115 protein-coding genes and 1 riboswitch (1 of these 116 cut by a window edge) are annotated in these 113394 nt (G+C 55.2%); of the genes, 62 read left to right on the forward strand and 53 right to left on the reverse strand.

Annotated features, from left to right (window positions below):
- Nucleotides 1–164, reverse strand: the 5' portion of a protein-coding gene (locus LG297_RS20460; RefSeq protein ID WP_404423607.1) for a MarR family winged helix-turn-helix transcriptional regulator. Its footprint begins 313 nt before the window's first position; 164 of the gene's 477 nt are visible here — the first part of the coding sequence; the start codon lies at nucleotides 162–164; its stop codon lies off the left edge, out of view.
- 133 nt (nucleotides 165–297) lie between these two features.
- Between LG297_RS20460 and LG297_RS20465 the strand changes: the two genes are divergently transcribed.
- The 4 genes from LG297_RS20465 (at nucleotide 298) to LG297_RS20480 (ending at nucleotide 3335) form a co-directional block, all read left to right on the forward strand.
- A complete protein-coding gene (locus LG297_RS20465; protein WP_404423609.1) occupies nucleotides 298–771 on the forward strand; it encodes a VOC family protein in 474 nt (157 codons plus the stop codon).
- A gap of 57 nt (nucleotides 772–828) precedes the next feature.
- On the forward strand, nucleotides 829–1266 hold the full coding sequence (locus tag LG297_RS20470; RefSeq protein WP_404423611.1) for a YybH family protein: 438 nt from the start codon (nucleotides 829–831) through the stop codon (nucleotides 1264–1266).
- Between the two features lie 43 nt (nucleotides 1267–1309).
- On the forward strand, nucleotides 1310–1735 hold the full coding sequence (locus LG297_RS20475) for a VOC family protein (RefSeq protein ID WP_404423613.1): 426 nt from the start codon (nucleotides 1310–1312) through the stop codon (nucleotides 1733–1735).
- Nucleotides 1736–1823: 88 nt separating this feature from the next.
- Nucleotides 1824–3335: a YifB family Mg chelatase-like AAA ATPase gene (locus LG297_RS20480; RefSeq protein ID WP_404423615.1), complete on the forward strand. Its 1512-nt coding sequence runs from the start codon at nucleotides 1824–1826 to the stop codon at nucleotides 3333–3335.
- Nucleotides 3336–3340: 5 nt separating this feature from the next.
- Here the strand turns inward: LG297_RS20480 and LG297_RS20485 are convergent, their stop codons facing one another.
- The 5 genes from LG297_RS20485 to LG297_RS20505 form a co-directional block, all read right to left on the reverse strand.
- Nucleotides 3341–3904 (reverse strand): class I SAM-dependent methyltransferase, encoded by a 564-nt coding sequence (locus tag LG297_RS20485; RefSeq protein WP_404423617.1) that lies wholly within the window; start codon nucleotides 3902–3904, stop codon nucleotides 3341–3343.
- Between the two features lie 189 nt (nucleotides 3905–4093).
- A complete protein-coding gene (locus tag LG297_RS20490) occupies nucleotides 4094–4387 on the reverse strand; it encodes a phosphoribosylpyrophosphate synthetase (protein WP_404423619.1) in 294 nt (97 codons plus the stop codon).
- 88 nt (nucleotides 4388–4475) lie between these two features.
- Nucleotides 4476–4769, reverse strand: coding sequence for a phosphoribosylpyrophosphate synthetase (locus LG297_RS20495; protein WP_404423621.1), 294 nt, complete (start codon nucleotides 4767–4769; stop codon nucleotides 4476–4478).
- Nucleotides 4770–4857: 88 nt separating this feature from the next.
- Nucleotides 4858–5328 carry a GNAT family N-acetyltransferase gene (locus tag LG297_RS20500; protein WP_404423623.1) on the reverse strand — a complete coding sequence of 157 codons (471 nt, stop codon included), beginning with the start codon at nucleotides 5326–5328 and terminating at the stop codon, nucleotides 4858–4860.
- 220 nt (nucleotides 5329–5548) lie between these two features.
- Nucleotides 5549–6292, reverse strand: a complete 744-nt coding sequence (locus LG297_RS20505) for an SDR family oxidoreductase (protein ID WP_404423625.1) — start codon at nucleotides 6290–6292, stop codon at nucleotides 5549–5551.
- Nucleotides 6293–6414: 122 nt separating this feature from the next.
- Here LG297_RS20505 and LG297_RS20510 point away from each other — a divergent pair, with 122 nt between their 5' ends.
- Nucleotides 6415–7329 carry a LysR family transcriptional regulator gene (locus tag LG297_RS20510; RefSeq protein WP_404423627.1) on the forward strand — a complete coding sequence of 305 codons (915 nt, stop codon included), beginning with the start codon at nucleotides 6415–6417 and terminating at the stop codon, nucleotides 7327–7329.
- A 14-nt stretch (nucleotides 7330–7343) separates the two neighbouring features.
- On the opposite strand, the gene LG297_RS20515 is transcribed toward LG297_RS20510, so the two are convergent.
- The 13 genes from LG297_RS20515 to ade all read right to left on the reverse strand — a co-directional run bounded on the left by LG297_RS20515 (nucleotide 7344) and on the right by ade (nucleotide 18159).
- On the reverse strand, nucleotides 7344–8300 hold the full coding sequence (locus LG297_RS20515) for a 2-hydroxyacid dehydrogenase (protein WP_404423629.1): 957 nt from the start codon (nucleotides 8298–8300) through the stop codon (nucleotides 7344–7346).
- 164 nt (nucleotides 8301–8464) lie between these two features.
- Complete coding sequence (locus LG297_RS20520; RefSeq protein ID WP_404423631.1) at nucleotides 8465–8884, reverse strand: VOC family protein; 420 nt, start codon at nucleotides 8882–8884, stop codon at nucleotides 8465–8467.
- Nucleotides 8885–8918: 34 nt separating this feature from the next.
- Nucleotides 8919–9395, reverse strand: coding sequence for a DUF6314 family protein (locus tag LG297_RS20525; protein ID WP_404423633.1), 477 nt, complete (start codon nucleotides 9393–9395; stop codon nucleotides 8919–8921).
- Between the two features lie 69 nt (nucleotides 9396–9464).
- Nucleotides 9465–9842, reverse strand: a complete 378-nt coding sequence (locus LG297_RS20530) for a histidine triad nucleotide-binding protein (protein WP_404423635.1) — start codon at nucleotides 9840–9842, stop codon at nucleotides 9465–9467.
- Nucleotides 9843–9874: 32 nt separating this feature from the next.
- Entirely contained in the window at nucleotides 9875–10201 is a 327-nt protein-coding gene (locus LG297_RS20535; RefSeq protein WP_404423637.1) for a phosphoribosyl-ATP diphosphatase, read from the reverse strand.
- A gap of 2 nt (nucleotides 10202–10203) precedes the next feature.
- Nucleotides 10204–10965, reverse strand: a complete 762-nt coding sequence (gene hisF / locus LG297_RS20540; protein WP_404423639.1) for an imidazole glycerol phosphate synthase subunit HisF — start codon at nucleotides 10963–10965, stop codon at nucleotides 10204–10206.
- Between the two features lie 25 nt (nucleotides 10966–10990).
- Complete coding sequence (hisA, locus tag LG297_RS20545) at nucleotides 10991–11719, reverse strand: 1-(5-phosphoribosyl)-5-[(5-phosphoribosylamino)methylideneamino]imidazole-4-carboxamide isomerase (RefSeq protein WP_404423641.1); 729 nt, start codon at nucleotides 11717–11719, stop codon at nucleotides 10991–10993.
- Nucleotides 11716–12270, reverse strand: a complete 555-nt coding sequence (locus LG297_RS20550) for a GNAT family N-acetyltransferase (RefSeq protein ID WP_404423643.1) — start codon at nucleotides 12268–12270, stop codon at nucleotides 11716–11718. The genes hisA and LG297_RS20550 overlap by 4 nt, the downstream gene beginning before the upstream one ends.
- Entirely contained in the window at nucleotides 12267–12917 is a 651-nt protein-coding gene (hisH, locus tag LG297_RS20555; protein WP_404423645.1) for an imidazole glycerol phosphate synthase subunit HisH, read from the reverse strand. The genes LG297_RS20550 and hisH overlap by 4 nt, the downstream gene beginning before the upstream one ends.
- Complete coding sequence (locus LG297_RS20560) at nucleotides 12914–13309, reverse strand: DUF2628 domain-containing protein (RefSeq protein WP_404423647.1); 396 nt, start codon at nucleotides 13307–13309, stop codon at nucleotides 12914–12916. Before LG297_RS20560 ends, hisH begins: the two co-directional genes overlap by 4 nt.
- Before the next feature lie 116 nt (nucleotides 13310–13425).
- The gene (gene hisB / locus LG297_RS20565) at nucleotides 13426–14025 is read right to left on the reverse strand and encodes an imidazoleglycerol-phosphate dehydratase HisB (RefSeq protein ID WP_404423649.1); all 600 of its coding nucleotides are present in this window, start codon (nucleotides 14023–14025) and stop codon (nucleotides 13426–13428) included.
- A 148-nt stretch (nucleotides 14026–14173) separates the two neighbouring features.
- A complete protein-coding gene (locus tag LG297_RS20570) occupies nucleotides 14174–16306 on the reverse strand; it encodes a cache domain-containing protein (RefSeq protein WP_404423651.1) in 2133 nt (710 codons plus the stop codon).
- Nucleotides 16307–16428: 122 nt separating this feature from the next.
- A complete protein-coding gene (gene ade, locus LG297_RS20575; RefSeq protein WP_404423653.1) occupies nucleotides 16429–18159 on the reverse strand; it encodes an adenine deaminase in 1731 nt (576 codons plus the stop codon).
- Nucleotides 18160–18366: 207 nt separating this feature from the next.
- On the opposite strand from ade, the gene hslV reads away from it, so the two are divergent.
- Complete coding sequence (gene hslV / locus LG297_RS20580; protein WP_404423655.1) at nucleotides 18367–18927, forward strand: ATP-dependent protease subunit HslV; 561 nt, start codon at nucleotides 18367–18369, stop codon at nucleotides 18925–18927.
- Nucleotides 18928–18985: 58 nt separating this feature from the next.
- On the forward strand, nucleotides 18986–20296 hold the full coding sequence (gene hslU, locus LG297_RS20585) for an ATP-dependent protease ATPase subunit HslU (protein WP_404423657.1): 1311 nt from the start codon (nucleotides 18986–18988) through the stop codon (nucleotides 20294–20296).
- Between the two features lie 95 nt (nucleotides 20297–20391).
- Here hslU and LG297_RS20590 read toward each other — a convergent pair whose 3' ends face one another.
- Entirely contained in the window at nucleotides 20392–21801 is a 1410-nt protein-coding gene (locus tag LG297_RS20590) for an ATP-binding protein (RefSeq protein ID WP_404423659.1), read from the reverse strand.
- A 244-nt stretch (nucleotides 21802–22045) separates the two neighbouring features.
- The gene (locus tag LG297_RS20595; protein WP_404423661.1) at nucleotides 22046–22627 is read right to left on the reverse strand and encodes a malonic semialdehyde reductase; all 582 of its coding nucleotides are present in this window, start codon (nucleotides 22625–22627) and stop codon (nucleotides 22046–22048) included.
- Nucleotides 22628–22905: 278 nt separating this feature from the next.
- On the opposite strand from LG297_RS20595, the gene LG297_RS20600 reads away from it, so the two are divergent.
- The 7 genes from LG297_RS20600 to LG297_RS20630 all read left to right on the forward strand — a co-directional run bounded on the left by LG297_RS20600 (nucleotide 22906) and on the right by LG297_RS20630 (nucleotide 28998).
- A complete protein-coding gene (locus LG297_RS20600) occupies nucleotides 22906–24021 on the forward strand; it encodes a polysaccharide deacetylase family protein (RefSeq protein ID WP_404423663.1) in 1116 nt (371 codons plus the stop codon).
- 145 nt (nucleotides 24022–24166) lie between these two features.
- A complete protein-coding gene (gene coaBC / locus LG297_RS20605; RefSeq protein WP_404423665.1) occupies nucleotides 24167–25384 on the forward strand; it encodes a bifunctional phosphopantothenoylcysteine decarboxylase/phosphopantothenate--cysteine ligase CoaBC in 1218 nt (405 codons plus the stop codon).
- Nucleotides 25385–25453: 69 nt separating this feature from the next.
- Nucleotides 25454–25939: a dUTP diphosphatase gene (gene dut, locus LG297_RS20610; RefSeq protein WP_404423667.1), complete on the forward strand. Its 486-nt coding sequence runs from the start codon at nucleotides 25454–25456 to the stop codon at nucleotides 25937–25939.
- A gap of 96 nt (nucleotides 25940–26035) precedes the next feature.
- Complete coding sequence (locus tag LG297_RS20615) at nucleotides 26036–26491, forward strand: Rrf2 family transcriptional regulator (protein ID WP_007088455.1); 456 nt, start codon at nucleotides 26036–26038, stop codon at nucleotides 26489–26491.
- A 202-nt stretch (nucleotides 26492–26693) separates the two neighbouring features.
- The gene (gene cysK / locus LG297_RS20620; protein WP_404423669.1) at nucleotides 26694–27644 is read left to right on the forward strand and encodes a cysteine synthase A; all 951 of its coding nucleotides are present in this window, start codon (nucleotides 26694–26696) and stop codon (nucleotides 27642–27644) included.
- 117 nt (nucleotides 27645–27761) lie between these two features.
- On the forward strand, nucleotides 27762–28565 hold the full coding sequence (locus LG297_RS20625; protein ID WP_404423671.1) for a HesA/MoeB/ThiF family protein: 804 nt from the start codon (nucleotides 27762–27764) through the stop codon (nucleotides 28563–28565).
- Nucleotides 28555–28998, forward strand: coding sequence for a hypothetical protein (locus LG297_RS20630; RefSeq protein ID WP_404423673.1), 444 nt, complete (start codon nucleotides 28555–28557; stop codon nucleotides 28996–28998). The genes LG297_RS20625 and LG297_RS20630 overlap by 11 nt, the downstream gene beginning before the upstream one ends.
- Before the next feature lie 15 nt (nucleotides 28999–29013).
- On the opposite strand, the gene LG297_RS20635 is transcribed toward LG297_RS20630, so the two are convergent.
- Entirely contained in the window at nucleotides 29014–29688 is a 675-nt protein-coding gene (locus LG297_RS20635; protein WP_404423675.1) for a LysE family translocator, read from the reverse strand.
- Nucleotides 29689–29769: 81 nt separating this feature from the next.
- Between LG297_RS20635 and LG297_RS20640 the strand changes: the two genes are divergently transcribed.
- Together LG297_RS20640 and LG297_RS20645 are read left to right on the forward strand one after the other, a co-directional pair.
- Entirely contained in the window at nucleotides 29770–30687 is a 918-nt protein-coding gene (locus tag LG297_RS20640; protein ID WP_404423677.1) for a LysR substrate-binding domain-containing protein, read from the forward strand.
- A gap of 102 nt (nucleotides 30688–30789) precedes the next feature.
- Nucleotides 30790–31323, forward strand: a complete 534-nt coding sequence (locus tag LG297_RS20645; RefSeq protein ID WP_404423679.1) for an MgtC/SapB family protein — start codon at nucleotides 30790–30792, stop codon at nucleotides 31321–31323.
- 10 nt (nucleotides 31324–31333) lie between these two features.
- On the opposite strand, the gene LG297_RS20650 is transcribed toward LG297_RS20645, so the two are convergent.
- Both LG297_RS20650 and LG297_RS20655 read right to left on the reverse strand, forming a co-directional pair.
- A complete protein-coding gene (locus LG297_RS20650; protein WP_404423681.1) occupies nucleotides 31334–32374 on the reverse strand; it encodes a LacI family DNA-binding transcriptional regulator in 1041 nt (346 codons plus the stop codon).
- 53 nt (nucleotides 32375–32427) lie between these two features.
- Complete coding sequence (locus tag LG297_RS20655; RefSeq protein WP_404423683.1) at nucleotides 32428–33759, reverse strand: GH1 family beta-glucosidase; 1332 nt, start codon at nucleotides 33757–33759, stop codon at nucleotides 32428–32430.
- 228 nt (nucleotides 33760–33987) lie between these two features.
- Between LG297_RS20655 and LG297_RS20660 the strand changes: the two genes are divergently transcribed.
- The 4 genes from LG297_RS20660 (at nucleotide 33988) to LG297_RS20675 (ending at nucleotide 38176) form a co-directional block, all read left to right on the forward strand.
- Nucleotides 33988–35232 (forward strand): ABC transporter substrate-binding protein, encoded by a 1245-nt coding sequence (locus LG297_RS20660; protein ID WP_404423685.1) that lies wholly within the window; start codon nucleotides 33988–33990, stop codon nucleotides 35230–35232.
- A 78-nt stretch (nucleotides 35233–35310) separates the two neighbouring features.
- Nucleotides 35311–36240 (forward strand): carbohydrate ABC transporter permease, encoded by a 930-nt coding sequence (locus tag LG297_RS20665; protein WP_404423687.1) that lies wholly within the window; start codon nucleotides 35311–35313, stop codon nucleotides 36238–36240.
- 2 nt (nucleotides 36241–36242) lie between these two features.
- Entirely contained in the window at nucleotides 36243–37097 is an 855-nt protein-coding gene (locus tag LG297_RS20670) for a carbohydrate ABC transporter permease (RefSeq protein WP_404423689.1), read from the forward strand.
- 5 nt (nucleotides 37098–37102) lie between these two features.
- Nucleotides 37103–38176, forward strand: coding sequence for an ABC transporter ATP-binding protein (locus LG297_RS20675; protein ID WP_404423691.1), 1074 nt, complete (start codon nucleotides 37103–37105; stop codon nucleotides 38174–38176).
- 34 nt (nucleotides 38177–38210) lie between these two features.
- On the opposite strand, the gene ddpX is transcribed toward LG297_RS20675, so the two are convergent.
- Nucleotides 38211–38768, reverse strand: a complete 558-nt coding sequence (ddpX, locus tag LG297_RS20680) for a D-alanyl-D-alanine dipeptidase (protein ID WP_404423693.1) — start codon at nucleotides 38766–38768, stop codon at nucleotides 38211–38213.
- A 19-nt stretch (nucleotides 38769–38787) separates the two neighbouring features.
- Here ddpX and tsaB point away from each other — a divergent pair, with 19 nt between their 5' ends.
- Nucleotides 38788–39606, forward strand: coding sequence for a tRNA (adenosine(37)-N6)-threonylcarbamoyltransferase complex dimerization subunit type 1 TsaB (gene tsaB, locus LG297_RS20685; protein WP_404423695.1), 819 nt, complete (start codon nucleotides 38788–38790; stop codon nucleotides 39604–39606).
- Nucleotides 39603–40142, forward strand: a complete 540-nt coding sequence (locus tag LG297_RS20690; protein ID WP_404423697.1) for a GNAT family N-acetyltransferase — start codon at nucleotides 39603–39605, stop codon at nucleotides 40140–40142. The genes tsaB and LG297_RS20690 overlap by 4 nt, the downstream gene beginning before the upstream one ends.
- A 104-nt stretch (nucleotides 40143–40246) precedes the next feature.
- Here the strand turns inward: LG297_RS20690 and LG297_RS20695 are convergent, their stop codons facing one another.
- Nucleotides 40247–40492 (reverse strand): sulfurtransferase TusA family protein, encoded by a 246-nt coding sequence (locus LG297_RS20695; RefSeq protein WP_404423699.1) that lies wholly within the window; start codon nucleotides 40490–40492, stop codon nucleotides 40247–40249.
- A 195-nt stretch (nucleotides 40493–40687) separates the two neighbouring features.
- Between LG297_RS20695 and LG297_RS20700 the strand changes: the two genes are divergently transcribed.
- The 23 genes from LG297_RS20700 (at nucleotide 40688) to LG297_RS20810 (ending at nucleotide 65246) form a co-directional block, all read left to right on the forward strand.
- Nucleotides 40688–41110: a Fur family transcriptional regulator gene (locus LG297_RS20700; protein ID WP_404423701.1), complete on the forward strand. Its 423-nt coding sequence runs from the start codon at nucleotides 40688–40690 to the stop codon at nucleotides 41108–41110.
- Nucleotides 41111–41274: 164 nt separating this feature from the next.
- On the forward strand, nucleotides 41275–42066 hold the full coding sequence (locus tag LG297_RS20705) for a GNAT family N-acetyltransferase (protein ID WP_404423703.1): 792 nt from the start codon (nucleotides 41275–41277) through the stop codon (nucleotides 42064–42066).
- A complete protein-coding gene (locus LG297_RS20710) occupies nucleotides 42063–42965 on the forward strand; it encodes a lysophospholipid acyltransferase family protein (protein WP_404423705.1) in 903 nt (300 codons plus the stop codon). Before LG297_RS20705 ends, LG297_RS20710 begins: the two co-directional genes overlap by 4 nt.
- A gap of 143 nt (nucleotides 42966–43108) precedes the next feature.
- Entirely contained in the window at nucleotides 43109–44494 is a 1386-nt protein-coding gene (gene miaB / locus LG297_RS20715; protein ID WP_404426974.1) for a tRNA (N6-isopentenyl adenosine(37)-C2)-methylthiotransferase MiaB, read from the forward strand.
- Nucleotides 44491–45585 carry a PhoH family protein gene (locus LG297_RS20720; protein WP_404423707.1) on the forward strand — a complete coding sequence of 365 codons (1095 nt, stop codon included), beginning with the start codon at nucleotides 44491–44493 and terminating at the stop codon, nucleotides 45583–45585. The genes miaB and LG297_RS20720 overlap by 4 nt, the downstream gene beginning before the upstream one ends.
- The gene (gene ybeY, locus LG297_RS20725; protein WP_404423709.1) at nucleotides 45569–46171 is read left to right on the forward strand and encodes an rRNA maturation RNase YbeY; all 603 of its coding nucleotides are present in this window, start codon (nucleotides 45569–45571) and stop codon (nucleotides 46169–46171) included. Before LG297_RS20720 ends, ybeY begins: the two co-directional genes overlap by 17 nt.
- Nucleotides 46168–47148 carry a hemolysin family protein gene (locus LG297_RS20730; protein WP_404423711.1) on the forward strand — a complete coding sequence of 327 codons (981 nt, stop codon included), beginning with the start codon at nucleotides 46168–46170 and terminating at the stop codon, nucleotides 47146–47148. The genes ybeY and LG297_RS20730 overlap by 4 nt, the downstream gene beginning before the upstream one ends.
- The gene (gene lnt / locus LG297_RS20735) at nucleotides 47141–48721 is read left to right on the forward strand and encodes an apolipoprotein N-acyltransferase (protein ID WP_404423713.1); all 1581 of its coding nucleotides are present in this window, start codon (nucleotides 47141–47143) and stop codon (nucleotides 48719–48721) included. Before LG297_RS20730 ends, lnt begins: the two co-directional genes overlap by 8 nt.
- Before the next feature lie 77 nt (nucleotides 48722–48798).
- Entirely contained in the window at nucleotides 48799–49293 is a 495-nt protein-coding gene (locus tag LG297_RS20740; protein ID WP_385969967.1) for a helix-turn-helix domain-containing protein, read from the forward strand.
- 309 nt (nucleotides 49294–49602) lie between these two features.
- A complete protein-coding gene (metK, locus tag LG297_RS20745) occupies nucleotides 49603–50775 on the forward strand; it encodes a methionine adenosyltransferase (protein ID WP_404423715.1) in 1173 nt (390 codons plus the stop codon).
- Nucleotides 50776–50908: 133 nt separating this feature from the next.
- Nucleotides 50909–51640 (forward strand): tRNA (guanosine(46)-N7)-methyltransferase TrmB, encoded by a 732-nt coding sequence (trmB, locus tag LG297_RS20750; RefSeq protein WP_404423717.1) that lies wholly within the window; start codon nucleotides 50909–50911, stop codon nucleotides 51638–51640.
- Nucleotides 51641–51886: 246 nt separating this feature from the next.
- Nucleotides 51887–52426, forward strand: a complete 540-nt coding sequence (gene rimP / locus LG297_RS20755) for a ribosome maturation factor RimP (protein WP_404423719.1) — start codon at nucleotides 51887–51889, stop codon at nucleotides 52424–52426.
- A 9-nt stretch (nucleotides 52427–52435) separates the two neighbouring features.
- Nucleotides 52436–53998: a transcription termination factor NusA gene (gene nusA / locus LG297_RS20760; RefSeq protein WP_404423721.1), complete on the forward strand. Its 1563-nt coding sequence runs from the start codon at nucleotides 52436–52438 to the stop codon at nucleotides 53996–53998.
- 19 nt (nucleotides 53999–54017) lie between these two features.
- A complete protein-coding gene (locus tag LG297_RS20765; protein WP_404423723.1) occupies nucleotides 54018–54608 on the forward strand; it encodes an RNA-binding protein in 591 nt (196 codons plus the stop codon).
- A gap of 80 nt (nucleotides 54609–54688) precedes the next feature.
- Nucleotides 54689–57343: a translation initiation factor IF-2 gene (gene infB, locus LG297_RS20770; protein WP_404423725.1), complete on the forward strand. Its 2655-nt coding sequence runs from the start codon at nucleotides 54689–54691 to the stop codon at nucleotides 57341–57343.
- A gap of 17 nt (nucleotides 57344–57360) precedes the next feature.
- Nucleotides 57361–57780 (forward strand): 30S ribosome-binding factor RbfA, encoded by a 420-nt coding sequence (rbfA, locus tag LG297_RS20775; RefSeq protein WP_404423727.1) that lies wholly within the window; start codon nucleotides 57361–57363, stop codon nucleotides 57778–57780.
- Nucleotides 57780–58706: a tRNA pseudouridine(55) synthase TruB gene (truB, locus tag LG297_RS20780; RefSeq protein ID WP_404423729.1), complete on the forward strand. Its 927-nt coding sequence runs from the start codon at nucleotides 57780–57782 to the stop codon at nucleotides 58704–58706. Before rbfA ends, truB begins: the two co-directional genes overlap by 1 nt.
- Nucleotides 58707–58723: 17 nt before the next feature.
- The gene (gene rpsO / locus LG297_RS20785; RefSeq protein WP_404423731.1) at nucleotides 58724–58993 is read left to right on the forward strand and encodes a 30S ribosomal protein S15; all 270 of its coding nucleotides are present in this window, start codon (nucleotides 58724–58726) and stop codon (nucleotides 58991–58993) included.
- A gap of 222 nt (nucleotides 58994–59215) precedes the next feature.
- Nucleotides 59216–61342, forward strand: a complete 2127-nt coding sequence (gene pnp, locus LG297_RS20790) for a polyribonucleotide nucleotidyltransferase (protein WP_404423733.1) — start codon at nucleotides 59216–59218, stop codon at nucleotides 61340–61342.
- Nucleotides 61343–61447: 105 nt separating this feature from the next.
- Nucleotides 61448–62842: an NAD(P)H-dependent flavin oxidoreductase gene (locus tag LG297_RS20795; RefSeq protein ID WP_404426975.1), complete on the forward strand. Its 1395-nt coding sequence runs from the start codon at nucleotides 61448–61450 to the stop codon at nucleotides 62840–62842.
- Nucleotides 62843–63097: 255 nt separating this feature from the next.
- Entirely contained in the window at nucleotides 63098–63535 is a 438-nt protein-coding gene (irrA, locus tag LG297_RS20800) for an iron response transcriptional regulator IrrA (RefSeq protein WP_404423735.1), read from the forward strand.
- A gap of 251 nt (nucleotides 63536–63786) precedes the next feature.
- Entirely contained in the window at nucleotides 63787–64224 is a 438-nt protein-coding gene (locus tag LG297_RS20805) for a rubrerythrin family protein (protein ID WP_404423737.1), read from the forward strand.
- Nucleotides 64225–64286: 62 nt separating this feature from the next.
- A complete protein-coding gene (locus LG297_RS20810; RefSeq protein ID WP_404423739.1) occupies nucleotides 64287–65246 on the forward strand; it encodes a serine hydrolase domain-containing protein in 960 nt (319 codons plus the stop codon).
- A gap of 23 nt (nucleotides 65247–65269) precedes the next feature.
- Here LG297_RS20810 and LG297_RS20815 read toward each other — a convergent pair whose 3' ends face one another.
- The 3 genes from LG297_RS20815 to LG297_RS20825 are packed head-to-tail and all read right to left on the reverse strand — an operon-like array spanning nucleotide 65270 to nucleotide 68258.
- Complete coding sequence (locus tag LG297_RS20815; protein ID WP_404423741.1) at nucleotides 65270–66073, reverse strand: ABC transporter ATP-binding protein; 804 nt, start codon at nucleotides 66071–66073, stop codon at nucleotides 65270–65272.
- A complete protein-coding gene (locus LG297_RS20820) occupies nucleotides 66067–67128 on the reverse strand; it encodes a FecCD family ABC transporter permease (protein ID WP_404423743.1) in 1062 nt (353 codons plus the stop codon). The genes LG297_RS20815 and LG297_RS20820 overlap by 7 nt, the downstream gene beginning before the upstream one ends.
- Nucleotides 67129–67133: 5 nt before the next feature.
- Nucleotides 67134–68258 (reverse strand): ABC transporter substrate-binding protein, encoded by a 1125-nt coding sequence (locus tag LG297_RS20825; protein WP_404423745.1) that lies wholly within the window; start codon nucleotides 68256–68258, stop codon nucleotides 67134–67136.
- 189 nt (nucleotides 68259–68447) lie between these two features.
- Between LG297_RS20825 and LG297_RS20830 the strand changes: the two genes are divergently transcribed.
- Nucleotides 68448–69236 carry a class I SAM-dependent methyltransferase gene (locus LG297_RS20830; RefSeq protein ID WP_404423747.1) on the forward strand — a complete coding sequence of 263 codons (789 nt, stop codon included), beginning with the start codon at nucleotides 68448–68450 and terminating at the stop codon, nucleotides 69234–69236.
- Between the two features lie 5 nt (nucleotides 69237–69241).
- On the opposite strand, the gene LG297_RS20835 is transcribed toward LG297_RS20830, so the two are convergent.
- The 4 genes from LG297_RS20835 to LG297_RS20850 form a co-directional block, all read right to left on the reverse strand.
- Complete coding sequence (locus LG297_RS20835) at nucleotides 69242–69592, reverse strand: putative quinol monooxygenase (RefSeq protein WP_404423749.1); 351 nt, start codon at nucleotides 69590–69592, stop codon at nucleotides 69242–69244.
- Nucleotides 69593–69680: 88 nt separating this feature from the next.
- Entirely contained in the window at nucleotides 69681–70136 is a 456-nt protein-coding gene (locus LG297_RS20840) for an OsmC family protein (protein WP_404423751.1), read from the reverse strand.
- On the reverse strand, nucleotides 70133–70765 hold the full coding sequence (locus LG297_RS20845; RefSeq protein ID WP_404423753.1) for a GntR family transcriptional regulator: 633 nt from the start codon (nucleotides 70763–70765) through the stop codon (nucleotides 70133–70135). The genes LG297_RS20840 and LG297_RS20845 overlap by 4 nt, the downstream gene beginning before the upstream one ends.
- 215 nt (nucleotides 70766–70980) lie before the next feature.
- Nucleotides 70981–73332 carry an alpha/beta fold hydrolase gene (locus LG297_RS20850; protein WP_404423755.1) on the reverse strand — a complete coding sequence of 784 codons (2352 nt, stop codon included), beginning with the start codon at nucleotides 73330–73332 and terminating at the stop codon, nucleotides 70981–70983.
- A gap of 298 nt (nucleotides 73333–73630) precedes the next feature.
- Here LG297_RS20850 and LG297_RS20855 point away from each other — a divergent pair, with 298 nt between their 5' ends.
- Nucleotides 73631–74953, forward strand: coding sequence for an MFS transporter (locus LG297_RS20855; protein ID WP_404423757.1), 1323 nt, complete (start codon nucleotides 73631–73633; stop codon nucleotides 74951–74953).
- A gap of 89 nt (nucleotides 74954–75042) precedes the next feature.
- A complete protein-coding gene (locus LG297_RS20860; protein ID WP_404423759.1) occupies nucleotides 75043–75606 on the forward strand; it encodes a CHAP domain-containing protein in 564 nt (187 codons plus the stop codon).
- Between the two features lie 131 nt (nucleotides 75607–75737).
- Here the strand turns inward: LG297_RS20860 and bioB are convergent, their stop codons facing one another.
- The 13 genes from bioB to LG297_RS20925 form a co-directional block, all read right to left on the reverse strand.
- Nucleotides 75738–76730, reverse strand: coding sequence for a biotin synthase BioB (gene bioB, locus LG297_RS20865; RefSeq protein WP_404423761.1), 993 nt, complete (start codon nucleotides 76728–76730; stop codon nucleotides 75738–75740).
- Nucleotides 76730–77305, reverse strand: a complete 576-nt coding sequence (locus LG297_RS20870) for a biotin transporter BioY (protein WP_404423763.1) — start codon at nucleotides 77303–77305, stop codon at nucleotides 76730–76732. The genes bioB and LG297_RS20870 overlap by 1 nt, the downstream gene beginning before the upstream one ends.
- A gap of 299 nt (nucleotides 77306–77604) precedes the next feature.
- Nucleotides 77605–78243: a GntR family transcriptional regulator gene (locus tag LG297_RS20875; protein WP_404423765.1), complete on the reverse strand. Its 639-nt coding sequence runs from the start codon at nucleotides 78241–78243 to the stop codon at nucleotides 77605–77607.
- A gap of 87 nt (nucleotides 78244–78330) precedes the next feature.
- Nucleotides 78331–79077, reverse strand: coding sequence for a peptidase (locus LG297_RS20880; protein ID WP_404423767.1), 747 nt, complete (start codon nucleotides 79075–79077; stop codon nucleotides 78331–78333).
- A 19-nt stretch (nucleotides 79078–79096) separates the two neighbouring features.
- Nucleotides 79097–79915 (reverse strand): transglutaminase domain-containing protein, encoded by an 819-nt coding sequence (locus LG297_RS20885; RefSeq protein WP_404423769.1) that lies wholly within the window; start codon nucleotides 79913–79915, stop codon nucleotides 79097–79099.
- 1 nt (nucleotide 79916) lies between these two features.
- Nucleotides 79917–80864 carry an alpha-E domain-containing protein gene (locus LG297_RS20890; RefSeq protein WP_404423771.1) on the reverse strand — a complete coding sequence of 316 codons (948 nt, stop codon included), beginning with the start codon at nucleotides 80862–80864 and terminating at the stop codon, nucleotides 79917–79919.
- Between the two features lie 18 nt (nucleotides 80865–80882).
- On the reverse strand, nucleotides 80883–82286 hold the full coding sequence (locus LG297_RS20895; protein WP_404423773.1) for a circularly permuted type 2 ATP-grasp protein: 1404 nt from the start codon (nucleotides 82284–82286) through the stop codon (nucleotides 80883–80885).
- 164 nt (nucleotides 82287–82450) lie between these two features.
- Nucleotides 82451–83221, reverse strand: coding sequence for a precorrin-4 C(11)-methyltransferase (cobM, locus tag LG297_RS20900; protein WP_404423775.1), 771 nt, complete (start codon nucleotides 83219–83221; stop codon nucleotides 82451–82453).
- Nucleotides 83221–85176, reverse strand: a complete 1956-nt coding sequence (gene cobJ / locus LG297_RS20905; protein WP_404423777.1) for a precorrin-3B C(17)-methyltransferase — start codon at nucleotides 85174–85176, stop codon at nucleotides 83221–83223. Before cobJ ends, cobM begins: the two co-directional genes overlap by 1 nt.
- Nucleotides 85167–85907, reverse strand: coding sequence for a precorrin-2 C(20)-methyltransferase (cobI, locus tag LG297_RS20910; protein WP_404423779.1), 741 nt, complete (start codon nucleotides 85905–85907; stop codon nucleotides 85167–85169). The genes cobJ and cobI overlap by 10 nt, the downstream gene beginning before the upstream one ends.
- On the reverse strand, nucleotides 85904–87157 hold the full coding sequence (gene cbiE / locus LG297_RS20915) for a precorrin-6y C5,15-methyltransferase (decarboxylating) subunit CbiE (RefSeq protein ID WP_404423781.1): 1254 nt from the start codon (nucleotides 87155–87157) through the stop codon (nucleotides 85904–85906). Before cbiE ends, cobI begins: the two co-directional genes overlap by 4 nt.
- Complete coding sequence (locus LG297_RS20920; protein ID WP_404423783.1) at nucleotides 87154–87846, reverse strand: precorrin-8X methylmutase; 693 nt, start codon at nucleotides 87844–87846, stop codon at nucleotides 87154–87156. The genes cbiE and LG297_RS20920 overlap by 4 nt, the downstream gene beginning before the upstream one ends.
- A gap of 36 nt (nucleotides 87847–87882) precedes the next feature.
- A complete protein-coding gene (locus LG297_RS20925) occupies nucleotides 87883–88890 on the reverse strand; it encodes a sirohydrochlorin chelatase (RefSeq protein ID WP_404423785.1) in 1008 nt (335 codons plus the stop codon).
- Nucleotides 88891–89314: 424 nt separating this feature from the next.
- On the opposite strand from LG297_RS20925, the gene cbiB reads away from it, so the two are divergent.
- On the forward strand, nucleotides 89315–90334 hold the full coding sequence (cbiB, locus tag LG297_RS20930; protein ID WP_404423787.1) for an adenosylcobinamide-phosphate synthase CbiB: 1020 nt from the start codon (nucleotides 89315–89317) through the stop codon (nucleotides 90332–90334).
- Here cbiB and rfaE1 read toward each other — a convergent pair.
- The 3 genes from rfaE1 to LG297_RS20945 are packed head-to-tail and all read right to left on the reverse strand — an operon-like array spanning nucleotide 90331 to nucleotide 93415.
- Nucleotides 90331–91803, reverse strand: coding sequence for a D-glycero-beta-D-manno-heptose-7-phosphate kinase (gene rfaE1, locus LG297_RS20935; RefSeq protein ID WP_404423789.1), 1473 nt, complete (start codon nucleotides 91801–91803; stop codon nucleotides 90331–90333). The genes cbiB and rfaE1 overlap by 4 nt on opposite strands.
- Nucleotides 91804–91848: 45 nt before the next feature.
- Entirely contained in the window at nucleotides 91849–92433 is a 585-nt protein-coding gene (locus tag LG297_RS20940; RefSeq protein WP_404423791.1) for a D-sedoheptulose 7-phosphate isomerase, read from the reverse strand.
- A gap of 28 nt (nucleotides 92434–92461) precedes the next feature.
- Complete coding sequence (locus LG297_RS20945; RefSeq protein WP_404423793.1) at nucleotides 92462–93415, reverse strand: UDP-glucuronic acid decarboxylase family protein; 954 nt, start codon at nucleotides 93413–93415, stop codon at nucleotides 92462–92464.
- 253 nt (nucleotides 93416–93668) lie between these two features.
- Here LG297_RS20945 and LG297_RS20950 point away from each other — a divergent pair, with 253 nt between their 5' ends.
- Complete coding sequence (locus LG297_RS20950; protein ID WP_404423795.1) at nucleotides 93669–94898, forward strand: hypothetical protein; 1230 nt, start codon at nucleotides 93669–93671, stop codon at nucleotides 94896–94898.
- 49 nt (nucleotides 94899–94947) lie between these two features.
- Here the strand turns inward: LG297_RS20950 and cobT are convergent, their stop codons facing one another.
- Nucleotides 94948–95979, reverse strand: a complete 1032-nt coding sequence (cobT, locus tag LG297_RS20955; protein ID WP_404423797.1) for a nicotinate-nucleotide--dimethylbenzimidazole phosphoribosyltransferase — start codon at nucleotides 95977–95979, stop codon at nucleotides 94948–94950.
- A 117-nt stretch (nucleotides 95980–96096) separates the two neighbouring features.
- Between cobT and cobS the strand changes: the two genes are divergently transcribed.
- Together cobS and LG297_RS20965 are read left to right on the forward strand one after the other, a co-directional pair.
- Nucleotides 96097–96960: an adenosylcobinamide-GDP ribazoletransferase gene (cobS, locus tag LG297_RS20960; RefSeq protein WP_404423799.1), complete on the forward strand. Its 864-nt coding sequence runs from the start codon at nucleotides 96097–96099 to the stop codon at nucleotides 96958–96960.
- 82 nt (nucleotides 96961–97042) lie between these two features.
- A complete protein-coding gene (locus LG297_RS20965; RefSeq protein ID WP_404423801.1) occupies nucleotides 97043–97654 on the forward strand; it encodes a histidine phosphatase family protein in 612 nt (203 codons plus the stop codon).
- Between the two features lie 101 nt (nucleotides 97655–97755).
- Here LG297_RS20965 and LG297_RS20970 read toward each other — a convergent pair whose 3' ends face one another.
- Nucleotides 97756–98430, reverse strand: coding sequence for a hypothetical protein (locus tag LG297_RS20970; protein ID WP_404423803.1), 675 nt, complete (start codon nucleotides 98428–98430; stop codon nucleotides 97756–97758).
- Between the two features lie 232 nt (nucleotides 98431–98662).
- Nucleotides 98663–98866: riboswitch (cobalamin riboswitch) on the forward strand.
- 60 nt (nucleotides 98867–98926) lie between these two features.
- On the opposite strand from LG297_RS20970, the gene cobU reads away from it, so the two are divergent.
- From cobU to LG297_RS21015, 9 genes are all read left to right on the forward strand, one after another.
- Complete coding sequence (gene cobU, locus LG297_RS20975; protein ID WP_404423805.1) at nucleotides 98927–99466, forward strand: bifunctional adenosylcobinamide kinase/adenosylcobinamide-phosphate guanylyltransferase; 540 nt, start codon at nucleotides 98927–98929, stop codon at nucleotides 99464–99466.
- Nucleotides 99467–99498: 32 nt separating this feature from the next.
- Nucleotides 99499–100539: a cobalamin biosynthesis protein CobW gene (gene cobW, locus LG297_RS20980; protein WP_404423807.1), complete on the forward strand. Its 1041-nt coding sequence runs from the start codon at nucleotides 99499–99501 to the stop codon at nucleotides 100537–100539.
- A gap of 91 nt (nucleotides 100540–100630) precedes the next feature.
- A complete protein-coding gene (cobN, locus tag LG297_RS20985) occupies nucleotides 100631–104398 on the forward strand; it encodes a cobaltochelatase subunit CobN (RefSeq protein WP_404423809.1) in 3768 nt (1255 codons plus the stop codon).
- Between the two features lie 198 nt (nucleotides 104399–104596).
- Entirely contained in the window at nucleotides 104597–105283 is a 687-nt protein-coding gene (locus tag LG297_RS20990) for a hypothetical protein (RefSeq protein ID WP_404423811.1), read from the forward strand.
- A gap of 165 nt (nucleotides 105284–105448) precedes the next feature.
- Complete coding sequence (locus tag LG297_RS20995; protein WP_404423813.1) at nucleotides 105449–106249, forward strand: endo alpha-1,4 polygalactosaminidase; 801 nt, start codon at nucleotides 105449–105451, stop codon at nucleotides 106247–106249.
- 53 nt (nucleotides 106250–106302) lie between these two features.
- Nucleotides 106303–106929 (forward strand): cob(I)yrinic acid a,c-diamide adenosyltransferase, encoded by a 627-nt coding sequence (gene cobO / locus LG297_RS21000; protein WP_404423815.1) that lies wholly within the window; start codon nucleotides 106303–106305, stop codon nucleotides 106927–106929.
- A gap of 48 nt (nucleotides 106930–106977) precedes the next feature.
- Complete coding sequence (locus LG297_RS21005) at nucleotides 106978–108492, forward strand: cobyric acid synthase (RefSeq protein ID WP_404423817.1); 1515 nt, start codon at nucleotides 106978–106980, stop codon at nucleotides 108490–108492.
- Between the two features lie 191 nt (nucleotides 108493–108683).
- Complete coding sequence (locus LG297_RS21010) at nucleotides 108684–109355, forward strand: glutathione S-transferase family protein (RefSeq protein WP_404423819.1); 672 nt, start codon at nucleotides 108684–108686, stop codon at nucleotides 109353–109355.
- A complete protein-coding gene (locus tag LG297_RS21015; RefSeq protein WP_404423821.1) occupies nucleotides 109352–110158 on the forward strand; it encodes a class I SAM-dependent methyltransferase in 807 nt (268 codons plus the stop codon). The genes LG297_RS21010 and LG297_RS21015 overlap by 4 nt, the downstream gene beginning before the upstream one ends.
- Before the next feature lie 34 nt (nucleotides 110159–110192).
- Here the strand turns inward: LG297_RS21015 and LG297_RS21020 are convergent, their stop codons facing one another.
- Nucleotides 110193–111224, reverse strand: a complete 1032-nt coding sequence (locus tag LG297_RS21020) for a substrate-binding domain-containing protein (protein WP_404423823.1) — start codon at nucleotides 111222–111224, stop codon at nucleotides 110193–110195.
- 74 nt (nucleotides 111225–111298) lie between these two features.
- Complete coding sequence (locus LG297_RS21025) at nucleotides 111299–112114, reverse strand: tetratricopeptide repeat protein (protein ID WP_404423825.1); 816 nt, start codon at nucleotides 112112–112114, stop codon at nucleotides 111299–111301.
- A gap of 239 nt (nucleotides 112115–112353) precedes the next feature.
- Between LG297_RS21025 and LG297_RS21030 the strand changes: the two genes are divergently transcribed.
- Nucleotides 112354–113259, forward strand: a complete 906-nt coding sequence (locus tag LG297_RS21030) for an SDR family oxidoreductase (protein WP_404423827.1) — start codon at nucleotides 112354–112356, stop codon at nucleotides 113257–113259.
- The last annotated feature ends 135 nt before the right edge of the window (nucleotides 113260–113394 follow it).

The following is a 113394-nucleotide window of genomic DNA, read 5'->3' on the forward strand; positions in this document are numbered from 1 at the left end:
GAAAATTGCCCGCTGGTCAGATCAAGAGAACGAAATGCATCGTCAAACCGTCGCGCAATCGTGCGCGCGGCCCGCCGGACGTGCAGGCATAGACAACTGTCACGCACCATTAATGTCGATGAAAACGGGACTTTATCGTTCTGGTTGAAATCTTTTTTTGACATGTGATCATTATGTTGATATCAACTTTTTTGTCAAACGGGAAAATAAGAAAATGTTGATCAACCCTTTGGTTCAAAAGCGCCACCACGCCTTTGATTTTTGCGACAAACTTCTGAGAGGCAAGGAGGAAGCCCAATGCAGAAGATCAGCCCCTTTTTGTGGTTTGACGGCAACGCCGAAGAAGCCGTCAATTTTTATGCGTCCGTTTTTCCAAATGCCAAGATCGGTAAAATCCTGCGCAGCAGCAAGGCAGGACCTGGATCCGAAGGCAATGTTTTAACCGTAAGTTTCGAGCTCGAAGGTTTGCAGTTCACGGCTCTTAATGGCGGGCCGCAGTTCAAGTTTACCGAAGCTGTTTCCTTCACCGTGTCCTGCAATGACCAAGCAGAAGTTGATTATTATTGGGACTGCCTTTCCGAAGGCGGGGAACTCAGACAGTGCGGATGGGTAAAAGACAAATTTGGCCTTTTCTGGCAGATCACCCCGGTCCGCCTGATCGAACTGATGAACGATCCGGATCCGGATGTCGCGGCCCGGGTGGCAACGACCATGATGTCGATGGAAAAATTCGATATCGCCGGGATTGAACGCGCCGCCAAAAGCACCTGAAAACTCCGCGCAAAATTTTCGCCCACCCCTCGCACCACCAGCGTAAGGAAATGCTCCATGACTGATAAACAAAGCAAAGACAAAGCTGCCATCCGGGAGATTTTTACCCGCTGGGCAACGGCGGCGCGTAACAAGGATCTCGACGATATCATGGCGCTATATAGAGATGATATCTGCTCCTACGATGCGGTCGGTCCGCTGCAATTCAGTGGCCGGGATGATTATCGGGCCCATTGGGAACGCTGCATGGCGTTTGATGATGAATTCATCATGGAACTGCAGGAGCCGACTATTCGTGTTTCCGGTCATCTGGCAGTTGCACGGTTCCTGATCCGGTGCGGCATGCGCAAGGAAGACGGGACCGAGCAGGCAAGCTGGATGCGGTCAAGCTATCACCTTGAAAAGCAGGGTGGTGAATGGCGCATCGCGCATGAACATTTTTCCGTGCCCTTTGATTTTGAAAACGGTGTCGCCCAGTTCGGGTTGCAGCCGTAAATCTCCAAACCCACCAGATTTTACATATATAAGGAACGCCCCGATGAAACTGATCACCTATCTGAATTTCGATGGGAACTGCCGCCAGGCATTTGAATTCTATCAATCCATCCTGGGTGGTGAACTGATTATGATGCCGTTCGGTGATACACCGATGGCTGCTGAATCGCCTGAGCATAATGATAAAATTGCCCATGCGTGCCTGATGGGCGATGGCTGGCATTTGATGGCATCCGACTGCCCACCTGAATATTTCACCAAAATGCAGGGCATGACAGCATCCCTGCATTTTGAAAATGTGACCGATGCCAGAAAAATGTTCGATACCCTTTCCAAAGACGGCCAGGTGACCATGCCGTTCGAAGAAACCTTCTGGTCGCCGGGCTATGGCATGTTTACCGATAAGTTCGGTACACCCTGGATGATCAATACTGATATGTCGCCGAAAGACGGCGCTGGTTGCGCCTGATCTGTCGCGGATAAACGACTTGTTGCCTTGATCCCCGTTTCCCGCCAAAGTGGTATATATAACTTAAGGTTACGGGGATCAGCACTATATGACAGCACGGGTTACGACCGTCGCCTTTGCCGGGATTGAGACAATTCCGGTCGATGTGCAGGTCCAGATGGCAAGCGGTTTACCGGCCTTTACCGTGGTTGGTCTGCCTGACAAGGCAGTTTCCGAGGCACGCGAACGCGTACGGTCGGCACTTTCGGCAATGGGGCTGGCACTGCCGCCCAAACGCATAACAATTAATCTGGCCCCGGCTGATTTGCTGAAAGAAGGATCGCATTTCGATCTGCCGATTGCACTTGGCCTTCTGGCCGAGATGGACGTGATCGGGCACGAAGATATAGCCAATTTCGTCGTGCTGGGGGAATTGGGGCTTGATGGCAGTATTACCGGCGTCGGCGGTGTTTTGCCCGCCGCCATGCAGGCCAGCGGCATGGAACGCGGTATTATATGCCCTTCCGATAACGGGGCGGAGGCCCTTTGGGCCGGGGAGCTTGAAATTTTGGCCCCGTCGCGTCTGACCGTGTTGATCAATCATTTCAAGGGCACGCAAATCCTGCCACGACCAGGCCAGCCCAAGACCAGCCCATCGCCCGTATCACTGCCTGATTTGCGCGATATCAAGGGGCAGGAAAGTGCCAAACGCGCGCTCGAAATTGCTGCGGCTGGCGGGCATAATTTACTGATGAGCGGTCCTCCCGGTTCGGGAAAATCGATGCTTGCCGCACGGTTGCCGGGACTTTTACCGGAGCTGAATGCCAGGCAGGCGCTTGAAACCACCGTAATCCATTCTGTTTCCGGAATGCTGCCCGAAGGCGGGCTTATTCGCACCCGTCCATTTCGTTCCCCGCACCATTCAGCATCCATGCCGGCACTGGTTGGTGGCGGTCATCGGGTACGTCCAGGTGAAATTTCATTGGCGCATCACGGGGTGCTTTTTCTTGATGAATTGCCGGAATTTCAGCGCAATGTGCTTGATGCGCTGCGTCAGCCACTTGAAACCGGGCAGGTATCGGTGGCACGTGCCAATGCACATGTGACTTATCCTGCGCGTGTTCAACTGGTGGCGGCGATGAACCCTTGCCGGTGTGGATATCTGGGCGATAACGATTTGGCCTGCACGCGGGCACCGCGCTGTGGCGAAGAGTATCAGGCGCGGCTCTCAGGGCCGCTACTGGATCGCTTTGACATCCAGATTGACGTTCCGGCCGTTCGACCCGAGGAACTTGACCTTCCGTCTGGCGGCGAGACAACACAAGCCGTGCGTGATCGGGTTCTCGCGGCGCGTGAAATTCAATCATTTCGATATAAAAATGATGGCATTTCAACCAATGCCGAGGCCGATGGTGAAGTTCTGCAAACTGCCGCGGCACTTGATGCCGATGGCCGTGGTCTTTTGCAGGATGCCGCACGTCAGATGAGGCTTTCGGCACGTGGATATCATCGGGTTTTGCGCGTTGCACGCACCATTGCCGATCTTGCCGGGGTGCAAGCTGTTAAGCGCGGCCATATTGCCGAAGCTCTTGGCTATCGGCAGATGGCCTATCGGCGGTAAGGTAATCAGGAAATGCGTGAAATACGATAAACCGATGATGGCGGCACATTGCGGACAATGGTGCCAATTCGTGCGGATTTAAGGCCCATCCGGTCCAGAATGGCGGCGGGCACCGGGCAGCGCGGGCCATAGGTGAACTGATAAAATGCCCCGTTCAGTCCGAGATAGCGGAACGCGCCGTTCAACACCCCCATTACCTGACGCGGGCGCATCGACAGCAAAGGCAGTCCGCTGATGGCAGCACCAAGGCCGTGTGCGGGATACAAATCGCTGCGGGCAAGTCGGGTGGCATCTGTGTGAAAAACACGGGCGCGCGGATAGCGGTCGGCCAGAAGGCGTGCGAATTCTTCCCCGGCTTCGATCAGGGTCAGATCGCCTTCATCAAGACCGCGGCCAATCAGGGCTCGGGTAAAAACGCCAGTTCCCGGCCCAAGTTCCAGCACCGAACCGGTTGCCGGGGAAATTTCGGAGGTAATCATTTCTGCCAGGGCCGGGCCGGAAGGCGATATGGCCGAAACGCGCCTGGGATCGGCAACCCAGGCCCGGAAGAACGGCAAAAGATCTGACATGATGGTTCCCTGTATTGACCATGAATGACAATATTTCCCCGATTGATAAAGCTATATGGGGATGTGCAGGCGTGCAACGCAACTGAACGGCACAAGATATCGATCCCCATCATGTCGTTTACAGGTGCGGATTTGTGTTCTTTTGTAGGCTGATCGGTAAAGCTGACGATCTGCCGGTGCCCGACCCCTTTAATGGGAATTCCGACGCAGATCGTCGATCAGCTGTGCCTTAACCGGATCGGTGTGGAAGCTTGACGGGATGATTATCATGCCTTTGGTCCCGTCGATGGCTTCGATCATGTAAAGGGTGGCGTCATCACCCGGATCGGTCCCGGCATCGACACTGTTACTATGCACGATTTTTAGGTCGGCCGGATCGTAAACCGGGCCATTCCCATCACACCGCAGCCCGCCGCTTTCATAGACGAATTGATGCGAAAAGCCGTGACGGATGGCGTTTTCCTGCAATTCTGCGAGATTCATGACTTGGCTCCTTGCTTGTTTCAGCGTCCTTGCTTCTTAAACGTGCAAAGAGGATGACTGTTCCACCGGAATTAATCAAATCCAGGTCCTAGCGTTGCTGACTGCGCAAATGGTCGATCAGTTCCGCCTTGTCATGTTCTGTGTAAAAGCTGCTGGGTACGATCAGGGTGCCACGTGTGCCGTCACGGGCCTCGATCATGTAAAGGGTGGCATCATCACCCGGATCGGTGCCGCTATCGACAGACCGGCTGTCGATGATGGTCAGATCATTTGCGGAATAACTGACTTCCTTGCCATCACAGGTGACATGGTTGCCGGTCGCACTGAAATGATGGGTGAAGCCCTTGAGTATGGCAATTTCCTGCAGTTCGGAGAGGTTCATGGCGTAAGCTCCGTTTGCCGGTGTTTCGCGAATTTAAATCATAGCACGATAAGGCCGGGAAATATTGCCATGACTATGGCAGAAAACCTCAGATTTCCTTTTTCATGCCTTCGTGGCTGGCAACAAAGCCGAGCCGTTCATAGAAGCGATGGGCATCCTTGCGGCTTTTGTCTGTGGTGAATTGCACGAGCGATGCGTCAAGTGATTTCGAAATCGAAACAGATTCGGTAATCAGTTTTTCCCCGACCTTCTGACCACGGCATTTTGAAGATACCCGAACCCCTTCGATCTGGGCGCGCAGGCGGCCTTTGCGTGAAAGCCCGGCAATCAGGGTCAGTTGCAGACAGCCAACAATGTCATCACCGCGACACGCCAGCAGGTATTTGTTGGGAAGGGCGTCGGTGCTTTGGCTTTCCATGGCATCGAACGCGGCGTAATAGACATCGGGCAGCGGATCGCGGAGTTCCTCGCGGGTTTTACCCTTTTCATCATCGGCCAGCAGGGCAACGATGGCGGGCAGGTCGTCGCGACTGGCATAGCGGAAGGTAATATCGGTCATATAGCCATCCTTGTCCGGGGCGGGGTGCCGTCATGCGGTAAAATCGGGATATTCCCAATTTGCCGACGGAGGTTTTGCCTAGATCTTATTGGCAATATAGCCTTCTTGAAACGACAAAGGTGCCGCCCTCTTGATATCTGGGCGACACCTTTGTCAAATCATCATACTGTCGCGCAGGATCGGGGGAAAGTCGGCAAGGTGATCAATTTAAGAATTTGGATCAGGCAAGTCCGCCATTGGCACGCAGCGTTTGCCCGTTGATCCAACCTGAATCCGGTCCGGCAAGGAAGGACACAACACCAGCGATGTCTTCGGGCTGACCAAGGCGTTCGATCGGCGGCATTTTGGAGAACTGTGCGATCTGTTCGTCGGTTTTGCCGTTCAGGAACAGTTCGGTTGCAACCGGACCGGGGGCAACGGCATTAACAGTGATGTTCCGGCCACGCAGTTCCTTGGCATAAACACCCGTCATCGCCTCTACCGCGGCCTTGGTTGCATTATAAACCGCGTAACCCGGCAATTTCAGATGAAGTGCTGAGGTTGAAAAATTGATCACGCGGCCATCATTGCGTAGGCGTTTGGCCGCTTCGCGCAGCATATTGAAAGTGCCGCGTACATTGGTATCCATCATCGTGTCATAGACCGCGTCACTCATTTCCGAGATCGGCTGTGTCGTCATGACACCAGCATTATTGACGATGACGTCAACACCACCAAAACGGGTTTCTGCGTGATCGAACATGTGTTTTACGGCATCTGCTTTGGTGATGTCAGCCTTGATTGCCATTGCCTGATGTCCACTTGCCGTCAGTTCGTCAACAAGGGCGTCCGCGCTGGTGGCACTGTTGGCATAGTTGATAACAACGGCATAGCCATCCTGCGTCAGGCGTTTGACAAGGGCGACACCAATGCCGCGCGCGGCACCGGTGATGATGGCAGTTCTGGTTTCATTTGCGTTTGTCATGTCGGATTCTCCTGCTTGATGATGAATCAATTTCCATGGGCGGAGTATGAACCGGATGATATTTGGGATAATTACCCTATAATCGACAATACTATTCGATATTTCTAAACAATGGATGGGTGATGGATCGGTTCGAGGAAATGCGCAACTTCGTTCGCATCGTCGAGCGCAGAAGCTTTACCAAGGCAGCGGCCGATCTGATGATCCCGCGTGCAACCATGACCAACGCGATCCAGCGGCTTGAAGAACGGTTGGGTACGCGGTTGCTCAATCGCACAACACGGCAGGTCAAACCGACGCTGGACGGTGAAGCCTATTACAAGCGATGTATTCGCATACTGGGTGAACTCGAAGAAGCCGATGGCCTTTTTCGGCCCTGTGCGCCCAAGGGCCTTTTAAGGGTCAATCTTCAGGGAATGCTGGCGCGGATGTTTGTCATCCCGGCCCTACCCGATTTTATGGCGGAATATCCCGATATTACTCTTCTGGTCGCGGATGGCGACCGGTATGTCGATCTGGTGCATGAAGGATATGACTGCGTGCTGCGCAGCGGGGATCTGACCGATTCGTCGATGATCGGGCGACGCCTGATGACCATGAACGAGGTCACGGTGGCAAGCCCAGCCTATCTTGAAAAATACGGTATCCCGGAACAGATCGCGGATTTGGAACGCCAGGGGCACCGGGTTGTCAGTTTCCTTTCGGGGGCGGACGACAAACCGATGCCACTTGATTTCACCATTGACGGTGTGGTGCGGCAGGTTGAACTTTCCGGTCCTGTTTCGGTTACCGGGGCGGATTTATATATTGCTGCCGCAGTTGCCGGGCTTGGCATTATTCAGGTGCCGCATTATCGCGCGATGGCTGATCTCAAAGCCGGTCGGCTGGTAGAAATTTTGCCACAATATCCGCCCGAACCGATGCCGGTTTCGGTGCTGTATCCGCATAACCGGCAACTTTCGCCGCGCGTTCGGGTATTTACAGACTGGTTGGGACAGCTTTTTGCCAATGGTGTCGAAGGATTAATGGTGGACTGATAAATGAGGGATGCTTAGTAGCCGGTCTTGCGATCGACCAGACCGCGCGGCCTTTCCCCGCGTGTGATGCGATCAATATTGTCGGCGATTTGATCGACTGATTCCTCAATCCGGGTGGCGGCCGCGATATGCGGTGTGAAGCGGATTTTCGGATGATCCCAGAACGGATGACTTTCGGGCAGCGGCTCGGTCACCGCCACATCGAGAAACGCCCCGCGTAGATGTCCGGTATCGATCAGGCGCAGCAGATCGGCCTCGACAATCATCGCACCGCGCGCGGCATTGATCACTGCGGCATTTTTTGGCAATTGCGACAGGCTGTTGCCGTTCAAAACGCCTTCGGTTTCCGGGGTGCGCGGCAACATGCAAATCAGGATATCGGATTGCCCCAGAAACTCGTTCAGGGTTTCGGATCCGGCATAGGTGGTGATGCCGTCAATAGCTTTCATTGTGCGACTCCAGCCCGATACGGCAAAACCAAGCTGTGTTAATGCAGTGGCAACCGCAGCACCAAGTGCACCCAGCCCCATCACCCCGACCCGGCATTTCGAAATACGCGCAACATCGTGCTGCGTCCAATTGGCATTGGCCTGCTGGCGGGCGTAAATATCGAAATCACGCATGAAATGCAGGGCAGCATACAGATGATATTGCACCATTTGATCGGCCATGCCGGCATCTTCAAGGCGAATGACCGGCACGTCCGCCGGAAGACTGGGGGCCGAAAGCACGTGATCAACCCCTGCACCAAGCGAGAAAATCGCCTGAAGTCCAGTCAGACTTTTAAGCAGCCCCTGCGGCTGCTTCCACAACAGGGCAAAATCAATCGTTTCAGAATCGTAATTTTCATATTGGGTGACGATCTGCGCATCCGGCAGACGGTTGACCATTGCCTCTTTCCATCGATCATCTCCGCCCGCCGCCGCAATCAGGATTTTCGGTTTTTTGCTGGAGGCATTGGCGGCGGACATGGGCAATTCTCCTGACGGGTGGGTGAAACAGGCCGTTATTTCGGGGTATCGCTGATACCGATCAGAACCGGCATCGTCAATATTACCTGATCACATAACGCATTGCAGGGCAAAGCGTTCCGACCTCAAATCCAAAGTCGGATTGTCTTTGCTCGAAATGCCGATCAATGCGCGAAAATCATCGCCGGATCGCGGAATGTCTTGAATTCAAGACCATTGCCAGCCGGGTCTTCGACAAAGAAAGTCCCCTGCTCGCCCGGTTCATCTTTAAATCGGATTTTCGGTTCCAACAGGAATTTGACCCCGGCTGCTTTCAGGCGATCCGACAGTTCATGCCATTTTTCCCATTCCAGAACCGCACCAAAATGCGGGATCGGCACGGCATCACCATCGACATTTCCTGCCCCCGCATTCTGATCTGCTCCCGGGCGGACATGGGCGGAGAGCTGATGGCCAAAGAAATCGAAATCAATCCATGCCTCGGTCGAACGACCTTCGTCACAGCCAAGGATATCAATATAAAACGCGCGGGTATCGGCAATCGATTTAATCGGAAAAGCCAGATGGAACGGGGGCAGTGACATGGAAACCTCGTAACGTTAAGGAAACTGGTGCAACCTAAGCATTTTGTTTTCGGCGATAGATGCTGTGCAACAAGTGATCTTTCTTCGGACCTGTGATTTTTATTTTAGTTTCGAAATGATTTTCGTCACACCAGATCATGTAATGATTATAGAAATCGTCACCACAGGGGTGAATGTCGCGCGCGCAAAGCCTTTCGCTCATATCCTCGTCAAATTGCAGCAGCACATAACGATTGCCGAAGCTTAGCGGATCGCGAAACAGCATCTCAATCGCGGGCTGATCTACATGCAGGACGAAGTCATATTCGCGGTAACCATCAAAGCGTTTGCCATCACCGCGTTCAAGAATCCCATCCTCCCGGTAGCGCAGCATTCGGGGATTGTCCGGTTCTGTCAGGCGAAAAGTCACATCGCCTTTGAACTGTCCCGCCGGGCCAAGATCGCGCACAAGCGTCCAGTTGCCTGCAAGGCTTTGAAAAATCGCAGTGGTGTGCGGGAGATTTCGGGTCATGACATTCCGGTAAATCACAAAGGCAGGAATGCCTTGGCCGCCCTGCCCTGAATTCTGGTTTTGCGGGCGTTAACCTGAGTCTTTTGGCAGCATCAGGCCCAGCTTCTTGCCGCCAATGATATGAACATGCAGATGCGGGACGTCCTGACGACCATGATCACGGGTATTGGCGATCAGGCGATAGCCATCCTCGACAACGCCTGCCGCGGTGGCGATTTTACCTATGGCGCGGGTGTAAGCGATGATTTCCGCGTCCGATGCGTTGGTCGCAAAATCGTCATAGCTGGCATAGGCACCCTTCGGGATCACAAGGATATGGGTTGGGGCCTGCGGGGCGATATCGTGAAAGGCAAGGACGTGATCATCCTCAAAAACCTTGTTGCAGGGGATTTCGCCACGAAGAATTTTGGCAAAGATATTTTGCGGATCATAGGCAGAGACGGCCATCGGGATGCTCCTGATCTTGACGGGATATGACCCTATTTATCGGTACGGGATGCCTTTTCGGCAATACCGGAAATGCCCTGGCGTTCGGCCAGTATGTTCCATACGTCTTCTGGCTTTACCCCCTGATCGGCCCAAAGCACGGTCAGGTGATAAAGCAGATCAGCACTTTCGGATGCCACTTTTTCCGGGGTTTCGGCAAGGGCCGCGATCACGGTTTCAACGCCTTCTTCGCCGACTTTCTGGGCGATTTTTGCCGTGCCTTTGGCAAAAAGTCTTGCGGTATAGCTGGTTTCGGGATCTGCGCCCTTGCGTTCGGAAACCACGGCGTAAAGCTGATCAAGGATATGCTGGTCGGTCATAATCACCCCTCGCGGACCGGTATACCGGCGGCTTTCATGTGGTCCTTGACCTCGCGAATGCGATAGGTCCCGAAATGGAAGATTGACGCGGCCAGAACTGCGGAAGCGTGACCCTCAGTCACACCTTCGACCATGTGGTCCAGCGTTCCGACCCCGCCCGATGCAATCACCGGCACATGGACCGCATCAGCGATGGATCGGGTCAGTGGCAGGTTAAAACCTGACTTGGTGCCATCGCGGTCCATCGAGGTTACCAGAAGTTCGCCTGCACCATATTCGGTCATTTGTTTTGCAAACGAAACAGCGTCAATCCCGGTTGGCTTACGACCGCCATGAGTGAAGATTTCAAACTTTTCCGGGCCGGTTGATTTGGCATCAATCGAGACCACAATGCATTGTGATCCGAACTTTCGTGCTGCTTCGCGCACGAAATCGGGGTTATTGACCGCGGCGGTATTGATCGAAACCTTGTCGGCACCGGCCAAAAGCAGTTTGCGAATGTCTTCAAGCGTGCGTACACCACCGCCGACTGTAACGGGCATAAAGCAGGCTTCTGCCGTGCGGGCAACAACGTCGAAAATGGTATCGCGATTGTCGCTTGAGGCGGTGATATCAAGGAAACAAAGCTCGTCAGCGCCTTCGGCGTCATAAATGCGGGCTTGTTCCACCGGATCGCCGGCATCGATCAGGTCGACGAAATTGACCCCTTTGACGACGCGGCCATCCTTAACGTCGAGACAGGGAATGACACGGGTTTTCAGCATGGTCGGTTATCCTGTTTGGGTCCGCTCAGGACAATGCCCTGATGGCTTCTGCCAGATCAATCCGGCCGTCATAAAGCGCGCGTCCGGAAATCGCACCGTCAATCCCGGCGTCGGTATGTTTGGCAACTGCAATCAGATCATCAAGCGATGAAACCCCGCCCGATACGATTACCGGGGTCGAAATGGCACTGGCAAGGGCCACGGTACTTTCGATATTCGGCCCGCCCATCGCACCATCGCGGTCAATATCGGTAAAGATGATCGCGGTAACCCCGCAATCCTCGAATTTCTGCGCCAGTTCAAGTGCGGTGACTTCGGATGTTTCGGCCCAGCCTTCGACCGCGACATAGCCATCGCGCGCATCAATGCCAACCGCGATCCGGTCTGGCCATTTCGCACAGGCTTCCTTGACGAAATCGGGATTACGGAGGGCAACAGTTCCAAGGATCACACGTGTGATGCCCTTGTTAAGCCAGTAGTCAACCGTTTCCATCGTACGGATACCGCCGCCAAGCTGGGTTTTGGCCTTGCCGGCAACAGCGGCAAGGATGCTGTCAACAGCCGTCCCATTGACCGGTTCACCGGCAAAGGCACCGTTCAGATCGACGATATGGACCCAATGGCAACCAGCCGCGACAAATTCACCGGCCTGTGCGCCCGGATCATTGTTGAATACGGTCGCCTTGTCCATATCACCGCGCAACAGGCGAACGCATGCACCATCTTTAAGGTCGATTGCCGGATAGAGATTCACTGGTCAGTGTCCTGTATTTTTTTGGTGTAGTAGTAACCTTCGACCATTTTGCCATCGACCATCGCGTAATAGGGATTGATGCCCCAACGGACATAACCCAGCCCGTTATAAAGTGCGATGGCAGCAGTCTGGGTTTCACGAAGATCAAGTTTCAAAACCGAATAACCGCGTTCGCGTGCATAAAATTCGATGCTACGCACGATGGCCTTGCCATTACCGCGCCCTCGCGCCCACGGTGCCACGAAATGGCCGGTAATCTGGGCCGAATGGCGCTGTGCTTCAAGGTTGGAAGGCGTTTCAAGCAATTGGGCGGCACCGGAAATCACGCCGTCAACGCGCGATACAAACAGATGACGCCCCGGCATCAGCAAAACGCCGCGCCAGTATTTTTCCATATCCGGACGATCCGGCGGGGTCAGCCAACCAAAACCACCGCCTTCGACAATTGCCTGGGTACAGGCATCAACGATGTCAGAAAGATCGCCCGCGCTCAGTTCCGTGACGCGTTCGGCTGTAACACCGGGTTCAATGGTATTGCTGGGGGCGGTCATGGTTTCCATCCCAGGAAGTTACCAATGATGGTCAGTCCCGTTTTCTGGCTTTTTTCCGGATGGAACTGGGTACCGATCATGTTGTCGCGTCCAATCATCGCCGTAAGCGGGCCACCATAGTCAACTGATACCAGCCGTTCATTCGGATTTTGAACATGCATGTGATAACTGTGCACGAAATAGGCATGATCGCCATCCGATACACCCGACAACACGGAATGTGATTTGCCAGACGGATCAAGGACCAGCTCGTTCCAGCCCATATGCGGGATTTTAAGCGACGGGTCGGCGGGTTCAATCGCGACAACCTCCCCCTTGGTCCAGTCAAGACCGGGGGTATCGGCAAATTCGCGACCAACCGTCGACATCAGCTGCATGCCGACACAAATGCCAAAGAACGGCTTGCCGCCCTTGATGACCTGTTCGTTCAGAACTTCGACCATGCCGGTAACGGCATCAAGTCCGGCCCGACAATCGGCATAGGCACCAACGCCAGGCAGGACGATATGGCTGGCATTGCGGACCTTTTCCGGATCATCAGTGACAATGATATCGTCGGAAAAGCCGGTTTCGCGGGCTGCACGTTCAAACGCCTTGGCAGCAGAACGCAGGTTGCCTGAACCGTAATCGATAATCGCAACACTCATGAGTATGGGATGCTCCCGGATAAGGGGGTGGGCGCAACATTATGCAGGGTATCATGAACCCTACGTCTGCCACGCAGGCGATCAAAGAAGCGATGCTCGGCGGCATTTTCATCGGGACCGGCGACAATTTCGATAAGCTTCCAACCATGGGCCGCAAGCTTTCTGCGCCGTAGATCATTGGCAATCAGGCCAAAACCGATTCCGGTGGCAAGTGCCAGAACAAAATCCATCTCTGGGCCCCCATCGAACACATAGGTCAGCAGATTGCAAGTCAGCGATACGCCGATCAGGCCGAAAAAAGCGGCCCACAAGCGATGATACAGCGCCCAGATACCGCTAAAAATAAAGGCCCAGAAATTAAAGCCTTCGCGGATCAGAATCGCATTTTCCATCGGATCGGCATCGCCGGGATGGGTATGAACTGTGTAAACCTTCATCGAAAACCAGCTTCCTGTTCCGGGTGATGCATCACCCGGTCAATCGGATCAGATCAGGGGCATCTGGCGGGTTAAAGCGACCCACCGAGAACACCCTTGGTCGAGGGAATGGCATCGGATTTGCGGGGATCGATTTCGATCGCACTGCGCAGGGACCGTGCCAGCGCCTTAAAGGCACTTTCGACGATATGGTGATTATTATCACCATACAGGTTTTCAACATGCAGCGTCAGGCCAGCGGCCTGTGCAAAGCCCTGGAACCATTCGCGGAACAGTTCGGTGTCCATATTCCCGATCTTGTCGCGAGTAAATTCAACATTCCAGATCAGATAGGGACGGTTCGAACAATCCAGCGCGACACGTGTCAGTGCCTCGTCCATCGGAAGCAGGCAACTGCCGTAACGATTGATGCCCGTTTTATCGCCCAGTGCCTGCGAAAACGCCTGACCGATGGCGATGCCGGTATCTTCGGTGGTGTGATGGAAATCGATATGCAGGTCGCCCTTGGCCCGGACTTTAAGGTCCATCAGGCTGTGGCGTGAAAGCTGTTCGAGCATGTGATCAAGGAAGCCAACCCCGGTCTCGACATCATAGATGCCGGTCCCGTCAAGATTAAGCTCGACCGTGATCTGTGTTTCGTTGGTATTGCGCTCTACGCGGGCCTTGCGCATGCAAAGCTCCTTTCCTGCAGGTATCGATGCATCTGTTGCGTCGTATTTAGCAATAACAGCTGCGAAAAGCCAGTTTAACCGGCTACGCATTGGCCGCAAATATGTGTGGAGTTTGCATTTGGCCGATCCGGTTCATTCAACGAACGACTTATTTGGTTTCGATATGGGAAATGCCATCCCAGTCGATTGGCGGCGGTGACTTTATGAACTGTCGGCAACGTTTCATATAGATCGAAACAAGTTTGTCCGTGCTTGCCTGCGGTTTCAGGGCTTTTAAGGCGTCAAGCGCCTCTTTCCAGTTACGGTTCCGATAAAGCGTCATGCAAGCGTTCCACGTGGAAACCTCGTCATATTGCTCTTTGGTGGCAGCAAGGTCACTATTTGCTTCCTGCTTCTCGCCCAACAGCTCAAAAATATCGACCGGAAGGGTCGTGCCTGCGGGGGAAACGCGATCCACAAAACGAAACAGGAAGGCTTCCCCTGCTTTTCGGGCGATGGTGCCGCTGGCGAGAATGCGGGTGCCATAAATCTTGTTCAGTCCCTCAATCCGGGAGGCAAGATTAACCGCTGCACCCAATGCGGTATATTGAATGCGACTTTTCGATCCGACATTTCCAACCACCACCTGATCGCAATGCAGACCGAACCGCGTGCGCAGGGGAAATAGTTCCGATTGGCTGGAAACTGAGTTCAACTTCCGTCCGGCATGCCTGCATGCCAAGGCTGCCCGGCAGGCATGAATGGTGTGATCCGGGTCCGTTGTAGGGGCATTCCAGAACGCCATGATCGCATCACCGATATATTTGTCGATCGTGCCGTTGCCATTGTCGGTGATTTCCTTTTCCATGGCCGCGAAGTAGTTTGACAGTTCAAGCATCAATACCGTTGGCGCATAGTTTTCGGTTTTGCCGGTAAAGCCTTCGATATCGGTGAACATGATCGACAATTCTCGCGATGTACCTCCGATTTCGACCGGATGGCCCGAGGCAACAATCGATTTCACCAGATCAACAGGCACATAAGAGCCAAAGCTTTTCAGACTGACTTTCATGTTTGATACGGCATTGGCCAGTGCGCTGACCTCGTAAATGTGGGACGACATCTGAAAATCGCCTTCAAGATCGAAATGGCCGACTTTCTCGGCCTCCAACGCCACGACATTAAGCTGACGACTCAGCATGCGCGACATGATGACGATCAGAATGACGGTAATGACAATGATGATTGCTGCAATCTGCAAAACGTTTCGGGTGGTTTCCTTGATGGCACCGACAAATTCATCCTCGGGTACGATGAAGCCAAGTGTCGGGGAAACACCGAATAATTCGGGAATGGGGGCCGCGGATGCCAGATATTTGCGCCCGTCTTTCGCCCCTTTGAAATCAAAGAAAGTCTCGCGACTTTTTGTCCATTGCGTAATCGCCGTTTCGACAATGGGATCGTCAATTTTACGATTGTCCACCCCCGTGAATTTCATATCCTTGGCATCGTCGCGTGTCCCGCTATAGGCGATGACACCATCTTCTCGATCAAGCAGAAAGACACGGCCCTCATTGCCGATCCGGATGTTGTTCAGGATGTTGGTGATCTTGTCCATTGTCAGGTCCGCCCCGACAACACCTACCAGTTTTCCGTCGGCATCGGTTACCCGTCTGGCAAAGGTAACTCCCGGTTTTCCAGTACTGTTAAAGATATAGAAATTACTGACGAAAATATCGTCCCGGTTACGGGCACCTTCGTACCAGGGACGGGTTCTGGGGTCATATTCCACGTTGATCTGTTCGCGTCCGGTAACGGCTCCCCATGATGACTGATACAGGAACGTTTCGATCATATCGTCGGCCGGGCCGTTGATTGTGCGATAGACGATTTTGGTGTTTGCGGGCAGCGGGCTGTCATTCGGGCCAAATTCCGAAACGCCCCCGGGGACTTGCACGACCTGATAAAATTGTCCTTGATTCTCAAGACCAAAGAACAAGCCATAGATATAGGGATAGGGTTTGATCTGGCTTGCCATGACGGCCCCGCTACGAGGTTCGGTCACGGCTTCGGGGAAGGATTTGATAAAATCGACGGTTGTTTCAACCACCTGTCCGACCGGAACGATCACATTGATCAGGTTTTCAACGGTATTCTCGCGCGCGGCGGTCATCTCGGATCGCGCTGTTTCCAATGCAAGCCGGTGATTGTTTTGGTAAAGAATGGCAACAGTGATCCCGATCATGAACACGGCGATTGCTGTGAACGCGGTGGTCACCCCTATTTGCAGCTTGATCTTCACCTGTCCACCCCATTGTCAGTTCCCTGGATCAGATATTTCTTTTCCGGGTTGAAGATTGGTATGTGGGATTGCGCGCTAGGATAAAAACCCATCCATTAGAACAGGCTAAAGGTGTCGAAAGGTCAGACAAAGTCGAACTTGTCGACGTCAAACAGGCCTTTGTCGGTCATTTTCAGATGCGGGATTACCGGCAAGGCTAGGAAGGCGACCTGCAGGAACGGCTCGGGCAGGACACAGCCAAGATCCTTGGCAGCCGCGCGTAGCGTGATCAGGTCCTTTTCGACGACCTCAAACGGTTCAGTACTCATCAGTCCGGCAACGGGTAACGCCAGTTCGGCCGTGATCCTGCCACCATCTGCAACGGCAAAGCCGCCACCCATTTCAATCAGACGATTGACCGCGGCGGCCATGTCGGCGTCATTGGCACCGACCACAGTGATATTGTGGCTGTCATGCCCGACCGAAGATGCAATTGCCCCGCGTTTCAAACCAAAACCACGGACGAAACTGCGCCCGATATTGCCGTTCTTGCCGTGGCGTTCGACGACGGCCACCTTGATCACATCGTTTTCAAGATCGGGTTTCAGGCCATTTTCGCCAATTGCAAGCGTGGCCTCATCCCGGAAGGTCAGGATCAGACCGGGTTTGACCTTGATCACTAGGGTCTGGTTCTGACCTGGTTTGGGCTCACTTATGAAGTCATTGGCTTTGACCGGTTTGGCCTTCATTGATGTCAGGCCAATCGGTGCCACGGTTTCGCGGGCGTCAAACAGGTCCTTGGTCACCAGTCGTCCGCCGGCAATCACATCACTGACCGCACAAGATTCCAGATCATCAAGGATGGCGATATCGGCCCGCCCGCCCGGCCCGATCAGGCCACGATCACGCAGTCCGAAAATACGGGCCGCCGAATGTGATGCGGCGCGATAGGCATGGTGAATCGGACAATTACGTGCTTTTAAATGACCGATTAATCGTTCAATAAGGCTGTCAAGATGACCCTCTTCGCCGATATCAAGCGGATTACGATCATCGGTACACAAGGCTACGAAACTTGAACTATTCTCATCAAGGATCTCAGCCAGTGCTTCAAGGTCTTTGGAAACTGATCCTTCGCGGATCAGGATCGCCATACCTTTGGCCAGTTTTTCGCGGGCCTCGGCGGCGGATGTTGCTTCGTGGTCGGTGCGAATGCCTGCGGCCATATAGCCGTTTAGTGCCGTGCCCAGTACCAGCGGCGCATGACCGTCAATATGACCGTCTTGAAACGCTTCAAGCTTTGCCAGAATGCCCGGATCAAGGTTCAGTACGCCGGGATAATTCATCATTTCGGCCAACCCGACGACCTTTGGATGGCTTCGGAATTGCAGAAGATCATCGATTTCAAGCTGCGCACCCGATGTTTCAAAGCCGGTGGCTGGAACACAGGATGACAGATTGACGCGGATATCCATCACGGACCGTTCGGCGCAATTCAGAAAATACCTGATCCCGTCTGCGCCCAGAACATTGGCGATTTCATGCGGATCACACAGGACCGTGGTGACACCGTGCGGCAAGACGCAGCGATCAAATTCAAGCGGCGTGACAAGCGAGCTTTCGATATGCAGATGCGTGTCGATAAAGCCCGGTACGGCAAATTTGCCGGTACAGTCAATTTCGCTCTCGCCTTCGTATCTGGCATACGTGCCGACAATCCGATCGCCAACAATGGCAATATCGGTTTCAGTTACCTTGCCGGTGATAACATCAAGCAATCCGATATTGCGCAGGACCAGATCGGCCCTGATCCTGCCCTGGCCGGCGAGGATGCATTTGCCAAGATGGGTTTGGGCAAGGTCGGGATTGCTCATGACTATTGTCCTTCATTCTTTGAAATTCTTTTATGATCCAAGGGTAAAGCATGTAGCGGCGATACGTCCTGAATTTTTTGTATTCCATCGCATTGAAACAGTGTTTGTGATCCGGCGATGGTGGTTCGCAGGGCTTGGCCCTTGACCGGACTGTTGTGCGTGCTAACTCTTGATCGAATACATTGGATGAAAATCTAGGGATTATTTATGAGCGAACAATCGCAGCCGAGCTGGCATGGCACAACGATCCTGTCGGTGCGCAAGGGCAATGAAGTCGTGGTTGCCGGTGATGGCCAGGTCTCGCTGGGCCAGACCGTGATCAAGGGTAACGCCCGCAAAGTGCGCCGTATCGGCCAGAAAGGCGAGATTATCGTCGGATTTGCCGGGGCAACGGCGGATGCTTTTACCCTGCTCGAACGTCTTGAAGCCAAACTGGAACGCCATCCCGGCCAGACCATGCGCGCCTGTGTCGAACTGGCCAAGGACTGGCGCACGGATCGCTATCTTCGCAAGCTCGAAGCGATGATGGCAGTGGCCGACAAGGATGTATCACTGGTGCTAACCGGTCAGGGCGATGTGCTTGAACCCGAGGACGGCATCATCGCCATCGGATCGGGGGGCAATTACGCGCTGGCGGCAGCACGTGCCCTGATTGATCAGGACATGAATGCCGAGGAGATCGCCCGCAAGGCGATGGCGATTGCCGGTGATATTTGTGTCTATACCAACGGCAATGTGCTTCTGGAAAAAATCGAGGATGCGAAATAAGGGTGCCGTTTCGGGCCTATTATCGCATTTCCGTCGCAAGAACTAACGGATAAATTTAATGACCCAACATTTCAGCCCGCGCGAGATTGTTTCCGAACTAGATCGCCATATTATCGGTCAGAAAGATGCCAAGCGCGCGGTCGCCATTGCCTTGCGCAATCGCTGGCGTCGACAGCAACTTGACGACAACATGCGCAATGAAGTGCTGCCCAAAAACATTCTTATGATCGGCCCGACCGGTGTTGGTAAAACCGAAATTGCCCGGCGTCTTGCCAAACTGGCAGAGGCTCCGTTCATCAAGATCGAGGCCACCAAATTCACCGAAGTCGGTTATGTTGGTCGGGATGTCGAACAGATCGTTCGCGACCTTCTGGAAGTGTCGCTGGACCTGACGCGTGAAAGCATGCGCAAGAAGGTCCGTGCCAAGGCCGAAATGCAGGCCGAGGAACGCATTCTGGACGGTCTGGTTGGTGAAAATGCATCGGCCGATACCCGCCAGAAATTCCGCAAGATGCTGCGAGAAGGCGAATTGCAGGACAAGGAAATCGAAATCCATGTCCAGGAAAGCAGTTCATCTTCGATGCCGACCATCGATATTCCGGGCATGCCCGGTGCGCAGATGGGAATGCTGAACCTTTCGGACGTTTTCGGCAAGGCATTCGGTGGCCAGACCAAACCAAAACGCATGACCGTCGAGGAAGCGTTTGAACGTCTGATCGACGAGGAAGGCGACAAGCTTCTGGATATGGATAAGGTTACCGCGGAGGCGATCGACAATGTCGAACAGAACGGCATCGTATTTCTTGACGAGATTGACAAGATTACCGCGCGTTCCGAACGCGGGGGCGATGTGTCGCGCGAGGGTGTACAGCGCGATTTGCTGCCGCTGATCGAAGGTACCAATGTTTCGACCAAGCATGGCACGGTCAAAACCGACCATATCCTGTTTATCTGTTCGGGGGCGTTCCATCTGGCAAAGCCATCGGACCTGCTGCCGGAATTGCAGGGCCGTCTGCCGATCCGGGTCGAGCTGAAAGCTCTGACCGAAGAAGATTTCCGCCGTATCCTGCTGGAACCGGAAGCGTCGCTGATCAAGCAGTATGTGGCGTTGCTGAAAACCGAGGAAGTGACGTTGGAATTCAGCGATGATGCGGTTGATGAACTTGCCCGCATTTCTGCCAGTGTGAACGAAACGGTCGAAAATATCGGTGCGCGTCGGCTGCATACGGTTTTGGAAAAGCTTCTGGACGATATCAGCTTTACCGCAACTGATCGGTCGGGCGAGACGATCAAGATCGATGCGAATTATGTTCGCGAGCAGGTCGATGACCTTGCCAAGGATGCCGACCTGTCGAAATTCATTCTCTGACTGTTCAACAATCTTGAAAAGACAAAGACCGGCAGTTTGGTGCCGGTCTTTTTTTCATGTGAAACATGCAGGCCTGCCCGAAACCAGGCAGGAAATCAGGCCCGATGCAGGGTTCGGATATTGTCGCTGGCCTTGGCGGGAAGATAAACCGTGAAAACCGATCCGACACCCTGTTCGCTGTCGATGATCATGGTGCCGCGGTGGCGTTGTACCAGATGTTTGACGATTGCAAGACCAAGACCGGTGCCACCAACGGCACGTGATCGTGCTGTATCAACCCGGTAAAACCGTTCGGTCAGGCGCGGCAGGTGTTCGCGTGCTATCCCGTCGGAATGATCGCGGATGGCAACCGCCAGAATACGGTCATGCCGGAACCGCGCCAATGCGCCGGGTGTGTTTTTGGCAAGGGTGATGGAAACTTCGATATCGGTATTGGCGTGGCCGTATTTGATGGCGTTTTCCACCAGATTGACGAAAACCTGGGTCAGTTCCTTTTCTTCGCCGACAATCTCGGTATTGTCGATGTCGCATGTGACCCTGATCTGCATGCTTTTGGCATCGGCCTTCATCGCAAGTGTCTTGGCGACTTTGTCGATAATCTTGCCGACATCGCAATCATCAGATGGCGGGGTATGTTCGTTCAGCTCGATCCGGGCGAGTGACAGCAAATCTTCGATCAGATGTTGCATTCGCAGTCCTTGATCGCGCATCACTGGCAGAAACTGGTTCAGCGCATCCGGGTCATCCTTTGCCGGGCCTTCAAGCGTTTCGATAAAGCCGAGCAACACCGAAAGCGGGGTGCGCAATTCATGTCCGGCATCGGTGGCGAAATCGGCACGCATCTGTTCAAGTTTGCGAAGTTCGGTCAGGTCGGAAAACGACAGGACAAAATTCCGGTCACCGGTTGCAGCCGGAAGGCGCGCGGTCAAGACGTCAAAATGGCGGTGCGCGTCGCTTGCCAGCACAAATTCGGCATGTTTCATCCGTTCGCGTTCTGCTGCAACGTCGTCAAAGGCGTCAAGCAGGATGGGATCCCGGATGTAACGTGTCAGGTCATGGCCGGTTTCAAGATTGTGAAACAGACCGAGTGCCGCCTGGTTAAAACCGGTGACAACCCTCTGCCGGTTGACCATCACCACCGGATTTGGCAGGTGATCGAGGATTTCGGCATCGGTACTGGTCCGGGTTTCAAGATCGGTAATGCGTTCGCGAAAGACACTGGCGATCTGGGTGTAAAGAGACGAGAGTTCGGCCGCAGCCCCGAAAGACAGATGTTGTGGTGGTGTCCCGCGGAATTTGTCGCGCAGGCCAGTGGCATATTGGGCAACCTGGCGCAATTCGCCAAAATAGATGCGAAGAATCGCGGCAACCCCGACCCATGCCAGAATGGCACACAGGATCGCCGTTCCCCAGCCAAGCAGTTCCATCGTGGCGAGCACGATGAAAATCGTGGCCGTTGGAAATGCAACCGCAAATGCTGTCATCAACAATTGGCGAAAGCCCAATTGACGCTCCTGAAGTCGGGTGCCGATTTGGTACGCGTTAACGCACGCAAAAAATTTGGACTAAAATGATTATGCGCCGGTAAAGATCAAATAAAAGTTAGATGACAGTTTTCAAGCTTCAGAAATACTTGAAAAAATACGTCGTCCACTTGCTGACCATACAGCCGTATAAGATAATTTGGTCGAAAATTTTGCAATTGCGTTAACGCTCTCGTGTCGCGTCGGTTTCGCCTTCTGATAGCGATCAGAGGATTTCAGCACCCTCATCAAAGCTCAGCCGCGGGCTGCGATCAAACAGTTTTGACGGATCGCCATAGCCGATATTGATCAGGAAGTTGCTTTTGACCTGTGTACCACCAAAGAATTCGGCGTCGACCTTGGCATTGTCAAAGCCCGACATTGGCCCGCAATCAAGCCCGAGCGCACGCAGCGCCAGAATGAAATAGCCGCCCTGAAGCGTGCCGTTACGAAAGGCGGTTGCCGAAATTGCCGCATCGTTACCGGCAAACCATGATCGCGCATCAGCATGAGGGAAAAGTTGGGGCAGTTTTTCATAGAATTCCATGTCATGGGCGATAATTGCCGTGACCGGTGCCGCCATGGTTTTTTCCAGATTGCCAGGAGATAGGGCAGGTTTCAGGCGTTCTTTTGCCGCTGCCGATTTGACAAAAGTAATGCGCATCGGTTCGCAATTGGCGCTGGTCGGGCCCATCACGGTAAGGTCCCATGCCTTTTGCAACAGGGCAGTATCGACATCGCGATCCTGCCAGCCATTGTGGGTGCGGGCCTTGTTGAAAAGGATGTCGAGTGCGTCGGAACCAAGCATGCCAATCTCCGTTGAAGTTACGGTTGAACAGGATGTCCTAAAGTTAGGTTGCTACGGACTATACACAAGCGCAGTGACGAAATTGTGGAAAAACAATTGGTTCGCTGGTAGGTTCACAAAAACATGATTACCGGAAACCATAAATTATCGGCTGTGGTTTTGGGGGCTGCAGTGACCAAATGAATGAGGTCGCAAAAGAGATGGATGTGGCAATGCAATCACAGACCAATAAGCAGCGGCATTTTGAAAAGATGTCTCGCGCAAGTGGCGGGAGAGGCATGTTTCGTTGCATGATTTTTGGCGCGGCTTTTGCCGTTGGGCTGACATTTGGCATATCACCCGGTATGGCACAGGGTACGGCGCAGGATGAAGGTGCCTCAGATACGACGACCAGCGGGCAATCCCCTGCAATACAGGAAAGCACCGCCACGTCTTCGGCGACTGCGGCGATACCGACCGGGGATGCATCGTCGGCCGTTGTGTTTATGTATCATCGGTTTGCCGAAACAGATTTCCCCTCGACCAATATCCGCGGTCCCCAGTTCGAAGCCCATCTTCGGGAGTTGAGCAACGGTAAATACACCGTGATGGGCGTGCCAGAGATTGTCGATGCCCTGCAAAATGGCAAAGGCCTTCCCGATTATGCCATCGGGATCACGGTCGATGATGCCTATCGTTCGGTTTACGATGTTGCGTGGCCTGCCTTCAAAAAGCACAACATGCCGATGACGGTCTTTGTCGCGAGCGAACAGGTTGATGCCGGGTACGAGAACTACATGACTTGGGACATGTTGCGCGAACTGGTCAAGGAAGGCGTGACGATTGGCGGACACAGCCGGCATCATTCGCATTTGCCGAGCCTTCCGATTGAAGACGTAAAGGCCGAACTGGCCCATTCGGCCGAACGGTTTCAGGAAGAACTGGGCTTCGTTCCGGATATCTTTGCATATCCCTATGGCGAGGCCAGCGATGAGGTCATCACGGCGGTCAGGGAAGCCGGTTACAAGGTGGCATTCGGTCAGCAAAGCGGTGCGATCAGCACGGAATCGGATATGATGTATCTGCCGCGTTTTGCCATGAACGAGAATTACGGCGAGATGGACCGTTTTACCCTTGCGGCAAATTCTCTGCCATTGCCGGTCAGCGATGTAACCCCGCCAAACTATACGCTGGAACGCAATCCGCCCGCGTTCGGCTTCACGTTGAGGGAAAAGGCAGGCGATATTGCCTGCTATCCGTCCGAGGGCGAACCAACCATGAATCGCTTGGGAGACGAGCGGGTTGAAATTCGCCTGAATGCACCGGTTTCATCGGGGCGTTGGCGGATCAACTGTACTTCGATGGGGCCGGACGGACGGTGGCGTTGGTTCGGGATGCTTTATACCGTTCCATAAAAAATATCTGAAAATGGACGATGAAATCACGCTGCGGGTTCTACGATCCTGTGGCGTTTTTTCTGATTACTTTGGACGCTTGCACGGGATCGACAGAGAAGGTAGGTTAACCACACTTCTCCAACGTAAATAATTGGTAACCACAGTGCTAGCAGGAAAAAATATCCTTCTGATCATCTCGGGCGGCATTGCAGCCTACAAGGTTCTTGAGGTGATCCGACGCTTGCGCGACCGGGAGATCAATATCCGCGCGATCCTGACCAAAGGCGGCGCGGAATTCGTAACCCCGTTATCGGTGGCCGCCCTTACCGAGAACAAGGTTTATCAGGATCTGTTTTCCCTGACCGACGAAGCCGAAATGGGCCATATCCGCCTGTCGCGAGAGGCCGATCTTGTACTGGTTGCCCCGGCAAGTGCCGATATCCTCGCCAAAATGGCAACCGGTCAGGCCGGTGATCTGGCAACGACGGCGCTGCTGGCGACCAACAAGCCGGTGATGGTTGTGCCGGCGATGAATGTCGAAATGTGGAACCATGCCGCGACACAGGCAAATATCGCCACTCTGGAAGGCCGCGGTGTGATGCGCGTTGGACCGGCGGCCGGCGATCTGGCATGTGGTGAAACCGGTTCGGGGCGTTTAGCCGAACCGGCAGAAATCATTGCAGCGGTTCTTGATTTTCTGGAAGGTCAGCCAGTAGGAAAGCCGCTTGCGGGTAAAAAGGCCATTGTGACCAGTGGCCCGACGCACGAGCCAATTGACCCGGTGCGATACATCGCCAACCGGTCGTCGGGCAAGCAGGGCCATGCGATTGCCGCGGCCCTTGCTGTTGCAGGCGCCGATGTGACGCTGATCAGCGGGCCGGTGAGTTTGCCGGATCCGACGGGGGTGAAGGTTGTGCGGATCGAAACCGCCCAACAAATGCTTGATGCTGTGCAGGTTGCCCTGCCTGCCGATATTGCAGTATGTGCAGCGGCGGTTGCCGACTGGCGCGTGGCCGCAGAAGCTGGTCAGAAACTTAAAAAGGATGGGTCGGGTGCGATCCCGGACCTGAAGCTTTTGGAAAATCCGGATATTCTCGCAGCTATTAGCCAGAAAGGGTCAAAACGCCCGGGACTGGTTATTGGTTTCGCAGCCGAAACAGAAAATGTTATCGAGCATGCCCGTGCCAAACGGGCGCGCAAGGGATGCGACTGGATTCTTGCCAATGATGTGGCGCCGGGTACAGGCACCTTTGGTGGCGATGAAAATGAAGTTTTCCTGATTTCCGGCTCGGAGAGTGCCAGTGATGAGGTTTGGCCCCGACAGGGCAAGGCCGGTGTGGCACGCGCACTTGTGCAACGGATTTCCCGGCATTTTGCCTGATTTGAATAACCTGGTAACCCGCTGCACGTCCAAGGCGTGCAGCCAGAAATGTGAAGACAAGGAACTTTCATGACGCGTTTGACTGTCGATCTGAAACAGCTGCCCCATGGTTCGGATTTCCCGCTGCCTGATTATGCCACCGCACAGTCGGCGGCCGTTGATCTGCAGGCGGCGATTGACGATAGGCTGGTGATTGCGCCGGGCAAACGGGCCATGATTGAAACCGGCATTGCGATTGCCCTGCCCGCCGGGTTCGAAGCACAGGTGCGTCCGCGTTCGGGACTGGCTGCGAAAAACGGTGTCACGGTTCTGAACAGTCCGGGAACGATTGACGCCGATTACCGTGGCGAAATCAAAGTGATCCTGATCAATCACGGTGACGAGGCATTCACCATCGAACGTGGCATGCGCATTGCCCAACTTGTGGTCGCACCGGTGACCCAGGTGACATGGAATGCGGTTGCCGATCTGGATGAAACAGCGCGCGGTGCGGGTGGATTCGGATCGACCGGTGTTGGTGCTACGGTTGCAATACCGGCGGGCAAAACAGCCTGATCACCGATAAACCGGTGATTTTCGACGCTCTGTCAAACATGGTTTCGAAATTTCCGGGGGGATATCCGGGACCGCAAGGGGAGTAAGAAAGAGACGATGTTAAAACTGTCAAAGAAGATGCTGTTCGCCATCGAGGCGGTGGTGGACATCGCCTATAACGCGGCGGGCGAGCCAGTGCAAAGCCGTGATATCACCGCGCGTCAGGGCATTCCGAAACGCTATCTTGAACAGACCCTGCAACAGCTGGTGCGTGCCGATATTCTGGTGGGGGTGCGTGGCCCACGGGGTGGTTACCGTCTGGCGCGCGAACGTCGGCGTATCACACTTGCCGATATCGTATCGGTGATCAGGTCAATGGAAACGTCGGACGACCCGATCGAAGATCCGGCAGGATCACCATTGGGCAAGGAAGTGGTGCGTCCGCTTTGGCGTGAACTTCAGGATGAAATGATGGTGGCGCTGACCCGGATCACGGTCGAGGATCTGTGCAACCGGGCGCGTGATGCGGGCCTGCGCAGCGGGATCGAGGAATCGCCGGATTTCATCATTTAGTCTTCGGAACGGGCGGCGGATTGTTGTATCGTGAAACCACAAGAATCCGCTGCGGTTCATATATGATTCACAGGCGTCAGGAACCGACCGAACCGGGATTTGCGTGAAAACTGTTTAAACCCGATTGACTTGGGAATTAAGCACGACAAATACAAATTCAGTATGTGGTTGGTTTTAAATTACAAGAAATTGCGAGGAAAACATGACCGAGTTTCGTGGCAAGATTTACGACAGCATCATCGACACCATCGGTGCGACGCCGCTGGTTCGTCTTTCACGTCTGGCAGCGGCCGAAGGTGTAAAGGCCGATCTGATTGGCAAACTTGAATTCTTCAATCCTCTGGCATCGGTAAAAGATCGTATCGGTCTTGCAATGATCGAGGATGCCGAGAAATCCGGGCGTATCAAACCGGGTGCGACGCTGGTCGAACCGACTTCGGGCAATACCGGTATTGCGCTGGCTTTTGTGGCAGCAGCCAAGGGTTACAAATTGATCCTGACCATGCCCGAAAGCATGTCGCTGGAACGTCGCAAAATGCTGATGCTTCTGGGGGCGCAAATTGATCTGACCCCGGCGGCCAAGGGCATGAAGGGTGCCGTAGCACGGGCCGAGGAACTGGTTGGCGAAATTGACGGCGCGATCATGCTTCAGCAGTTTGACAACCCGGCCAACCCGGAAATTCACCGCAACACCACCGCCGAGGAAATCCTGAAGGATACAGACGGTAAGGTTGATATCTTTGTTTCCGGTGTCGGTACCGGCGGGACTCTGACCGGGGTTGGGGAAGTTCTAAAAAAGCATAATCCGAATGTTCAGATCGTTGCGGTCGAACCTGAAGACAGCCCGGTTATTTCCGGTGGTGCACCGGGCCCGCATAAAATCCAGGGCATCGGTGCCGGTTTCATTCCGGGCAACCTGAATACCAGCGTTATCGACAAAACCATGACGATCGGCAACGAGACCGCCTTTACCACCGCCCGCAAGCTCGCCAGCATCGAGGGCCTTCCAACAGGTATTTCGTCGGGTGCGGCGGTTGCAGCTGCGATCGAGCTTGGCCAGTTGCCGGAAAACGAAGGTAAACGTATCGTGATCATCATTCCGAGCTTTGCCGAACGTTACCTGTCGACTCCGCTGTTCGAAGGTCTGCAGTAATCCGGTTCTGTTGCCAGATACATTTTGAAGGCCCGGATTTTCCGGGCCTTTCTTGTCTGTGCCATGCACGCTATATGCAATGGCAGACCTGTTTCGACCGAATGAAAGAAGCCGCGCGTGAGTGATTTTGATTTCAGCGAAAATGAAGTGCAGCGCTATGCCCGGCATATCGTCCTGAAGGATGTTGGCGGTACAGGGCAAATGAAGCTGAAGCGCGGGCGGGTGTTGATTGTCGGTGCGGGTGGCCTTGGCTCACCTTTGGCGATGTATCTGGCAGCCGCCGGGATTGGCACCATCGGACTTGTCGATGCCGACACGGTCGAGTTATCGAACCTGCAGCGCCAGATTGCGCATGGCATGAAAGACCTTGGCACACCCAAGGTCGAAAGTGCCAAATCAACCATGCTTGATATGAACCCGGAAATCACCGTACGGACGCATAATGTTCGGCTTGATGCGGCCAATGTTATGGATCTGATTGCGGATTATGACGTGATCGCTGATGGGTCGGACAATTTTGAAACGCGATTCCTTCTAAACGATGCGTGCTATTTTGCGGGAAAAACACTGGTGTCGGGTGCTGCCCTTCGCTTTGACGGGCAGGTTGCGACCTTTAAAGCCCATCTGGGTGATCCGCACCCTTGTTATCGCTGCATCTATCACGGTCCACCGCCCGAGGACGCCATTCCATCCTGTGCACAGGGCGGTGTTCTTGGTTCCGTCGTGGGCATGATCGGCGGGATTCAGGCAACCGAAATCCTCAAGGAATTGATGGGGATTGGCGATGGTTTGTCCGGCAGGCTTGTGATTGTCGATGCACTTGGTGCATCCTTCCGAAAGATCAAAGTCCCGCGCGATCCGGGCTGCCCGCTTTGTTCCGAAAACGCCAGTATCAAGGACCTGTCCATTCATGAGCATTGAAACCGCCAACCAGTCCGAGAGTCCAAAGAAACTGTCGCTGGTGGTGTTTTCCGGCAGCTTTGAAAAAGTTCATTACGCACTCGTAATGGCATCTGCGGCACTGGCTTCGGGGCGCGAGGCCACCCTGTTTTTCACCATGGAAGCCTGCCGTGCGGTTCTGGCTCCGTCGGGCTGGCGTCATTTGCGGACAGAGGCCGAAGGGGCAACGGCTACCTCGATTGATCTCAGTTATTCCATACGTGGCATCGGCACGTTCGAGGAACTGCTGTCGGCCTGTGTCGCACTGAATGGTAAGTTCATGGTTTGCGATATGGGTCTTCGCGCGCTTGGGCTGGAAAACGAAGCCAAACGTGAAGAGCTCAAAATCGAGACGGGCGGCGTGGTAACGTTCCTTAATGACGCCCGTCAACAGGGCGAAATGCTTTTTATCTAAGAGACGCTGATGAATTCAGTTGGTGCCTGTTAGTAGCTTGATGCCAAGTCCGGCAAGGCACAATCCCACACCACGTTCAATCCAGATTTTAATAGCTGCGATGCGCGCTTGCACCGAAGGCAGTGTCAACGCGACCGCGACCAGCGCAAACCAGATCATGTGGCATGCCGCGATATAGAAACCGTAACCGATTTCCATCAAAACCGGTGTATCAGGTGAAATCATCTGACTGAACAACGAGACGATGAACAGCATCGTCTTGGGGTTAAGGGCGTTGCAGGCAAAACCGATCCAGAAAGCGGATCCGTTCCGTTTTTGATCTGCTTCCGGTCTGTTGGTGCTTTTGTTTGTCATTCGAGTCTGAAGTGCTGCGGGTCTTTTCGAAAACAAAGCCCGAATATCGGGCCAAAGTGCGGATATCCCCAACCATATCAGATAGGCAGCACCCAGATAGCGCAAGCTGGTCAGAACCCAGACATTACTTGCAAATACAACGCCAAGCCCGATCAGTGTATAGACCAAATGTATTGAAACACCGCTGCCGATGCCAATCGCGCACAGCACACCAGCACGACGACCACGTGTAAGCGCAATACGCGTCACCATGGCGAAATCGGGTCCGGGGCTGATGACTGCAAGAATGGTGATGATGGCGACGGCAATGACTTCGATCTGGGCAATGGCAGGCATGTTTGTGTTCCTTGATCTGTGAGCGCATTCAGTATCAAATTGGAAAGATCGTCAGAGAATCGAAAATTCATGGGATATTTTGTGAGTAATATTCACATAAAACGCAATCTGCCCCCGCTTACATCCCTGCCCGCATTTGAGGCCGCAGCGCGGCTTCAAAGCTTTTCCCGTGCGGCCGAAGAACTGCATCTGACCCACGGTGCGATCAGCCGTGCGGTGGCGCAGATAGAGGAACGGCTGGGTATTGATCTGTTTGTTCGGCGCAACCGGCGTGTCTGGTTGACCCCGGCAGGCGAAAGGCTTTTCAAGTCGGTCGTAACAGCGCTGGACGGGCTTGATGGCGCGGTCGAAGAAATTCACCGCCATGACAGCGCATCACCCATCTTGTCGGTATCGTGCGAGCCCAGCCTTGCGATGCGCTGGCTGATGCCAAGGCTGGGCGTGTTTCGCGAAGCCAATCCTGACTTGAATATCGATCTCAGGTTGGCTGGTGGGCCGGTTGATCTGCTGGTCGAGGGATGCGACCTGGCGATCCGGCGGGCCGATTTCGGTATTGCCGAGGATTACGAGGTGACCCGCCTTTGGCCGGAATTTGCCGGGCCGGTTTGCGATCCGGTTTGCTGGGAAGACATGCTGGTTCGTGATTTGTCCAATGCCCGATGGTTGCACAGTCGCACGCGGCCGGATGCCTGGGATATTTGGAAACGGGCAAGCGGGAACAATAGCAGCCCGGCAAGCGAGCAATATTTCGACCATTTCTTTTTTACGCTTCAGGCCGCCGTCAATCGTTTGGGGACTGCAATCGGGCCTTTGCCGCTGGTTTATGATGATCTGATGGCTGGCCGTTTGGTTGCGCCGCACGGTATGGCGCCTACCGGCTATGACTATGTCCTGATTACATTGGATAGACCGGGACGCGACCCGCGGATTTTGCGATTCTTTGACTGGCTGATGGCCGAAGCCAAGGGGATTGAAAGCGGGGTCGTTCCACAGGCCTGATTGATATCGCGGTGCCCGATTTGCTGTTGGCGGAACAATGCGCGAACAGGAGGCGTTTCGGTCTGTATATCAAACAGATTGAAACGCGAACTGGATATGGGCATGACCGACCTTCCTTATTTTGCAACGGCTGAACGCTATTTCGATATCGGTGTGATCGATATGGTTTTGCGGTTGTGTGCGGCAACCGTGATCGGAATAGTGATCGGGTTGAACCGTGATGTGAATGGCAAACCGACGGGCATGCGCACATTGGCGCTGGTTGCGCTTGGTGCGGCGGTAGTGTCGGTTGTGGCGGTCCATTTTCAGGATCTGATCGATCATCCAGATGCATTGTCGCGCGTAGTGCAGGGGATTTTGCAGGGCGTTTTGACCGGGATCGGCTTTATCGGGGCGGGTGTGATCCTGCGTCAGCCAAAGGATATGTCGGTCAGTGGCCTGACTACGGCGGCCACCGTCTGGATTACTGCAGCCCTTGGCATCGCATGTGCCCTTGCGGCTTGGCATGTGGTGGTGATTGCGACGGTTCTGACGCTGATTGTCCTGATTGTTTTAAAACCGGTCGAGCTGATGCTGGTTCGCCTTCTGGGCAGCGAGCAAATCGTCGAGGATATCAAGGAAGACAAACAGGGATAGTCGGGGCTGATCAGAAATCCTCACCCTCGCGGAAGGCGGCAAGATCGTCGATTCGTCGATAGGGTAAAAGCGTTTGCAGCTCTTCTGCCGGGGTGCCGGTCATCAGGCTGTGCAGATGTTCCGACAGCACTTTGCCGACCTTGCGTTGTGGCTGATAGTAATAGGCGAGCTTCTGTCTGGAGAGCATGCGAAACGGCATGCCGCCAAAGCCGACAACACCGATCCCGTCACGGATCGTATCCATGCCCAGTTCCAGCAATGCTTCGAGGGCACCGATCATGGTCATCTGACTTGCGCAGACCACGGCAGTAGCATCGCGCTGATCGGTCAGCAGGCGGATGGTGGCTTCGCGGGCCGTGCGGACGGAAACATCCGATGTCATCCAGATCAGGCTTTCGGGATCAAGTCCTGCCTCGATCATGGCACGGCGCGCACCGCGTTTGCGATATCCGAAAAAGGTCAGGTCTTCTGGCGGATCAATCATGCCGATTTTGCGGTGGCCATCATCAATCAGGCGTTTAACCGCATCATATGCCGCCTGTTCATCATCGTGATCGACAAAGGCATGCGGGGTTAAAAGTTCCGTTCGGCCAAAACTGACAAAGGGAAAGTCATGTTGCAGGCAGTATTTGGCGCGGCTGTCCTGCAGGGTCGTGCGCGAAAATACAACCGCGTCGGCCATATGCTGCGTATGAACGCGCCGCACGGGTTCAAGCGGGTCTTCGCTGCTGGTCTGGGCCAGAACGACCAGTGAATAATGATCTGCTTCCAGGCCTTTTGCCAGACTTTCAACCTGGGCCAGAAAGCCCGGGTCGCCATAATCGCCGACTTCAGGGGAATAGAGGATCGAACAGACCTGCATCGTCTTGCCGGTGCGCAGCATAACGCCACGGGCATCGGGGTGATAACCGATTTCGGCTGCCGCGGCCTTGACGCGCGCGACTGTATCGGGTTTGACCTCCGGCCCGTCTTTCAATGCACGAGATACCGTTGTGACCGACAGGCCAAGACGGTCAGCAATAGTGCGAAGGTTCGGGCGGGAGGCTGACATATACAGGTCCGTTCATCTATTCTTTCGCGGACAATCTAATCGCCCGTTTGCGGTTAAGGCAATGCGTTGCTTTCGATCACGCGCCGCATGAAGTCATAAGACGCCTTTGGCGTCCGTTTCAGCGTGTTGTAATCGACATGCACCAATCCGAACCGTTTTTCATAGCCATAGGCCCATTCGAAATTATCAAGCAGGGACCAAGGCATATATCCCTGCACATTTGCGCCTTCGTCAACGGCGCGCAAAAGGGCTGAGAGATATTCACTGTAATAGGCAATGCGGTCCTGATCGTCGATATAGCCGTTATGGCCGGGAACGTCCGTGAAGGCGCCACCATTTTCGGTCACGAAGACCGGCGGGTTGCCATAGTTTTCCTGCAGGATTTTCATGGTGCGATAGAAGCAATCGCCGTCAATCGCCCAGCCCATTTCTGTGCGGCGGAAATATTTTGGCGGTTCGGCATGTTTGAACGGCCAGGCGCGGCCTTCGGTGGCTTCGATATAGCTTGGGAAATACTGGTTCAGGCCCTGAAAATCGACATTGGTCTTGATTACTTCAAGGTCGCCATCCTGAATGTGCGGTTCCATCCGATCGATAATCAGATCGGGGTATCGACCGTAATAAACCGGATCAAGGAAGATACCATTCCATTTGGCTTCGAACAGATCAACCAGATGGGCATCCTGTTCGCGCCGATGCGGCAATGTATAGGCCTTGTGCATCGGCAAAACGAATCCTACCGGTGCATCCGGATAATGATGCTTGATTACGCGGGTCGCCCGCGCATGGCACATATTCAGATGATGGGCGACGCGCATCGCTGCGCGCGGATCGTTAATGCCCGGTGCGTGGCGGCCTTCTTCATGGCCGACCCATGCAACTACATTGGGTTCGTTGAAAGTTACCCATGATTTGACCCGGTCACCAAATTGCGTCACCAGCAGTTCGGTATAATCGCCAAACCAGTCGACGATATCGCGATTGGTCCAGCCGCCGCGGTCCTGCAATGCCTGCGGCAAATCCCAATGATAAAGACAAAGCCAGGGATCAAGACCGCGTTCACACATCCCGTCAATCAGCCGGTCGTAAAACGCTATGCCGGTTTCATTAACTTCGCCGGTGCCATTAGGAATGACACGCGGCCACATCACCGAAAATCGATAATGCTTCGCGCCAAGCTCCCTGATCAGGTCCAGATCCTCGGCCCAGCGATGATAGTGGTCGCAGGCAACACTGCCGTTATCGCCATTGGCAACCCGGCCCGGGGTCGCACAATAGGTGTCCCAGATGCTGTCGCCGCGCCCGTCGTCGCTCGCACCGCCTTCGATCTGATAGCTTGAGGTCGAGACACCCCAGCGGAAACCGTTGGGAAAAGGTTTGATCATGATTGTTTCCTTGCCCTGTTACGGATCGCATTCGTTGGCAGATCCAAATTCGTAACGTTTCGGAAATTTCGGCAAAAAAATAATGCCGGATCGATTTCGCCTTATTATGGCCGGGTTTTGTTGATTGACAAGAGCGAATAAAGCGCTTATCAAAAAAATCGAAACGTTACGAATTTTCGACCATCAAGAAGTCGGGCGCGAACGTATCCATTAGGGAGGACATCCGTTATGAAGAAATTTTCAAAGGTCGCTGCACTCGCGACATTTCTGAGCGCCGGTGTTTCTGCCGGTGCACTTCACGCCCAGACTGCCGAAGTTCTGCACTGGTGGACCTCGGGTAGCGAACAGGCTGCTTTGGCTGAAATTCGTGTGGCTTTCGAGGCGCAGGGCGGCAAATGGGTCGACACGCCGATTGCCGGTGGCGGCAATGCCCGCGCGGCTGCGGTCAACCGCATGCTGGGCGGCGACCCGGCGACTGTTTTCCAGTTTTCCATCGGGCAGCAATTGCGTGAACTGGCCGATCAGGGGCTTCTGGCCGATGTGAATGCGGTGGCCGAGGAAGAAAACTGGGATGAAAAGCTGCCGCCACTTATCGTTCAGGCGGCAAAATATGATGGTGATTATATCGCCGCCCCGATCAACATCCATGGTGAAAACTGGATGTTCTACAACAAGGAAGCGCTTGAAAAAGCCGGAATAGAGGTTCCGAAAAGCTGGCCGGAATTTATTGATGCGGCCAAAAAGCTTGAAGATGCCGGTATTGTCCCGATCGGTCTTGGCGGACAGCCGTGGCAGGAACGTATCCTGTTTAACAGTGTCCTTCTGGGCGTTGGCGGGCGTGAATTTTACGCCCAGCTATACAGCACGCTGGATGATGAACTTCTGGCATCCGACACCATGCGCAAGGTGTTTGAAACCTTTGCAGCGCTTAAACCCTTTGTCGATGAAGCGAGCCCGGGCCGGAACTGGAACGAGGCGACCAATATGGTCATTCGTGGCGACGCGGCGTTTCAGTTTATGGGTGACTGGGCCAAGGGTGAAATCATTGCTGCCGGGGTCGAACCGGGTACAACGGTTGGCTGCGCCTTCGCCCCGGCTGTCGACACCGCCTATATCATGACGGTTGATGCCTTTGCCTTTTCCGCCATGGATGGTGACGAAGCCCAAGCTGCCCAGCAAAAGATGGCGCAGGTCATGCTTGAACCTGACGTTCAGATTGCCTTTAACAAGAAAAAGGGCTCGATCCCTGCCCTTCTTGATGTGCCGGGCGATAGTTTTGACGCCTGTGCGCAAAAAGCCATGACCACCCTTCAGGACAAGGAAACCCATCTGGTAAGCACCGGCCTGTTTGGTGTTCCAAGTGCCGTTTCCGGGGCAATTGATGACAGTATCTCCAATTTCTGGAACAGTGCTGACATGAGCCCGGAACAGGGGCAGGAAGAATTCCGTCAGGCGATTTCCTACGCCAAGTAAGGCGACCGGAATGACACGACTTTGCAGGTGCGCCGCTGCGTCATGCAGCGGCGCTTTTACAAAGAAGCGAGATTATTCATGGCCGAACCGGTACAAGGTGCGTTGAAAACTTCGCATGACGGCAGGCGGCGCTGGCGTCCGCAATGGACCGCCAAAGTGGCGCTGATCCCTGCCATGACGATCACCATCGTCTGTTTTTATGGCTTTATTATCTGGACCTTTGTGATCTCGCTGACGCGCTCGCGTCTGTTGCCGGTATATAAATTTACCGGGTTCGATCAATATGTGCGCCTGTTTGCCAATGAACGCTGGTGGACAGCGATGCAGAATATCGCCATCCACGGTTTCCTGTTTATCGGCGGATGCATTGTGTTCGGCTATTTGCTGGCGATCCTGATTGATCGCGGGATCAAGGCCGAGGGCATGTTTCGCACGGTTTTCATGCTGCCACTTTCGATGTCTTTCATCGTTACCGGCGTAATCTGGCAATGGGTGATGAATCCGGGTTTGGGGCTTCAGGATGCCGTGCGCGAACTGGGCTGGACCACGTTTGAATTCAACTGGATCGTGCGTCAGGACCGGTCGATCTATACCCTTGCTATTGCCGGTATCTGGCAGCAGGTGGGGCTATGTATGGCGTTGTTCTTGGCGGGGTTGCGTAATGTCGACCCCAATATCTGGAAAGCATCCCGGGTTGATGGCATCCCGGTCTGGCGGGTCTATCTGCATGTGATTACGCCGATGATGCGGACCGTGTTTTTTACGGTCTTTATCCTGATGAGCGCGATTGTCATGAAGGCCTTTGACCTCGTCGTCGCGCTGACCGGTGGCGGGCCGGGTTTTTCATCGGATTTGCCGGCGAAATTTGTGGTCGATCATATACTGAACCGGCAGGAACTGGGCCTTGGTGCGGCAGGTGCATTTGTATTGCTTTGTACCGTGATCGCAGTCATTTCACCTTATATCCATTTTGAATTGCGTAAAGCACGCGACGGAGGGGGGCATTGATCATGCGATATAACCGTCTTGCGCTTTATGGGATGCTGGGGGTTGCTGCCCTGATGATTTTGGCACCGGTTTTCATCATGGTGTCGACATCCCTTAAACCGATGGATGAAATCCGCGATGGCAGTATCTTTGCCCTGCCAACGGAACCAAGTTTTGACGCGTGGCGCGAAGCATGGTCTGGCGATTGTAATCAAACTGCAGGCGGAAATTGCGGTGGCCTGTCATCCTCCTTCCTGACATCGGTGAAAATCGTCATTCCGGCTCTGTTTCTGTCGGTCGGACTTGGTGCGGTTACCGGCTATGCCCTGGCAGCATGGAAAATGCGTGGGGCCAATCTGATGTTTGCAGCCCTTCTGGTTGGCATGTTCATCCCGCCGCAGGTCACCCTTTACCCTCTGATTATCATGGTGCGTGAATTGGGGATATTCGGTTCTATTCCGGGGCTTGTTCTGGTGCATGTCATCTGGGGCATTGCCTTTACCACCATGATGTTCCGCAATTTTTTCAAAACCGTTCCGCAGGATTTGCTCAAAGCCGCCCGGATTGACGGGGCCGGGTTCTGGCCGTTGTTCTGGTATGTGATGCTGCCTTTGTCGTTGCCGATCCTTGGTGTGGCGATGATTTTGCAGTTCACATACATCTGGAACGATTTCCTTCTGGGCCTGACATTTGGCGGACGGTCCGGGCAGCCGATGACGGTTGCGCTTAACAACCTTGTCGGATCGCAGTTCGGCGAGAAGCAATATAATGTCGATATGGCTGCCACCATGCTGACCGCGCTTCCGACATTGGCGGTTTACCTACTGTCGGGGCGTTTGTTTGTTCGTGGGATTGCGGCTGGTGCAGTGAAAGGATAACGGACATGAACGGTGTTGAATTACGTGGGGTGACCAAGGCCTATGCCGGTCTGACCGTGATGAACGACATCAATCTCGAAATCGAGGATGGTGCGTTTCTGGTTCTGTTGGGGCCGTCGGGATGTGGCAAGTCGACGATCCTTAACATGATTGCCGGGCTGGAATCTGTGACAGGCGGGTCGATCCATATTGCGGGGCGGGACGTGACGGAACTTGAACCCGATGAACGCGATATCGCGATGGTGTTCCAATCCTATGCATTGTATCCGACCATGTCGGTGCGCAAGAATATCGGTTTTGGCCTTAAAATGCGCGGCATGCCCAAGGCCGATATCGAAAAGCGTGTCGATGACATTGGTGAACTTTTACAAATCACCCCGCTTCTGGATCGCAAACCGTCACAATTGTCCGGCGGGCAGCAACAACGTGTGGCAATTGGTCGTGCGCTGGTGCGAGAGCCCTCGGTTTTCCTGTTTGATGAACCGTTATCGAATCTTGATGCCAAGCTGCGCGCTGATATGCGTGTAGAACTGAAACGTCTGCATGAACGGCTTGGTCGCACGATTGTCTATGTCACCCATGACCAGATCGAAGCCATGACGCTTGCGACCAAGGTGGTGGTGCTGGACAAGGGTTCCATTCAACAAGCCGACACACCGGAAAATGTTTATAGACGGCCAGCCAACAAATTTGTCGCCAGCTTCGTCGGGGCTCCAACCATGAATTTCATCGATGGCAAGCTGGTACAGGATGGCGATGGTATTGCCTTTGATGGCGGATCGGGTCAATTGCCTTTGGCCAGCATGCCAGGTCGTGCGCGTGACCTGATCGGACAATCCGTGACATTGGGCGCACGTCCCGAACATCTGATGTTTGATGATCTAGGGGCCAATGCGCGCGTCCTTCTGGCTGAGCCGACCGGGCCCGATCAGTATGTCCGCCTTGCGGTTGCGGGATCGGAAGTCACCGCGCGCACCGGCCCCGAACAGCATTTCAGTTCGGGCACCGATGCCCGGATCATGGTTGACGGGGCACGTATATCGCTGTTTGATCCCGAAAGTGGCCGGGCGGTCCTTTAGGCACGAAATTCCGTATTCAGGAATCCGGCGGGTGCTATTTCATCATGCTTTCCGGCAGGGAACTGTCGGAAAGCAGCGGGTATTTGTTGCGCGCATTGGGTAACTGATAGTGCCACCATTCATGATTGTAATACTCGAACCCGGCGCTGACCATGATGCCAAGCAACAGCAAACGGTTGGTTTCAGCGTCTTTTGAAAGCCCGTCCGCTCCGTGATAGGACCGGATATGCATTTCATCAAACCCTGCCCCCATATCCAGTTCCTTGCCGTTTTCGTCCAACAGCGTTAGATCAATGGCAACACCACGGCCATGTGGCGATCCAAGATCGGGATTGGCGATAAAATCGGGATTGGGTGTATGGTTCCAAAGAGCCCGCTGGGCTTCTTGTGGGCGGAAGGCATCCAGAATGCGAATGCGTTTACCGTGACGTCGTGCCATGGCGACAGCCTTTTTCAGGCAGTCCGCCGCATCACGATGAAGATAGCAGGCAGGCCGTGAATAGATCGGTGCCCCGGTGAAATTGCGATCCGTGGCATAAACAATATCAATTTCGACATCATATTCTTGTGGCGTAATTTCGACCAGCGCCATTGCCGGAGGCCCCCTGTTCTTGTCGTTTACCGATTACATCAAAAAAATGCTGACCGGTCAGTTGCGTAACAATCCCCATAGCGCAGATCAGACCGCATCGCAAACGTCATCCGGGGCCATTGAAAAAACAGGCCCGACGCTTTTGGCTATCGATACTGCGTCAACATCGCTTTCAACCGCCGTTCTCATAAATGGCTTAGTCAAGGGCGAGCTTTACGAAGACATGGAACGCGGTCAGGCCGAAAACCTGATGGGTTTCATTGTCAAAAGTCTGGATCAGGCGGGTATCGCCTTTGATGAAGTAGATGGTATTGCGGTGACCGTTGGACCTGGTGCCTTCACTGGTATGCGGATCGGGCTCGCCACGGCACGTGCGCTCGGCCTTGCGCGTAAAATTCCGGTGGTCGGTGTCAGTTCGCTTGAGGCGGTGGCCTATGGCGTTTCCGAACGTGATCAGCAGGGACGAAATATTCTGGTGGCACTCGACAGCAAGCGGAACGAAATTTTTGCCCAGGCTTTTGATGGCAAGAAGCGCCCGCTCAGTGCGCCGGAATGTGTTGCACCTCGACAGGCTCTGATGATGGCCCCACCGGGCGATACGCTTCTGGCCGGTGATGCGACCCCGCGTCTTTTGACCGCCGCCGCCCACGCGCCCGATGCGTTTTATGATTGCACCGCGCCAGGATTACCACGGGCGGGTAATGTGGCACGGATCGCAGCGGCGCGTTGGGAAACGGATGAAAACCTGCCGCCGGTGCCAATGTATCTGCGCGCACCCGATGCCCGCCGGATCGAAGATCAGGGGCCGGGAAAAAACAAATCGGCAGAAGAAATATGACCCCCGCTTCCCGCCAACAGAAGCCTGCGGACGGAATTGAAATCGTTCCCCTGACAGCGGCGTTCTGTCCGCTTGCCAGTGCGATTCATGCCGAAGGGTTCGAAGATCAGGATCACTGGTCGGCGGACGAGATGATCGCACTGCTTGATGTGCCCGGTGCCTTCGGGTTTCTGGCCTTTGCGCCCGGGAACCCGGCGGAAAACCGGCTTGATACGCCGCTTGGCTTCATCCAGATGCAGGCCGTGCTGGACGAGGCGGAAATCAACACCATTGTTGTCGCAAAAGAAGCGCGTAAACGCGGTGTTGCCAGAAAACTGCTGTCTGCAACCTTTGATCGCTTGCGCGAAACCGGTGTCGGCCGGGTTTTACTTGAAGTGGCCGACGATAACGCTCCGGCAATAGCGCTATATCGTTATTGCGGTTTTACCGAGATCGGGCGGCGCAAAAAATACTATCGTCGGCAATCGGGCAGGCAGGTTGATGCACTTGTCATGGAACGCGATCTTGGTTCTTGCGTTTTGGGTTGGGGCGACTGATGCAAGCTGGATGCATTCTATTTGAATATATCCACATCAAATGTGTGGTTTTGATCGCCAAGCTGTTATAGTCTAAGCCCCGATGACGATGCGCCGGATATAGTTCAGCCTTTTCGTATCGTTAAACGATACGTGTCCGGTGCGTTGGCAAGTTCGACAAGATCAATGACGGTGTCGCCCATTTCAGTGACAGAACGCGGAACGTTTTTTAACGGTTCGCCAGCGCCTAGTGTGACTTCCAGAATCTGACCCTGTGTCATGGTTTCGAGTTTCAGCCGGGTGCGGACAAACGTCATCGGGCAGACATCGTTGGTGATGTCGATCTTATGATCGGGCGTGATATCGTCCATATATTGTCTCCTGATGGGCCCCGGAAACGTGAAGTAGCGTTTCATCGGGCAGGAGGCAAGCCGGAGAGAACAAAATATCGTGATTTGTACCTTGCGATATGTGACAGTTTTCTCGATATTTAGCCCACATGAGAGCAAGAGCCTGGGAGCATCCTGGCTTGGGGACAGGCGGAACCGGAAACGAGAAACAAGACTATGCTTGCAGAATCAACCATCGAGCAAAAGTGCATCGACGCGGGTCTGAAAATGACCGGCCAACGCCGGGTGATTGCCCGAGTCCTGTCGGAATCTGAAGACCATCCCGATGTGGAACTCGTTTATCGCCGGGCGACGGAAATTGACCCGAAGATTTCGATCGCCACCGTTTATCGGACCGTTCGCCTATTTGAAGAGGCGGATATCCTTGAAAAACACGATTTCGGCGATGGCCGTGCGCGTTACGAGGAACTGACCGAAGAACATCACGATCACCTGATCGATATGCGGTCCGGTAGCGTGATCGAGTTTTCGAACGAAAAAATCGAAAAGTTGCAGGAAGAGATCGCCAGAGAGCTTGGTTTCAAGCTTGTTGGTCATCGACTGGAACTTTATGGCGTTCCGATGAAGGACGAAAAGTAACCGTTTTCTGACGAAAAGGTTGCAAAAAACGCAGATTTAGGCCACCTGTTCTTACTGAGCGGGTGGCTTTTCATATTCCTGTTACGCGTTCTTAACAAAGCCTTCACTCGCCCTTAACGCAAATCTTGCGCAAAATCTGTGCAGATGAACGAAAGGGAGTTGCGATGAGCGACGATCGACAGCAGCGGCTAGAGGTGCGCCTCGCCGAGACAGAGGATGAAATCCTCGCAAGTCAGAAACTTCGCTACAAGGTGTTCTACGAAGAACGCGGCGCAAAGCCGAGTGCCGAGATGGCTGCGGCCGAGCGCGACTTTGACCATTACGATCCCCTGTGTGACCATCTGCTGGTAATCGATCATAATCGTGGTCAGGGGCCTGACGGGGTTGTCGGGACCTATCGTTTGTTGCGTCAGTCAGTCGCCAATCAGCATGGCGGTTTTTACAGTGCCGATGAATATCACATCCAGTCGATGCTGGACGCGGTTCAGGGCAATGGCGAGATCATGGAACTTGGCCGTTCCTGTGTCGAGGAAGCCTATCGCACGATGCCGACCCTGCAGCTTCTCTGGCAGGGTATTGCTGCCTATGTCTTCAAATACGACATCAAGCTGATGTTTGGCTGCGCATCGTTCCATGGCACCGATCCGGATGCCTTTGGCGATGTTCTGACCTATCTGCATCACAACCATCTGGCACCCGAAGAAATGCGTCCGCGTGCGGTCGAAGGTCGATACGAGCCAATGGCGCGCACGACGATTGATGCGATTGATGCCCGACAGGCGCTTCGTGATCTGCCGCCATTGATCAAGGGCTATTTGCGACTGGGTGGTTTCGTCGGTGACGGTGCGGTGATTGATCATCAGTTCAATACCACTGACATCTGTATCGTGTTACCGACAGAGAAGGTGACGGATCGTTACTACAAGCATTATGAGCGGACCGCGAGGGTATCGTGAACTGTTATGCGTGTGCAGCCATACGGCTGTTGGCCTATGCACTGCTGACTTTGGTGTTGCTGCCGATACAGGTGGTAGCCATCGCTTTTCGGTTGCGTCTGGCGGATGATCTGCCGCGGTTCTATCATGCACTGTGCCTGAAGATTCTGCATATAGAAGTCCGCGTTTCCGGCGCGGAACTGCTGGACGGGCCGGGCATCATCGTGGCCAATCACGCATCTTATCTCGATATTCCGGTACTTGGTGCCTTTGTTCGCGGCAGTTTTATCGCCAAGACCGAGGTGGCCAGCTGGCCGATTTTCGGAACACTCGCCAAATTGCAGCGGTCAACTTTTGTCGAACGTCGTCCGGTGCGTTCACGCGAACAGAATGACCAGATTTCCCAACGTCTTGCCGACGGGCACAAGCTGATCCTGTTCCCCGAAGGCACCAGCAACGATGGCAATCGTGTCCTGCCTTTCAAATCGACCCTGTTTGGTGTTGCCGAACGCACCATGCCTGATGGTTCCCCGGTTAAGGTTCAGCCGGTATCGATTGCTGCAACTCGCCTTGACGGTGCCCCGATCGGGCGTGATTTGCGGGCATTATATTCCTGGTACGGCGATATGGACTTGGCACCGCATTTATGGCAGTTTCTGGCGCTCGGTAAAGTAACGGTTGAGCTGGTTGTTCATCCGGCCGTGACTCTGGCTGATGCCGGGTCGCGCAAGGAACTTGCCCGGATGTGTGAAACAGCTGTTGCGCGTGGACATCACGCAGCACTGACCGGCATGCATCAGGGCGTTCCGGTTCCGCTGATTGACAATGGGCGCTCGGGTGACCTGATCGGCTTTTCGCCGCTGGCCGTCGTTTCAGAGGATTTTCGTCTGTTCGGACCGGATCGTCAGTTCGGCTCCTGACCGTTTTGCCGTATAATCGGGTTGTGTGAATTGGGTTTCATGTAACCGGAATTTCAGATATCGAAGATGTCCGGGTTGCGGTGTGAGTTTTCACACCGCTTTTCGACGTATTCGAGTGAGCAAAAACGGATCCAGACGTGAGCGTGACGAAGAAGCTTTTTGTAAAAACCTATGGCTGTCAGATGAATGTCTATGACAGCCAGCGCATGCAGGATGTATTGGCGCCGCTGGGATACCAGCCGGTCGACGACGCCGCAGGTGCCGATATGGTTATCCTCAATACCTGTCATATTCGTGAAAAGGCTGCCGAAAAGGTCTTTTCCGATCTCGGTCGTATTCGCAAACACAAAAAAGCCAAGGAAGCCAACGGAACAGACAAGATGATTGTTGCCGTTGCCGGTTGTGTTGCGCAGGCCGAAGGGGCCGAATTGATGCGCCGAGAGCCGATGGTCGATATGGTCTTCGGGCCGCAAACCTATCACCGATTGCCGGAAATGGTGGCGCGCGCCAATCGTGCTGTCGGGCGTGACCGTATCATTGATACCGATTTCCCGGCCGAGGAAAAGTTTGACCACCTGCCCCAGCAGGTTTCAAGGCAGGGCTATTCAGCCTTTCTGGCCATTCAGGAAGGGTGCGATAAATTCTGCACCTTCTGTGTTGTGCCCTATACCCGCGGGGCGGAATATTCCCGCCCCGGTGCAGATGTTATCAACGAAGCCCGGCAACTTGTTGCCAAGGGCACGCGTGAAATCACCCTTTTGGGCCAGAACGTCAATGCCTATCACGGCGAAGGACCGAAGGGCGGGGAATGGAGCCTTGGGCGGTTATTGCGCGAATTGTCCGACATCGACGGGCTGGAACGTATCCGCTATACGACCTCGCATCCGCGCGATGTCGATGACGATCTGATTGCCGCCCACCGCGATCTTCCTAAATTGATGCCGTTCCTGCATCTGCCGGTCCAGGCGGGATCGGATCGCGTGCTGCAGGCGATGAACCGCAAACATGACGGTGCAACCTATCGCGAGATCGTTGCGAAACTAAAGGACGCCTGCCCTGATCTTGCACTGTCATCGGACTTTATTGTCGGTTTCCCGGGCGAATCCGACAAGGATTTCGAAGACACGATGCAAATCGTGCGCGATATCACCTTCATTCAGGCGTTCAGCTTCAAATACAGCCCGCGTCCCGGCACCCCGGCATCGGCGATGGAATTGCAGGTTCCCGAACCGGTAAAGACCGAGCGGATAATGCGTTTGCAGGCTCTTCTGGCCGAACAGCAGCTGGCATTCAACAAGAGCTGCCTTGGCAGGGAAATGGATGTTCTGCTCGAACGTTTCGGCAAACTTGACGGCCAGCTTGTCGGAAAAAGCCCCTATATGCAGCCGGTTCATGTCAGCGGTTTGCCGGAATCGGCATTGGGACAGATCGTAAGGTTGAAAATCACCGAAGCGCTGCCTAATTCCCTTGGCGGTGAACTGGTCGATGCCCCGGTTCAAAACCGGGATTCTGAAAGGAAAATTGCGTGACTGCCACCTCAGCCAAGGCAAAAAACACGGCAAAAGCCAAACCCTCGACCAAAGATACCGATCAGATCGAATTTGCAGATAATGCATTTGCCCAGCTTTTGTATGGGCCGCAGGCCGAAAACCTGACCCGCCTTTCCGAAGGCACCGGCGTTCAGGTTTCCAGTCGCGGATCGGTCGTAACCCTTTCCGGACACGGTCCCAAAGTCGCCCAGGCCAAAAAGGTTCTGGGGCAGCTTTATGCGCGTTTGCGTGACAAGGAAATAGATCATGTCGATGTCGAAACGGTCGACGGTGCCATCCGTTTATCCGAACCCGACGAAGCCGATCCGTGGACCGGGCAGACCAAGGATATGTTTGGCGGTTCACGCCTGACCATTCAGACCAAAAAGCGCCGGATTTCTCCGCGCTCCAAGCGTCAGAAAGACTATGTTGAAGCGATGCTTGATAACGAGCTGGTCTTTGGTATTGGTCCTGCAGGTACGGGCAAGACCTATCTGGCTGTTGCGATGGCGGTCCAGTTTCTGATCCAGGGGCAGGTTGACCGTATCGTCCTGTCGCGTCCGGCGGTCGAAGCCGGCGAACGGCTTGGCTTTCTGCCAGGCGATCTGAAGGACAAGGTCGATCCGTATCTGCGCCCGCTTTACGATGCCTTGCACGATACATTACCCGGCGATGTTGTGATCAAGCGCATGGAAAGCGGTGAGATCGAAGTTGCCCCGCTTGCCTTCATGCGCGGTCGGACGCTGGCCCATGCTTTTGTTATTCTCGACGAGGCACAGAACACGACCGCGATGCAGATGAAGATGTTCCTGACCCGTCTTGGCGAAGGATCGCGAATGGTAGTGACCGGGGACCTGACCCAGGTTGATTTGCCGGACGGCACGAAATCGGGTTTGCGTGATGCACTTGAAACCATTGGCGATGTCAAAGGGGTTGTAACGATCAAATTCGATCAGCGTGATGTCGTGCGCCACGCGCTTGTCACCAAGATTGTGCAGGCCTATGACGCGGCAGATGCCCTGCGCGACCGCCTGAAAAAGGGTTATCGCGGTAACAAGGGCGAGGATCAGGTCGATGACCGCACCACTTGATCTGGACCTTGACGTTGAAGCCGGTAGTTGGTCAAAGGTCGAGATCGATGCGATTGAAAATGCAGTGCGCGCAGCCCTTGAAGGGGCCGCACGTGATGGCGTGCTTTGGGAAGAAGACGCCGTGCCGACCGATGGAACACCTGATGAAGGGGATGGTGCGTCGCTTCTTTGCATTGCCCCGGTGATCGAGGTCGGGGTGCGGTTATCCGATGATGCATCGGTCCGGATATTGAACCGTGATTATCGCGGCAAGGACAACCCGACCAATGTTTTATCTTTTGCAGCGCTTGAAAGTGCGGGTGATGCAGCAGATTTCATGATGTCACCTGAGATGCCCCTGATGCTGGGTGATATCGTTATTGCACGTGAAACATGCGAACGTGAAGCCATCGAACAGAACAAGGTGCTGATAAATCACCTTGTTCATCTGACAGTGCATGGCACGCTGCATCTTGTCGGCTATGATCATATGGTTGATGATGAAGCCGAAGAGATGGAAGAACTTGAACGGCAAATTCTTGCCGAACTGGGGATTGATGATCCCTATGAACCGATCGAAGATCAGGATATCGAAACAGGACAATGAACGAGAATAGTCAGCGCGACGACGACCACGACAGTATCAGCCCTCGCCAAGGCGGGGATAATGGTCAGGATTCGGATAACGGGTCCTTATGGGGCAATGTCGCATCGGCATTGGGCCTGAAGCGTGGCAAAGCGCGAAACGGCGAAGCATCGCTTTCCGACACGCTTGAAGAACTTGCCGAGCGCAGTGAGGAAGATGACGAGCCCGTCTCGCTTCATGAGCGGTCGCTTTTTGAAAATATCATCGCCCTTCGCGATATGACCGCCGAAGATGTCATGATCCCGCGCGCCGATATTGTTGCGGTGGAAAAAAACATCACGCTCAACGAACTGGTCGAGGTGATGGTGAAAAAGGCGCATTCCCGCCTGCCGGTTTACGGCGAGTCTATCGATGAAATCGCCGGTATGGTCCATATCAAGGATGTTCTGGGCTGTGTTGCGGCAGGCAAGGAATTCCAGTTGCAGGCCTTGCTGCGTCGGGTGTTGTTTGTATCCCCGGCAATCCGTGTTCTCGATCTTTTGTCCGAAATGCGCCTGTCACGGACCCATATGGCACTGGTGGTCGACGAGTTTGGCGGTATCGATGGCCTGATTACGATCGAGGATCTGGTTGAGGAAATCGTCGGCGAGATTGATGACGAACATGACATTGATCAAACACCGAAACTGATCCGCCTTTCGGATGGCTGCTATATTGCCGATGCGCGTTACGAGGTTGAAGACCTTGAAGAAAAGCTTGGCTTTGGCCTTTTGGACGAGGACGAGGACGAGGATATCGATACGCTGGGCGGATTGGTCTTTTCCCTGGCCGGTCGTGTTCCGGCGCGTGGGGAACTGATCGATCATCCGACCGGTATCCAGTTCGAGGTTCTGGATGCCGATCCGCGCCGGATCCGGCGTTTGCGCATTCACCTGATCCGTACCGAACCGGCCGCGATCAGTGACGAAAATTCCAAACAGGGATCATCCGATGATTGACAGACTGGCGTCGCGCCTGTCCGGCCTTTCGGGCTGGCGCAGGCGTTTTTTATGGCTGGTGTCCGGGGCGGTTGCGGTATTGGCGTTACCGCCTTTCTTCTTTTTACCCGCCTTGCCTGTGGCCTTTGCAGTGCTGCTTTGGTCGCTTGATGGCGTTAAATGCAACAAGGGCGCATTGTCGGCCGGCTGGTGGTTCGGGACCGGGCATTTTGCCGCCGGTTTTTATTGGGTCAGCCATGCCTTTCTGGTCGAGCCGGAAATCTATGGCTGGATGATTCCTTTTGCGCTTCTGGGGCTCGGTGGCGGCCTTGCGCTCTTTCCGATGGTCGCCGTCTGGGCAAGCTGGCGACTGACGCGTGAGATTATCGGCCGGGCGGTGATGCTGGCCGCTCTTTGGGCGGTGGCGGAATTTCTGCGTGGCCATCTGATGACCGGGTTCCCGTGGAACTTGCTGGCCCATATCTGGGCGATTGATCCGGCACCGATGCAGTTTGCCTCGGTTGTTGGTGTTTACGGGCTATCCGTCATTACAGCCCTGTTTGCGACCTTGCCTGCCACCGTCATTGCCGGACGTGCCGGGCGAATTACCGCGATTGCGGGGATTATGATTGCGGTTCTGCTGTGGGGAGGGGGTGCCATTCGTTTGGCGATGATCGGTCCTGAAACAGCCGATGCAGCCATTTCTGACGACCTGCCGATGGTACAGGTCGTTCAGCCGAACATTCCCCAACGCGAAAAATGGATACCGGAACTTCAAGACCAGCATTTTGCCAAATTGTTGCGACTGTCACACCGCCCTGCCGCTATGGATCCGGATCGTAAACGCATCGTGATCTGGCCTGAAACTGCGGCGACATTTTTTGTCGAAACCCAGCCGGTTCGCCGATTGCAGATGGCATCGGTTCTGGATCAGGGCGATATCCTGATTACTGGCGCGCCAAGGACTTATCCGCGCGATACCGATGACTTCAAGGTTTGGAACTCGGTGCAGGTTCTCGATAGTAACGGCGAAATCGTTGCCAGTTTCGACAAGTTTCACCTTGTGCCATTTGGCGAATATGTGCCGTTTCGGGAATGGATACCGATCCCGAAGCTGACGGCAGGACGCACCGATTTCTCCTTTGGTCCGGGACCACAGACACTTGATGTGGCCGGAACGCCAAGTTTCTCGCCGCTGATTTGCTATGAAGTGATTTTCCCGGGAGCTGTTATTGACAATGCAGATCAGCCCGACTGGTTGCTGAATGTGACCAATGATGGCTGGTTTGGTAAAAGTGCCGGTCCTTATCAGCATCTGGCAGCAGCCCGTTTTCGCAGTATCGAGGAAGGGCGTCCGATGGTCCGGGCTGCCTATACCGGCGTGTCGGCGATGTACGATGCTTACGGTCGGGAACTGGCTACACTCCCCTTAAGGGCAGAGGGAGTCATGGTTCACCCCCTTTCGGGGGTGTATAACCATACCACAGTATATTACTTGTGGCGCGATATTCTATTTTACGGTATTGTAACCTTCTTGGCCGTTCTCGTTTTGGGATATAGTAGGTTTTTCAAATCCCTTAAAGCGGCTGTGTAAAGCACCAAACCGCTCCATGATTGTCCCACCAATGAAATAAGAGCGGGTAGGTCGGAGTGTGAGAAGGACAACACAAAATGTCGCCTAAGGATGAAAACACGATGGTCAAAAACACCCGTGGTAGAGGTCGGGGTCGGACCGCAAGCGGCAAGCCGAACCCTGTTGATATTCATGTCGGGGCACGTGTACGCCTGCGTCGGACCCTGCTTGGCATGAGCCAGGAGAAACTTGGCGAGGCCATCGGCCTGACATTCCAGCAGGTACAGAAATATGAACGTGGTGCGAACCGTGTCGGCGCATCTCGCCTTTATGATCTGTCACGCGTTCTGGAAGTGCCGGTTTCGTTCTTCTTTGACGACATGCCTGACGAGATTTCGTCAAAATCCGTGCATGAACGTCGTGAAATGTCGGAAAGCCCGGACCCGTTCGATAACGATCCGATGAACCGTCGCGAAACGCTTGAGCTGGTGCGTGCCTATTACCGGATTACCGATCCGACCCAGCGCAAACGCGTTTTCGAACTGGTCAAATCGATGGGTATTCTGGTTGCAGACAACGAAAACGCAAAATAGAAAACCCTCGAGTAACAATTTAAAAGCGCATTTATGGCTTCCGACCAGATGCGCTTTTTGCTTTTGTAAGGCCATTTTGATCCTTGAAATGCAATTGGCGCGTTACGCTTATGCGTCGATCTTTCTTGACCTGAAAATGTCATTGGGGCAAAACCGCAGTTCAGGCGATATGCCCGATTGGATACGTGGACGGATTTGGACCGCTTGCCACCACGCAAAAAAAGGCTAAGTGGGCGCTATTGATGCAGGCCCGCATCAATGCCCTCCGGTCCAGTTTATGGAACTCCTTTTTCACCGGAGAAGGTTTGAATGTCTCTTTCCGAATATCTTTTTACCAGCGAGTCCGTTTCCGAAGGTCATCCGGACAAGGTTTGTGATCGCATTTCCGATTCCATCGTCGATGCGTTTCTTGCCGCAGATGAAGATTCGCGGGTTGCCGTCGAAACCCTTGCCACGACGAATCGCGTGGTTCTGGCAGGCGAAGTTCGCGGCCCCGAAAGCGTTTCCAAGGAAGTGATGGTCGAAGCCGCTCGCCAAGCCATTCGTGCCATCGGTTACGAGCAGGAAGGTTTCCATTGGAAAACGGCCGAAATCGAGTGTCATGTCCACGAGCAGTCTGCTGACATTGCCCAAGGTGTTGACTCCGCTGGTGAGAAAGACCTCGGCGCGGGCGACCAGGGCATCATGTTCGGTTATGCCTGCAACGAGACAGACGAGCTGATGCCGGCTCCGATCCAGTTCTCGCATCGTATCTTGCGCAAAATGGCCGAAGATCGCCATTCCGGGAAATCTGCGGAGTTTGGCCCGGATGCCAAAAGTCAGGTTACCCTGCGTTATGTTGATGGCAAGCCGGTTGGTGCGACCTCGGTTGTGGTTTCGACCCAGCATGCTGACGGTCTGAGCCAGGCTGATGTCCGTTCGCTGGTCATGCCCTATATCGAGACGATCCTGCCGGAAGGCTGGATGCCGTCGGAAGACGAGATTTACATCAACCCGACGGGCCGTTTTGTTATTGGTGGTCCCGATGGGGATGCTGGCCTGACTGGTCGTAAGATCATCGTTGATACCTATGGTGGCGCGGCACCTCACGGGGGCGGTGCGTTTTCGGGTAAGGACCCGACCAAGGTTGACCGTTCAGCAGCCTATGCCGCGCGTTACCTTGCGAAAAACGTGGTTGCTGCTGGCCTTGCCGAACGCTGCACCATTCAGGTTGCTTATGCGATCGGTATTTCCAAGCCGCTGGCGCTTTATGTCAACAATCATGGCACCGGCAATGTGGATGAAATCAAACTGGGCAGCGTTCTGCGCCAGTTGATGGATCTCAGCCCTCGGGGCATACGCGAACATCTTTCGCTTTGCCGTCCGATTTATACCCCGACATCTGCCTATGGTCATTTTGGCCGCCAGGCAGAAGAAGACGGTCGTTTCTCGTGGGAGCGTACCGATCTGGTGGGCGAACTGAAATCGGCATTCGGCGCCTGACTGGCAGAAATGCCAAAGCGCGATTTGCCAAAATCGTGTGACATGATATGAGGCGGGCGGCCCCGATATGAATTCGGGGTCGCCCGTTTGATTCTTGAGCCCTTTTTTTGAACCCGTCCTGACAGATAAGACAATGCGCAACAGCAATCGCCCGTTACCGACCCCGGATCGCCCGAATTTTTATGGTCGCCGCGGTAGCCGTCCGCTCAAGGATTCGCGCCGCACGCTGGTTGATGAGATGCTGCCGAAAATCGGTATCACCTATCCCGAGCAGGGAGGCGTCGATCCGAACGGTTATTTCGTCAAAAAGCCCGAACAGCTTTGGCTGGAAATCGGCTTTGGCGGCGGCGAACATCTGGCCGGTCAGGCCGAGGCCAATCCTCAGGCCGGTATTATCGGTGCGGAGCCGTTCATGGACGGGGTTGGCAGCCTGCTGCGTCATATTGACGAACGCGGCCTGACCAATGTCCGGGTCATTGCCGACGATTCCCGCCCGCTGCTTTACAAGCTGGTTGATGCCTGTTTTGATCGCGCTTTCCTGTTGTTCCCGGACCCGTGGCCCAAAAAGCGTCATGCGGAACGCCGTTTTATCGGCCCCAAAAACCTTGCTCTTCTGGCGCGTCTTTTAAAAGACGGGGCAGAATTCCGGGTTGCCAGCGATGACATGCAATATATCTCTTGGACCTTGCAGCATATGCATAATCACCCAGATTTCGAATGGCTTGCGGAAAGCCCGGAAGACTGGCGTACCCCACCTGCCGACTGGGTCAAAACCCGGTATGAGCAAAAGGCTCTCCGTCAGGGCAAGAAATGCAACTATTTGCGGTTCCGGCGACGTGCCAGTGCTAGGTTTGGGCCATCCTGAATTACAGAGCATCTAACTGATAAATTTGGGTTACATTGTCGATCTTCCTGACATTGCTGCCATAATGTTCATGGATGTATGAGGAAACCCGCGCAAAGCCCTTGGTTGAAAGGCTTGCAGGGTCAGGATCGTGACTTGATTTCTGGCAAAGTCGGCTGTATAAAGCCGCCAAGCTTTTTGTAAATACTGACAAAGAGTGGGCCCTCCGCCCGCTCTTTTGTGCATTTTGGGGTATGGCATCGCTATATGGCTGAGCTGATCGGACAACAGTTGAAAGACCCGCTGATGATGCGGATCACGGAGATTATCGAACCGTCGATCAACGCGCTGGGTTTCGAGCTGGTGCGTGTCTCCATGATGGGCAAGGACAGCAATGTGTTGCAGATCATGGCGGATCGTGCCGATGGCAACGGCAGTATCAATGTCGAGGATTGCGCCGAAATCAGCCGTACCGTATCTGCCCTGATGGATGTAGATGACCCGATTTCGGGCGCTTATCACCTTGAAGTCAGTTCACCGGGCATCGACCGCCCGCTGACGCGTGCCAAGGACTTTGATGTCTGGCGCGGGTTCGAGGCAAAGGTCGAACTGGTGATGGCCCAGAATGGTCGTCGCCGTTTCAGCGGAAAGCTGGATGGAGTTGAAGATAATGCGGTCGCCCTGATTGTGGATGGCGAACGTGAATTGTTGCCGTTGGCTGATATTGCCAAGTCAAAATTGGTGCTGACGGATGAATTGATCGCGCATGTCACCGGCAAGGGCCGGTCTGACGAAAACGCAGAATAGAGGTTGGATATGGAAGCAACTTCGGGAATGCCGCGGCCGGAACTTTTGCAGGTCGCAGATGCCGTTGCCCGTGAAAAGGGCATTGATCGTGATGAAGTTCTTGGCGCAATGGAGCAGGCCATTCAGAAGGCCGGTCGTTCCAGATATGGCCACGAGCATGACATCCGTGCCCATATCGACCGTAAAACCGGTGAAATCAAACTGGCCCGTTTCGTCGAGGTCACGGATGATATCGAAAACGACTTCACCCAGATGTCGCTCGAACAGGCACGTATTCGCGACGAAAACATTCAGCTTGGCGAATTCCTGATCGATCCGCTGCCGCCGATCGATTTCGGGCGTATTGCTGCACAGACCGCAAAACAGGTCATCGTGCAGAAAGTCCGCGATGCCGAACGCGAACGACAGTTCGAAGAATACAAAGACCGTGCAGGCGAAGTCATCAACGGCGTCGTCAAGCGTGTCGAATTTGGTAATGTTCTGGTTGATATGGGGCGTGCCGAAGCCATCCTGCGCCGCGAAGAACTGATCCCGCGCGAAACCGTACGCCAGGGGGATCGCATTCGTGCCTTCATCCTTGATGTGCGTCGTGAGCAGCGCGGCCCGCAGATTTTCCTGTCGCGTACCCATCCGACCTTTATGGCGAAACTGTTCGCCCAGGAAGTTCCGGAAATCTACGACGGTATCATTGAAATCAAATCGGTTGCCCGTGATCCGGGTTCGCGCGCCAAGATTTCGGTTCAGTCGTCCGACAACTCGATCGATCCGGTCGGGGCGTGTGTGGGTATGCGCGGTTCACGCGTCCAGGCCGTTGTTGCTGAACTTCAAGGCGAGAAAATCGACATCATCCAGTGGTCGCCGGACCCGGCAACCTTTGTGGTGAACGCCCTGGCCCCGGCCGAGGTGACCAAGGTTGTTCTTGATGAAGAAACCAACCGTATCGAAGTCGTCGTTCCCGACGATCAGCTGAGCCTTGCCATTGGCCGTCGTGGTCAGAATGTGCGTCTGGCTTCCCAGCTAACCGGGTGGGATATCGACATCCTGACCGAGGAAGACGAAAGCGAACGTCGCCAGGAAGAAGCCCGTAAACGGGCGGAAATGTTCATCAAGGCACTTGATGTTGATGAAGTTATTGCCCATCTTCTGGTCGCTGAAGGCTTCACCTCGATCGAGGAAGTCGGTTACGTGCCGCTGGCCGAACTGGCAGAGATCGAAGGTTTTGAAGAAGAAATCGCCGAAGAACTGCGTACACGCGCACGTACCTTCCTTGCCGAAGAAGCCGACCGTCTTCAGAAGCGTCGTGAAGAACTCAAGGTTGCCGATGACCTCGTCGAATTTGGCGGGCTGTCGCTGGCAGTTGTTGTTCGCCTTGGCGAAAACAACGTCAAAACCCTTGAAGACTTTGCCGATCTGGCAAGCGACGAACTGATCGAATATATCGGTGATGCGGATAACATGACCATGGATCAGGCCAACGACCTGATCATGGATGCACGTCGTCAGCTTGGCTGGTTCGAAGGGCTTGAAGAAGAAGCTTCCGAAGACAGCGCCGGTGAAGGCGAAGAAGCCTGAGGGCTGATCGGAGGACGCCATGTCGCACCGTAAAGGCGGCAAGGTAGCCGAGGTTCCGGAACGCCGGTGTATCGTCACCGGCGAAGTCCGGTCCAAGGAAGACCTTCTCAGGGTTGTGATCGGACCGGATAATACGGTCGTTCCCGACCTTGAGGAACGGTTGCCCGGACGGGGATTATGGTTGTGCCCGTCGCGGGATGTGATAAATACCGCCTGTGCAAAAAATGCCTTTGCCAAGGCGGCGCGGCAAAAGGTCGTGATTGACCCTGCGCTGGCAGACCGGATCGAGAAGCTTTTGCTTCAGAAAAGCCTCGATCTGCTGTCGCTTGCGCGACGTGCCGGTCAGGCGGTTGCCGGTTACGAAAAAGTCCGGGCCCAAATCGACGAGGGCGCGGCACTGATATTGGCAGCCCGAGATGGTGCTGCGGACGGAAAATCCAAGATCGAGGCGAAGGCCCGGGATCTGCCGATTTATACCGTTCTGGATGCTGCCGAGATTGGCGCGGCCTTTGGTCGCGAGAAAGCAGTACATGTGGCTGTTGCGCCGGGAGGACTGGCAAAGCAGCTGGGTCGCTCGCTCGGGCGGCTAAAAGGATTTCGCGCGGTCTGAAAGCAGGCTTGCGCAGAACGGACAGGACAGGACAGGCAAAGGATGCCGGTCCCGCAGGAAATGAGGAAGTTGGACGGATTATGAGTGATCGCGATCAGGAGAAGAAACCGCTGAGCCTCAACAGATCGAAACTTGAACTGAGCAAGACGGTCGAGGCTGGGCAGGTGCGTCAAAGCTTCTCGCATGGACGGTCCAAATCTGTGACTGTCGAAGTGCGCAAGAAGCGGACTTTCGAAAAGAATGAATCCGGCCGCTTCCGCGAGGTGAAGAAGGACGCTCTTGCCGATCAGCAGCAGTCCGAGGCTCCTGCACCGGCAGCCAAACCCGAACCGGTTGCCAAACCAAAACCGGAACCGGTTGAAGATCACAGCAACCTGACCGATAGCGAGCGCGCAGCCCGTATGGCCGCCCTTAAGGCCGCCGAGGAACGCCGTAAGCAGGAAGAAGCCGACGCTGCCGAGCGCGCGGCACAGGAAAGCAAGCGCAAGGCCGAAGAAGCTGAACGTCGCAAGCAGGAAGAAGCCGAAGCTGCCAAAGTTTCGGCTGATGCCCCGGCGAAAGAAGCTCCGGTTTCTGTCGAAGACGTCGAGAAAGCACTTGAGGCATCGACGACTAAAGGCAAATCCAAGCCGAAGCCTGCTGCTGTTGCCAAGAAACAGGAAGACGTCATTCCCGGCGAACCGGCAGAGCCGCTGGTCCCGGAAGAACGTCGTCGTTCGGATCCGTCCACGGTCAAGCCGAAAAGCCGTAAGGAACTGGACGAGGAAGAAGCCCGCACAGCCGCCGCACGCAAACGCGCCGAGGAAGAAGCCCTTGGCCGGGCCGCGCGTACCAAGGGTGACGAAGGCCGTCGCCGTGGCAAGCTGTCGATCAATAATGCGATGACCGGTGACGAAGGCGGACGCCGTCGTTCGATGGCATCGATCAAGCGTCAGCAGGCCAAAGCAAAGGCTCGCATGCAGGGCCAGCAGAAGCCGAAAGAGAAAATCGTGCGCGAAGTCATTGTTCCGGATGTTATTACCGTCCAGGAATTGGCCAACCGTATGGCTGAACGTGCCGCCGACGTGATCAAGAGCCTGATGGGCCTTGGTGTGATGGCGACCATCAACCAGAGCCTGGATCCCGATACCGCGCAGCTGGTTGTCGAGGAATTCGGCCACAAGATGAAACGCGTATCGGATGCCGACGTTGAAGAAGCGCTGGTATCTGCAGACGATAATGACGATCAGCTGATCGCTCGTCCGCCGGTCGTGACAGTCATGGGTCACGTTGACCATGGTAAAACCTCGTTGCTTGACGCGTTGCGTGCAACCGACGTTGCCGGTGGCGAAGCTGGCGGGATTACCCAGCATATCGGGGCCTATCAGGTCACCATGGCAACCGGCTCGAAGATCACCTTCATCGATACCCCGGGTCACGCGGCCTTTACCGAAATGCGCTCGCGCGGTGCAAAAGTGACCGATATCGTGGTTTTGGTGGTTGCGGCCGATGACTCGGTCATGCCCCAGACGATCGAAGCAATCAGCCATGCCAAGGCTGCCGGGGTGCCGATGATTGTTGCAATCAACAAGGTCGACAAGCCGGGTGCCAACCCGTCCAAGGTGAAAACCGAACTGCTTCAGCACGAAGTCGTTGTCGAGGAAATGGGTGGCGATGTTCAGGCCGTTGAAGTTTCGGCCAAACAGCGCACCGGCCTGACCGAACTTGAAGAAGCCATTCTGCTCCAGGCCGAGGTTCTTGACCTTAAAGCCAACCCGAAACGTGTTGCCGATGGCGTTGTCGTTGAGGCACGTATGGAAAAGGGCCGTGGCCCGGTTGCGACGGTTCTGGTTCAGCGCGGTACGCTTAAAAACGGTGATATCTTTGTCACGGGTGCCGAATGGGGCCGCGTTCGTGCGCTGGTCAACGACCATGGTGTTCGCATCGACGATGCCATTCCGGGTATGCCGGTCGAGGTTACCGGTCTGAACGGCGTGCCGTCTGCCGGTGATGACTTTGTCGTTGTCGAAAACGAAGCAAAAGCTCGCGAGATTTCCGATTATCGTCAGCGTCGCATCCGCGAAACGCAGGCTGCCGCGATGAAGAAATCGGCACTCGAGAACATGTTCTCGACCTCCGGAGAGGTCAAGGAACTGCCGATCCTTATCAAGGGTGACGTGCAGGGTTCTGTCGAAGCGCTTATCGGTACCCTGCAGAAGCTGGGTAACGAGGAAGTCAGTGTTCGCGTTCTGCATAGCGGCGTTGGCGGGATCAACGAGTCCGATGTCACGCTGGCGCGTGCGTCGAATGCGCTGATCATCGGTTTTAACGTCCGTGCCAACCAGCAGGCCCGTGAACAGTCGCGTCGCGATAATGTCGACATTCGTTATTACTCGATCATCTATGATGTTGCAGACGATATCAAAAAGATGCTGTCGGGCATGCTGTCGCCGGAAGTGCGCGAGAAGTTCCTGGGCTATGCGGAAATCCGTGACATCTTTACCATCTCGGGCAACAAGATTGCCGGTTGTATGGTTACCGAAGGTACGGTCAAGCGTGGTGCGGGTGTCCGCCTGCTTCGCGACAACGTCGTGATCCATTCGGGCGAGCTGTCGACACTGCGCCGCTTCAAGGATGAAGTAAAAGAAGTCCGCGAGGGCTATGAATGTGGCATGTCATTCGCCAAGTATAATGACCTGCAGGTCGGCGATATGATCGAATGCTTCGAGCAGGAGGAAATCGCCGTCGAACTGTAAGACGGTGGATTGACGATATGGCGAAGCAACCGGCCAAAGCACCAAGCCAGCGACAGTTGCGCGTGGCGGAGGAAATCCGTCAGGCCCTGTCGCAAGCGCTTGAGCGCGGAGATATTTACGACCCGGACCTGACCCGGCGCCCGGTAACCATTACCGGCGTCAGTCTGAGCCCGGATATGCGCAATGCCATGGTATCCTTTACGCCGCTTGGCGGGGGCGAGGCGGAAACCTCGTTCAAGGCGCTGACACGGCAAAAGGGCCATTTGCGTACCCATGTGGCGCGGACGGTTCATATGAAATACGTGCCGGCATTGCGTTTTGTTGAAGACAAAAGTTTCGACGTTGCCGACCATATCGGTGCCCTCCTGCGTGACCCGCATGTTGCACAGGATCTTGCGGCGGACGGGTCGGGCGACCATGAAAATGAGGACGACTGATGGCGCGTCGGCGTCGCGGTAGAAACATTAATGGCTGGCTGGCGGTCGACAAGCCCTTGGAAATCACGTCTTCGACCGTGGTCAATCAGGTGCGTCGTCTGCTTGATGCGGCAAAGGCCGGGCACGGCGGGACCCTTGACCCGTTGGCAACCGGTGTTTTGCCGATCGCGTTTGGTGAGGCGACAAAAACAGTTGCCTATGTCATGGATGGCAGCAAAAGTTATCGTGTAACGCTGAAATTCGGCGAAGCACGCAGCACCGACGATGCCGAGGGCGAAGTGACCGCCACTTCGGATCATCGTCCGGATGCAGAAGAAATCAAGGCTGTGCTGGGTGAGTTTATTGGCGAAATCCAGCAGGTGCCGCCAAAGTTTTCGGCGATCAAGGTCAATGGCAAGCGCGCCTATGATCTTGCGCGTCGCGATGAAGACGTGGTGCTTAAACCGCGTCCGATTCTGATCAAGGATCTTCGACTGGTCGATATGCCGGATCGCGATCATGCTGTTCTCGAAGTTGTTTCGGGTAAAGGGGCATATATGCGGTCTTTGGCGCGCGATATTGCGCTGCGCCTTGGTTCTGTCGGCCATATATCCGCGCTTCGCCGGACTTCGGCGGGGCCGTTTCCCGAAACGAGATCAATCCCGCTTGCGGAATTGCTCGCGATGGAACCGGATGCGGTGTTGGAGAAATTGCTTCCGGTCGAGACCGCGCTGGACGACATCCCGGCGCTGGCCCTGACCGAAGTCGAGGCGCAGCGGCTGTCGAGTGGACAACCTGTCGGGTTGTTGCCGGTGGCAAAACGCAACGCTCTCGAAATCCCCGTCGTGCAGGACGATATCGTCTGCGCCATGCTCCATGACCGCGCGGTTGCGTTGGCGGAGATCAGTGGCGGCGAAATCCGGCCTGTACGTGTTTTTAATCTCTAAAGGCGAAAGGATGCCTGATGTCGATTACTGCTGAACGCAAAGCTGAGCTGATCAAAGAATACGCTCAGAAAGACGGTGACACCGGTTCCCCCGAAGTCCAGGTTGCAATCCTGACCGAGCGGATCAAGAACCTGACCGAACACATGAAAGAACATAACCACGACTTCCACAGCCGTCGTGGTCTTCTCATGATGGTCGGCCAGCGCCGTCGTCTGCTGAAGTACCTGCAGCGCAAAGACCAGTCGCGTTACGAGACCGTTATCGGACGCCTCGGTATTCGCCGCTGATATCGAACTGCGGCGGAGGCGGTTGATCCCCTCCGCCGTCGTTTTTTTAATGTCCCGAGCGGATCGGGAAACATGGGAAAGCAGGATCGGATGGGCCGGTCTCTTTGCTTGGTCCGGACCCATTAATTATGCAGCTTTTATGAAAGCCTCATAATTAATGTGTTCGGAACTCGTGTATGACTATCCGGGTCCGCTGAAGGTTTGTAAGAGGAAGAGAAAATAATGTTTAATGTCGTCCGCAAGGAAATGCAGTGGGGGAACGCCAAGCTGGTTCTCGAAACCGGCAAGGTCGCACGTCAGGCTGACGGTGCCGTTATGGTCACTTATGGCGAGACTGTTGTGCTTTGTACCGCTGTTGGCGCGAAATCGCCGCGCCCGGATATCGACTTTTTCCCGATGACCGTCAACTACCAGGAAAAGGCATTTGCTGCCGGTAAAATCCCGGGTGGTTTCTTCAAGCGTGAAGGCCGTCCGTCGGAAAAGGAAACCCTGGTTTCGCGTCTGATCGACCGTCCGATCCGCCCGCTGTTCCACCCGCAATACCGCAATGAAACCCAGATCGTTTGTACCGTTTTGTCCCATGACATGGAAAACGATCCGGATGTGGTTGCCATGATCGGCGCATCTGCGGCCCTGACCATTTCCGGTCTGCCGTTCCTCGGCCCGATCGGTGCCGCACGCGTCGGTTACAAGGACGGGGAATATATCCTCAACCCGACCACTGAAGCGATTCGCGAAAGCGATCTGGACCTCGTGGTTGCCGGTACGCGCGAAGGCGTGATGATGGTCGAGTCCGAAGCCTCCGAACTGAGCGAAGAAATCATGCTTGGTGCGGTCAAGTTCGGTCATGACCATTTCCAGCCGGTTCTTGATCTGATCATTTCGCTGGCCGAAGACGCCGCGAAAGAGCCGCGCGATATCGCTGAACTGCCCGAAGGCTATGATGCGCTGGTCGAAAAAGTTGCTGCCCTTGGCACCGACAGCCTGACCAAAGCATACAGCCATGTTGTCAAGCAGGAACGTTCGGCTGCTGTTGCGAACGCCAAAGCCGCCATTGCCGAGAAGCTGGCCGAAGAAGAAATCGCCGATGCCCTTAAAGGCAAGATTTCCTCGATCATCAAGGATCTGGAAAAAGACATCGTTCGCGGTGCGATCCTGAAAACCGGCAAGCGTATCGATGGCCGCAGCGGTGCCGACGTTCGCCCGATCCTGGGTGAAGTTTCGGTTCTGCCGCGTGCGCATGGTTCGTCGATCTTTACCCGCGGTGAAACCCAGGCGCTTGCCGTTGCCACCCTTGGTACCGGTCAGGACGAACAGATCGTCGACGCGCTGGACGGCGAATACCGTGAAAACTTCATGCTGCATTACAATTTCCCGCCCTATTCGGTCGGTGAAGCAGGCCGTATGGGTTCGCCGGGCCGTCGTGAAATCGGTCACGGTAAACTGGCATGGCGTGCGTTGCACCCGCTGATGCCGGCCAAAGACCAGTTCCCCTATACCATCCGTATTGTTTCGGAAGTGACCGAGTCTAACGGTTCATCCTCGATGGCGACTGTTTGTGCGACTTCGCTTGCGATGATGGATGCCGGTGTTCCGCTGGCACGTCCGGTTGCCGGTATTGCCATGGGTCTGATCAAGGAAGACGAAGATTTCGCCATCCTTTCGGACATCATGGGTGATGAAGATCACCTTGGTGATATGGATTTCAAGGTTGCCGGTACCGAAAACGGTATCACCTCGCTTCAGATGGACATCAAGATTACCTCGGTGACTGCGGACATCATGCAGATCGCCCTTGGGCAGGCCCGTGACGGTCGTCTGCATATCCTTGGCGAAATGGCGAAGGCCCTTCCGGAAGCCCGCGGTGAAGTTTCGGGCAATGCCCCGACCATCACCCAGTTCTCGATCCCGCGGGACAAAATCCGTGACGTTATCGGTTCGGGCGGCAAGGTCATTCGTGAAATCTGCGAAGAAACCGGTGCCAAGATCGATATCGAAGACGATGGCTCGATCTCGGTTGCACATACCGACGGTGCAAAAGGCAAGCAGGCCGTGGATTGGATCAAATCGATCGTTGCGGAACCTGAATTGAACCATATCTATGATGGTAAGGTTGTTAAGGCTGTCGATTTCGGTGCGTTCGTCAATTTCTTTGGCGCACGTGACGGCCTGGTCCATATCTCGGAACTGGCGCAGGAACGCGTCAAACAGGTTTCCGATGTGGTCAAGGATGGCGACGCGGTCAAGGTCAAGGTCATTGGTTTTGATGATCGCGGCAAAATCAAATTGTCGATGAAACGCGTTGACCAGGAAACCGGTGCCGATCTCGAAGCCGGTGACGCTGAATAATCCGATCTGATAAACCGGACGGCGATAACAACAACACGCCGTCCGGTTTTCCAAATGCGATGCGGCGCATCGCTGGCGATGATAAGCCGAATGGGAGAGACGAATTTGAAAGCCCTTAAACCGCTCGTCATGTCGGGAAAAGAGGTCTTGCCGCTGGTTGAAGGCGGCAAAGGCATTGCTGTTTCGACGGGTAAAAGTTCCGGCGCATGGGCTGCGGCCGGTGGTATCGGGACGTTTTCCGCCGTCAATGCCGATTCCTATGACGAAAATGGCAATCTGGTTCCCGTCGATTACGCCGGAAAAACCCGTGGTGAACGCCATCAGGAACTGATCGCGTACGGCATCCGCGGCGGTATTGCCCAGGCACAGATCGCCCATGAAATGCGGAATGGCGAAGGCCGCCTGCATATGAACGTTCTGTGGGAAATGGGCGGTGCCGAGGAAATCCTGCGCGGTGTGCTTGAGGGTACCAAGGGTCTTGTCCATGGCGTGACCTGTGGTGCCGGTATGCCCTACAAGGTGTCCCAGATTGCCGCACAGTATGGTGTTTATTATTACCCCATCGTATCGTCGGCCCGTGCTTTCCGCGCATTGTGGCTGCGGTCGTACAAGAATACACCGGAATGGCTGGGCGGCGTGGTCTATGAAGATCCGTGGCGCGCCGGTGGCCATAACGGGCTGTCGAATTCCGAAGATCCGCTGGTCCCCGAAGATCCGTTCCCGCGTGTTGCAGCCCTTCGCGAATACATGAATTCGGTCGGTCTGAACGATGTTCCGATTATTATGGCCGGTGGCGTCTGGTTCCTGCGCGATTACGAAGACTGGCTCGACAATCCGGAAGTTGCCCCGGTGGCCTTCCAGTTCGGGACCCGTCCGCTGCTGACCAAGGAAAGCGAGATTTCCGAAGAATGGAAAAACCGTCTGCTGACACTTCAGGACGGCGACGTCTCGCTGCATAAATTCAGCCCGACCGGTTTTTACAGCTCGGCGGTTCGCAACGACTTCCTGGAAGACCTGCATCAGCGTTCTGATCGTCAGGTGCGCTATTCGCGTACCGCAGAAGCCGATCTTCATGTCGGTATTCCGCTGGGCCGTCGCGGTCGTCCGATCTATGTCCGCGAAGACGATGCCGACAAGGTTCGTGCCTGGCTTGATGCCGGTTACACCGAAGGCATGCCGACACCCGATGAAACCATGGTTTTTGTCACGCCCGACAGTGCGCTTACGATCAAGAAAGATCAGATCGATTGCATGGGGTGCCTGTCGCAGTGCCAGTTCTCGAACTGGGAACAGCATCAGGGTACCACTGGCAAACGTGCCGATCCGCGTTCTTTCTGCATCCAGAAAACGCTACAGAACATCGCGCATGGTGCGACGGTCGAAAACGAACTGATGTTCGCCGGTCACAATGCCTATAAATTTGGTGAAGACCCGTTCTACACCAATGGCTTTGTTCCGACCGTCAAAGAGCTGGTGGATCGCATTGCGACTGGTGATTAAGCCAAGCGCAAACCGGATAACAGGTCCTGCATGGATCACAAAAGGGGTCGGTTTTCCGGCCCCTTTTTATTGTCTTGCTGTCGAAACAGTCGTTGAAAATTCAGGCGATTGGAGTTGATCAAAATCAAAGAAAGGTGCGTCGTGGTTCCCTAATATATGCTTGGATTTGATCGGGATACGGCACTGCCATATGACATTACAACGGTATTGACCCGGCATTGTGCGACCCCGAAAAGCGTATGAAGGGACAATTTCATGACGACCACTCCGCGTCCTTATACCCATGCCCTGAACCGCCTGAAGGCGGCAGGGCTGCGCCCGACCCGCCAGCGTCTGGCACTGGCGCGCCTGCTGTTTGATAACGGTCATCGGCACATTACTGCCGAACAACTTCATTCCGAAGCCATGAGCCAACATGTCAAGGTATCGCTGGCAACGGTTTACAACACGCTGCACCAGTTTACCGACGCTGGTCTGCTCAATGAAATCGTGATCGATTCCGGTCGATCCTATTTCGATACCAATACAGCCCCGCATTATCATTTCTATTGCGAGGAAGACGGCATGCTCAGCGACATTCCCGCCGAGGCGGTTCAGCTTGCGCGTATTCCCAATATGCCGCGCGGCACAGAACTGGAATCGGTCGACCTGGTGTTTCGACTGCGTCGGCAGTCGGCACGTAACGCCGCCTGACCTGTTTTGTCGCCCGTGACATTCGCGACCCTGGTGTGGCGTAAATATAGCGGTGCGGTGACAACGACATGACGGCCCGATGAAAACCACCCGCGATGGTGCAAAACGTCCCTTCAGTGCTTGACGGGCGGGGTTTTCAAGACAAATACAGAGGCGATGGTTCCCCGTGGAAACATCGCCCTTTTTTTGCCGATATGCATGACAGCATCACTGCAAATACCAGACCCGAACGACAAAAAAGGAAGCCCGTAATGGTGCTCAAGGGAACACGGACCGAGGAACTTCTTCGTGCGGCATTTGCTGCCGAGGCCCAGGTCAATCGCCGTTATCTGTATTTTGCGCAACAGGCCGATATCGAAGGCTATCCTGAAATCGCTGAGATGTTCCGTGCAACGGCCGAGGCCGAAACCGGCCACGCGTTCGGTCATCTCGAATTTCTTGAACAGGTCGGGGACCCTGCGACCGGGCAGCCGATCGGCACCACCCGGCTTAACCTTGAAGCTGCATTTGCCGACGAACAGAACGATGCCAAATCGCGTTATCCCGAAATGGCCCGTATTGCGCGCGAAGAAGGTTTCAATGATATTGCCGACTGGTTTGAAAGCCTGTCGCGGGTCGAAGATGCTCATGCCGCCCGGATGGAACGCGCACTTGCATCCTTTGGCACCGTTTCCGAACCGGTAGAATAAGGGTGCAGACAATTCGACGATCCATTTACAGATATAGCGCGGTTCTGCTGCTTGTGACGGTAATGGCACCCGTTGCCGCCATGGCACAATCCGTGGAGCTTGACGATATTCTGACCGATGCCGGGCGTCTCGAACCCTTGCAGGCGGTGATGGTCGCTCACCGTGGCGAGGTGGTTGCACGGAGGGGCCATCACGGCAGTTCCCCTGATCAATCGGCCAATATCAAATCCGCATCGAAATCGATCATTTCAGCACTGGTTGGCATCGCGATTGACCGCGGTGTTTTAAGTGGGACGGATCAGAAAATCGCCCCCTTGCTGCGCAATCAGTTGCCAGCCGATCCTGATCCGCGCCTGTTTGACATTACCATCGGGCATCTTTTGTCGATGCAGGCCGGTCTGGGGCGGACATCGGGGCGATATTACGGTCAGTGGGTCGCGCAATCAAACTGGGTGCGTGCAGCCCTTGCCCGTCCCTTTGTCGACGATCCGGGCGGCGATATGCTGTATTCGACCGGTTCAAGCCACCTGCTGTCGGCCATCCTGACCCGTGAAACCGGAAAATCGACGCTGGAACTGGCGCGCGAATGGCTGGGGCCGCTGGACGGTTTTGCCATTACGGCGTGGGATCGTGATCCGCAGGGAATTTATTTTGGCGGTAACCAGATGGCGATGAGCACCGCCTCCCTTCTGGCCTTTGGCGAACTTTATCGGAATGACGGGAAGGCAAAAGACGGGACGCAAATCGTCACGCAGGACTGGATCGACCAAAGCTGGCAGTACCGGACCAATTCACGCTTTACCGGCGATGAATACGGCTATGGCTGGTTCATGCGTGATATCGCCGGGCAGGATGTGATTTATGCTTGGGGATATGGCGGGCAGATGCTTTACATCGTGCCCGCACTTGAACTGACCGTAGCGATGACATCGGATGAAACCGAACCGTCGGCCCGCACTGGTTACCGCGACCGGCTGCACGGATTGATGGCCGACATCATTAACCGCGTAGAGGCAAGCTGAAAGAATTCAGCTTGCCGCACTGATTATTGGGCGGCAATACGTTCTGCGGGATATTCGGCAACAGTACCGGACGTAATTGGTCCGCGCAGAACAATATGGGGATGACCAAGCGAATTTTGTTCGACATGGCCGTCAACCTGATAAACGTCGCGCAGGAGATCACGGTCGATAACCTTGGCGCATTCGCCAAATGCCACCATACGGCCCTCGCGGATTGCCATGGCGTGATCGCAATATTGCAGCGCATGGTTCAGATCGTGGATCGCAATCAGGACAATCATTTTCTGGCGCTTGGCAATATCGCGCATGAAGGACAGGACCTCCATCTGACGATGCAGATCAAGGGCCGAGGTCGGCTCGTCCATCAGCAGGATTTCGGGTTCACGCACCAGCGTTTGGGCAATGGCAACAAGCTGACGCTGCCCACCACTAAGTTCGCCCAGATTGCGGGCAGCCAGATCGGAAATCCGAAGGGCGGCCAGAATATCGTCAATCCGGGTCAGTTCATCGGCCTGAACGCGCAGTGACGATCCCTGCTTGGCGGCCAGAATAACCGACTCGTAAACCGAAAGAACCGCGTTCGATCCGGTATCCTGCGGCATGTAGCAAATCGTATTGCGGCTATAATTCGCCGTTTCGACATGCACTTTTCCGCCACCCTTGGCAAGACCTGCAACGCGTTTGAACAGGCTTGATTTGCCGGCCGCGTTCGGTCCGATGACGGCAATCACGTCGCCACCCGTCAGAACCGGTGTGCTAACACCTGAAACCACATGGACACGGCCATAACGGGTGCCAAGGTCTTCAAGACGAAGTGTTGTTACCATGATTTCCTCCGGCTTGCGAAAATCAGCGAGAAGAAGAACGGCACGCCGACAAGTGCGGTAATCACCCCAATGGGCAGGATTGCGCCGGGGATCAGAAGTTTGGACAGAACCGAGGTCGCCGACAGGATCAAGGCGCCGCACAGCACTGATGCCGGCAGAAAGAAACGCTGATCCTCACCAACCAGCATACGGGCGATATGCGGCCCGACCAGACCGATGAAACCGATGGTCCCGACAAATGAAACCGGGATTGCCGCCAGCATACTGACCAGCAACATGGTTTTCAGGCGCAGTGATTGGACATTCACCCCGAAACTTTCCGCCTTGGCATCGCCTAACCGAAGGGCGGTCAGTGCCCAAGCCTGACGGGTAAACAGCGGAAGGGCAATGGCAACGGCAATGGCCGTGATGGCAACCTTGGACCAGGTCGCCTTGACCAGACTGCCCATGGTCCAGAATACAACCGCGGCCAATGCCTGTTCGCTGGCAAGATATTGCAGCAACGCCAGAAGCGCGTTGAAGGTAAAGACCAACGCAATCCCCAAAAGGACGATGGTTTCAACCGTAACACCCCGCATCCGGCTGAAAAAATGAATGATCAGCGCGGTTGCCATCGCCATGACAAAGGCATTGATCGGAATAATGAATTCGACAAAAGCAGGCAGGATCGCGACGCCAAGAACCAGTGCCAAAGCCGCGCCAAAACCGGCTGCGGCCGAAATGCCCAATGTAAACGGGCTGGCAAGCGGGTTGGCAAGGATGGTTTGCATCTGCGCACCTGCGGTCGAAAGGGCGGCACCCACGGTCAGCGCCATCAGGGCGACCGGCATGCGGATTTCCCAGATCACGACGCGCAACTGATCGCTGGCATCCGACGGGTTTAATAAGGCAAAGATCACGTCAGACAGCGGATAATTGGCCGGTCCGGTTGCCAGATCAACAGCAAAGGACAGGAACAGCGCAATCGTCATGCCGGTCAGGATCAGGACACGACGCAGGGAGCGTGCCTTGTAATGCGTGCTCCCTACCGGAATGGTGGTTTGGTCGGAGATCATGGAAATCAGTTCTGATCGCTAACGGAAACGAAGTAACCCGGTTGATACGGCGTTGACAGGAACCGTTCATGCAGTTCGCGGAACGATGCCTCCGGGTCGATATCGGCAAACAGATCCGGATGCAGCCATTTTGCCATCTGTTCGATGACCACGAACTGATAGGGGCTGTTATAGAACTGGTGCCAGACCGCATGAATTTTGCTGTTTTCAACGGCCTTGATGCCGGTGAATGCCGGGCGGTTCATAAGGTTTTCAAGCTTGCGATGGGCCTCTTCCATGTCTGCATTCGGGCCGAGTCCGACCCATGCTCCGCCCGGTGAATAGGCTTCCCAGCTTGCGCCGGTTGCAATGACCTGATCGGGGTTCGATGCGACAACCTGTTCGGGGTTGATCGTGCCGAATGTGCCCGGAATGATTGCTGCGGCGATGTTGGTGCCACCGGCAATCTCGACCATTTTCCCAAAGTTTTCATTGCCAAACGACATGCAGCATTCATCGGAAAAACCGGCTGCGCGTTCGATGAAAACGTTAGGTTTGGCCGGGTTGGCCTTGGCAAGGCGATTGGTCACAACGGCGATTTTATCGTTGCGGAATTTGATGAATTGCTCGGCACGGTCCTGTTCACCGGTAATGGTGCCCAGAATGCGCATGCTGGTATCGGTGTTTTCAATCGGGCGTTCGCGGAAATCGATATAAACCAGCGGAATGCCAACAGCGGCCAGCTTTTCGTCAAGGGCCGCGTCTTCGGTGGCACCCTTGGCTTCAAGGTTCATCACGATGACGTCGGGTTTAAGGGCGATGGCCTGTTCGATATCGAATGTGCCATCCTTGATCCCGCCGAAAGTCGGCAGATCGTTAATGGACGGGTATTTGGCGGCATAGATGTCATAGGTCTGCGGATCGGCCTTTTTGAGGTCATCGCGCCAGCCAACGACTCGCTTGAACGGTTCTGCGCTATCAAGCGTCGCAAGGCCGTAAATCAGGCGACCTTCGCCAAGAATAAGCTTTTCTGCCGGAACCCTGACCGAAACTTCGCGGCCTGCCACATCGGTGATCGTGACGGTTTCTGCTGCGTGAACGGTCCCCGCGACCATCAACGCAACGACAGCAATAGCGCCAAAAATTTTCATCCCCGTACCCTTATTTAGGATTGCCTGATCGCGGCATTATCATTTATTGAGAATGCAAATCAATACTTTTCGCAATAATTGATTTTTTTATGGATTGGTTGATATTTTGGCGCGGTATCTGCCGCTGTGCGATCCCCGCAAGATCGCGCGTCCTTTTGCATATACGGGCTTTAGGGGACTTTTCGGACGATGACGACGCATTCAAGCAATTTCAATCTGCGCGACGAGATCAAGGAATATTGGTCAATGCGCGCTGCCACGTTCGACGAACAGCCGGGACACGAAATTTTCTCTGACCGGGAACGTATGGCTTGGCACGATCTGTTTCGCCGCCATCTTGGCGACGATACAGGCAAGCGTGCGCTTGACCTTGCCAGCGGCACCGGGGTTATCAGCCATCTGATGCATGATCTGGGGTTTGAGGTTACCGGACTTGATTGGTCCGAAGCGATGCTGGAAAAGGCGCGTGCCAAATCGAAACTGCGTCAGTCCAATATCCGGTTCATCCTTGGTGATGCGGAAAACACGTTTGAAGACGATAATAGTTATGACGTCATCGTCACCCGGCATCTGGTCTGGACGCTGGTTGATCCGGCGGCGGCCTTTGCCGAATGGTTCCGGATTTTGAAACCAGGGGGCAAGCTTCTGGTGGTGGATGGTGATTTCGTCTCGCCCACCTGGATCAGTACCCTGAACAAGGCGATGACGGGGTTCCTGCAATCCATCGGATTGAAACGCGATGTTGCCGAAATCCCGCAGCTCAAAACCCATCGCGATATTCTTGCACGCGTTCATTTTTCGCAAGGCGCACGCGCCGACGAAGTGACATCAATGCTGAAAACCGCCGGGTTCGGCCCGGTAATGGCGGATTTCAATATGCGCCAGATTCACCGCGCCCAGTCAAAGCACCTTACCCTTGCCAAAGGGTTGGAGCGCGGGGCCCAGCATCGCTATGCCATCTGCGCAATCAAGCCGTAAGCTGGTTACGAGCGGCCGGAAAACAGGGATATGTCGCTGCGCATAGGGGTCCAGACGGTAACCTTGCGCGGGGTCGCAAGAAGTTCCGGCAAACTGTCCCAGAAGTCCTGTCGATAGGGACGGTGCATCTGCACTTCCATCAAATCGTCAAGATCGGCCCATGTTTCATACAGCATGAAACGACTGGGCTCGTCCGGATGGCGATGCAGGAAGGCATTGATGAATGTTGCCTCATAGCGCATTGCATCCAGAACCGGGTGAAGCAGGGCAAGAAAGGCGTCTTCCCTGCCCGGCTTGACGGTCAGGATAACGGTGCCGGCAATCGGGCCTGTTTTAGTGTTGTCGGTTGCATTCATGATCTCGGCCTCCGGTCTGATTTTGATATTGACCGAGGCAGGTTATGACAGGCCGGGAAGCAAAACGATTACCTGAAAGGTAATGACCTTAATCAAGTTTGATGCTGATTTCGGTTTTGACCGAATTGGCAAGGAAGCAGGCCTCGTGGGCGGCATGATGTAACTCCGCCTCGACCTCGGCTGTTGGGGCCGTACTGGCATAGGTGATCTTGGGACAAAGTTCGACCCGGGTGATGACTGTCTTTCCGTCCTGCATTTCCATGACGCCGGTTGCGGCATCGATATAACTGTCGACGACGATTTTCCGCCGTGATGCGAAATCAAGGAAGAACAGCATGTGGCAGCTTGAAAGGGCGGCGACATAGGCTTCTTCGGGATCGACATTTTCGGCGACAGAATAGGGCAGCGGCACGACATGCGGGGATGAGGATGCGGGAATTTCGACCCCGCCGTCAAACCGCCAAAGATGACCGCGGCTATAGCGGCGGTCGGCAAAGTTTGCGCCGTCGCGTTGCCATCTGACTTCTGCGCCGAAACTGCTCATTGCGGGGCTCCGTTTTCGGGGGACTGGACAAGTTGCCGCGAGGTGATACCTATGTGATTTTCAATGATTTCAATGGCTTTGTTGACATCGCCACGGTTACATACGGCCAGCAAATCATTATGTTCTTCATAAAACACTTTACGCGCCTGCGATCCCGGAGGTTGGCGGTGATAGGAACGGCGCGCCTCGCCGCGCAATTCGGCAATCATCTTTAGCAGGCGATCGTTGCCGCAGGGGGCATACAGGGTCTGGTGAAAGGCGATATCGAGTTCCTCGATAATGGCTGGGTTTTCTTCCTCAAAAAGATCGTCGTTCAGGCGGATCGCCTTGCGCAGGTCGTTTTGTGACAGATGCGGGATCGACAGGATAAGGGCGGTTGATTCCAGTGAAATGCGGATTTGCGACAGGTCGCGGGCTTCGTCGGCGCTTAAGCCATTCACGGCAAGACTGCGGTCGGATCGTTTGGTTAGCAAACCGTTTACCAGCAACCTTTCCAGCGCCTGACGCACGGGTTGGCGACTGACGCCGAACCGTTCGGCCAGCCGTTCCTGTTTCAGGACTGTGCCGGGCGAAAGGGTACCGTTTTCGATGTCGTTTTGAAGCGTTTCAGCGATTCTATTTGGATCCATGGATCCAAAGTCGTGCAAGTTTGCCAAAGAGTCAAGTGGGTTCCGTTGGCGTGAATTCATCCAAAATTTGATGCGACAGCATCCTAAATTCCGGGCGTATTTTATTTGTATGAGGATTTAGCCCGCGGCATTGTGGAGAGGTATTCACAGTCAAAATGGCCGAAGGGATTACCCGTTCGGTTCTCTGTCAGCAGGACAGGCCAGTTATCGGGCAACTATTGAGCGGGTATAGCCGCGGTCAGGGTGCTGTTGGCCGGGGCGGTTTTGGCGACGAAGTCGATCACGCGATTGACCGCATTGTCGATATCCTCGTTCAGGATGCCGTGCCGCTCGGAGACGAGCATCTGGATATCAAGGTCGCTGCATCCGATGGCGTGGCGTTTGATCAGGGTTGCACTGGCGGGATCGACAACCTGATCGCCGTCGCCCTGCAAAATCAGGATCGGACAGGCGATATCGGGTAGGCGTTTTTGCATTTCGGCAACCGCCAGGCGCAGGTTGTGCAGGCCGCCAATCGGAATGTTGCGGTAATTGATATCGGGATGTTCGGATTCATTGAGCCGGAAACTGAGCATTTCCTGTGCCGAAGGCACCCAGCCCATCAGTTTGTTCGCCCCATAAAGCAACGGCACAAACATCAGATTGCGATTGCGGAATTTAAGCGGTGTCGACGCCATGACGAGCCCGGCCAGTTTTTCGGGCCGGTCAGCCGCCAGAATGGCCGAGAGCGCCCCGCCGGTGGAAAAGCCGACAATGACGATATTGTCACAAAAGGCCGAGAGGATTTCATAGCCGCGTCGAACCGATGCCAGCCAGTCGCCCCATGTGCGCTTTTGCAATTCATGGGGCGAGGTACCATGCCCGGCAAGGCGCACGCCCATCACCGCATAATCCTTTGCGGCAAAGCGATCACCTAGATCGCGAAGCTCGGCCGGAGAGGCAAGAAAACCATGCACGACCAGAACGCCAGTGGTGAAATGTTCATTGCCATTGGGCAGCAAAAGATACGGGCGGCTGTCGGCGGTGGCGGTTTCCTGATCGTTGATCGCGGCATATTTCGGTTTTTGATATTTCGCCCGGTTCCATTGCCATGCGCGGATTTCATCATCGAACCGGCGTTTGGCAAAATCGCGCGGTGTCAGGTGATCAACTTCGTCCCGGGCCTTTTCAAGGGCGGTCCATGCGGCATTGATCGGGGCCATTTCATTGGCATAGACCATGACCGGGTTATCCATGCGAATCTGGTCAAAGGTGGCTTCTTCCTGCAATTTCGGCAGGAAGCAATATTTGCCTTCGGACCGTTCGATCAGGCCAAGCTGGACGGCGGCATCGATATATTCGCGGATTTGCGGGCATTTCAGATCAAAGATGCCGATATAATCCGCCGGGTTGCGCATGCCGCGATGCAGATGAATGTCTTCGGCCTGCTGGGCATTTTTGATCGCCAGATAAAGGGTGCGGTCGAAATGGGCGATATCGACCTCGGTCACGCCATTGGCCAGCCACATCATGATCAGGCGTGACGCCAGATGGCTGACATTAAGCGTGAGGTTCGAATACATCACAGCCATGCAGTGATCGCGAAGCGGGCTGATATGACGGGTAATGGCATATTGCGGGATGCGGTCGGAGATTTTTTCAAGTGTCTTGGCCGGGCGGAACAGATCATCAATGCAGGTCGCGGTTTCAACCCGATGGGCCAGCAAACGCCGATCGATCCAGTTGAATTGATGGCGGGGGTCAACCGGATCACCCAGACGGATATCCATATCGGTGCGCTTGAACAGCAGATTGCCTTCGATAATCAGTTCTTCGGCCATCTTGGGGCTAAGCCCGCCGGCAAAAAGATCGGCCCCGCGCGCCAGAAGGTTCTGATCAACGCGGAGCGGATGAAAGGTGATGTTGGCCGGGAACATCAGGGTCGGCTTGGCAAGGGCGGCCTTGAGAATGTCGGGCGTGGTATCAATCGCGTCGGCCCAGCGATCCAATTCGCCATGTTTGCCCTTATCAAGGAGCATCGACAAACCGACCTTAAAACCATCTAGGCAAAGCCCAAGCAGGGCGGCCCCGGTATGATGGGCGCGGCGCTGATCGGCAGAGCGGGAATAGATGCTGTAATCCGGGTGTTTGGGGTGCGGGCGTTCGGCGGCCAGAACGCGCCGGTCCTTGACCATGCCGCCCTCAGGAAAGATCACGACCTTGCCGCCGCGCAGGATTTCTTCGGTCAGGAACGGCAGCAGGCGCTCATAATCGTTGGGGACACCGCCAAGCGCGCGCAGATAGCGCGAAAACCGGTTGTCTTCGACAAAGAACTCGCCCGACGCGATGGAGCGACAGAACACCCCGGTTTCAAGCGCGATCAGATATTGCGGGATAAAGGTTTCAAACCGGGCGAAATGGTTGAACATGAAAATATCGCCCTGGGCCAGATGATCGCGGTCGCCATGCATCTTGATATTGATGTCGACCTTGGCGCGTAGCGCGGTCATGGCCCGAATGGTCCACTCGCAAGTCTGGTTGCGGATCGCGAATTGCTCGCGTTCGATTTCCCGAAAATTCTGATGCATGGGTGATTTTGCCTCGAAGGCCTGAATGCCAAATTGATCGGCGTTATGATTGACTGCTGTCGTTTCCTCTCGGGTAAATATGTGCTGTCGCAACGGGTTTGAGAAGACCGTATACACGCATCAGTCGAACAATCTGTGGCACGTGCCTTTGCCTGTCCCTATAATCACTGCGACATCTCAGATACCGTTCTGTCCGGATAGCAGGCCATTTCGCCCCAAATATGGCCGTCCAACATAGTTGTTGATATCGCTGTCCTGTACAACATGATCCCGCCCCGTCATGAGAATTGGAAAATTCGTGCATCCACCTGCCCCTGAAACACCCCACGACCCTGCCAGCAGACCCGATAACAAACCGGAAAATACGCCTGCCGTTCCGGGCCAGGTTCCGGCGTCGATTTTCCGTGATCGCAATTTTGTGCTGTTTCTGGTCGGGCAATGCATTACCACCCAGGGGCTTTGGGTGCAGAAAATCGCCATGTCGTGGCTGGCATGGTCATTGACCGGGTCGGCATTCTGGACCGGGTTGATCGCAGCACTTAACTTTGCCCCGGCTTTCATTCTGGGCCCGATTTTTGGCGTGATGGCGGATCGGGTTAATCTGCGTAAAACGGCGGTGACCCTTAACCTGATGATGGCGGGGACGGCATTTCTGTTGATGGGGCTGTCGATGGCGGGCCAGATCAACCTGTTCTGGATGGTGGTTCTGGCCGGGACGAACGGGGTGTTGGCCAGTGCGATGACGCCTGTCCGGCTTTCGCTGGTGCCGGTGATTGTTCAGCGGGAATTCATGAGCCGGGCCGTGGCCTATGCGGCGATGAATTTCAATATTTCGCGTCTGGTCGGCCCGGCGGTTGGCGGTGTGGTGATCGCGACATGGGGCACAGGCGCGGCATTCATGATCAATGCGGCATCCTATATCCCGATGGTTTTCGTTTTGGCGATTGTCAAAATCCATGTTGAACGGGCACCCGATGCCAAAAGTAGGCGGGTTCTGGCCGCCCTTGTCGACGGAGCGCGTTATGCCATTCATCATCCAATGATCCGCTCGGTTCTGGCGCTGTCGTGTTCTGTCGCGCTGGTCGGGACCGGCATGGTCGAACTGATGCCGGTCTTTGCCGAGGCGGTCTATGACCGCGGGGTCACCGGGCTTGGCATGCTGGCATCGGCAAGCGGGGTCGGTGCGGTGGCATCGACATTCATGTTGTCGCGGGTCAAATCCGATCCGGCCGCCTTTCAGCGGGTGACGATTATCGGGGCTTTTGCCGCCGGATGCGGCATGCTGGGTCTTGGTTTTGCACCATGGTACGAGCTTGCGGTTGTACTGGTGGCGATTACCGGTTTTGGCCTGACAGCGGTCGGGGTCGGATCGCAAACCGCGTTGCAATTGACGGTGGATAACAAACTGCGCGGTCGGGTGATGAGCTTCTGGAGTGCAACGAGCTTTGGCGGCATTGCGCTGGGCGGGACGATGCTGGGCGCGATATCGGAGGCGGGCCACATTCAATATACCGCCCGCGGATCGGGGGTGCTGATCCTGTGTGCGGCGGTTGTCGGGCTTTGGCGTTTGTACCGGATTGGCAAAATCGGTATGAAATCTGCCACAGAAACGGCAAAATGATCGTGTTTTTCGGCGTCCTTCGTAAACGCTTGTTTAAAACTCGTCAGGTTAGGGTGCCTGATCATCGTGCCTTTTGTGGGGGATATCGCATGCGGCTGGCCGTTGTTATCGGATTTTGTATGCTTGTGTCGGGATGTTTTGCATCTGCAAGCACGCCAAAACCCAATACCGGCCTTGAAAGTGACGGCGTTTCGACCGTCACCAATGTCAGCTTGCCGTCGTCGCGCCTGTTGCCCTTTGCGCCTACTGATGAATTTTTGCAATGCGTGCCCTATGCACGTGCGGTTTCCGGGATCGAGATTTATGGTGATGCCTGGACCTGGTGGGATCAGGCGAAAAGCGCCTATCACCGTGGGAGCAAGCCCGAAGTCGGATCGGTTTTGGCGCTCAAGAAAACATCGCGTTTGAAATACGGGCATGTTGCGGTGGTTGCCGCTATCCTCGACAGTCGCAAGATCATGGTCAATCATGCCAATTGGGGCAGCGATTCGCGCACGCGCGGCAAGGTGCATTACCGCCAGCCGGTTGTTGACGTATCGCCCAATAATGACTGGTCTGAAGTGCGGATGATGAATACGATTGGCACATTCGGCCGGGTTTATCCGGCGCATGGCTTTATCTATCAGCCGCGCGAAACCGCCGAAGTTCAATAGGCCGTTTACTTCTTCCTTCCTGCTTCTCTGCCTGTTTATAAAAAATGGCGAAGGCCGGACTGAGGGGCGCTTCGCCAAGGGGAACCTTGCGCGGGTGGGGCGCACAAGTTCGGGGGTTGATGTGGATATTGTCAGGCCACCGACGCCGGAATCGGGCCAAGGGCAGCGAACAGGGCGGTGTCGCAATCTTCTTCCGGGTTTGGTGTGGTCAGAAGTTTTTCCCCGTAAAACACCGAATTGGCCCCGGCCATCAGGCACATGATCTGGGCTTCGCGGGTAAGGTCGGTGCGTCCGGCTGAAAGGCGAACGGTGGATTTCGGCATGGTGATGCGTGCGGTTGCGACCATGCGGACCAGTTCAAGCGCATCAATCGGGTCGCGGTCGGCAAGCGGTGTTCCGGCCACCGGCACCAGCGCGTTGATCGGTACACTTTCGGGATGTGGCGCGAAACCGGCCAAGACCTGGAGCATTGATGCCCGGTCGCGGATGCTTTCGCCCATGCCGATGATCCCGCCGCAGCAAAGATCAATCCCGGCACCCCGCACCGCAGCCAGCGTATCAAGCCGATCCTGATAGGTCCGGGTGGAGATGATCTGGCTGTAATATTCCGGGCTGGTATCGAGATTGTGGTTATAAGCGGTGAGGCCTGCCCCGGCGAGGCGTTCGGCATGGCGGGTTTCGAGCATGCCAAGGGTCACACAGGCCTCCATGCCAAGGTTGCGCACACCGCGTACCATTTCGATCACCGCATCAAAGGCCGCACCATCACGCACGCGCCGCCATGCGGCCCCCATGCAGAAACGATCCGCCCCGGCGGCCTTGGCACGCGCCGCCATTTTCAGGACAGCACCGGGATCCATCAACTGTTCCTTGCCCAGTTTGACCTCGCGGTGGTGGGCCGATTGCGGGCAATAGGCGCAATCTTCGGGGCAGCCGCCGGTTTTGATCGATAACAGGCTGGCCTTTTGCACGGCATTGGGATCGTGATGGGTGCGATGGACCGCGCTGGCGCGGCCCATCAGTTCTAGCAGCGGCAGGCGATAGATCGCCTCGATCTCGTCCACCGTCCAGTCGTGACGGATGGTTTGATCGATTGCCGGATTTTGTGCGGGAAGACTGTTCATCAGGCGTTGCCGCCTTTATCGCGTTTGACAAGGCGGGTGCAGGCCGCACTGCCAAGGGCAACAAGGGCGATCTTGATGGTATCGCCCAGAATGAACGGGGTGAAGCCGTATTCGGCGACTTTTTCAAGCGGCACAAAGGCGGCAAGCCATGCCAGGCCCAGAACATAGACCGGGATCATACCGGCCATCATGATGCCAAAGCGCGCCAGCGTGCCGCGCCCCTGCGCCAGTGCGCCGACTAGCCATGAGGCAATCAGATAACCCAGAAGATAGCCACCGGTCGGTCCGACCATATAGGTAAGCCCGATGCCGCGTTCCGGCGTCCCGGCAAAGACCGGAAGACCAACCGCACCTGCCGCCAGATACCCCAGTACCGTCGCGCAGGCGACGCGCGGCCCGGTCGCCAGTGCAATTGCCATGATCGCCATGGTTTGCAGGGTCATCGGCACCGGCCAGAAGGGAACGGTGATCTTCGCACTTGCGGTCAGGATGGCGACCCCGGCCAGAACCATCAGGCTGTATTTCATTCCCGACGATATGCGGGTTTCGGCCGGTTTGGAGACTGCATTGCTCATGGTGATTTCATCCTCCTCAGGATCGGATTCAAAATTATAGATAAAAAACGAATCTCATCTATTAATTACGCCGCGACCGGAGGGTGAAATCAATCCCCAAAATAGATAATCGGATGAAATTGGCCGATATTTATGGAAGCGCATCGTTAATATATTGATTTATATGTTATATTTTTATCTATAAAATTGGAAATTTGCACATAAACAGGCGTCCTGCATTGCCAAAGCGCAGGCAGGATCAGGTTCGAACCGTGGATTTCAGGTTCGGGAGGCAGTTCTGGAAGGGTTCAGGAAATGGTTTACGGGCGGGTTTTGGCGCCCGGCTTGGTGCCAATCCATTTAACGTGGCGGGCAAGGGTGGCGGCGGCAACGTCAAACTGCCGTTCGCGGAGCGCCTTCAGGACGGCGCGGTGATCCTGATCGGTCGGGGCTTCCCATTCCATGCGGAAACCGGAAAACAGGAACCGGGCACTTGCGGCATGCAGATCATCAATGGTTGCCAGCAGGCGGGGCATGCCGCACGGGGTCAGGATCAGGCGATGGAAGGCGCGATTGGCTTCTTCCCATGCCCGGACATCGGGGGCATTTTCCCCCGCGCGGTTGATCGCCTCTGCCTCATCCAGAATGGCGCTGGTCAGGTGCGGGGCGGCATGGCGAAGGGCGAGGACTTCGAGGGATGCGCGCATTTCAGCGACCTCGCGGACTTCTGCGATATCAAAGCTGGCAACCCGCACACCGCGGCGCGGTTCGCTGACGACCAGTCCCTGTGCTTCGAGGCGGCGAAAGGCTTCGCGGACCGGCACGTGGCTTGCGCCGAATTCCTCGGCAAAATGATCTTGCCGCAACTTCGTACCCGGTGCGATATGCCCGGCAATGATGCGGTCGGCCAGTTCGCGAGTGATCTTGCCGGTAACGGTATTATCAATGTCGCTTTTCATGATTTTATAGATAATTTACGCGCCCGGACTTGTCGAGCGCGCATATCCGCAACCGGCAAATTAATTGTTTGATATCAGAAGGTTTGTTCAGCAGTTCGGCGCACAATGTTCGTCCGGCATATCGGCGAATGCTTTGCGGAGCGCCTGCGACCAGGCGTCCGAAAGGGCCTTGAACCCGGCATCTTCGGCGTTGATCCGGCGATGTTCGGAGAAATGACACGATCCTTCGGGCAGGACGGCAAGATCAAGCGGCATGCCGACGGTGAGGTTGGATCGCAGGGTCGAATCCATTGACAGCAGGGCGGCCTTGACGCCATCGGCAATCGGCGTTTCCGGGGTGATTACGCGATCAAGGATCGGTTTGCCGTATTTATGTTCGCCGATCTGAAGGTAGGGCGTGTCTTCGGTGGCCTCGATAAAATTGCCCGCCGCATAAACCAGAAACAGGCGTTGTGCACCGCCCTTGCGCTGCCCGCCGACCATGATCGAAGCCGAGCTGCTTTCCTTGCGCTGCTCAAGCGTGTCCTGATATTTGTGCTGCACTTTCTGCATTGCCTCGCCCATCAGTTCGGCAACGCGGAACATGCTGGCTGCGCTCAGGATACAATTGCCGGGTTCGGTTTCCGGGTTGTCGATGGCTTCCTGCAGGGTGCTCATCACGGCCTGAGTGATGGCAAGGTTGCCTGCGGTCAAGGCCACGATGGCGCGTTCGCCGGGGACTTCCCAAGTGAACATTTTGCGATAACGCGAAATGTTATCGAGCCCGGCATTGGTTCGGGTATCGGAGAGGAATACCATCCCCTCATCGAGCATCAAGCCCACGCAGTAGGTCATCTTCTATTCTCGGGTCCGGCTATTGCTGTGATTGCGCAACGATGACTGTTACATCCAAATCCTCGTTTGCACCACCAGTATGTACACCCCGTATAGGTGTGGCACCCTGCGCATCAAGTCCAGACCCCAGACGGATATAATAATCGGTCGGGCAGCAGCGGTTTGCCGGATCGAACCCGACCCAGCCCAGTTCGGGCAGATGCAGTTCGACCCAGGCGTGGGATGCTTCGTGCGATTTGCCGTTCTGATCGGCGAACAGATAGCCCGAAACATAGCGCGCCGGAATGCCAAGATGACGGGCGGCCGAAATCATGACATGGGCGTGGTCCTGACAGACACCCTTGCCATCAGCCAATGCGTCGGCGGCGGTGGTGTGGACATGGGTGCTGCCCGGGACATAGGCGACGGCATCGGAAACGGCGGCCGAAATCGCATGTGCCCGTTCGAGCAGGTTATCCGCACTGGTTTTCTTTTCGACCTTGGCGGCGAGTTTGCGGATCGCCGCACTGGATCTGGTCACCGGGGTTGACCGCAGGAAGATGGCGGGAAAGGCGCGTTCCTTATGCCCGCGCAGGATGCCGGTGGTATCGATGGTTTCGACTTCGCCCGACACGACGACATCGACGGAATCGACCGGACCGGTCGCGGTCAGGGTGCTGATGGTATCGCCATTGCCATCGACAAATTCGGAATTGATCACACATCCCTCGGCCTTGATCGACCAGCGGATGACTTTTTGCCCATCAAACAGCGACGGGGTCAGTTTCAGGCTTTGCACGACATAGCGTGCCGACGGGGAAAAGCGATAATGGGTGCGATGTTCAACAGTCAGGCGCATTTTACTGGCCCCCGAAATAATAGGTTTCGGCAATTGCCGAGGACAGGGCCTGATTTCGTTTGAGGAAATCGGACAGGAATTCATGCAGGCCCTGACTGAATATTTCGTCCATCCGGGTTTGGGTCAGCAGGGAATAGGTTTCCACCGCCTGGCTGTGAACCGGATTTCGTTGACCGTAATGGCGGGCGAGATGTTCCAGATGGCTGGTGATCTGTTCCGAACAATGGGCGAGCGACCGGGGGCTGAAGGGATTGAGGATCAGGAAATGCGCGATGTGATAGGGCGAATAATCGTCGCGATAAACCCAGTGGAAGGCACGCAGGGACGATGCGGCACGCAGAACCGTGGTCCATTGATAGTTATCGACCCCGTCGCCGACCATGCTGGTTTCGGGCAGCAGGACGTAATATTTCACGTCAAGCAATCGTGCGGTGTTATCGGCGCGTTCGATAAAAATGCCAAGACGGATGAAATCGTACCCGTCATTGCGAAGGATTGTTGAATCAGTTGCCCCGCGAAACAAGGCCCCCTGCCGTTTGACCCAGTCGATGAATTCCGGAAGGTCGGTTTTGGCCAGGTTATGCATCGAAGTCCGGCGCAATTCCATCAGCGCGTTGTTCAGGGCTTCCCACATTTCGGCGGTGATGGCGGTGCGCATGGCGCGCGCATTGGCACGTGCATTTTCAAAACAGTTCAGGATCGAGGACGAATTGTCGCGATTGAATATCAGGTAATCGGCAACCTCCGCCTGACGGAGTGGCATTTCGGGATCGTAACCCTGGGCGCAGCCCGATGCCGATAGGACGGACGCCCATTCCGACCGGTTGCCATCGCCTGCGGCCGGCATCAGGGCCATGCGATAACCCATTTCCATCAGTCGGGCCATGTTTTCGGCCCGTTCGACATAACGCGATAACCAGAAAAGGTTGTCGGCTGTACGACTAAGCATATGACTTCCCTTTCTTCTCTACTCGGCCATGATCCAGGTGTCTTTTACCCCGCCGCCCTGCGACGAGTTGACGACAAGCGATCCTTCGCGCATGGCGACACGGGTCAGGCCGCCCGGTGTCAGGCGGATGTCATCGCCGACAAGGCAGAAGGGGCGGAAATCGACGTGGCGCGGGGCGATGCCGTTTTCAACGAAGGTCGGACAGGCGGAAAGGGCAAGGGTTGGCTGGGCAATGAAATCGCCCGGATCGGCCTTGATGCGCTCGGCATAAGTGGCCTGTTCTTCCTTTGTCGATGCCGGGCCGACCAGCATGCCGTAACCGCCCGAACCATGGACTTCCTTGACGACCAGTTCGCCAAGGTTTTCCAGAACATATTTCAGGTCGTCCGGGTTGGCGCATTTCCAGGTCGGGACATTGTTCAGGATCGGTTCCTGACCAAGGTAAAACCGGATCATGTCAGGGACATAGGTATAGATTGCCTTGTCATCGGCGACACCGGCACCGGGGGCCGAGCAGATGGCAACCCCGCCCGATCGATAGACATTCATCAGGCCGGGTACGCCCAGCACGGAATCGGGCCGGAAACAGAGCGGATCGATAAAGGCATCGTCGATCCGGCGATAAATCACATCGACCCGTGCCGGGCCTTGCGTCGTGCGCATATAGACGCGACCTTCGGAAACGAACAGATCCTGCCCCTCGACAAGTTCAACACCCATCTGGTCGGCAAGGAAGGAATGTTCGTAATAGGCGCTGTTCATGGCTCCGGGTGTGAGGACGACGATATTGGGTTCGCGGTCACACCGTTTGGGGGCGATGCTTTTGAGCGTTTTATGGAGCATGTCCGGATAGCTTTCGACCGGTTCGATCCGTAATTTCGAAAACAGTTCCGGGAACATCCGCATCATGATTTCGCGGTTTTCCAGCATGTAGGAAACGCCAGACGGGGTGCGGCAGTTATCCTCCAGCACATAGAAATCATCCGGCCCGACGCGCACGACATCTACACCGACAATGTGGCTGTAGACTTTCCGCGGTGGATCGATGCCGATTACGGCCGGTTCAAATGCGGCGTTCTTGAACACCAGATCGGCGGGAATGATCCCGGCCTTGATGATTTCGGCGTTGTGATAGACATCGTACAGGAAGGTGTTGAGCGCGCGTGCACGTTGCTTGACGCCGCGTTCGAGCTTGCGCCATTCCATGGCGGTGAAAATGCGTGGAATAAGATCGAACGGGATCAGCCGTTCCGGATCGCCACCCTCGCCATAAACCGCGAAGGTAATGCCGATTTTGCGAAAGAGAGTTTCAGCCTCAAGTCGCTTCTGCTGGAGGGTTTCGGGCCCGCTGGCTTCCATCCAGTCAACCAGTGCGCGATAAGGTTCGCGTACTTCATCGTTCATCATCATTTCGTTGAACATGCACACTCCCCTTGCATATACCTTGATTAAAGGCGGGGCTATCGCGGGCGGTCAAGCATGTTCACGGTTGAAATGTTTCTTTTTTCAGCAAAACAGGGCTTTGCTGAAAATTTGAGCCGGGCTGTTTGGCCGATTGCGCAAAAAACGGGCGTTTTACAGTTCGGTTACAGCTTGGCGGTTTTTGCCGGGCGCAAAACATGGGTGTGATCGGCGGCATAAAGCCGGGAATCGGTGAAATCCTTACGGCCAAAGACCTCACCCACCATGATCAGGGCGGTCCGGGTGATACCGCTGCCCTTTACCTTGGCGCGGATATCGCCGAGTGTCCCGTGGATGAATTGCTGATCGGGCCATGTGACGCGATAGGCGACCACTACCGGGCAATCCTCGCCGTAATGTGGCACCAGATCGCGAACGACATTGACCAGATTATTGATGGACAGATGCACCGCAAGCGTGGCGCGTGAACGGCCCAATTCGGCAAGACTTTCGCCGTCGGGCATGGCGGATGACCGCATGGCGGTGCGTGTCAGGATCACGGTCTGCGAAATATCGGGCAGGGTCAGTTCGGCACCCAGTTCGGCGGCGGTGGCGGCATAGGCCGAAACGCCCGGTGTGATGTCATAGGGAATGCCAAGGTCATCCAGACGGCGGATCTGTTCGGCAATTGCGCCATAGATCGCCGGATCGCCGGAATGAACGCGCGAGACATCCTGCCCCGCGGCATGGGCGGTTTCAATTTCGGCCAGGATTTCATCAAGGTTCATGGGCGCGGTATCAATCACGCGTGCGCCGATGGGGGCAGATTTGACGATTTCCTCTGGCACGAGCGACCCCGCATACAGGCATACCGGGCATTTTTCGATCAGCTTAAGCCCGCGAACGGTGATCAGATCGGGGGCACCGGGACCGGCGCCGATAAAATGAACGGTCATCAGTTTGCCTTATCGTTTTTGAGGTCGTTTTTGGAGTTATCGAGGCTGTGGACGGGGGCGTTGGCCGCGTCCGGGCCTTTTTTGGCATAGCCGCGCGGGGTATAGACCCAGCTGTTTTCGCCGCGCGTGATATGGCGGCTGTTGCTGGAGCCGACCAGAACGGTGGTCAGCATATCGACCATATCGACTTCAAGTTTCGCAAGCGGAACGATTGTTATTTCCTCGTCAGGACGACCAAGCTGCCGACCCAGAACAACCGGCGTTTCCGGCCCGCGATGTTCAAGCAGGATATCGCGCGCTTGTGCCAGAAGATCGCGGCGGCGTTTGGATACGGGATTATAGAAGGCGATGACAAAATCGCCCTCGCCCGCGGCCTTGAGTCGGCGCAGGATATCCTCGCGCGGGGTTAAAAGGTCAGAAAGCGATATCGCGCAGAAATCATGCCCCAAGGGCGCGCCGATCCGCGATGCGGCGGCCTGAAGGGCGGAAATGCCTGGCGATACCTGTATGGCAACCCGGTTCCAGTCAGAACGATCTTCGCGATCAAGCAATTCGAACACAAGTGTCGCCAGCGCATAAATCCCGGCATCGCCGGACCCGATCAGTGCGACGTCCCTGCCGGTTGCGGCCAGTTCAAGTGCGTGTCTGGCGCGGGCTTCTTCGGCGCCCAAATCGGAATGATGACATGATTTGCCGTCAATCAGCGACCCCAGAAGATCAAGATACATCTGATAGCCGACAATATCGGTGGCGCGCGAAATCAGGCTGCTGGCTTCGGGGCTGCGCCAGCCGGTCTGTCCGGGGCCGATACCGACAATCGACAAACGTCCTTGTGGACGACCCGATTGCAGCGGGGCAATATCATCGATTGAAAGTCCGATGGCGCAGGTGGCCCGTTTTGATTTCTGTTTCGAAACGATCAGGGTGCCATTGCTGCCGATGGTGGCAAGGGCTGCACCCTCGGCAACGCCGTGACAGCCGGTTTCGGCAAAGACGATGTCGGAGGGATTGGCAAGGCGGGGAGCTTCGGCTTCGAGTGTTAAGGCGTCATAGAAACGTGCCGGGACGCCGAGATGGTCGGCCAGTGCGTGAACGGCGGCTTCGTCTGCCTTGAGGTCGATGGACGCAACGCACGCAACGCTTTGCGCACTCAGGCCATTTGCGACAAGGGTTTCGGTGGCGAGTTTGATCAGTTCGTCGGGCGCGCAATGACGTTCGCAACCGACGCCAAGCGCCAGGACCGGCGGGTGATAGACGATTTCGTGATTGTTCTTGTCGTCGCCAATCGTATTTGTGGCTTTTGCGGTAGCGCGAATGACCACCGTGCCGGTGTCGCTGCGTTCGATATTGCTGTTGGTCAGCCACGCGGCCGATCCTGCCTCGATCTCGAACCGGGCGGTTTCACCGGCCAGAAGGGCGGCGGTGGCCGGTTTGACGGCTTGCGGATTGGCAAGATGCCAGCCGACGGGGGGCTCATCAAGGGCCAGTCCCAGCATTGCATCGCCGGGCGTGGTGATGGCCGCCTGCCCGCCCAGCCGTTCGGCCAGATCGCGCGCCAGCCGGTTGCCGCCGTGATGTCCACCCAGAAGCGGGATAAAGGTGCTGCCAGCTTCGTCGACCGCGATGACGGCGGCGTCCTGCCATTTATCGACCAGAAGCGGTGCGAGAGCACGGATCAGGATACCCGTTGCGCAAACGCCGATGATCACATGGTCGGCCGAAAAGGTTCGTTGCAGATGTGCAATGGTATCATCGAACGCCACATCAACGTCACTTGTTGAAACGCGTGTGCGCAGGCCATGCACCGATGCACCCTGCAGGTTGGCGGCAATGCGTTTGGCGGTGGCAACGGCACGCTGCGTCAGACAGATGACCGCAATCGGCGCAATCGGGTCCGTCGGCAGGATCGGGTTGATGTTGCTGGCGGTGGGGATATTCGGGGGCGTCATCGCCATGCGTCTCCGCGACGGTGGATCAGGATCATCGAGAAATAGGGTGCGGTTGCATCCGCCGGAAGATCACCCAGCGGGATCATTTTCTGGGTTTCAAGTGTTGCGCGCTCGATATAGCGTGCCCGGTCGGTCAGGCCAAGTTCTTCGATCACCTTGCGAACCTTGGCGAAGTGGCGGCCAAGTTTGATGATGGCAGCCGCATCGGTATTGCCAAGTTGTGCGCGCAGGCGGTCTTCGGACAAAGGGCCGGGAATGACCTGCAACACATCGTTTCTGGCAGCAAGCGGTGCGCCAAGCTGGGCGGCACAGGCCATCATCGAACTCACACCGGGCACGGTTTGAACCGGATGCCCGGCCTCGGCCAGGCGGCCAAACAGATACATGAAGCTGCCATAGAAGAACGGATCGCCTTCACACAGGACGGCAACGCTTTTTCCGGCCTTCAGATATTCGCCAATTTCAAGGGCGGCAGCGTCATAGATCGGGTCGGCGGGCTGGCCCATGGTAATGCGAATGGCAATTTCGATCCGGCCTTCGGGGACATGGGGGGCCATGATCTGCCGGGCCAGACTGGCGCCGTCTTCAAGTGCGGGATAGGCAATCACATCCGCCTTTTGCAGGATGTTATAGGCTTTGAGCGTGATCAGGTCGGGCTCGCCCGGACCGATGCCAAGGCCATAGGCCGTACCCGCCACAGGTAATGCGCTGGCGGGTGTGGTGGCCGCGTCGCTCATGCTTTTACTCCGACATAGTGGGTGACGGGGGCAAGGTTGCTCCAGCCCCTGAAACTACCGCGTGGAACCAGCCGGGAAACCGACAGGCGCGACAGGGTGCCACCGTTTTTATTGTAAAACCGTAATAATTCTTCTTCGCCTTCCAGCGTGACCGTATTCGCCACCAGCCGCCCATGCATCGGCAGGATATCCCAGCAGCGATCCATCAAACCTGATGTCGTAATGCCGCCGCCGACAAAAATCGCATCGGGTTTCGGGAGTTGGTCAGCGAAGGCAATCACGTCCTCGACCCCCTTTTGGCGGATCATCAGATCGGGTGTGCCAAGGCGGATGGCATTTTTGGCGATCAGGTCGCAGCGTTTTGCATCGCGTTCTATGGCGATGGCCTGCCCCCCAGCGCGCATCCATTCGATGGAAACCGAACCGCATCCCGCCCCCAGATCCCAAAGCATGGCATCGCGCCACGGAGCAAGGGATGCTAGGGTCTGGGCGCGGATTTCGGATTTGGTGATCATCCCGTCATGGATAAAGGCATCATCGGGCAGGCCGGCACCATTGCCCAGAACGCGGCTTTTGGGTCCGGCCACCAGATCAATCATGATCAGGTTTAATGGATCAACCGGTTTGACATCGGGCATCGAGGTTGCCGTTGCCTGCCAGATTTGGGCGGTCTGGGTGGTGATGCGTTCTTCTGTGCCGCCCAGCCGTTCGCAAATCGTCATATGGCTTTGATCGTAGCCAGCTTCGCACAGCATGACGGCAACCAGTGCCGGGGTGCTGCCATCCGCACTAAGCGCGATCAGTTTGCCTCGCGGGCGCAGGTGCGATCGCAGGATTTCCGGGTCGCGCCCGTGCAACGTGATCACATCGCATTCGGCAAGCGCCCAGCCCATGCGGGCGGCAGCCAAACTGATGCTGGACGGGTGCGGGATTACGGTAATTGATCTGGAGCCGAAATAATTAACCAGTGTATTGCCGACACCAAAAAACATCGGGTCGCCACTGGCGAGAATGACCGGGTTCTGATCAAGGCAATCCTCAATCAGGGGCATATTTGCCTCGAACGGTGTGATCCAGCTGTTCTGGGTGGCAATATTTGATCCGGGCAGCATGGTGATATGGCGTTTGCCGCCAAAGATCACGCTGGCGGTTTCCAGAATCTGACGGGCAATCGGACTTAGTCCGTCATAACCGTCTTCGCCAATGCCAATCACGGTGATTTTGCCGTTCAGGGGCGATTGTTCGTTCATTTGCCATCCCCTTTGTCAGGGTTGGTGGGGTTTTGGGTCGTGCCATCCGGTGTCAGACCCGGCGATGCAAGGCGTGCCAATGCGTTGAGCGTTGCCGCGGTGACCGCACTGCCGCCAAACCGGCCGCGTAATGTAACAAACGGAATGTCACCGGCATGGGCAATCAGGGCTTCCTTGCTTTCCGCGGCCCCGACGAAGCCCACCGGCATGCCGATGATCAGCGCCGGTTTTGCCAGACGGTTCGAAATCAGGGCTTCTAGCAGATGAAAAAGCGCGGTTGGCGCATTGCCGATAGCAATTATTGCGTTATCGATATGATCGGCCCAGTCCTCAATGGCGGCGACTGACCGTGTGGTGCCAAGTTTGCCGGCGCGTTCGATATTGCCATCCGCATTCAGGGTGCAAAGGACCGGGTTATCGGCAGGCAGAAGGCGGGAAATGATCCCGTGACGGACCATTTCCGCATCGCACAGGATCGGCTTTCCCTTTTGCAGCGAGCCGATTGCCGCGGTTGCCACGTTACCGCCAAATGTAATTTTATCTGCCATTTCGACCATGCCACAGGCGTGAATGATCCGCACGGCAACCGGCCGCAATTCTTCGGGAAAGCAGGCGAGATCGGCTTCGGCTTCGATGGTTGCAAAGCTTTGCTGATAGATTTCCTGCGGGTCCCGCAGATAGTCGAACATCGCCGCGCCTTTCGCAAAGGAACGAAGGGCGACCGGTCAGGAACCGGTCGCTTTGTTGACATGATCGTGGGCGTGATCATGCGTATGGCTGTGATCATGTGAATGACCGTGGGAATGTCCATGCCCGTGATGGTGTCCATGACTATGACTGTGGCCATGACCGTCGGTGCCAATCCCCATTACATGATGATGATGGCCGACCTGCGGGGTTGCAACGTCGCCTTCATATCCAATGATCTGTTCGCGGTATTTGCACAGCTGGCAGTTCATATTGTTGTCGCCAGTGTCAATTTCAGCCAGGCGTTCGGCAAAGCTTTCCAGCACCAGCGGATGATCGCGCAGATATTCGGCCTTGATGAATTCGACATCGGGGAATTCGGCGGCGACCTCGTCGGTGTGGCTGTAAATCCGATCAATAAGGATGCCGGCAAACAGGAAATACGGGAAGACCACCACACGCTTGTAACCAAGCTTCATGGCTTCGCGCAGACCGGCATTGACGCGTGGATGCGCAACGCCGGAATAGCTGATTTCGGTACGCCCGAAACCAAACCCTTCCTGCAACATGCGGGCGACTTTATAGACGTTTGAATTGGCATCCGGATCATTGGTGCCACGCCCGACAACCATCAGAAGCGTATCCTTGCGCGTGATGCTGTCATCAGCCGTTGCAAGGGCCTCTTGGATACGGTCAGCACTGGCGCGGAGCAGTTTCGGGTCAATCGCCAGATCGCGACCGAATTTCACATCGATATCGGGGTTCTCATGGGCGAAGTTGTTGACTTCGCTTGGCAGGTCATTTTTGACGTGCCCGGCAGCAAACAACATGCCTGGAAGGGCATAAATCTTTTTGTGGCCCATGGCTTTGAGCTTTTCAAAGCCATCGCGCAGGATCGGGTGCGCAAATTCGAGAAAGCCGCTTTCGACATCATAATCGGCCAGATGGGTCTGTTTCATTGTTTCAACCATGGCGTTGAACTGTGAAACAGCGCGCTCATCACGCGAACCGTGTCCGCAAATCATTACGGCGCCTTTGGGGGACATAAAAGGCTGCTCCTTTGTCTCTCTCGTGTTTTGGTGCGCGACGGTCACAAGCCGCCACGGTACCCGATGCCACCCCCGTTTTCACCGATTGGCCTGCGGAATGCAAGCCGCAGCTGATTGAACAATGGTCGTGAGGGCATACAGGAATGGAAATACAAATTGTTGTGGTCCGTTTTACAGACATTTGCAGATGTTGTGGTGATGCACCTTGCCGTCCGAAATGGGGATATGGATGGGGACGGCCTCCTGACGTCGGATGTTAAACATGATATTCAATATTAGTTATGAAGAAAAAATAAAACGTATGAAATCGCTTCTATCAAAGCACGGTCAGATTGGCAAATCGTGCCGTTCGTTCAGACGGTTGCCAGTTTAACATCGTATGAGCATTGACGGGAATACGTGCGCAACGCACATTGCCGCAATGGAAACCGCGATCCTTGAATTTCTGATCCCGCAGCCCGGTTTTACGGGCCCGCTTTTCTCCGTGCTGGTACTGGCACTGGTGTTGGATGCCGTTTTTGGTGATTTTCCGTGGCTGTTCAGGCGGGTGCCGCATCCGGTGGTCTGGATTGGCAATCTGATTGCGTGGTTTGAAAAACGCCTGAACAAACCGCGATATGACAACAGTGATCTTTTTTTACGTGGAAGCCTTACCAGTCTGGCGGTGATTGCCTGTGCGGCGGTGTTTGGCGGCGTGATTCAGCTGATATCCTCGTTTGGTGGTATTTTCCGGTTTGCCGATATTCTGCTGCTTGCCATCCTGATTGCGCAAAAAGGACTTTATCAGCATGTCAAAGCTGTTTCGGTTGCGTTAAAGCGCGATGGCCTTGCGGGCGGACGGGCGGCGGTTTCGATGATTGTCGGGCGTGATCCGCAATCGCTTGACGAGGCCGGGGTCAGCCGGGCGGCGATTGAAAGCTGTGCGGAAAACTTTTCGGACGGGGTGGTCGCCCCCCTATTCTGGTACGTGCTGGGCGGGCCGATCGGGCTTTGTGTCTATAAGGCGATCAATACGCTTGATTCGATGATCGGCCATCGCAGTGACCGATATCTTTATTTCGGAAAATTTGCCGCATGGCTTGATGATGTTGTGAACTTTATCCCTGCACGGATTGCCGGCGGGGTGATCTGCCTTGCCGCGGTGATCGGCCGAAAAACCTTCGGCGTGCATGCCTGGAAAATCATGCTGCGCGATGCGTCAAAACACAAATCGCCCAATGCCGGGTGGCAGGAAGCGGCCTTTGCCGGGGCACTTGACCTGTCGCTTGCCGGGCCGCGTCAATATGGGGCGGAGCTGGTCGAAGACCCCTATATCGGGAATGGCAGACGGGATGCCGATGCCAGCGATATTGACCGTGCGCTTAAACTTTTCACGACAGCATGTATTCTTAATGCCACATGGCCGGTGGTGTTGAAAATGATGTGGGTCGGGCTGATCTAGTCTTTACCCTGATTGATCCGCGCAATGGTGGAGGTCGTCGAAAAACCGTCGGCGAGATTGGCCAGAACGACTTTGCCGCCATACCCTTGAACGATATCTGCGCCGACAACCTTGTCGATGGTGTAATCGGCACCCTTGACCAGAATATCGGGTTTGAGGGCCTCGATCACAGTGATCGGGGTGTCTTCGCCGAAAATCACCACACCGCTGACGGTTTCAAGAGACCCCAGGACAGCTGCACGGGCGGCTTCGGATTGCACGGGACGGGCTTCGCCCTTGAGGCGTTTGACCGACGCATCGGAATTGAGTCCGACAATCAACCGGTCACAGTTGGATCGTGCCTGTTGCAGAAGGCTGAGATGGCCCGGATGCAGCAGATCGAAACAGCCATTGGTGAAGCCGACCTTGTAACCCTTCCGGCGCCAGCGCTCGACACGGTCCACCATGCGGTCAAGCGGCATCAGTTTGGCTTCGCCGATCATCAGATCATGATGATGCAGGACAGAAATCAGTTCGTCCGGGTAAACAACGGCCGTGCCGATCTTGCCAACCACGATGCCCGCGGCAACATTGGCAATGCGCGCAGCATCGGAAAGCGATGCCCCGCCAGCAATCGCCGATGCAAGACAGGCAACGACCGTGTCACCGGCACCCGATACATCAAACACTTCGCGGGCTTCGGTCGGAAGGTGAATGGCATCACCCTTGCTGGTGACAAGGGTCATGCCATCCTGGCTTCGGGTCAGAAGGACGTTTTCAATGCCGCATTCGGTGATGATTTTGGTGGCCGCGGCAATTGCATCCTCGTCACTTTGAATGTCGATACCGGTTGCTGCCTGGGCTTCGGCGCGGTTCGGGGTGACAACCGTGGCACCGCGATAGATGCTGTAATCCGTACCCTTGGGGTCGACAATCACCGGTTTTCCGGCCTTGCGGGCGGCGGCAATGGTTGCAGCGACGACGTCACCATGCAAAACGCCCTTGCCGTAATCGGAAAGGACGATGGCGCTGACATCAGGGGCCAGTTGGGCGGCCAAGGCGGACAGGTTGCTGACGGTTGCCGCGGCAAGGGTTACGGTGGTTTCGTTATCAGATCGCAACAATTGTTGCCCGCCTGCGATATAGCGGGTTTTGATCGTGGTCGGGCGGTTGCGTTCAATCTGGATATAGGGTTCGACACCCTTGTCATTGGCGACATATTCCATGACCTCCCGGCCCGGAAGATCATCACCGACAAGCGACAGGAAACGGACCGATGCGCCAAGGGCCGTTGCATTGCGGGTGACGTTGCCCGCCCCGCCCAGCATGGCGCTTTCGCGTTCGACCCGGATGATCGGGATTGGTGCCTCGGGCGAAATACGCGTGACCGAGCCATATACAAACCGGTCAAGCATGACATCGCCGATGCAAAGCACCTTGGCATTGGGCAGCTGTTCAACCAGTTGGGCCAGATGGCTAAGATCGGTCATGTTCGTATCGTCTTCTGTTCGTTATATCGGAGGTGTTCGGACGGCTCAGGCTTTGCTCAGGCCAAGGGTATGTTCGAGTGCGCCAACCAGCATCTGCCCGATCTGTATATGCATTTCCTGAATGCGGGCGGTGGTGTTGCTGGGTACGATCATCAGCGGATCGCACAGATCGACCATCGCACCGCCGGTTTTCCCGGTCCATCCGGTCGCGACTAGTCCCATTTCGCGGGCCTTTTCAAGGCCGAGATTGACGTTTTTGCTGTTGCCGGATGTCGAAATGCCAATCGCGATATCGCCGGGACGACCCAGTGCCTCGATCTGGCGGGAGAACAGATAATCGAACCCGAAATCGTTACCGATGGCTGTCAATGCCGAGCAGTCGGTTGTCAGCGCGATGGCTGGCAGGGCACGTCGATCATTGATGTATCGAACCGTAAACTCGGTTGCGATATGCTGCGCGTCGGCGGCCGATCCACCATTGCCAAAAAACAGGAGTTTGTTGCCTTCATTTAGTGCATTGGTGCAGATCGAGACCAGTTTTGCAAAGGGCGCACGCGTTGCTTCGCGGGTTTTGTCAACCAGATCAAGATGCTCGTCAAATTCGGCATCAAAGAAGGCATTGATATCCATTTCTTCACTCATACAATTCGGTGATTATCTAGCTGCGGTTTTTCACAAGATCACGGAAATAACCGATAGTTGACGCCAAACCGGTTTCCAGTGCGACAGTCGGATTCCAGTTCAGAATTGTTTGCGCCTTGGTGATGTCGGGTTTGCGCTGCAATGGATCATCCATTGGCAAATCTTTGAATATCAGTTTCGATTTCGCGCCGGTCATATCAATGACGCGCTCGGCCAGTTCGCGAATTGTTATTTCATGCGGATTGCCGAGATTGATCGGACCACTTACCGATTTCTGGGTGGCCATGAAACGCACAAATCCCTCAATGAGATCCGAATAGAAGCAGAAGGAGCGTGTCTGCTGACCATCGCCATAGATCGTAATGTCCTCATTGTGCAAAGCCTGAATGATGAAATTTGATACAACGCGGCCGTCTTGAGGATGCATGCGCGGGCCATAAGTGTTAAAAATTCGCGCGACTTTGATTTCCAGCCCGTGCTGGCGGTGGTAATCGAAGAACAGCGTTTCAGCGCAGCGCTTGCCTTCATCATAGCAAGCTCGCGGACCGATCGGATTGACGCTGCCGCGGTAATCTTCTGTCTGGGGGTGAACTTCCGGATCACCATATACCTCGCTCGTCGAGGCTTGGAATATTTTGGCACCGACACGTTTGGCAAGTCCCAGCATGTTGATTGCACCATGGACACTTGTCTTGGTGGTTTGGACCGGGTCGTGCTGATAATGGATTGGTGATGCAGGACAGGCGAGGTTATAAATTTCGTCAACTTCAAGATATAGCGGGAAGGTTACATCGTGGCGCATCAGCTCGAAATGCGGGTTGTCGAGCAGATGGATAACGTTGTCCTTTGTACCGGTGAAGAAGTTATCGACGCACAGAACGTCATGGCCTTCCTGAAGCAATCTTTCGCAAAGATGGGAACCAAGAAAACCGGCCCCACCGGTGACCAGAATGCGTTTGCGCCGCCACATATTCTTTAAATCCTGACAGTTTGAACTCAAATCGGGCTGAAACTAGCAGCTTGGATGATCTATTGCCATGACTTATCGTCGCAGAAAGCGGTGTTTGCGGTAAATGTCGCGACGTCAGGAAATGACTGATTTTGGCGTTTGGTTTCAATTTATCACAATGATAAATACATAAGCTGTTAACAGCCCGCGAACTATTGTATTTCAATCGGGACTTTTGCCGAACGCTGCACATTGGAAAATCTGGTCATCCTGTATGTCTGAAAGCACATTACCCTCACCCGAAGCCTTTCTGGTCGATTATGTGCGGCGTCTTGAACGTCGCAAGGATGGTGTGGGGGCGGTTCATGTGCATTTTTCAAAGTTGCTGCCGTTCAACCGGCGCGATCATCATATCCGCACGGCAATTGCATCGTTCGAGGAAATCGTGCCGGAGGTTACCGGTCGTATTTTCACCCTGTCCAATCAGGATCTGATTTTTATCTTTGATGCGGCCGAGATTGACGAGGTTAATGCCGTCATCTTCCGGCTTAAATTCCTGTTCAATGATGACCCGCTGATCAGTGACGGCAAGGATGAAAGCGGTGCACCGGCGAGCTTTACCGACTATTTCGACGTCGCCCAGCAATACAAGGATTTCCTGCATCTGACCCAGACGCTTGTGCGGTCGAACGCCAACCGCCCGCGTCAGGTCAGCAAGGCGGCCGAGCGCCATAACGATAGTCCGGATCTTGAAGACGGTCGTGCGCCGTTGACGCCAAAAATCCTCGGCCGTATTGACGAGGCATTACGCCGCGCCGATCTTTCGAACCTGATGCGCCGCCAGGCGATTTGTGCGGTTGTCGGGGATGCGAATCCAACCCCGGTATTCCACGAATTATTTATTTCGATCAAGGATTTGCAGCAGACTTTGCTGCCTGATGTCAATGTCCTGTCAAACCGCTGGCTGTTTCAGCATCTGACCGAAATTCTGGATCGGCGGATGTTGTCGTTACTGACACGCAGCAACGATGCATCGGTGACCGGTTCGGTCAGTATCAATCTGAATGTCTCAACCCTGCTGTCGCCGGATTTCTTGACGTTCGATAGTAACGTGAAGGCAGGCCAGCGCGGTACGATTGTTCTGGAATTGCAAAAGATCGATATTTTTGCCGATCTGGGGGCGTTTTTCTTTGCGCGCGATTTCTGTCGCGATCGCGGTTACCGGATCTGTATCGACGGCATCAGCCATCTGTCCCTGCCCTATATCAACCGCAACAAGCTTGGCGTTGATATGATCAAGATGATCTGGGACCCGGAAATGGAAAATCTGGACGAGGAACACGGCAACGCGATGCGCGAGGCGGTCGCGCAGTCGGGCGATACCCGCGTGATCATGTGCCGTTGCGATGATGAACGTGCGATCAAATTCGGTCATTCGATCAATATCACCATGTTCCAGGGGCGTTATGTCGAGCAGCTTCTGAGCGAACGCACCAAAAAATAACGCCGGCATAGTGTTACCGAAGTCAGTTCCATGCCTTGAAATTTGATGCCTATTCGTCGCGGGTGGCGACACCGGCCTTGGCAAAAGTTGCCATGCCGTTGTGGCATTCGACCGACGCACGCAGAAGCGGAATGGCGAGGGCAGCACCCGATCCCTCGCCAAGGCGCATGCCAAAGTCCAGAAGCGGCTGTTTGCCGAGTTTTTCGATCAAACGTCTATGGCCGGGTTCGGCCGATACATGCCCGATCAGGCAATGATCAAGCGCATCGATGCGAATGGCGGCAAGGATTGCCGCCGCCGTGCAGGACACATAGCCGTCGAGCAGAACCGGTACACGCTGATAACGGGCAGCCAGAATGGCACCGGCCATGGCAGCAATTTCGCGCCCGCCGACACAGCGCAGGATATCGAACGCGTCGTGCATCTGGTTTTTGTGCAGGATGATGGCGTCATTGACGACGCGCGTTTTACGCATCAGCGTTTCATCGTCAATGCCGGTACCGCGTCCAGTCCAGTCGCTGGCATCACCCCCGAACAGGGCATAGGCAATGGCGGCGGCGGCGGTGGTATTGCCGATCCCCATTTCGCCGGGCACAAACAGGTCCAGCCCCTTTTCAATCGCGCTCATACCAAAGGCCATTGCTTCGGCACAGCCTGCGTCGTCCATGGCCGGTTCCTGGGAGAAATCGTTGGTCGGGATTTCAAGGGCGACTTCCATCACGCGCAGTTCTGCATCCACGGTTTTGCAAATCTGGTTGATTGCGGCGCCGCCATTAATGAAGTTTTCCACCATCTGCTGATTGACTTCGGCGGGAAAGGCCGACACACCCTGCGCACAGATACCGTGGCTTCCGGCGAAAACCGTTACGCGCGGACGCGACATGTTCGGGCGTGAATTTCCCTGCCACCCGGCGAGCCAAAGGCTGATATCCTCCATGCGTCCAAGCGCGCCTGCAGGTTTGGTCAATTGTGGCTCACGCGCGCTTACGGCGGCCTGTGCCTCGATATCGACCGTTGGCAATTGGGCCATCAGGTTGCGGATTTCATCAAGGCTTTGCGGGGGGTGCTTGGGATCGAACATGGGAAATCTCCGGCGGCTGGCGGACAAGGATGCAAAGCGGCTTCTGCTTGGCTTCTGTCGCGCTCATGATTAGTCTGAATATGTGCAAAATGCCAGTTCGAATATCGGAAAACATTTGTGAACAATGATCATAACCAATCCGGAATGAATTCGCAAAACCTTGACGATGATCAAGTTGAGGCCAAACATCCGGAAGCAGAAACCCAAGCTGATATGCCTGCCAAAGGGATGTTTGGTGATTTTTGGCGGGCACTTGCCTTGCTAAGTCGTGTTCCGGTTTTCATTCCCGGTGATTTCAGGCCGGATGCGATTGCGCGATCGGTCTGGTGCTGGCCGCTGATCGGTTTGTTTGTTGCGGGTATTGCAATCATTCCCGCCTATCTGGCTGCGATTGTGACCGGGAATGTTGTGATTGCGGCGATTGTCGCGACGTTCAGCCTGGTCCTTTTGACCGGCGCGATGCACGAGGATGGTCTTGCTGATTGTGCGGATGGATTTGGCGGCGGGGCCGATCGGCAGCGCAAGCTTGACATCATGCGCGACAGCCGGATCGGGACTTATGGCGTTGTCGCGCTTGTTCTGGCACTTGTCATGCGCATTGCAATTCTTGGCGCAGCGGGTGATAGCGGCAGCATGGCAGCCATCCTGATCGTGATGGCGGTGATGTCGCGTGCGGCGATGCCGATTGTGATGTATGTCTTTGATCCAGCGCGCGACGACGGGCTTGGCAAAAGTGCCGGGCGACCGGACATCAGGATGGTTGCAGCGGGTATTGCCATTGCTCTGGTGCTGGTGGTGATTGTGGCAGGGGCAGTTACCGCGTTCGTGTCTTTGATTGCCATGATGGTCGGGGCATCGGTGATCGGTTGGATTGCGAGACACCAGATTGGCGGTCATACAGGCGATGTGCTTGGCATGACGCAGATCATTGCAGAATTGTTGGTCGGGATCGCATTTATCGCAGTCATTCAGGTTGCTTAATGATAAGATCTGGAGGTGACCGGTCGAAACTGACACCTGATCGGGGGCGCATTTTCAGGCCGCATTTTTCCTTGGGGGAAGAATGGACAAAGCAGTGACAACCCGTTGGTGGCTTGTCCGCCATGCGCCGGTGATCAATCCGGAACGGCTTGTCTATGGCCGTAGCGACATGCCGGTCGATCTGTCCGATGAAAAGGCATTGCGTGCCTTGTCGCGCCATTTGCCAAACGAAGCGGTCTGGGTGACCAGCCATTTGTCACGCACGCTTGATACCGCGCTTAAACTGCTTGAACTGATGGATGAAAACATCCTGCCGACGCGCGAAACCGGTTTTGCCGAGCAGCATTTCGGGGCGTGGGAAAAGAAACACTGGAATGACCTGCCCAAAGGCGAAACCACCCGTTTCTGGACCGATTTCGCGCGACAACAGCCCCCGAACGGTGAAAGTTTCGGCGATGTTGTGGAACGGGTCGGACCGTTATTTGACCGGCTGACGCGTTACTGGGCCGGGCGCGATATTGTTGCGGTTATTCATGGCGGCACCGTGAGGGCGGCTTTGGCCAATGCGCTTGGTCTGTCGCTGGAGGCGGCATTGTCGTTTCATATCGATGCGCTGGGTGTGACGCGGATCGAATATATTACCGGGGTCGAGCAGCCGGGATGGCGGGTGACCGGGGTGAATTTGCGGTATTGATGTAAGGTGCGCCGTCTGTCGCGCGGATTTTCGGGCACCGGTGTGCGGCCGGTAGTGCGCCCGGCGATACCCTGCATGAAAGCCATACAGGGTATCGGATTTCAGGCGGATTTACGTCGTTCGGTTTCAAGCGCGCTTGCGAGTGCATATTCCGATAGAAAGCGATCAACCATGTCAGCCGTCAGATCATTTGCGGCGCAAATTGATGCAACATCGTTCAGATAGGCTTCGTAATATGGTATCGGGCGGCTGCGCGATTTGCCGCGAAGGCCGTGGATTTCAGGGAAATCAGACGCGAACTTCGAACTTTCAATCACCTGAATGATGGTGTCGTCGATGATTGCCGCCGGGTTGCCTTTGTATTTCTTGCCGCAGGCCGACAGCATCTTGCTGGCGGTCGGGATGGATATGCCCGGCTGCCCCAATAGCTGGGACAGCTGATCTTCATCGAAATCGTCATTTTCAAACAGTTCGACAAGATTGGGTAGATCGCGGACCAGTAGCGAAAGCGCATTCACGCGGATGCCACGGGCATGCGACCAGATAATGGTCGCAACCACACCACAGGTCGGACGGCTGGCATAAATGTTTCGGACATCGCGACGTGCCAGCGAGATTTCACCGTTGACCGCGTGATGTTGCAGGAATTCGGGGAATGATTGATCATTATAGTTCAGCCGATCCAGCAGCCCGCGCCACATATCTTCGCGTGAGACGGTTTGCCAGGTCGTTGACTTCAGGTTCCGAATTCGTTGAATTTGTTCATGAATTGCCATTTGATCAGCAAGTTTCCAATTAACCCCAAGAGTTTTCCGACACCTGTTTTGGGCACCGGTATCCGGACTTTGTTTGTTGTGTAATGTCCGAAGGTCGTGCTGGCGGCATTTTTGCTCTGTTTCCAACGTGACAAGATTATGTTCTCCTAAAGAATAACCACTCACAAGCAGTCAATTCTTACAAATACTGACCTTATGGTTAGGTCCGAGTTTGGGCTTTGGTCATGGGAGCAAAGCTGCTAGGTTCGGCGCTGCCGTTTGGTGATGGGAAACCGGTGTGATGCCGGTGCTGCCCCCGCAACTGTAACGGGTTGGGTGATCCGGGTGATGTGATGTCACCAGCCACCGGTAATGTTGATGAACAAGCAACATACCGGGAAGGCGGATTGCTTTCATGCCCGCAGCCAGGAAACCAGCCATCGGTATCCCTGTTCGCAAGGAATATGGGGTAACGCAATCCGGCCTCGGTGGGAGGTCAAGGCGAAGGAAAACGGGCATGACCCAGAATATGGCTAAGAGCAACCAGCTTGCCGGGATCCATCTGATTCTTGGCGGTGCCAGATCGGGCAAAAGCCGGTTTGCCGAAAACCGGATCAACCATGCAGGCGGCGGTATCTATATCGCGACCGGCCGTGCATGGGACGACGAAATGGCAAACCGTATCGAACTTCACAAATCATCGCGCGGCGAGATGTGGCAAACGATCGAGGAACCGCTTGATCTTCGCAGTGTACTTTCGACCTGCAATCGCAATGGCGGCACGCCGGTGCTGGTCGACTGCCTGACGCTTTGGCTGACCAATCTGATGCTGGAAGACCGCGATATCGGGGCAGAGTTTGACCGGTTGTGTAATCTTTTGCCGGGGCTGGATATTCCGGTTCTTCTGGTCTCGAATGAGGTCGGTTTCGGGATTGTACCGGACAATGCCATGGCGCGCAGCTTTCGCGACCATGCAGGACGACTGCATCAACGGATTGCCGAGCTTGCCGATCAGGTGACGCTTGTGGTTGCCGGCATTCCGATGACGGTTAAATAGAACAGAATTTATGGATTTAAGGATAATTGAACATGGCACAGCTTGGAAAAATTCCGGCAACAGTGATCACCGGTTTTCTTGGTGCAGGCAAAACCACGATGATCCGCAATATGCTGGAAAATGCCGGGGGCAAGCGGATCGCCCTGATCATCAACGAATTTGGTGATCTGGGTGTCGACCGCGAGGTTATTAATGGATGTGGCATATCGGGTTGTGCAGAGGATGACGTTGTCGAACTGGCAAACGGGTGCATTTGCTGCACGGTGGCCGATGATTTCCTGCCGACCATCAAGGGCCTGATTGATCGCGACACGCCACCTGATCATATCGTGATCGAAACATCCGGGCTGGCATTGCCAAAACCGTTGGTCAAGGCGTTCAACTGGCCGGAAATCCGGTCGCGGGTGACGGTGGATGGCGTTGTTGCCGTTCTGGACGGGGCGGCGTTGCGTGACGGGCTGTTTGCCCACGATCATCACGCGGTTCAGGTGCAGCGCGAGGCGGATGACAATCTGGATCACGAAAGCCCTCTTGAGGAGCTGTTTGAAGAACAGCTTCATTGTGCGGATATGGTGGTTCTGAACAAGACCGATCTGCTGACAGAAGCCGAAATTGCCAAGGTTGAGGCTGATGTCCGGGCCGAGCTGAAACGCCCGTCGGTCAAGATCATCGCGACCGCGCATTCAAAGGTCGAAAATGCTGTTTTGCTGGGCCTTGGTGCGGCAGCCGAGGATGACCTTGATAGCCGTCCGTCCCATCATGATGATGGCCATGAACATGATCACGATGATTTTGAAAGCTTTGTCGTGTCGTTTGACGCGGTTGCTGATGCAGCCGTGCTTGAAAAACGGCTGATTGATGTTGTGCGTCAATTTGACGTTCTGCGGATCAAGGGTTTTCTTGATATTCCCGGTAAGCCGATGCGCCAGGTCGTTCAGGGGGTTGGCGAACGTTTCCAGCGTTATTTCGACCGCCCGTGGGCGGCAAACGAAACGCGTCGGTCGGAACTGGTGGTGATCGGCCTGCATGGTCTGGATCGCAGCGCCATCGAAGCGGCAATCAAGGCGTCCTGACGTTTTTTAGATTGTAAGACCATCCGGTGGTGGCGGCATTGCCGCCGGATGATTTTGAACCGGCATACGACAATAGAAACGGATATTCCCGATGCATCTGCTTGCTGCCCAGCCGGGACTGGTCACCGATGGAAGCGAGGCCGTCGATCTGGGTCAAAGCCCGGGCGATGTCGTTATCCTGTCGGCGGCAGAGTCCGAGCTTGCCTGTCTGGCGGGCGCGCAGGCACGGCTGGATGCGGCCTTTGGCAAAGATGTCCCTTCCCTGCGATTGGCGAGCCTTTTGCAGTTGGGGCACAATATGTCGGTCGATCTTTATGTCGATGACGTGCTGGCAGGGGCCAAATTCATCATCGTGCGCATTCTGGGCGGGCGAGGATATTGGGAATACGGGATAGAACAACTTGTCGAACTGGCTCGTCGCAAGGATGTGCCGCTGGTGCTTTTGCCCGGTGACGATCAGCCCGATGCGGAGCTTCTGTCCCTATCGACGGTTAAGGGCAGCACATATCAGCAAATCTGGCGTTACCTGATCGAAGGCGGGCCGGAAAATGCCGAACATTTACTTCGCCTTACATATGAAAAGTTAAACCCGTCTGTCATCTGGAACTGGAAGCCGGCCGCCCCCTTGGTCAAGGCCGGGTTGTATTGGCCGGGGAAAACAACGGCAAATCTTGAAGAAATAGAACAAATTTGGAAACAAAATCATCCTGTTGTTCCGATAATCTTCTACCGTGCGTTAATTCAGGCCGGTAATCTGGATGTAATTGATGTGCTGGTTGAAGAACTTCAGGCTAATAAACTAAACCCGTTACCAATTTTTGTTGCCAGCCTGAAAGAACCGGTTGCTGCTGCCCTGGTCGAGGAATGGCTGGGGGCAACCAAAGCAGACCTGATCCTTAATACCACCGGTTTTTCCCTTGCGGTGCCGGGTGCCGAACGCCAAAGCGGACCGTTTGACGGCGTAGACGCGCCGGTTTTTCAGGTTGTGTTGTCGGGCGGTGGTGAAGCGTCCTGGCGTGATGGTGTCAACGGGCTTGCGGCGCGCGATATCGCGATGAATGTCGCATTGCCGGAAGTAGATGGACGTATCCTGTCGCGTGCCATCTCGTTCAAGGGATCGGCGGGCAAGGATGCCCTGACGCAGATTGATCTGGTCAAATATATCCCGGTGCGCGATCGCGTTGCCTTTGTTGCCGAACTGGCGGCTAATTGGGTCAAATTGCGTAAGACGGATGCCCCGATGCGCAAAGTTGCGATGATCATGGCCAATTATCCCAACAAGGATGCGCGCCTTGGCAATGGTGTGGGGCTTGATACACCAGCGGGGATGATTGAAACCCTGCGTGCGATGAAGGATGCCGAGTACAGGATTGATGACCTGCCGGAAAATGGCGATGCGCTGATTGCCGCGGTCAAGGCCGGGCCGACCAATGATTTCAAGTCGCTTGCTGATCGGACTGTCCGGGTGATGATCCCGGTTGCCGATTATCGCGCGGCATTTGCCGCCCTGCCCGCGCCCATTCGCGAGAAAGTGACAGATGCCTGGGGTGATCCGCAAAGCGATCCGTTTTATCTGCCGGATCGGGCGGCGATTGCCCTTTCGATCCTGCCGATGGGCAATGTGATGGTCGGGCTGCAACCGGCACGCGGATATAATATCGATCCGCTTGAAAGCTATCATTCGCCCGATCTGGTGCCGCCCCATAACTATTTCGCGTTTTATATCTGGCTGCGTCATCATTTCGGGACGCATGCGATCATTCATTTCGGCAAACATGGTAATATGGAATGGCTGCCGGGCAAGTCGCTTGCGCTGTCAGAAGAATGCTTCCCCGAAGCTGTGTTTGGCCCAACACCGCATTTCTATCCCTTTATCGTCAATGATCCGGGCGAAGGCACACAGGCCAAGCGTCGCGCGCAGGCGGTGATCCTTGATCATCTGACCCCGCCTTTGACGCGGGCGGAAAGTTATGGGCCGCTTAAGGATCTGGAGGCGCTGGTCGATGAATATTACGACGCAGCAGCAGTTGATCCACGCAGATTGATCATCCTGAAGCGTGACATCCTTGAGCTTGCCATTCGTATCGGCCTTGATCGCGATTGCGGGATTGAGCCGGACGAGGACGAGGAAAGCGCGCTTGCCAAGCTTGATAACTATTTGTGCGAGTTGAAGGAACTTCAGATCCGCGATGGTCTGCATATTTTTGGCAAAGCCCCGGAAGGCGATCTTCTGACCGATCTTCTGGTCGCGCTGGCGAGATTGCCGAGGGGGGCGAGCGAGGGACCGAAGGCGTCACTTCATCGGGCCTTGGCCGCCGATATCCTTGGCGATCCCGGTTTTGATCCGCTTGATTGTGCCTTTGCCGAGTTTTGGCCGGGAATTAAGCCCGAAATTCTTGCGCAATATGACGTTGGGGCATGGCGCACCACGGGCGATACGGTGGAGCGGATCGAGCTTCTGGCGCGTGATCTGGTGCGTGGGGTGGTGGTCGCGGATCAGGCGTGGCAGCGGACAATTGAAGTTCTTTCCGATATCGAAACATCTATTCGTTCGGCAGTGACAGCCTGTGGCGAGGCAGAGATTGTCGGATTGCTGCGCGGTCTTGCGGGCAAGTTTGTCGAACCGGGACCATCGGGGGCGCCAACGCGCGGGCGACCGGACGTATTGCCGACCGGGCGGAATTTCTATTCGGTTGATACGCGGACGGTGCCGACTCCAGCGGCATGGCAATTGGGATGGAAATCAGCCGAACTGCTGTTGGAACGGCATGTTCAGGATCATGGTGAATGGCCTGCGGCCCTTGGTCTTTCGGTTTGGGGGACCAGCAATATGCGCACCGGGGGTGATGACATTGCCCAGGCGCTTGCCCTGATGGGGGTACGGCCAACCTGGGACAGTGCATCGCGTCGGGTTACGGGATTCGAGATCATGCCGATATCCTTGCTGGGGCGGCCGCGCGTTGATGTGACGTTACGCATATCGGGGTTCTTCCGTGATGCGTTTCCCGGTCTGATTGACCTGTTTGACAGTGCGGTGCGTGCGGTGGCCGAACAGGCGGATGAAGCGACGGACATGAACCCGATTGCGGTTCGGGTGGCAGCGGAAACCGCGAAGCTGTGTGATGCCGGGACAAGTCCCGATCAGGCACGGAAACAGGCGGCATTTCGCGTGTTTGGGGCCAAACCCGGTGCCTATGGCGCGGGGTTGCAGGCGATGATCGACGAAGAACTTTGGGAAGACGAGGCCGATCTGGCGGATGCCTATCTGGCGTGGGGCAGTTATGCCTATGGCAACGGGGCCGAAGGCGAAGCTGCGCGTGATCTGTTTGAAACGCGGCTGTCGCGGGTGGATGCGATTGTCCATAATCAGGATAACCGCGAACATGATTTGCTGGATTCCGATGACTATTATCAGTTCGAAGGCGGAATGACATCGGCGGTCCGGCACCTGTCCGGCAAGCAGCCGACGGTTTATCATAGTGATCATTCCCGCCCGGAAAGCCCGAAAATCCGCACTTTGGAAGAAGAAATTTCCCGTGTTGTCCGGGCCCGCGTGGTTAATCCGAAATGGATCAAAGGCGTGATGCGCCATGGATACAAGGGCGCGTTTGAAATGGCGGCGACAGTCGATTACCTGTTTGCCTTTGCCGCGACGGCGCGCTGTGTCGCTGATCATCATTTTGATCTGGTTTATGATGCCTATCTTGGCGATACGGATGTGCGTGAATTCATCAGGGATCACAATCCCGATGCGCTTTGCGATATTCGCAACCGCCTTCGCGAGGCGATTGATCGTGGCCTTTGGCAGCCGCGCCGGAATTCCGTATCCGCCGATCTGATGGGGAATGGCACGCAATAACAGCGTGCTGTGCCGAATTTCGAATCACAGTAATTTTATCGCAGGAACAAGCGGGGGAACAAACCGGGGAGTTGAAACGTTTCGTTTTCGCACCATATCTCTTTTAACCAACTGTTAATAAGTTGGTTGAGGGACGGGGCACACCTATCGGGCCGATAACCGCACAAGATGGTTCGGCAACAGAGTTAGGAGGCCACTATGGAAAGAACGAAACACGTTCGTTTGCCCGACTATCTGCAGACCCCTCTGCCGGTTCATGCCGGACATGCAGAAATTGTCGATTTCCTGCTTTTTGATGCAAATCTTCCTGACTGGTTACGTGCTGATTTGCATGGTCAGGGGCTTTATCGCCCGGCCCGGGGCGCGATCCATTCGGTCCTTGATCTGCGTGAACGGTTTAATGGCATTCACACACCGGTCAGTATCGAGGAATTCCGTGATGGCCTAAGCGAATTGGCTCGCCACCTGCCCGGCCCGGATCAAACGACCGTCGAAATTGATGCCAAGGTCCGGATTTATTGGCGTTATCTGCAAGGCGTCGAACGCCAGATTTGGCGTGCATCTATTTCAAGGGCCCATGTGGCACTTGATCATTTTCCGGTGGTTCGTGAGTTGAAATCACTGATTGCGGACGTCGTTTCCACACGTAACTGGCTTGAACGCCGGCTTGAGGTGGTCGAAAAAAGCTTCCAGAAACCGGTTCATGCCTCCAATGATGCCGTGCGCAAGGCGTTGCTTCGCCTGCGTCAGATGTCGCCGGGCGACCGGTTGCAAATGTTTAACAAGGCGCGGATGCGCCGCCCCGAATTGCGCAATACCGACATGCGAGATCCCGGTAAATGGGCCGATCTGGTGACCGGAGATCTTGGGTTATCGTCGGGCTGATGGGCTAAAAGACATATTGATTGACCGAGCCCGGCGGGGTTCCCGGGGATCGCACCCATGACGGATGCAAGAGCGCGGCTGGAAACGGCTGCGCTTTCTTTTGGGTGGTTGTCTATCACCCACCAGACGGGCAAAGTTGCAAGATTGATTTTCCGGGGGTTATTGATGCGCGTGTTGTTTGCCGTTGCCGGTTTTGTTTTGCAATTTGGTGTGGGGGTTGGCATTGCGGCGGCGGATGACTGGCCAACTGTGCCGAACGGGCCGCTGCACTGGCAGTTGCAGGGCGATATTGATATCGGTAGCAATATCCGCGTAACCGATAGCGATCTGTTTGAAACGGCGGCCGAGCAGGTTCGGGAATGGCGTGAGGCCGGTATTTTTCCGATCTGCTATATCAATGTCGGTGCGGTCGAGGAATGGAACGAGGATTATGCGCAATTCCCCAAAGATGTGATTGGCAACCCCTATTGGGGGTGGGAAGGCGAAAACTGGCTTGATATCAGCCGGTTCGAGCAATTCGCCCATATCATGGAGGCACGCTTTGACCTGTGCCGGGAAAAGGGTTTTCTGGGTATCGAGCCGGATAATATCGATGCCTACGAAACGGATGGATCAAACAAGAAAACCGGGTTTGACCTGACACGTTCCGATCAGCTTCGCTATATCGGGTGGCTGATTGAGCAGGCGCATGCGCGCGGGCTTGCCATCGGGCAGAAGAATGCGGCCGAACTGGTACCGGAACTGGTCAACAGGATGGATTTTGCCCTGCTTGAATCATCCTTTCGGTTTGGCTTCATGGACGCGTTTTTGCCTTATGCGAAGATGAAAAAGCCGGTTTTTGCGGTCGAGTATATCGAAGAAGGGGCCGATCCGGACCGGTTCTGCCCCGATGCCCGAAAATACGGTTTTCAGGGTGTCGTTGCGCATCTTGAACTGGATCAGAAACCCGAAGAAAACTGTCCTTGATCGGGGGCGCGCTTCGCCGCATTGTTCCGGCAGAAATGCAAAGGGATGAAGCAATGACCGACAACAACACGCCTGATACCGACCTGAATGCCCGCCATGACGAAAAAATGAAGAAGATCAAGGCCGCGCGCGACAAGATGATGGCGCAGAAGGTCGATAAAAAGGGCCTGATCATCGTTCATACCGGTAAGGGCAAGGGCAAATCATCGTCGGCATTTGGCATGGCGATGCGGTGTGTCGGACATGACATGAAAGTCGGCGTTGTGCAGTTCATCAAGGGTGGTTGGGAAACCGGCGAGGCAAAGCTTTTGAAGAAGTTTCCAGATCTTTGCGAATTTCACGCCATGGGCGCGGGCTTTACCTGGGAAACACAGAACCGGGCGCAGGACGTGGCTTTGGCGCGTGAAGCCTTTAACAAGGCGCTTGAGATGATGCGCGACCCAAGCTTTGCGATGGTGATCCTCGACGAGATCAACATCGTTCTGCGCTATGATTTTCTGCCCCTTGATGATGTTCTGGCAGCTTTGGCCGACAAGCTCCCTGATCAGCACGTTGTCCTGACCGGCCGCAATGCGCCCGATAGCCTGATCGAGGCGGCAGACCTTGTGACCGAGATGACGATGATCAAACATCCGTTCCGCGAACAGGGCATCAAGGCACAGATTGGTGTCGAGTTCTGATTTATCGTTTCGGCGCATAGCCAGATACAGGAAAGTTTTGTAACCGGAATGAGTGTGCGCCCTGTTCCTGCCCTAATGTTGCAAGGTACCGGCTCGGATGTTGGAAAATCCTTGCTGGTGGCGGGTCTGTGCCGTGCTTTTGCACGGCGGGGGCTTCGGGTACGGCCGTTCAAGCCACAAAACATGTCCAACAATGCGGCCGTGACTGATGATGGTGGGGAAATTGGCCGGGCACAGGCGTTACAGGCGCGGGCGTGCGGTGTGCCTGCGTCGGTTCACATGAATCCGGTTCTGCTGAAACCCCAAAGTGACATCGGCGCACAGGTCGTGGTGCAGGGCAAAGTCCTGACCAGTGCCAAGGCGCGGGATTATTACCGGCTGAAACGCGATTTGCTGCAGCGTGTGATTGAAAGCTTCGATCTGGTTGCCAAGGATGCCGATCTTGTGCTGGTCGAAGGTGCGGGATCACCAGCGGAGGTTAATCTGCGTGCCGCCGATATTGCCAATATGGGCTTTGCCGAGGCGGCAAAAATTCCGGTGGTGCTGGTGGGTGACATTGATCGGGGCGGGGTGATCGCATCAATTGTGGGGACGCATGCCCTGCTGTCTGAGGGGGACCGTCACTGGCTGCGTGGCTATATCATCAACAAATTTCGTGGCGATGTATCGCTGTTCGAGCCTGCCTTGCAGATCATCCGCGACCATACGGGATTTGAAAGTTACGGTATCGCAACATACTGGCAGGGTGCCAATCGTCTGCCAGCAGAAGATGGTGTGGCGCTTGAAAAAGCCGGGCGTTATGTGCGGGCTGGAAATGACGGAAAACTGATTAGGATCGCAGTGCCGCATCTGCCGCGGATTGCGAATTTTGATGACCTTGATCCACTTGCGGCCGAGCCGGATGTCGAGCTTCTGATTCTTAAACCGGGCGAGGTTCTTCCGGCTGACATTGACCTTGTGCTTTTGCCGGGCAGCAAATCGACCTTGTCCGACCTTCGTTTCCTGAAACAGCAGGGTTGGGATATCGACATTCTGGCGCATTACCGCCGGGGCGGTCATGTGATTGGCATTTGCGGCGGATATCAGATGCTGGGACGAATTGTGCATGATCCTGACGGGATCGAAGGTGCGGCGGGATCAGAAGCCGGGCTTGGATTGCTTGATGTTGAAACGGTGATGGGCGGTGACAAGACGCTACGCCAAACTTCCGGGCTGGCGGGACTTGGCGGGGTTACGGCCAATATTCCGGTCAGTGGCTATGAAATCCATATGGGGGAGACAACCGGGCCGGATCGCGACCGAAGCTGGCTTTGCCTTGACGGCGGGATTGTCGATGGCGCGCAAAGTGCGGACGGACGTGTTGTCGGGTGCTATCTGCATGGCCTGTTTGGCAGCGATGCGTTCCGGTCTGCCTATCTGGCGGAGCTTGCCGGGCGGGTGCGCGATGGCAGTGCCGATTTTGAGGCCGGGATTGAAGCTGCCCTTGATGAACTGGCCGATCATGTCGAAGCGTGTCTTGATCTAGACGGGCTTTTGGTGTTGGCACAAAGCCGGTCAGAATGACAGGATGATAAAAAGCGCAATATTGGTGATGTTTGGCGCGACAAAGCCTTTACATCGGCACATTTGCGTGGTTTGAGAGAATTTGCAATTCCGGTCCTGTAATGAATGGTGCAAAGACGCCATATGGCGACAAACCGCCAAAGCGGCCCGGTTTGCGAAACGTTCATCCTTGGTTGGGTATCTTCAATTCCATGCGTCAATTGTATCATTTCTGGCTGTCACCGTTTTCGCGCAAAGTGCGTCTGGTTCTGGCCGAGAAGAAGCTTGAATTCGAGCTTAAGGCAGAACCTGTCTGGGAGCGGCGCGATGCGTTCCTGTCGCTGAACCCGGCGGGGGAAGTGCCGGTTCTGGAGGAAGAAGACGGCACGGTCCTGTGCGATTCAACCGTGATCTGCGAATATCTGGATGAAGTTTATACCGACACGCCGCTTTTGGGTTCGGATGCCAAGGAGCGTGCGGAAATCCGCCGCCTTGTCGCTTGGTTTGACGGCAAGTTCAACCGCGAGGTCACCGAACATCTGCTGGGCGAAAAGCTGTTGAAGCGCTTCTTTGCCACAGGTACGCCGGATACCAAAATCCTGCGCGCAGGGCGGACCAATGCGGCCTATCATCTGGATTATATCGGCTGGCTGTTTGAACGCCGGAATTGGCTGGCGGGGGAGCATCTGACAATGGCCGATATTGCCGCCGCAGCACAGATTTCCGTCATTGATTACATGGGCGACATCAACTGGTCCAAACATCCGCGTGCCAGGGATTGGTATATGCGGATCAAAAGCCGACCTGCGATGCGCGACATTCTGGCCGACCGGCAGGCAAGCTTTCCGCCATCCCCGCATTATGCCGATCTGGATTTTGAATGACGGGTTCCTCAAAGGTCGACAGCTTTTACCCGCAAGGTGGCCTTAACGCCGCCAGCTATGACCTTCGTGCCGACCTTGATCGCAAATTATTCGAAGATCCGATCCCGTTTTATCGTGATGTTGCCGTCAAATCCGGCGGCCCGGTTCTTGAACTGGGTTGCGGGACCGGCCGGATTGCGACCGCCATTCGTGATGCCGGTGTTGCGGTTGAAGGGCTTGATCTTTCCGACGCGATGCTGGCACAGGCGCGCGCGAAATATCCCGATATGGTCTGGCACAAGGGGGATATGTGCGATTTTGATCTGGGGCGGCAATTTTCCCTGATCATCATTCCGTTTCGCGGGTTTCAGGAAATCACCGATGGCAACGATCAGCAGCGATGTCTTGCTGCAGCCTTCGCCCATTTGCGGCCGGGCGGGATGCTGATTATTGATCTGATCGATCCGGATTTGCGTTATTGCCTGCCGGAAGGTGACCCCGAAAGTGTTGAACTGCCGCTGTTTCCGATGCCAGAAGGTGTCGGTGCAAAAGATAGCCGGTTGCGGATCACCGCAATGGAACGGACAAGCGATCCCCTGACCCAGCGGTTTGAAGAACACTGGCGGTTTGAGGAAATCGATCCGTCAGGAAACGTTCTGCGATGCGAGGATTGCTGGCATCACATGCGATGGGTTCATCGCAGTGAGATGCGCTTGATGTTGCAGATTTCAGGTTTCGTTTCGATATCGGAATTTTCGGATTTCAAAGGCAACCCGCCGCGATATGCCGCCAATCAGGTCTGGATAGCAAAACGACCGGACTGATGCCCGGTCGTTTTGCCAATTCATTTGTGCGGGCTCAGTTCCCGGCGAATTTCTGTGCCCCGGCAAGGGCGTCGGCACGTTCATCATCGGGTAGCGGGACCAAGCCATTTTCGGCAAGCAGGCCCTCCTCGCCGATCACCGCGTCCGACGTATAGGTCGAAATAAACGCGCCAAGCGTTCTGACCAGTTGCTGGTGATCGTCTTTTACATACAGGTAAAGGGCGCGCGATCCGGGATAGCTGCCGTCAAGGATCGTATCGTAATCGGGGGCAACGCCATTGATCGATACACCCTGCATGGTGTCGCGATTGCGATCCAGATTGTTGAAGCCCATAATGCCGTAAGATTTCGGATCTTTCTCAAGTTTGCTGATGACCAGACGATCATTTTCACCGGCAGCGATATAGGCACCGTCTTCTCGGATGGTGCGGCACAGCAGGCGGAAGCTTTCCGGGTCGCTGGCTTCAAGGCTGGCGATGTCGCTGAAAGTGGCACATCCCTTGTCCATCAGAAGCTGGCCCATCAGGTCGCGAGTCCCCGATGTCGGCGGCGGACCATAGACACGGATCGGAATATCGGGCAGGTCGGCATCGATATCGGACCATTTGATATTCGGATTGGGAACGCTCGCACCCTTAACCGGGACAGTACGGGCCAGTGCCAGATAAAGATGACGGGCGGTTAATGACATGGCAGGGGCATTACGTCCCCCCATAAGGACGATGCCGTCGTAACCGATTTTAATTTCGCTGATATGGCTGACCGAATTGGCGGCACAGATGGCGGTTTCCGAACCGGTGATCTGACGCGATGCATCGACAATATCGGGATATTCCGCACCGATCCCGCCGCAGAATAATTTGAAGCCGCCGCCCGAGCCGGTGCTTTCAACCACCGGGGCCGATTGACCGGTGGTCTTGCCGAAATATTCGGCGACCTTGGTGGTCAGCGGAAAGATCGTCGAAGATCCGACAATCCTGATCTGGTCGCGGGCCTGTGCCGTGCTGGCGGCAAGCATCATTGTTACAGATGCGGCAATGGCAGTCGTGGTAATCAAACGACGCATGGGGTCCCCCGGTCTGAAAATCTGGCGATATGGTCCCTTGAACCAGCGGGCACATATCGAATGCGGATCAGAACCTATTCCGATCCGGTTTGAACATCCATCTTTTCTATATTCGCTCTTGCTGCATCCGCGACAGGGGTTCCGTTTGAAATTTCTATGACAGTTAAATAATCCTGTCGCGCAAGATCGTTGTCTTTGTTGATCCGGTGCAGGTTTGCGCGTTCAAAAAGTGCCTGAATATTGTTGGGGGAAAGTTCCAGCGCGCGCTGGATGTCGGTCATGGCAAGGTCGTAGGTTTCAAGCATGCGCCACGCTGTGCCGCGATAAATCAGGGCTTCGACATTATCCGGAGCGAGGTCGAGCGCATTGTTCAGATCGTCAATCGAATCCCAATATTGCCCGGCCATGCCAAGAACCATGGCCCGGTCGATCCAAAGTGTCGGATCATTTTTGACAATGCCAAGCGCGCGGGACTGATCGCGCCAGGCAAATTCCAGATTGCCCGCCATCATCCAGCTTTGCCCGGCCTGGGCCAGAAGACCGGCCACGACCTGCTGGGGGGATGTGCTTTCATCAGCGAGTGCATCAAGGCGGGTTGCGGCTTCTTCGTATTTTTCAAGTGCAATCAGGGCGACCGCAACGCAATGTTTTGCCGGTTCCCCGCCGCCCATATCGCGCCATGCAATGGCACTTTCAAAACCGTCTTCTGGTTTGAGGCGTGCGAGTTTGAGGCAGTCCTGATATTGCCGGGCCTCGTCTTCGGTGCTTGTGCCGCTGCCTTGTGCATGGGCGTGCCTTGGCACGCCAAACGAAACCATCACCATGCCAAACAGGATCATCGGGATCAGGGATGATGCGCGCAAGGACTTGCGTGCAAGCAGTTCAGACATGATGGGCCTTTCAGTTTGACGTCGAATATAAGGATGACGAACCGGACCAGCATAGGGGCGTTTTGCATATGTCGACCAGATCGGGTTTATCAAGGCGGCATTGCAAATCATGAAAGCGGCAAGAAAATGATTGTGATTTCAAACTTTCCCTATTTCGGCCCGGAAAGCTTTTGTCATGCGGGGTTCTGATCGTTAGTGTTCCACGCTCTGTTTAGTCGCCTCGGCATATGGATATGATAATGACCGAAAAGCTGTTCTGCTTTGGACTGGGATTTTCCGCACGCTTTGTCGCCGATCATTTGCGCGACGAAGGATGGCAAATTGCCGGTACGACACGCAGTGCGGACAAGGCAGAAATACTGCGCGCCCAAGGGATCGAGCCGTATATCTTTTCCGATGATGCGCCGATTGCCGATATTCGGGGCGCGCTTGACGATGTAACCCATATCCTGATTTCGGCCCCGCCCGGCGGCAACGGCGATCCGGTTCTTGCCCATCATGCGGGTGATCTTGCAGCTTTGCCAGAGGGCACATGGGTTGGCTATCTTTCGACTACGGGCGTTTATGGCGACCGTGACGGGGCGGTCGTGACTGAAGAAGACGACCTTTTGCCAAGCGGCAAGCGCGGGCGCCGTCGGGTTGCAGCTGAAAAGGCATGGTTTGATCTGGGGCGTCGTCACGGTCTTTGCGTGCAGAGTTTCCGTCTGGCCGGAATTTACGGACCGGGGCGCAACGCGCTTGAAACCGTGCGGTCGGGCCGGGCGCGCCGGGTGGTAAAACCCGGACAGGTTTTTTCACGTATCCATGTCGAGGATATTGCACAGACGGTGTTGGCATCGATCCGGTACCCGAATGCTGGTGCGGCATATAATGTGTGTGATGACGATGCCGCACCGCCACAGGATGTGATTGCCTATGCCTGTGGATTGCTGGGTGTCGACCCGCCGCCGGAAGAAGATTTTGATGTCGCAAAGCTGAGTCCGATGGCGGCAAGCTTTTATGAAGACAACAAACGGGTTGCCAATGACCGGATCAAGACCGAGCTTGGCGTGAAGCTGCGTTTTATCGATTACAAGGCCGGTTTGCTGGCTTTGCATGACGAAATACTGGCCAAAATCAACGGCACCGGATCAAATATGCTGTGAAAGCGCATTGTTGACGCATGGGGTGCGTCGTATATAACCGCGTAGGAATTTTTGATCGGGCCAACCGCATTCGGCCCTGATGGTACCAGCGCCGGATCGTGATTGCGGGGTTATCGCAACTTTACCGACCGGCAA

Source organism: Thalassospira australica (genome assembly GCF_044790785.1).
GTDB classification, from domain to species: domain Bacteria; phylum Pseudomonadota; class Alphaproteobacteria; order Rhodospirillales; family Thalassospiraceae; genus Thalassospira; species Thalassospira australica_A.

What these genes read in the sequence shown, in the direction of transcription:
- LG297_RS20475 (WP_404423613.1), top strand. Translation starts at nt 1,310, where the DNA reads ATGAAACTGATCACCTATCTGAATTTCGATGGGAACTGCCGCCAGGCA.
- LG297_RS20995 (WP_404423813.1), top strand. Translation starts at nt 105,449, where the DNA reads ATGCGCGTGTTGTTTGCCGTTGCCGGTTTTGTTTTGCAATTTGGTGTG.
- LG297_RS20830 (WP_404423747.1), top strand. Translation starts at nt 68,448, where the DNA reads ATGACGACGCATTCAAGCAATTTCAATCTGCGCGACGAGATCAAGGAA.
- LG297_RS20635 (WP_404423675.1), bottom strand. Translation starts at nt 29,688, where the DNA reads ATGCCTGCCATTGCCCAGATCGAAGTCATTGCCGTCGCCATCATCACC.
- LG297_RS20940 (WP_404423791.1), bottom strand. Translation starts at nt 92,433, where the DNA reads ATGGATATCAATGCCTTCTTTGATGCCGAATTTGACGAGCATCTTGAT.
- LG297_RS20820 (WP_404423743.1), bottom strand. Translation starts at nt 67,128, where the DNA reads ATGATCTCCGACCAAACCACCATTCCGGTAGGGAGCACGCATTACAAG.
- LG297_RS20945 (WP_404423793.1), bottom strand. Translation starts at nt 93,415, where the DNA reads ATGTGGCGGCGCAAACGCATTCTGGTCACCGGTGGGGCCGGTTTTCTT.
- cobW (WP_404423807.1), top strand. Translation starts at nt 99,499, where the DNA reads ATGGCACAGCTTGGAAAAATTCCGGCAACAGTGATCACCGGTTTTCTT.
- hslV (WP_404423655.1), top strand. Translation starts at nt 18,367, where the DNA reads ATGAGCGAACAATCGCAGCCGAGCTGGCATGGCACAACGATCCTGTCG.
- LG297_RS20660 (WP_404423685.1), top strand. Translation starts at nt 33,988, where the DNA reads ATGAAGAAATTTTCAAAGGTCGCTGCACTCGCGACATTTCTGAGCGCC.
- LG297_RS21005 (WP_404423817.1), top strand. Translation starts at nt 106,978, where the DNA reads ATGAGTGTGCGCCCTGTTCCTGCCCTAATGTTGCAAGGTACCGGCTCG.
- trmB (WP_404423717.1), top strand. Translation starts at nt 50,909, where the DNA reads ATGCGCAACAGCAATCGCCCGTTACCGACCCCGGATCGCCCGAATTTT.
- cobI (WP_404423779.1), bottom strand. Translation starts at nt 85,907, where the DNA reads ATGAGCGACGCGGCCACCACACCCGCCAGCGCATTACCTGTGGCGGGT.
- LG297_RS20860 (WP_404423759.1), top strand. Translation starts at nt 75,043, where the DNA reads ATGCGGCTGGCCGTTGTTATCGGATTTTGTATGCTTGTGTCGGGATGT.
- LG297_RS20970 (WP_404423803.1), bottom strand. Translation starts at nt 98,430, where the DNA reads ATGGCAATTCATGAACAAATTCAACGAATTCGGAACCTGAAGTCAACG.
- ybeY (WP_404423709.1), top strand. Translation starts at nt 45,569, where the DNA reads ATGACCGCACCACTTGATCTGGACCTTGACGTTGAAGCCGGTAGTTGG.
- nusA (WP_404423721.1), top strand. Translation starts at nt 52,436, where the DNA reads ATGGAAGCAACTTCGGGAATGCCGCGGCCGGAACTTTTGCAGGTCGCA.
- cobT (WP_404423797.1), bottom strand. Translation starts at nt 95,979, where the DNA reads ATGTTCGATCCCAAGCACCCCCCGCAAAGCCTTGATGAAATCCGCAAC.
- LG297_RS21010 (WP_404423819.1), top strand. Translation starts at nt 108,684, where the DNA reads ATGCGTCAATTGTATCATTTCTGGCTGTCACCGTTTTCGCGCAAAGTG.
- cobJ (WP_404423777.1), bottom strand. Translation starts at nt 85,176, where the DNA reads ATGGCGATGACGCCCCCGAATATCCCCACCGCCAGCAACATCAACCCG.
- cbiE (WP_404423781.1), bottom strand. Translation starts at nt 87,157, where the DNA reads ATGAACGAACAATCGCCCCTGAACGGCAAAATCACCGTGATTGGCATT.
- LG297_RS20645 (WP_404423679.1), top strand. Translation starts at nt 30,790, where the DNA reads ATGACCGACCTTCCTTATTTTGCAACGGCTGAACGCTATTTCGATATC.
- LG297_RS20850 (WP_404423755.1), bottom strand. Translation starts at nt 73,332, where the DNA reads ATGCATCAGAATTTTCGGGAAATCGAACGCGAGCAATTCGCGATCCGC.
- truB (WP_404423729.1), top strand. Translation starts at nt 57,780, where the DNA reads ATGGCGCGTCGGCGTCGCGGTAGAAACATTAATGGCTGGCTGGCGGTC.
- LG297_RS20835 (WP_404423749.1), bottom strand. Translation starts at nt 69,592, where the DNA reads ATGAATGCAACCGACAACACTAAAACAGGCCCGATTGCCGGCACCGTT.
- LG297_RS20535 (WP_404423637.1), bottom strand. Translation starts at nt 10,201, where the DNA reads ATGACCGACCAGCATATCCTTGATCAGCTTTACGCCGTGGTTTCCGAA.
- LG297_RS20530 (WP_404423635.1), bottom strand. Translation starts at nt 9,842, where the DNA reads ATGGCCGTCTCTGCCTATGATCCGCAAAATATCTTTGCCAAAATTCTT.
- infB (WP_404423725.1), top strand. Translation starts at nt 54,689, where the DNA reads ATGAGTGATCGCGATCAGGAGAAGAAACCGCTGAGCCTCAACAGATCG.
- LG297_RS20920 (WP_404423783.1), bottom strand. Translation starts at nt 87,846, where the DNA reads ATGTTCGACTATCTGCGGGACCCGCAGGAAATCTATCAGCAAAGCTTT.
- LG297_RS20515 (WP_404423629.1), bottom strand. Translation starts at nt 8,300, where the DNA reads ATGTCCGCCGCCAATGCCTCCAGCAAAAAACCGAAAATCCTGATTGCG.
- LG297_RS20890 (WP_404423771.1), bottom strand. Translation starts at nt 80,864, where the DNA reads ATGCTTAGTCGTACAGCCGACAACCTTTTCTGGTTATCGCGTTATGTC.
- LG297_RS20700 (WP_404423701.1), top strand. Translation starts at nt 40,688, where the DNA reads ATGCTTGCAGAATCAACCATCGAGCAAAAGTGCATCGACGCGGGTCTG.
- dut (WP_404423667.1), top strand. Translation starts at nt 25,454, where the DNA reads ATGACGCGTTTGACTGTCGATCTGAAACAGCTGCCCCATGGTTCGGAT.
- LG297_RS20990 (WP_404423811.1), top strand. Translation starts at nt 104,597, where the DNA reads ATGGAAAGAACGAAACACGTTCGTTTGCCCGACTATCTGCAGACCCCT.
- rbfA (WP_404423727.1), top strand. Translation starts at nt 57,361, where the DNA reads ATGGCGAAGCAACCGGCCAAAGCACCAAGCCAGCGACAGTTGCGCGTG.
- LG297_RS20815 (WP_404423741.1), bottom strand. Translation starts at nt 66,073, where the DNA reads ATGGTAACAACACTTCGTCTTGAAGACCTTGGCACCCGTTATGGCCGT.
- bioB (WP_404423761.1), bottom strand. Translation starts at nt 76,730, where the DNA reads ATGAACAGTCTTCCCGCACAAAATCCGGCAATCGATCAAACCATCCGT.
- LG297_RS20630 (WP_404423673.1), top strand. Translation starts at nt 28,555, where the DNA reads ATGAGCATTGAAACCGCCAACCAGTCCGAGAGTCCAAAGAAACTGTCG.
- LG297_RS20845 (WP_404423753.1), bottom strand. Translation starts at nt 70,765, where the DNA reads ATGGATCCAAATAGAATCGCTGAAACGCTTCAAAACGACATCGAAAAC.
- LG297_RS20470 (WP_404423611.1), top strand. Translation starts at nt 829, where the DNA reads ATGACTGATAAACAAAGCAAAGACAAAGCTGCCATCCGGGAGATTTTT.
- irrA (WP_404423735.1), top strand. Translation starts at nt 63,098, where the DNA reads ATGACGACCACTCCGCGTCCTTATACCCATGCCCTGAACCGCCTGAAG.
- LG297_RS20885 (WP_404423769.1), bottom strand. Translation starts at nt 79,915, where the DNA reads ATGCGCCTGACTGTTGAACATCGCACCCATTATCGCTTTTCCCCGTCG.
- LG297_RS20500 (WP_404423623.1), bottom strand. Translation starts at nt 5,328, where the DNA reads ATGACCGATATTACCTTCCGCTATGCCAGTCGCGACGACCTGCCCGCC.
- ddpX (WP_404423693.1), bottom strand. Translation starts at nt 38,768, where the DNA reads ATGGCGCTGGTCGAAATTACGCCACAAGAATATGATGTCGAAATTGAT.
- cobM (WP_404423775.1), bottom strand. Translation starts at nt 83,221, where the DNA reads ATGACCGTTCATTTTATCGGCGCCGGTCCCGGTGCCCCCGATCTGATC.
- LG297_RS20480 (WP_404423615.1), top strand. Translation starts at nt 1,824, where the DNA reads ATGACAGCACGGGTTACGACCGTCGCCTTTGCCGGGATTGAGACAATT.
- cysK (WP_404423669.1), top strand. Translation starts at nt 26,694, where the DNA reads ATGACCGAGTTTCGTGGCAAGATTTACGACAGCATCATCGACACCATC.
- LG297_RS20595 (WP_404423661.1), bottom strand. Translation starts at nt 22,627, where the DNA reads ATGCTTGGTTCCGACGCACTCGACATCCTTTTCAACAAGGCCCGCACC.
- LG297_RS20495 (WP_404423621.1), bottom strand. Translation starts at nt 4,769, where the DNA reads ATGAACCTCTCCGAACTGCAGGAAATTGCCATACTCAAGGGCTTCACC.
- rpsO (WP_404423731.1), top strand. Translation starts at nt 58,724, where the DNA reads ATGTCGATTACTGCTGAACGCAAAGCTGAGCTGATCAAAGAATACGCT.
- hisB (WP_404423649.1), bottom strand. Translation starts at nt 14,025, where the DNA reads ATGCGCAAGGCCCGCGTAGAGCGCAATACCAACGAAACACAGATCACG.
- LG297_RS20560 (WP_404423647.1), bottom strand. Translation starts at nt 13,309, where the DNA reads ATGGAAAATGCGATTCTGATCCGCGAAGGCTTTAATTTCTGGGCCTTT.
- hisH (WP_404423645.1), bottom strand. Translation starts at nt 12,917, where the DNA reads ATGAGTGTTGCGATTATCGATTACGGTTCAGGCAACCTGCGTTCTGCT.
- LG297_RS20655 (WP_404423683.1), bottom strand. Translation starts at nt 33,759, where the DNA reads ATGATCAAACCTTTTCCCAACGGTTTCCGCTGGGGTGTCTCGACCTCA.
- LG297_RS20895 (WP_404423773.1), bottom strand. Translation starts at nt 82,286, where the DNA reads ATGTTCAACGAAATGATGATGAACGATGAAGTACGCGAACCTTATCGC.
- LG297_RS20510 (WP_404423627.1), top strand. Translation starts at nt 6,415, where the DNA reads ATGGATCGGTTCGAGGAAATGCGCAACTTCGTTCGCATCGTCGAGCGC.
- pnp (WP_404423733.1), top strand. Translation starts at nt 59,216, where the DNA reads ATGTTTAATGTCGTCCGCAAGGAAATGCAGTGGGGGAACGCCAAGCTG.
- rfaE1 (WP_404423789.1), bottom strand. Translation starts at nt 91,803, where the DNA reads ATGACCGATCTTAGCCATCTGGCCCAACTGGTTGAACAGCTGCCCAAT.
- LG297_RS20520 (WP_404423631.1), bottom strand. Translation starts at nt 8,884, where the DNA reads ATGTCACTGCCCCCGTTCCATCTGGCTTTTCCGATTAAATCGATTGCC.
- LG297_RS20765 (WP_404423723.1), top strand. Translation starts at nt 54,018, where the DNA reads ATGTCGCACCGTAAAGGCGGCAAGGTAGCCGAGGTTCCGGAACGCCGG.
- LG297_RS20965 (WP_404423801.1), top strand. Translation starts at nt 97,043, where the DNA reads ATGGACAAAGCAGTGACAACCCGTTGGTGGCTTGTCCGCCATGCGCCG.
- cobU (WP_404423805.1), top strand. Translation starts at nt 98,927, where the DNA reads ATGACCCAGAATATGGCTAAGAGCAACCAGCTTGCCGGGATCCATCTG.
- LG297_RS20465 (WP_404423609.1), top strand. Translation starts at nt 298, where the DNA reads ATGCAGAAGATCAGCCCCTTTTTGTGGTTTGACGGCAACGCCGAAGAA.
- hslU (WP_404423657.1), top strand. Translation starts at nt 18,986, where the DNA reads ATGACCCAACATTTCAGCCCGCGCGAGATTGTTTCCGAACTAGATCGC.
- ade (WP_404423653.1), bottom strand. Translation starts at nt 18,159, where the DNA reads ATGAGCAATCCCGACCTTGCCCAAACCCATCTTGGCAAATGCATCCTC.
- LG297_RS20505 (WP_404423625.1), bottom strand. Translation starts at nt 6,292, where the DNA reads ATGACAAACGCAAATGAAACCAGAACTGCCATCATCACCGGTGCCGCG.
- LG297_RS20525 (WP_404423633.1), bottom strand. Translation starts at nt 9,395, where the DNA reads ATGACCCGAAATCTCCCGCACACCACTGCGATTTTTCAAAGCCTTGCA.
- LG297_RS21020 (WP_404423823.1), bottom strand. Translation starts at nt 111,224, where the DNA reads ATGCGTCGTTTGATTACCACGACTGCCATTGCCGCATCTGTAACAATG.
- LG297_RS20840 (WP_404423751.1), bottom strand. Translation starts at nt 70,136, where the DNA reads ATGAGCAGTTTCGGCGCAGAAGTCAGATGGCAACGCGACGGCGCAAAC.
- LG297_RS20925 (WP_404423785.1), bottom strand. Translation starts at nt 88,890, where the DNA reads ATGTCCCCCAAAGGCGCCGTAATGATTTGCGGACACGGTTCGCGTGAT.
- LG297_RS20880 (WP_404423767.1), bottom strand. Translation starts at nt 79,077, where the DNA reads ATGACCTACTGCGTGGGCTTGATGCTCGATGAGGGGATGGTATTCCTC.
- LG297_RS20675 (WP_404423691.1), top strand. Translation starts at nt 37,103, where the DNA reads ATGAACGGTGTTGAATTACGTGGGGTGACCAAGGCCTATGCCGGTCTG.
- LG297_RS20550 (WP_404423643.1), bottom strand. Translation starts at nt 12,270, where the DNA reads ATGACCGCCCCCAGCAATACCATTGAACCCGGTGTTACAGCCGAACGC.
- LG297_RS20875 (WP_404423765.1), bottom strand. Translation starts at nt 78,243, where the DNA reads ATGAAAAGCGACATTGATAATACCGTTACCGGCAAGATCACTCGCGAA.
- LG297_RS20870 (WP_404423763.1), bottom strand. Translation starts at nt 77,305, where the DNA reads ATGAGCAATGCAGTCTCCAAACCGGCCGAAACCCGCATATCGTCGGGA.
- LG297_RS20810 (WP_404423739.1), top strand. Translation starts at nt 64,287, where the DNA reads ATGGCACCCGTTGCCGCCATGGCACAATCCGTGGAGCTTGACGATATT.
- cbiB (WP_404423787.1), top strand. Translation starts at nt 89,315, where the DNA reads ATGGAAACCGCGATCCTTGAATTTCTGATCCCGCAGCCCGGTTTTACG.
- LG297_RS20805 (WP_404423737.1), top strand. Translation starts at nt 63,787, where the DNA reads ATGGTGCTCAAGGGAACACGGACCGAGGAACTTCTTCGTGCGGCATTT.
- LG297_RS20485 (WP_404423617.1), bottom strand. Translation starts at nt 3,904, where the DNA reads ATGTCAGATCTTTTGCCGTTCTTCCGGGCCTGGGTTGCCGATCCCAGG.
- cobO (WP_404423815.1), top strand. Translation starts at nt 106,303, where the DNA reads ATGACCGACAACAACACGCCTGATACCGACCTGAATGCCCGCCATGAC.
- LG297_RS21015 (WP_404423821.1), top strand. Translation starts at nt 109,352, where the DNA reads ATGACGGGTTCCTCAAAGGTCGACAGCTTTTACCCGCAAGGTGGCCTT.
- LG297_RS21025 (WP_404423825.1), bottom strand. Translation starts at nt 112,114, where the DNA reads ATGTCTGAACTGCTTGCACGCAAGTCCTTGCGCGCATCATCCCTGATC.
- metK (WP_404423715.1), top strand. Translation starts at nt 49,603, where the DNA reads ATGTCTCTTTCCGAATATCTTTTTACCAGCGAGTCCGTTTCCGAAGGT.
- LG297_RS20670 (WP_404423689.1), top strand. Translation starts at nt 36,243, where the DNA reads ATGCGATATAACCGTCTTGCGCTTTATGGGATGCTGGGGGTTGCTGCC.
- LG297_RS20825 (WP_404423745.1), bottom strand. Translation starts at nt 68,258, where the DNA reads ATGAAAATTTTTGGCGCTATTGCTGTCGTTGCGTTGATGGTCGCGGGG.
- LG297_RS20740 (WP_385969967.1), top strand. Translation starts at nt 48,799, where the DNA reads ATGTCGCCTAAGGATGAAAACACGATGGTCAAAAACACCCGTGGTAGA.
- LG297_RS21030 (WP_404423827.1), top strand. Translation starts at nt 112,354, where the DNA reads ATGACCGAAAAGCTGTTCTGCTTTGGACTGGGATTTTCCGCACGCTTT.
- LG297_RS20705 (WP_404423703.1), top strand. Translation starts at nt 41,275, where the DNA reads ATGAGCGACGATCGACAGCAGCGGCTAGAGGTGCGCCTCGCCGAGACA.
- LG297_RS20650 (WP_404423681.1), bottom strand. Translation starts at nt 32,374, where the DNA reads ATGTCAGCCTCCCGCCCGAACCTTCGCACTATTGCTGACCGTCTTGGC.
- hisF (WP_404423639.1), bottom strand. Translation starts at nt 10,965, where the DNA reads ATGCTGAAAACCCGTGTCATTCCCTGTCTCGACGTTAAGGATGGCCGC.
- LG297_RS20950 (WP_404423795.1), top strand. Translation starts at nt 93,669, where the DNA reads ATGTCTGAAAGCACATTACCCTCACCCGAAGCCTTTCTGGTCGATTAT.
- LG297_RS20695 (WP_404423699.1), bottom strand. Translation starts at nt 40,492, where the DNA reads ATGGACGATATCACGCCCGATCATAAGATCGACATCACCAACGATGTC.
- LG297_RS20665 (WP_404423687.1), top strand. Translation starts at nt 35,311, where the DNA reads ATGGCCGAACCGGTACAAGGTGCGTTGAAAACTTCGCATGACGGCAGG.
- LG297_RS20730 (WP_404423711.1), top strand. Translation starts at nt 46,168, where the DNA reads ATGAACGAGAATAGTCAGCGCGACGACGACCACGACAGTATCAGCCCT.
- LG297_RS20615 (WP_007088455.1), top strand. Translation starts at nt 26,036, where the DNA reads ATGTTAAAACTGTCAAAGAAGATGCTGTTCGCCATCGAGGCGGTGGTG.
- LG297_RS20490 (WP_404423619.1), bottom strand. Translation starts at nt 4,387, where the DNA reads ATGAATCTCGCAGAATTGCAGGAAAACGCCATCCGTCACGGCTTTTCG.
- LG297_RS20690 (WP_404423697.1), top strand. Translation starts at nt 39,603, where the DNA reads ATGACCCCCGCTTCCCGCCAACAGAAGCCTGCGGACGGAATTGAAATC.
- rimP (WP_404423719.1), top strand. Translation starts at nt 51,887, where the DNA reads ATGGCTGAGCTGATCGGACAACAGTTGAAAGACCCGCTGATGATGCGG.
- lnt (WP_404423713.1), top strand. Translation starts at nt 47,141, where the DNA reads ATGATTGACAGACTGGCGTCGCGCCTGTCCGGCCTTTCGGGCTGGCGC.
- cobN (WP_404423809.1), top strand. Translation starts at nt 100,631, where the DNA reads ATGCATCTGCTTGCTGCCCAGCCGGGACTGGTCACCGATGGAAGCGAG.
- LG297_RS20600 (WP_404423663.1), top strand. Translation starts at nt 22,906, where the DNA reads ATGTTTCGTTGCATGATTTTTGGCGCGGCTTTTGCCGTTGGGCTGACA.